At 62.5% G+C, this 115,343-nt stretch carries 101 protein-coding genes and 5 tRNA genes (1 of these 106 running past the window's edge); 55 read left to right on the top strand and 51 right to left on the bottom strand.

Features of this window, described 5'->3' with window-relative positions; genetic code table 11:
* From ftsZ to dnaE, 9 genes are all read left to right on the top strand, one after another.
* Positions 1-847: the 3' portion of a cell division protein FtsZ gene (ftsZ, locus tag ABIE35_RS17925; RefSeq protein WP_354517031.1), read on the top strand. 374 nt of this gene lie to the left of the window's left edge; 847 of the gene's 1,221 nt are visible here — the last part of the coding sequence; the start codon falls outside the window, past its left edge; the stop codon is at positions 845-847.
* Between the two features lie 25 nt (positions 848-872).
* Positions 873-1,598 carry a purine nucleoside phosphorylase YfiH/LACC1 family protein gene (locus ABIE35_RS17920; RefSeq protein WP_354517030.1) on the top strand — a complete coding sequence of 242 codons (726 nt, stop codon included), beginning with the start codon at positions 873-875 and terminating at the stop codon, positions 1,596-1,598.
* Positions 1,591-2,349 (top strand): YggS family pyridoxal phosphate-dependent enzyme, encoded by a 759-nt coding sequence (locus tag ABIE35_RS17915; RefSeq protein ID WP_354517028.1) that lies wholly within the window; start codon positions 1,591-1,593, stop codon positions 2,347-2,349. The genes ABIE35_RS17920 and ABIE35_RS17915 overlap by 8 nt, the downstream gene beginning before the upstream one ends.
* 85 nt (positions 2,350-2,434) lie before the next feature.
* The gene (locus tag ABIE35_RS17910; RefSeq protein WP_354517026.1) at positions 2,435-2,971 is read left to right on the top strand and encodes a cell division protein SepF; all 537 of its coding nucleotides are present in this window, start codon (positions 2,435-2,437) and stop codon (positions 2,969-2,971) included.
* 106 nt (positions 2,972-3,077) lie between these two features.
* Positions 3,078-3,365 carry a YggT family protein gene (locus tag ABIE35_RS17905; RefSeq protein ID WP_354517025.1) on the top strand — a complete coding sequence of 96 codons (288 nt, stop codon included), beginning with the start codon at positions 3,078-3,080 and terminating at the stop codon, positions 3,363-3,365.
* Positions 3,366-3,521: 156 nt separating this feature from the next.
* Entirely contained in the window at positions 3,522-4,220 is a 699-nt protein-coding gene (locus ABIE35_RS17900; RefSeq protein ID WP_172325758.1) for a DivIVA domain-containing protein, read from the top strand.
* A 99-nt stretch (positions 4,221-4,319) separates the two neighbouring features.
* Positions 4,320-4,943, top strand: a complete 624-nt coding sequence (gene lspA, locus ABIE35_RS17895; RefSeq protein ID WP_354517023.1) for a signal peptidase II — start codon at positions 4,320-4,322, stop codon at positions 4,941-4,943.
* The gene (locus tag ABIE35_RS17890) at positions 4,936-5,862 is read left to right on the top strand and encodes an RluA family pseudouridine synthase (RefSeq protein ID WP_354517021.1); all 927 of its coding nucleotides are present in this window, start codon (positions 4,936-4,938) and stop codon (positions 5,860-5,862) included. The genes lspA and ABIE35_RS17890 overlap by 8 nt, the downstream gene beginning before the upstream one ends.
* A gap of 56 nt (positions 5,863-5,918) precedes the next feature.
* Positions 5,919-9,476 (top strand): DNA polymerase III subunit alpha, encoded by a 3,558-nt coding sequence (gene dnaE / locus ABIE35_RS17885; protein WP_354517019.1) that lies wholly within the window; start codon positions 5,919-5,921, stop codon positions 9,474-9,476.
* 34 nt (positions 9,477-9,510) lie between these two features.
* Here dnaE and ABIE35_RS17880 read toward each other — a convergent pair whose 3' ends face one another.
* Entirely contained in the window at positions 9,511-10,011 is a 501-nt protein-coding gene (locus ABIE35_RS17880; protein WP_207597532.1) for a flavin reductase family protein, read from the bottom strand.
* Positions 10,012-10,121: 110 nt separating this feature from the next.
* Between ABIE35_RS17880 and ABIE35_RS17875 the strand changes: the two genes are divergently transcribed.
* The 3 genes from ABIE35_RS17875 to nrdR all read left to right on the top strand — a co-directional run bounded on the left by ABIE35_RS17875 (position 10,122) and on the right by nrdR (position 12,701).
* Positions 10,122-10,655, top strand: coding sequence for a hypothetical protein (locus ABIE35_RS17875; protein ID WP_354517017.1), 534 nt, complete (start codon positions 10,122-10,124; stop codon positions 10,653-10,655).
* A 4-nt stretch (positions 10,656-10,659) separates the two neighbouring features.
* Positions 10,660-12,024 (top strand): histidinol dehydrogenase, encoded by a 1,365-nt coding sequence (hisD, locus tag ABIE35_RS17870; protein WP_354517015.1) that lies wholly within the window; start codon positions 10,660-10,662, stop codon positions 12,022-12,024.
* 173 nt (positions 12,025-12,197) lie between these two features.
* Entirely contained in the window at positions 12,198-12,701 is a 504-nt protein-coding gene (nrdR, locus tag ABIE35_RS17865; RefSeq protein ID WP_280627719.1) for a transcriptional regulator NrdR, read from the top strand.
* A gap of 86 nt (positions 12,702-12,787) precedes the next feature.
* Here nrdR and ABIE35_RS17860 read toward each other — a convergent pair whose 3' ends face one another.
* The 3 genes from ABIE35_RS17860 to map all read right to left on the bottom strand — a co-directional run bounded on the left by ABIE35_RS17860 (position 12,788) and on the right by map (position 15,317).
* Complete coding sequence (locus ABIE35_RS17860; protein ID WP_354517013.1) at positions 12,788-13,555, bottom strand: SDR family oxidoreductase; 768 nt, start codon at positions 13,553-13,555, stop codon at positions 12,788-12,790.
* Between the two features lie 8 nt (positions 13,556-13,563).
* Complete coding sequence (gene ppgK / locus ABIE35_RS17855) at positions 13,564-14,367, bottom strand: polyphosphate--glucose phosphotransferase (RefSeq protein ID WP_354517121.1); 804 nt, start codon at positions 14,365-14,367, stop codon at positions 13,564-13,566.
* Positions 14,368-14,438: 71 nt separating this feature from the next.
* On the bottom strand, positions 14,439-15,317 hold the full coding sequence (gene map / locus ABIE35_RS17850) for a type I methionyl aminopeptidase (protein WP_354517011.1): 879 nt from the start codon (positions 15,315-15,317) through the stop codon (positions 14,439-14,441).
* A gap of 108 nt (positions 15,318-15,425) precedes the next feature.
* On the opposite strand from map, the gene ABIE35_RS17845 reads away from it, so the two are divergent.
* Positions 15,426-15,590 (top strand): SPOR domain-containing protein, encoded by a 165-nt coding sequence (locus tag ABIE35_RS17845; RefSeq protein ID WP_011774435.1) that lies wholly within the window; start codon positions 15,426-15,428, stop codon positions 15,588-15,590.
* Here ABIE35_RS17845 and panB read toward each other — a convergent pair.
* A complete protein-coding gene (gene panB / locus ABIE35_RS17840; RefSeq protein ID WP_354517009.1) occupies positions 15,587-16,492 on the bottom strand; it encodes a 3-methyl-2-oxobutanoate hydroxymethyltransferase in 906 nt (301 codons plus the stop codon). The two genes, ABIE35_RS17845 and panB, sit on opposite strands and share 4 nt — an antisense overlap.
* 190 nt (positions 16,493-16,682) lie before the next feature.
* On the opposite strand from panB, the gene glnA (ABIE35_RS17835) reads away from it, so the two are divergent.
* Together glnA (ABIE35_RS17835) and ABIE35_RS17830 are read left to right on the top strand one after the other, a co-directional pair.
* A complete protein-coding gene (glnA, locus tag ABIE35_RS17835) occupies positions 16,683-18,023 on the top strand; it encodes a type I glutamate--ammonia ligase (RefSeq protein WP_026542529.1) in 1,341 nt (446 codons plus the stop codon).
* A gap of 9 nt (positions 18,024-18,032) precedes the next feature.
* A complete protein-coding gene (locus tag ABIE35_RS17830) occupies positions 18,033-21,044 on the top strand; it encodes a bifunctional [glutamine synthetase] adenylyltransferase/[glutamine synthetase]-adenylyl-L-tyrosine phosphorylase (RefSeq protein WP_354517007.1) in 3,012 nt (1,003 codons plus the stop codon).
* On the opposite strand, the gene ABIE35_RS17825 is transcribed toward ABIE35_RS17830, so the two are convergent.
* Entirely contained in the window at positions 21,041-22,528 is a 1,488-nt protein-coding gene (locus ABIE35_RS17825) for an arylsulfatase (protein WP_354517005.1), read from the bottom strand. The two genes, ABIE35_RS17830 and ABIE35_RS17825, sit on opposite strands and share 4 nt — an antisense overlap.
* 60 nt (positions 22,529-22,588) lie before the next feature.
* Here ABIE35_RS17825 and ABIE35_RS17820 point away from each other — a divergent pair, with 60 nt between their 5' ends.
* From ABIE35_RS17820 to ABIE35_RS17810, 3 genes are all read left to right on the top strand, one after another.
* The gene (locus tag ABIE35_RS17820; RefSeq protein ID WP_354517004.1) at positions 22,589-23,158 is read left to right on the top strand and encodes a GNAT family N-acetyltransferase; all 570 of its coding nucleotides are present in this window, start codon (positions 22,589-22,591) and stop codon (positions 23,156-23,158) included.
* A gap of 54 nt (positions 23,159-23,212) precedes the next feature.
* The gene (locus tag ABIE35_RS17815; protein ID WP_026542533.1) at positions 23,213-23,428 is read left to right on the top strand and encodes a hypothetical protein; all 216 of its coding nucleotides are present in this window, start codon (positions 23,213-23,215) and stop codon (positions 23,426-23,428) included.
* A 614-nt stretch (positions 23,429-24,042) separates the two neighbouring features.
* On the top strand, positions 24,043-24,393 hold the full coding sequence (locus ABIE35_RS17810; RefSeq protein ID WP_207597139.1) for a hypothetical protein: 351 nt from the start codon (positions 24,043-24,045) through the stop codon (positions 24,391-24,393).
* Between the two features lie 71 nt (positions 24,394-24,464).
* Here the strand turns inward: ABIE35_RS17810 and glnA (ABIE35_RS17805) are convergent, their stop codons facing one another.
* On the bottom strand, positions 24,465-25,889 hold the full coding sequence (glnA, locus tag ABIE35_RS17805) for a type I glutamate--ammonia ligase (RefSeq protein WP_089594519.1): 1,425 nt from the start codon (positions 25,887-25,889) through the stop codon (positions 24,465-24,467).
* A gap of 324 nt (positions 25,890-26,213) precedes the next feature.
* On the opposite strand from glnA (ABIE35_RS17805), the gene ABIE35_RS17800 reads away from it, so the two are divergent.
* Entirely contained in the window at positions 26,214-26,651 is a 438-nt protein-coding gene (locus ABIE35_RS17800) for an RDD family protein (protein WP_207597140.1), read from the top strand.
* 85 nt (positions 26,652-26,736) lie between these two features.
* Here ABIE35_RS17800 and ABIE35_RS17795 read toward each other — a convergent pair whose 3' ends face one another.
* Positions 26,737-27,498 carry a DUF4191 domain-containing protein gene (locus ABIE35_RS17795; RefSeq protein ID WP_207597141.1) on the bottom strand — a complete coding sequence of 254 codons (762 nt, stop codon included), beginning with the start codon at positions 27,496-27,498 and terminating at the stop codon, positions 26,737-26,739.
* A 191-nt stretch (positions 27,499-27,689) separates the two neighbouring features.
* Here ABIE35_RS17795 and ABIE35_RS17790 point away from each other — a divergent pair, with 191 nt between their 5' ends.
* The 3 genes from ABIE35_RS17790 to ABIE35_RS17780 are packed head-to-tail and all read left to right on the top strand — an operon-like array spanning position 27,690 to position 32,429.
* Complete coding sequence (locus tag ABIE35_RS17790) at positions 27,690-29,714, top strand: CDP-glycerol glycerophosphotransferase family protein (RefSeq protein WP_354517001.1); 2,025 nt, start codon at positions 27,690-27,692, stop codon at positions 29,712-29,714.
* Positions 29,714-31,588, top strand: a complete 1,875-nt coding sequence (locus ABIE35_RS17785; RefSeq protein WP_354517000.1) for a hypothetical protein — start codon at positions 29,714-29,716, stop codon at positions 31,586-31,588. The genes ABIE35_RS17790 and ABIE35_RS17785 overlap by 1 nt, the downstream gene beginning before the upstream one ends.
* Complete coding sequence (locus ABIE35_RS17780) at positions 31,572-32,429, top strand: acyltransferase (RefSeq protein WP_354516998.1); 858 nt, start codon at positions 31,572-31,574, stop codon at positions 32,427-32,429. Before ABIE35_RS17785 ends, ABIE35_RS17780 begins: the two co-directional genes overlap by 17 nt.
* 52 nt (positions 32,430-32,481) lie before the next feature.
* Here the strand turns inward: ABIE35_RS17780 and lipA are convergent, their stop codons facing one another.
* Both lipA and lipB read right to left on the bottom strand, forming a co-directional pair.
* Positions 32,482-33,489, bottom strand: a complete 1,008-nt coding sequence (lipA, locus tag ABIE35_RS17775; RefSeq protein ID WP_354516996.1) for a lipoyl synthase — start codon at positions 33,487-33,489, stop codon at positions 32,482-32,484.
* Positions 33,486-34,217 carry a lipoyl(octanoyl) transferase LipB gene (gene lipB, locus ABIE35_RS17770; protein ID WP_354517119.1) on the bottom strand — a complete coding sequence of 244 codons (732 nt, stop codon included), beginning with the start codon at positions 34,215-34,217 and terminating at the stop codon, positions 33,486-33,488. The genes lipA and lipB overlap by 4 nt, the downstream gene beginning before the upstream one ends.
* A gap of 86 nt (positions 34,218-34,303) precedes the next feature.
* Between lipB and ABIE35_RS17765 the strand changes: the two genes are divergently transcribed.
* Positions 34,304-35,968 carry a serine/threonine-protein kinase gene (locus ABIE35_RS17765; protein WP_354516994.1) on the top strand — a complete coding sequence of 555 codons (1,665 nt, stop codon included), beginning with the start codon at positions 34,304-34,306 and terminating at the stop codon, positions 35,966-35,968.
* A 15-nt stretch (positions 35,969-35,983) separates the two neighbouring features.
* On the opposite strand, the gene ABIE35_RS17760 is transcribed toward ABIE35_RS17765, so the two are convergent.
* A complete protein-coding gene (locus tag ABIE35_RS17760) occupies positions 35,984-36,883 on the bottom strand; it encodes a TIGR01777 family oxidoreductase (RefSeq protein ID WP_354516993.1) in 900 nt (299 codons plus the stop codon).
* 85 nt (positions 36,884-36,968) lie between these two features.
* Between ABIE35_RS17760 and ABIE35_RS17755 the strand changes: the two genes are divergently transcribed.
* On the top strand, positions 36,969-40,463 hold the full coding sequence (locus ABIE35_RS17755) for a S41 family peptidase (protein WP_354516991.1): 3,495 nt from the start codon (positions 36,969-36,971) through the stop codon (positions 40,461-40,463).
* Between the two features lie 98 nt (positions 40,464-40,561).
* Here the strand turns inward: ABIE35_RS17755 and ABIE35_RS17750 are convergent, their stop codons facing one another.
* The 5 genes from ABIE35_RS17750 to ABIE35_RS17730 form a co-directional block, all read right to left on the bottom strand.
* Complete coding sequence (locus tag ABIE35_RS17750) at positions 40,562-40,990, bottom strand: OsmC family protein (protein ID WP_354516989.1); 429 nt, start codon at positions 40,988-40,990, stop codon at positions 40,562-40,564.
* A gap of 176 nt (positions 40,991-41,166) precedes the next feature.
* Positions 41,167-41,520, bottom strand: coding sequence for a hypothetical protein (locus ABIE35_RS17745; protein ID WP_207597150.1), 354 nt, complete (start codon positions 41,518-41,520; stop codon positions 41,167-41,169).
* 133 nt (positions 41,521-41,653) lie between these two features.
* On the bottom strand, positions 41,654-43,423 hold the full coding sequence (sucB, locus tag ABIE35_RS17740; RefSeq protein ID WP_354516987.1) for a 2-oxoglutarate dehydrogenase, E2 component, dihydrolipoamide succinyltransferase: 1,770 nt from the start codon (positions 43,421-43,423) through the stop codon (positions 41,654-41,656).
* A 111-nt stretch (positions 43,424-43,534) separates the two neighbouring features.
* Entirely contained in the window at positions 43,535-44,917 is a 1,383-nt protein-coding gene (lpdA, locus tag ABIE35_RS17735) for a dihydrolipoyl dehydrogenase (RefSeq protein WP_207597152.1), read from the bottom strand.
* A 296-nt stretch (positions 44,918-45,213) separates the two neighbouring features.
* Positions 45,214-46,737, bottom strand: a complete 1,524-nt coding sequence (locus ABIE35_RS17730) for a leucyl aminopeptidase (protein WP_354516985.1) — start codon at positions 46,735-46,737, stop codon at positions 45,214-45,216.
* 337 nt (positions 46,738-47,074) lie between these two features.
* Between ABIE35_RS17730 and ABIE35_RS17725 the strand changes: the two genes are divergently transcribed.
* From ABIE35_RS17725 to ABIE35_RS17710, 4 genes are all read left to right on the top strand, one after another.
* On the top strand, positions 47,075-48,013 hold the full coding sequence (locus tag ABIE35_RS17725) for a proteasome assembly chaperone family protein (protein ID WP_354516983.1): 939 nt from the start codon (positions 47,075-47,077) through the stop codon (positions 48,011-48,013).
* Between the two features lie 35 nt (positions 48,014-48,048).
* A complete protein-coding gene (locus tag ABIE35_RS17720) occupies positions 48,049-49,404 on the top strand; it encodes an MFS transporter (RefSeq protein ID WP_354516981.1) in 1,356 nt (451 codons plus the stop codon).
* 99 nt (positions 49,405-49,503) lie between these two features.
* Entirely contained in the window at positions 49,504-50,763 is a 1,260-nt protein-coding gene (locus tag ABIE35_RS17715) for a DUF4192 domain-containing protein (protein WP_354516979.1), read from the top strand.
* Positions 50,764-51,020: 257 nt separating this feature from the next.
* Positions 51,021-52,331: an RNA polymerase sigma factor gene (locus ABIE35_RS17710; protein ID WP_354516977.1), complete on the top strand. Its 1,311-nt coding sequence runs from the start codon at positions 51,021-51,023 to the stop codon at positions 52,329-52,331.
* Positions 52,332-52,523: 192 nt separating this feature from the next.
* Here ABIE35_RS17710 and ABIE35_RS17705 read toward each other — a convergent pair whose 3' ends face one another.
* Positions 52,524-52,745, bottom strand: a complete 222-nt coding sequence (locus ABIE35_RS17705; RefSeq protein ID WP_018778705.1) for a DUF7455 domain-containing protein — start codon at positions 52,743-52,745, stop codon at positions 52,524-52,526.
* A 326-nt stretch (positions 52,746-53,071) separates the two neighbouring features.
* Between ABIE35_RS17705 and ABIE35_RS17700 the strand changes: the two genes are divergently transcribed.
* Entirely contained in the window at positions 53,072-55,180 is a 2,109-nt protein-coding gene (locus ABIE35_RS17700) for a DNA gyrase/topoisomerase IV subunit B (protein ID WP_354516975.1), read from the top strand.
* Here the strand turns inward: ABIE35_RS17700 and ABIE35_RS17695 are convergent.
* The 3 genes from ABIE35_RS17695 to ABIE35_RS17685 form a co-directional block, all read right to left on the bottom strand.
* A complete protein-coding gene (locus ABIE35_RS17695) occupies positions 55,177-56,370 on the bottom strand; it encodes an MFS transporter (RefSeq protein ID WP_354516974.1) in 1,194 nt (397 codons plus the stop codon). The two genes, ABIE35_RS17700 and ABIE35_RS17695, sit on opposite strands and share 4 nt — an antisense overlap.
* A 151-nt stretch (positions 56,371-56,521) precedes the next feature.
* Positions 56,522-57,508, bottom strand: a complete 987-nt coding sequence (locus ABIE35_RS17690) for a M56 family metallopeptidase (protein WP_354516972.1) — start codon at positions 57,506-57,508, stop codon at positions 56,522-56,524.
* Between the two features lie 5 nt (positions 57,509-57,513).
* Positions 57,514-57,900: a BlaI/MecI/CopY family transcriptional regulator gene (locus tag ABIE35_RS17685; protein ID WP_011774471.1), complete on the bottom strand. Its 387-nt coding sequence runs from the start codon at positions 57,898-57,900 to the stop codon at positions 57,514-57,516.
* A 280-nt stretch (positions 57,901-58,180) separates the two neighbouring features.
* Between ABIE35_RS17685 and ABIE35_RS17680 the strand changes: the two genes are divergently transcribed.
* From ABIE35_RS17680 to ABIE35_RS17665, 4 genes are read left to right on the top strand one after another with little or no spacing between them, the layout of a single operon-like run.
* On the top strand, positions 58,181-59,773 hold the full coding sequence (locus tag ABIE35_RS17680; protein ID WP_354516970.1) for a cytochrome ubiquinol oxidase subunit I: 1,593 nt from the start codon (positions 58,181-58,183) through the stop codon (positions 59,771-59,773).
* 18 nt (positions 59,774-59,791) lie between these two features.
* Entirely contained in the window at positions 59,792-60,871 is a 1,080-nt protein-coding gene (gene cydB, locus ABIE35_RS17675; protein ID WP_354516968.1) for a cytochrome d ubiquinol oxidase subunit II, read from the top strand.
* A gap of 7 nt (positions 60,872-60,878) precedes the next feature.
* On the top strand, positions 60,879-64,286 hold the full coding sequence (gene cydD, locus ABIE35_RS17670; protein WP_354516967.1) for a thiol reductant ABC exporter subunit CydD: 3,408 nt from the start codon (positions 60,879-60,881) through the stop codon (positions 64,284-64,286).
* Between the two features lie 9 nt (positions 64,287-64,295).
* A complete protein-coding gene (locus ABIE35_RS17665; protein WP_354516965.1) occupies positions 64,296-65,306 on the top strand; it encodes a GNAT family N-acetyltransferase in 1,011 nt (336 codons plus the stop codon).
* 6 nt (positions 65,307-65,312) lie between these two features.
* Here ABIE35_RS17665 and ABIE35_RS17660 read toward each other — a convergent pair whose 3' ends face one another.
* A complete protein-coding gene (locus tag ABIE35_RS17660; protein WP_280627744.1) occupies positions 65,313-65,831 on the bottom strand; it encodes a DinB family protein in 519 nt (172 codons plus the stop codon).
* A gap of 127 nt (positions 65,832-65,958) precedes the next feature.
* Between ABIE35_RS17660 and ABIE35_RS17655 the strand changes: the two genes are divergently transcribed.
* Positions 65,959-66,342 (top strand): VOC family protein, encoded by a 384-nt coding sequence (locus ABIE35_RS17655; RefSeq protein WP_337340936.1) that lies wholly within the window; start codon positions 65,959-65,961, stop codon positions 66,340-66,342.
* A 100-nt stretch (positions 66,343-66,442) separates the two neighbouring features.
* Here ABIE35_RS17655 and ABIE35_RS17650 read toward each other — a convergent pair whose 3' ends face one another.
* Positions 66,443-68,959, bottom strand: coding sequence for a DNA gyrase/topoisomerase IV subunit A (locus tag ABIE35_RS17650; RefSeq protein WP_354516962.1), 2,517 nt, complete (start codon positions 68,957-68,959; stop codon positions 66,443-66,445).
* A 54-nt stretch (positions 68,960-69,013) separates the two neighbouring features.
* Here ABIE35_RS17650 and ABIE35_RS17645 point away from each other — a divergent pair, with 54 nt between their 5' ends.
* From ABIE35_RS17645 to ABIE35_RS17630, 4 genes are read left to right on the top strand one after another with little or no spacing between them, the layout of a single operon-like run.
* Entirely contained in the window at positions 69,014-71,701 is a 2,688-nt protein-coding gene (locus ABIE35_RS17645; protein WP_354516960.1) for a bifunctional acetate--CoA ligase family protein/GNAT family N-acetyltransferase, read from the top strand.
* A 56-nt stretch (positions 71,702-71,757) separates the two neighbouring features.
* Entirely contained in the window at positions 71,758-72,483 is a 726-nt protein-coding gene (locus ABIE35_RS17640) for a DUF5998 family protein (RefSeq protein WP_354516958.1), read from the top strand.
* 26 nt (positions 72,484-72,509) lie between these two features.
* Complete coding sequence (locus tag ABIE35_RS17635) at positions 72,510-73,700, top strand: alkaline phosphatase family protein (RefSeq protein WP_354516956.1); 1,191 nt, start codon at positions 72,510-72,512, stop codon at positions 73,698-73,700.
* A complete protein-coding gene (locus ABIE35_RS17630) occupies positions 73,693-74,433 on the top strand; it encodes a thymidine kinase (protein ID WP_354516954.1) in 741 nt (246 codons plus the stop codon). The genes ABIE35_RS17635 and ABIE35_RS17630 overlap by 8 nt, the downstream gene beginning before the upstream one ends.
* A gap of 9 nt (positions 74,434-74,442) precedes the next feature.
* Here the strand turns inward: ABIE35_RS17630 and sepH are convergent, their stop codons facing one another.
* Positions 74,443-75,783, bottom strand: coding sequence for a septation protein SepH (sepH, locus tag ABIE35_RS17625; protein WP_354516952.1), 1,341 nt, complete (start codon positions 75,781-75,783; stop codon positions 74,443-74,445).
* A gap of 291 nt (positions 75,784-76,074) precedes the next feature.
* Here sepH and ABIE35_RS17620 point away from each other — a divergent pair, with 291 nt between their 5' ends.
* Positions 76,075-76,374 carry a DUF4193 domain-containing protein gene (locus tag ABIE35_RS17620; RefSeq protein ID WP_354516950.1) on the top strand — a complete coding sequence of 100 codons (300 nt, stop codon included), beginning with the start codon at positions 76,075-76,077 and terminating at the stop codon, positions 76,372-76,374.
* Between the two features lie 36 nt (positions 76,375-76,410).
* Here ABIE35_RS17620 and ABIE35_RS17615 read toward each other — a convergent pair whose 3' ends face one another.
* Entirely contained in the window at positions 76,411-76,908 is a 498-nt protein-coding gene (locus ABIE35_RS17615; RefSeq protein WP_354516948.1) for a DUF3093 domain-containing protein, read from the bottom strand.
* A gap of 104 nt (positions 76,909-77,012) precedes the next feature.
* Here ABIE35_RS17615 and dut point away from each other — a divergent pair, with 104 nt between their 5' ends.
* The 4 genes from dut to ABIE35_RS17595 all read left to right on the top strand — a co-directional run bounded on the left by dut (position 77,013) and on the right by ABIE35_RS17595 (position 79,554).
* On the top strand, positions 77,013-77,564 hold the full coding sequence (gene dut / locus ABIE35_RS17610) for a dUTP diphosphatase (protein ID WP_502921393.1): 552 nt from the start codon (positions 77,013-77,015) through the stop codon (positions 77,562-77,564).
* A gap of 97 nt (positions 77,565-77,661) precedes the next feature.
* A complete protein-coding gene (locus ABIE35_RS17605; RefSeq protein ID WP_354516946.1) occupies positions 77,662-78,405 on the top strand; it encodes a DUF3710 domain-containing protein in 744 nt (247 codons plus the stop codon).
* A gap of 79 nt (positions 78,406-78,484) precedes the next feature.
* Positions 78,485-78,775 (top strand): hypothetical protein, encoded by a 291-nt coding sequence (locus ABIE35_RS17600; RefSeq protein WP_354516944.1) that lies wholly within the window; start codon positions 78,485-78,487, stop codon positions 78,773-78,775.
* Positions 78,772-79,554, top strand: coding sequence for a DUF3159 domain-containing protein (locus ABIE35_RS17595; protein WP_354516942.1), 783 nt, complete (start codon positions 78,772-78,774; stop codon positions 79,552-79,554). Before ABIE35_RS17600 ends, ABIE35_RS17595 begins: the two co-directional genes overlap by 4 nt.
* Here the strand turns inward: ABIE35_RS17595 and ABIE35_RS17590 are convergent.
* Together ABIE35_RS17590 and ABIE35_RS17585 are read right to left on the bottom strand one after the other, a co-directional pair.
* A complete protein-coding gene (locus ABIE35_RS17590) occupies positions 79,521-80,258 on the bottom strand; it encodes a potassium channel family protein (protein ID WP_354516940.1) in 738 nt (245 codons plus the stop codon). The genes ABIE35_RS17595 and ABIE35_RS17590 overlap by 34 nt on opposite strands.
* A complete protein-coding gene (locus ABIE35_RS17585; RefSeq protein ID WP_172321966.1) occupies positions 80,258-80,929 on the bottom strand; it encodes a potassium channel family protein in 672 nt (223 codons plus the stop codon). Before ABIE35_RS17585 ends, ABIE35_RS17590 begins: the two co-directional genes overlap by 1 nt.
* 116 nt (positions 80,930-81,045) lie before the next feature.
* Here ABIE35_RS17585 and ABIE35_RS17580 point away from each other — a divergent pair, with 116 nt between their 5' ends.
* From ABIE35_RS17580 to ABIE35_RS17545, 8 genes are all read left to right on the top strand, one after another.
* Positions 81,046-83,019 (top strand): APC family permease, encoded by a 1,974-nt coding sequence (locus tag ABIE35_RS17580; RefSeq protein WP_354516938.1) that lies wholly within the window; start codon positions 81,046-81,048, stop codon positions 83,017-83,019.
* The gene (locus tag ABIE35_RS17575) at positions 83,020-84,393 is read left to right on the top strand and encodes a class I SAM-dependent RNA methyltransferase (protein WP_354516936.1); all 1,374 of its coding nucleotides are present in this window, start codon (positions 83,020-83,022) and stop codon (positions 84,391-84,393) included.
* Between the two features lie 232 nt (positions 84,394-84,625).
* Positions 84,626-87,433, top strand: a complete 2,808-nt coding sequence (acnA, locus tag ABIE35_RS17570; RefSeq protein WP_354516934.1) for an aconitate hydratase AcnA — start codon at positions 84,626-84,628, stop codon at positions 87,431-87,433.
* A 177-nt stretch (positions 87,434-87,610) separates the two neighbouring features.
* Positions 87,611-89,584, top strand: a complete 1,974-nt coding sequence (gene dxs, locus ABIE35_RS17565) for a 1-deoxy-D-xylulose-5-phosphate synthase (protein ID WP_354516932.1) — start codon at positions 87,611-87,613, stop codon at positions 89,582-89,584.
* Positions 89,581-90,147 (top strand): DUF402 domain-containing protein, encoded by a 567-nt coding sequence (locus ABIE35_RS17560; protein WP_354516930.1) that lies wholly within the window; start codon positions 89,581-89,583, stop codon positions 90,145-90,147. Before dxs ends, ABIE35_RS17560 begins: the two co-directional genes overlap by 4 nt.
* Positions 90,144-90,704: a hypothetical protein gene (locus ABIE35_RS17555; RefSeq protein WP_207597182.1), complete on the top strand. Its 561-nt coding sequence runs from the start codon at positions 90,144-90,146 to the stop codon at positions 90,702-90,704. Before ABIE35_RS17560 ends, ABIE35_RS17555 begins: the two co-directional genes overlap by 4 nt.
* Positions 90,705-90,735: 31 nt before the next feature.
* Positions 90,736-90,954 carry a helix-hairpin-helix domain-containing protein gene (locus ABIE35_RS17550; protein WP_207597183.1) on the top strand — a complete coding sequence of 73 codons (219 nt, stop codon included), beginning with the start codon at positions 90,736-90,738 and terminating at the stop codon, positions 90,952-90,954.
* A 9-nt stretch (positions 90,955-90,963) separates the two neighbouring features.
* Positions 90,964-91,941, top strand: coding sequence for an aldo/keto reductase (locus ABIE35_RS17545; protein WP_354516929.1), 978 nt, complete (start codon positions 90,964-90,966; stop codon positions 91,939-91,941).
* A gap of 158 nt (positions 91,942-92,099) precedes the next feature.
* Here ABIE35_RS17545 and ABIE35_RS17540 read toward each other — a convergent pair whose 3' ends face one another.
* The 9 genes from ABIE35_RS17540 to ABIE35_RS17500 form a co-directional block, all read right to left on the bottom strand.
* Entirely contained in the window at positions 92,100-94,244 is a 2,145-nt protein-coding gene (locus tag ABIE35_RS17540) for a 3-hydroxyacyl-CoA dehydrogenase NAD-binding domain-containing protein (RefSeq protein ID WP_354516927.1), read from the bottom strand.
* Complete coding sequence (locus ABIE35_RS17535; RefSeq protein ID WP_354516925.1) at positions 94,241-95,503, bottom strand: thiolase family protein; 1,263 nt, start codon at positions 95,501-95,503, stop codon at positions 94,241-94,243. The genes ABIE35_RS17540 and ABIE35_RS17535 overlap by 4 nt, the downstream gene beginning before the upstream one ends.
* A 190-nt stretch (positions 95,504-95,693) precedes the next feature.
* Positions 95,694-97,055, bottom strand: a complete 1,362-nt coding sequence (locus ABIE35_RS17530) for an HRDC domain-containing protein (RefSeq protein WP_354516923.1) — start codon at positions 97,053-97,055, stop codon at positions 95,694-95,696.
* 91 nt (positions 97,056-97,146) lie between these two features.
* Entirely contained in the window at positions 97,147-97,803 is a 657-nt protein-coding gene (locus tag ABIE35_RS17525; RefSeq protein ID WP_354516921.1) for a DUF3000 domain-containing protein, read from the bottom strand.
* A gap of 63 nt (positions 97,804-97,866) precedes the next feature.
* Complete coding sequence (locus tag ABIE35_RS17520) at positions 97,867-98,928, bottom strand: threonine aldolase family protein (protein ID WP_354517116.1); 1,062 nt, start codon at positions 98,926-98,928, stop codon at positions 97,867-97,869.
* Positions 98,929-98,998: 70 nt separating this feature from the next.
* A complete protein-coding gene (locus ABIE35_RS17515) occupies positions 98,999-99,739 on the bottom strand; it encodes an SDR family NAD(P)-dependent oxidoreductase (RefSeq protein ID WP_354516920.1) in 741 nt (246 codons plus the stop codon).
* Positions 99,739-101,106, bottom strand: a complete 1,368-nt coding sequence (locus tag ABIE35_RS17510) for a DUF6421 family protein (protein ID WP_354516918.1) — start codon at positions 101,104-101,106, stop codon at positions 99,739-99,741. Before ABIE35_RS17510 ends, ABIE35_RS17515 begins: the two co-directional genes overlap by 1 nt.
* A gap of 201 nt (positions 101,107-101,307) precedes the next feature.
* Entirely contained in the window at positions 101,308-101,748 is a 441-nt protein-coding gene (msrB, locus tag ABIE35_RS17505) for a peptide-methionine (R)-S-oxide reductase MsrB (RefSeq protein ID WP_354517114.1), read from the bottom strand.
* A 14-nt stretch (positions 101,749-101,762) separates the two neighbouring features.
* A complete protein-coding gene (locus ABIE35_RS17500) occupies positions 101,763-102,254 on the bottom strand; it encodes a hypothetical protein (RefSeq protein ID WP_354516916.1) in 492 nt (163 codons plus the stop codon).
* A 121-nt stretch (positions 102,255-102,375) separates the two neighbouring features.
* Here ABIE35_RS17500 and ABIE35_RS17495 point away from each other — a divergent pair, with 121 nt between their 5' ends.
* Positions 102,376-103,695: an alpha/beta hydrolase family protein gene (locus tag ABIE35_RS17495; protein WP_354516914.1), complete on the top strand. Its 1,320-nt coding sequence runs from the start codon at positions 102,376-102,378 to the stop codon at positions 103,693-103,695.
* Here the strand turns inward: ABIE35_RS17495 and ybaK are convergent.
* From ybaK to ABIE35_RS17480, 3 genes are all read right to left on the bottom strand, one after another.
* Positions 103,692-104,216 carry a Cys-tRNA(Pro) deacylase gene (ybaK, locus tag ABIE35_RS17490; protein ID WP_354516912.1) on the bottom strand — a complete coding sequence of 175 codons (525 nt, stop codon included), beginning with the start codon at positions 104,214-104,216 and terminating at the stop codon, positions 103,692-103,694. The genes ABIE35_RS17495 and ybaK overlap by 4 nt on opposite strands.
* 35 nt (positions 104,217-104,251) lie before the next feature.
* Positions 104,252-104,710, bottom strand: coding sequence for a SufE family protein (locus ABIE35_RS17485; RefSeq protein ID WP_198318399.1), 459 nt, complete (start codon positions 104,708-104,710; stop codon positions 104,252-104,254).
* 90 nt (positions 104,711-104,800) lie between these two features.
* Positions 104,801-105,727 carry a sulfurtransferase gene (locus tag ABIE35_RS17480; protein ID WP_354516910.1) on the bottom strand — a complete coding sequence of 309 codons (927 nt, stop codon included), beginning with the start codon at positions 105,725-105,727 and terminating at the stop codon, positions 104,801-104,803.
* A gap of 209 nt (positions 105,728-105,936) precedes the next feature.
* On the opposite strand from ABIE35_RS17480, the gene zapE reads away from it, so the two are divergent.
* The gene (gene zapE, locus ABIE35_RS17475) at positions 105,937-106,977 is read left to right on the top strand and encodes a cell division protein ZapE (protein WP_354516908.1); all 1,041 of its coding nucleotides are present in this window, start codon (positions 105,937-105,939) and stop codon (positions 106,975-106,977) included.
* Between the two features lies 1 nt (position 106,978).
* Here the strand turns inward: zapE and ABIE35_RS17470 are convergent, their stop codons facing one another.
* From ABIE35_RS17470 to ABIE35_RS17440, 7 genes are all read right to left on the bottom strand, one after another.
* Positions 106,979-108,196: a benzoate/H(+) symporter BenE family transporter gene (locus ABIE35_RS17470; RefSeq protein ID WP_354516906.1), complete on the bottom strand. Its 1,218-nt coding sequence runs from the start codon at positions 108,194-108,196 to the stop codon at positions 106,979-106,981.
* A gap of 120 nt (positions 108,197-108,316) precedes the next feature.
* On the bottom strand, positions 108,317-108,550 hold the full coding sequence (locus ABIE35_RS17465) for an antitoxin (RefSeq protein WP_089594572.1): 234 nt from the start codon (positions 108,548-108,550) through the stop codon (positions 108,317-108,319).
* 95 nt (positions 108,551-108,645) lie between these two features.
* Positions 108,646-110,100 (bottom strand): amino acid permease, encoded by a 1,455-nt coding sequence (locus tag ABIE35_RS17460; protein ID WP_354516904.1) that lies wholly within the window; start codon positions 110,098-110,100, stop codon positions 108,646-108,648.
* A gap of 177 nt (positions 110,101-110,277) precedes the next feature.
* Positions 110,278-110,353, bottom strand: a tRNA-Gly gene (locus ABIE35_RS17455).
* Between the two features lie 57 nt (positions 110,354-110,410).
* Positions 110,411-110,485, bottom strand: a tRNA-Val gene (locus ABIE35_RS17450).
* A gap of 39 nt (positions 110,486-110,524) precedes the next feature.
* A tRNA-Cys gene (locus ABIE35_RS17445) sits at positions 110,525-110,595 on the bottom strand.
* Positions 110,596-110,641: 46 nt separating this feature from the next.
* Positions 110,642-110,714 (bottom strand) — tRNA-Gly (locus tag ABIE35_RS17440).
* 248 nt (positions 110,715-110,962) lie between these two features.
* Here ABIE35_RS17440 and ABIE35_RS17435 point away from each other — a divergent pair.
* A tRNA-Val gene (locus ABIE35_RS17435) sits at positions 110,963-111,037 on the top strand.
* Between the two features lie 342 nt (positions 111,038-111,379).
* Entirely contained in the window at positions 111,380-111,673 is a 294-nt protein-coding gene (locus ABIE35_RS17430; protein WP_354516902.1) for a helix-turn-helix domain-containing protein, read from the top strand.
* A gap of 88 nt (positions 111,674-111,761) precedes the next feature.
* On the opposite strand, the gene ABIE35_RS17425 is transcribed toward ABIE35_RS17430, so the two are convergent.
* From ABIE35_RS17425 to ABIE35_RS17400, 6 genes are all read right to left on the bottom strand, one after another.
* On the bottom strand, positions 111,762-111,986 hold the full coding sequence (locus ABIE35_RS17425) for a hypothetical protein (protein WP_354516900.1): 225 nt from the start codon (positions 111,984-111,986) through the stop codon (positions 111,762-111,764).
* Positions 111,987-111,988: 2 nt separating this feature from the next.
* The gene (locus tag ABIE35_RS17420; protein ID WP_354516898.1) at positions 111,989-112,267 is read right to left on the bottom strand and encodes a hypothetical protein; all 279 of its coding nucleotides are present in this window, start codon (positions 112,265-112,267) and stop codon (positions 111,989-111,991) included.
* Positions 112,264-112,512, bottom strand: a complete 249-nt coding sequence (locus ABIE35_RS17415; protein WP_354516896.1) for a colicin immunity domain-containing protein — start codon at positions 112,510-112,512, stop codon at positions 112,264-112,266. Before ABIE35_RS17415 ends, ABIE35_RS17420 begins: the two co-directional genes overlap by 4 nt.
* 43 nt (positions 112,513-112,555) lie before the next feature.
* Positions 112,556-112,768 carry a hypothetical protein gene (locus ABIE35_RS17410; RefSeq protein WP_354516894.1) on the bottom strand — a complete coding sequence of 71 codons (213 nt, stop codon included), beginning with the start codon at positions 112,766-112,768 and terminating at the stop codon, positions 112,556-112,558.
* 716 nt (positions 112,769-113,484) lie between these two features.
* Positions 113,485-113,877, bottom strand: coding sequence for a hypothetical protein (locus ABIE35_RS17405; protein ID WP_354516892.1), 393 nt, complete (start codon positions 113,875-113,877; stop codon positions 113,485-113,487).
* A gap of 122 nt (positions 113,878-113,999) precedes the next feature.
* On the bottom strand, positions 114,000-115,343 hold a 1,344-nt coding region (locus ABIE35_RS17400), incomplete at its 5' end, for an alpha/beta hydrolase (RefSeq protein ID WP_354516890.1).

Genomic DNA, 115,343 nt, shown 5'->3' with positions numbered 1-115,343 from the left:
CATCGGTGTGGTGACGCGTCCGTTCACCTTTGAAGGCCGCCGTCGTGCAGGTTCGGCTGAGGCCGGCATCGACGCCCTGCGTGACGAAGTCGACACCCTGATTGTCATCCCCAACGACCGCCTCCTGTCCATCAGCGATCGCAACGTCTCCGTCCTGGACGCCTTCCGTTCCGCGGACCAGGTGCTCCTCTCCGGTGTCCAGGGCATCACGGACCTCATCACCACCCCCGGTCTGATCAACCTCGACTTCGCCGACGTCAAGTCCGTCATGCAGGGCGCGGGCTCGGCCCTGATGGGTATTGGATCCGCCCGCGGCGAAGACCGCGCGGTCAAGGCTGCCGAGCTGGCCATTGCCTCGCCCCTCCTGGAAGCTTCCATCGACGGCGCCCATGGCGTCCTGCTCTCCATTCAGGGTGGATCGGACCTGGGTCTCTTCGAAATCAACGAGGCCGCCCGTTTGGTTCAGGAAGTGGCACACCCCGAGGCCAACATCATCTTCGGCGCAGTTATTGACGACGCTTTGGGCGATGAAGCTCGCGTGACTGTCATTGCGGCAGGCTTCGATGACGTGAAGGCGACCTCGCCTTCCATGGACCAGTCGCGTCCGGCGCAGAACCCCGTCCCCTCGGATCGTCCCGCTGCCCCGAGCAGCGCCCCGTCGAGCGCCGCTGCACCGCAGCACGCAACGGCCGGAATCGGTGCCGCAGGCTTGAGCAACTGGGGCCAGCAGCGTCCGTCGGCACTTCCCGCCGACTCAGGCTTCGATGTCGATCTCCCGTCCGTAGTGGAGCCTGATCTTTCGGGCAGCCGTTCCGACGACCTCGACGTCCCCGACTTCCTGAAGTAAGCCGCGTTCGGAGAGTCCATTCCTGGTGTTCTGGTGGCGCAATGAAGTTCGGCCCGGCGTATCTGTAGCTTTCACGGATACAGGCGCCGGGAACCTTGCTCTCCACGTGGGAGATGACCCCGCCGAGGTCCTGGCGCGCCGCGTTCAGGTTGAACAGGCCGCCGGACTGGAAGCCGGTAAATTCCAGTACATGGATCAGGTCCATGGCAACACTGTGGCGTTCATTGATGTCCACGGGGCAGGGCCCACTGCCGACGCCATGGTTTCAGCCGACGCCGCTTCCGGCACTGCCTCCAGCCGTGCCGTGCAGCCGCTGGCGGTCATGGTGGCCGACTGCGTACCTGTGGTCTTCGTGGGGAGCGGTTCCGCCACCGATCCTGTGATTGCAGTGGCCCATGCCGGGCGCCCCGGTGTGGCTTCCGCGGTTGTCCCCGCAACTGTCGAGGAAATGCGCAAGCACGGTGCACAGGACATCCGTGCCTGGCTGGGCCCTTCCATCTGCGGGTCCTGCTACGAGGTACCCGCCGGGTTACGGGACGAGGTCGCGGCCCGTGTTCCTGCCACCTGGGCCACCACGTCCTGGGGCACGCCCTCCCTGGACCTCCCTGCCGGCGTCAGGGCCCAGCTGGAAGCCATGGATGTCACCGTGGAGTATTCGGGGGAGTGCACGCTGGAGCACAATTCACTTTTCTCATACCGCCGGGACTCCCGGACGGGTCGATTTGCAGGTTTGGTGTGGACGCATGATTAGCCTTGGTCGCGACGACGAAAAGGGCGATGGCCTGACGGGCGATGCCCGGACTGCCGAACTCTCCCACCGGCTTGACGCGGTGAGGCGCCGGATTGAAACGGCTGTCGCAGCTGCCGGACGGATTGACCCGCCACGGCTGATCGTGGTGACCAAATTCCATCCCGCAGACGATGTACGCCGGCTGGCGGCACTGGGAGTGACCGATGTTGGAGAGAACCGTGACCAGGAAGCGTCCGCCAAAAGCGCCGGTCTTCCCGACGTAGACGTCCAATGGCATTTCATTGGGCAACTCCAAAGCAACAAGGCCAAATCAGTCGTCAAATATGCTGCGTCGGTTCAGTCGATCGACAGGCTCCAGGTTGTGGACGCCCTGGCCAAGGCCGTTGCGCGGGAACAGGATGCTACTGGGCGCGGCGACCTCGACTGTTTCATCCAGGTTGATTTGGATGACGACGCCGGTGCCCACCGTGGAGGCGCAAGCCCCTCGGACATCGGGGTGCTGGCCGACAGGATCGAATCGGCTCCCGGCCTGCAGTTGTCCGGGCTCATGGCAGTAGCGCCGTTGGGAGCGGATCCGGAGGCGGCGTTCGAGCAACTTGCCGGTATTTCGGAGGCACTCCGGGCGACTTATCCAGCTGCCACACGGATATCGGCGGGGATGAGCCAGGACCTCGAAGCGGCAGTGAAATTCGGGGCGACACACCTGAGAATAGGCTCCGATATTCTCGGTTCCCGTCCAGCCGTGGGGTAGCGTCAAAGTATTGGAATGACGGGCCGGGGTTCCAATATGTCACGTCATGGCGGCCCGCCTACTGCAGAAACGATAGGAGTGCACCATGGCTGGCGCTCTGCGCAAGACAATGATCTATCTTGGGCTCGCCGACGGCGATGAACACTACGAATCTGAGCAGGCCGTCGCCTCGCACCACGACGAAGAACGCCCCCAGTCGCAGGAACGGGAAGAGCGCAGGGCGCCTGCTCCGGTCCGGGAAGTTGTCCGTGAAATGCCCACTGTAGATGCCGAAGAGGAATACCGCGCACCCGTGACACCCATCAAGCGTGCGGCCTCCAGCCGCGAAGATACCTCTGGCCTGAGGCAGATCACCACCGTTCACCCCCGTTCCTACAATGACGCCAAGATCATCGGTGAGAGCTTCAGGGATGGCATTCCCGTCATTATGAACGTCACCGACATGGGTGAAGCCGACGCCAAGCGCCTCGTGGACTTCTCCGCCGGCCTGGTGTTTGGCCTCCACGGCAGCATCGAGAGGGTGACCAACAAAGTCTTCCTGTTGTCGCCGTCGTATGTTGAAGTCATCGGAGATGACAAAAAGGCCAGCGAAACCCAAGCCAGCTTCTTCAACCAGAGCTGACATCGATCTTTTGCGGATGCCAGGCGGGTCAACCTGCCTGGCATCTGTGTTGCAATAGTAGGGACCGATCCGCATTCCGGAACAAGTGGGAGATCTGAGCTAACTCGTGGGCATTGTTTTCGGCCTTATCTATATTGTGTTGTTGCTGTTCTTCATCGCCCTGATCATCCGGCTCATCTACGAATGGGTCCAGATGTTTGCCCGTCAGTGGCGGCCACGGGGTGTGGCGTTGGTTACAGCGCACGTGGTCTACTCCGTGACGGACCCTCCGCTGGGGAGGCTCCGGAGGCTGATACCGCCACTCCAGTTGGGCGGAATCTCCTTGGATTTGGGCTTCCTGATCCTGATTATTGCCGTCAGTATTGCCATGGCGGTAACCAGCAGCCTGGCGTAGCTGCTCCGCGGAACCCGGACCACCGATGGTTCAAAGGCCGCAAATTCGCCAATTCAACACGATGGTGTTGAATTGGAGGAACCAGATGATATTTAGGTACCGTAGTTTTGAACGGCCGGAAGGCCTACTGACTAACTAGACCAACGAGGTGACCAGATGGCTTTGACGCCAGAAGACGTTGTCAACAAGCGCTTTCAGCCGACCAAGTTCCGCGAAGGCTACGACCAGGACGAGGTAGATGACTTCCTCGACGAGATCGTGGTGGAACTTCGCCGCTTGAACCAGGAAAATGACGAACTTCGCAAGAAGCTCGGCGAAGCCGGTTCGGCAGTGCCTGCTGCAGCTGCTGCGGCACCGGTGGTTGAGAAGGTTCCGGCCCCCGTCAAGGTCGACAAGGAAGCTGAAGCCAAGGCAGAAGCCGAAGCCAAGGCTGCTGAAGCTGCCAAGAAGAAGGAAGCCGAGCAGGCTGCAGCCGCTGCTGCCGCTGCCAAGGCTCCCGCTGCGAACAACACCGTCACGCCCTCCGCTGAATCTGCTGCGGGTCTGCTGGCCATGGCCCAGCAGATGCACGACAAGCACGTCTCCGATGGTGCACAGCAGAAGGAAAAGATCATTGCCGAGGCTCAGATCGAGGCTTCCAGCCTCGTCAACGACGCCCAGGAGAAGTCCCGCAAGATCCTCGGTGCCCTGGAGCAGCAGCGCTCCGTCCTTGAGCGCAAGGTTGAGCAGCTTCGTGGCTTTGAGCGCGACTACCGTTCACGCCTGAAGGCCTACATCGAAGGCCAGCTGCGCGACCTGGACGCCCGTGGTTCCGTTGCTGCCCCCGAGGTCGGCGAAGCAACCGCAGACGTTTAGCAAGTATTCTGAAAGCCGGTGGCTGAGGACTCCTCGGCCACCGGCTTTTGCTGTTAAAGCCCATGACAGTGCCCGCCACGCTTCCCGAATGAAAGCACTATGACCGACTTCACCGATGACGCCCCGCAGCCGGCGCCCGCCGCCCGCCGCAAGTGGCGCCCGGCCATGCTCTGGCTGTTTGCCGGCTTCGCCGTGTTTGCCTACACCTTTGACCAGCTCACCAAGCTTTGGGTGACCAGCACCATGACGGAGGGCGAACGGATCCCCGTTCTTCCCCCCTTGCTGCACTGGTACTACATCCGGAATTCGGGTGCTGCTTTTTCCATCGGCGAGAACGTAACGTGGATCTTCACGATTGTCATGGCCGTCGTATCCGTGGCGATCCTCTTCCAGCTGCGGCGTCTGGGATCAGCCTGGTGGGCCCTGTCTCTGGGCCTGCTGCTCGGGGGAGCGTTGGGCAACCTCACTGACCGCTTGTTCCGGGAACCGTCGTTTGCGATGGGACATGTGGTGGATTTCATCCAGCTCCCCAACTTTGCCATTTTCAACATCGCAGACTCAGCCGTGGTGTCCGGCGTCGTCATCATCTGCCTCCTGACGCTTCGCGGCATCGGCATGGATGGGACGCGTCAGACGTCTGCTCCCAAGCCGTCTGGTGGTGAGCGTCCCGCCAATGATGCCAAGCCGGCAGGCGGTTCCACCGGGGAGCCTGCCGGTGAGTAGCGCCGTAGTGGTGCCCGACGAACTGGCAGGAGTGCGGGCTGACGCAGGCTTGGCCCAGTTGCTAGACATCTCCCGTTCCGCGGCGGCGCTGCTGATCGCTGAAGGCAACGTCACAGTAGGTGGCGTGGCAGTGGGCAAGTCGGCAAAATTGGCCGCCGGCTCAGTGCTGAATGTCACCGTCCCGGATCGGCGGGATCCCTTGGAAGTGGTGGAGGAAGTTGTGGAAGGCCTGAAAATCCTGCTGGACGACGACGAGTTCGTTGTCATCGACAAACCGGTGGGGGTCGCGGCCCATCCTTCACCCGGTTGGGTGGGACCCACTGTAGTGGGAGGTCTTGCCGGTGCCGGGTACAGGATTTCGACGTCCGGTGCGCCCGAGCGTGCAGGGATCGTCCACAGGCTCGACGTCGGTACGTCGGGTGTGATGGTAGTGGCCAAGACTGAACACGCTTACACCGTGCTGAAGCGCGCTTTCAAGGAACGCACCGTGGAGAAGGTCTACCACGCGGTGGTCCAGGGACTGCCTGACCCGCTGGAGGGCACCATCGATGCCCCGATTGGCCGCCACCCCGGCCACGACTGGCGTTTCGCAGTGATCGAGGACGGCCGGCCATCAGTGACCCACTACGAGGTGTTGGAAGCCTTCGGCAAGGCAACCTTGGTGGAAGTGCACCTGGAGACCGGCCGGACGCATCAGATCCGCGTGCACTTTTCGGCCTTGCGTCACCCGTGTGCCGGAGATCTCACCTACGGTGCGGATCCCCGTCTCGCAGCCACCCTGGGATTGACCCGCCAGTGGCTGCATGCCCGGCAGCTTGGCTTCACCCATCCACGGACCGGGGAATGGGTGGAAGTCAGCAGCGAGTATCCGGCGGACCTCCAGTACGCCTTGGATCTGCTCGCCACCGGCTCAGCGTAGGGCACCGCCGGCAGGGGATCCCTGCCCCGCACGGGCCGGGACGGTAGACTGTCGTGGTGACTTCCAGCAATGATTCGTTCGTCCACCTGCACACCCACACCGAATACTCCATGCTGGATGGAGCGGCCCGGCTGGGTGAGCTGTTCGATGAAACCGAACGTTTGGGCATGCCCGCCCTGGCCACCACTGACCACGGCTACCTGTTCGGAGCCTTCGACTTCTGGCGCAAGGCCACGGACAAGGGCATTAAGCCGATTATCGGCGTCGAAGCCTATGTGACTCCCGGGACCGCCCGTGGCGACAAGGAACGCGTACGCTGGGGCGACGAAAGCCAGCGCAAGGACGACGTTTCCGGTGGTGGCTCGTACACCCACATGACGCTGCTGAGCTACAACAACGTGGGCATGCGGAACCTGTTCCGGGCCTCGTCCATTGCCTCCCTTGACTCCGTTTTTGGCAAGTGGCCACGGCTGGACCGCGAGTTGCTCAACACTTACTCCGAGGGCTTGATCGCCACCACGGGTTGCCCGTCCGGGGAGGTCCAGACCAAGCTGCGTCTCGGGCTGTACAAGGAGGCCGTGGAGGCCGCCGCAGAATTCCGCGATATCTTCGGTGCGGAGAACTACTTTTGCGAGTTGATGGACCACGGGCTGGATATTGAACGGCGGGTGACCGGAGACCTCCTGCGCCTCGCCAAGGAGCTCAACCTTCCCTTGGTGGCAACCAACGATCTCCACTACACCCACGAGCACGATGCCAAGGCCCACGAGGCACTGCTGGCCATCCAGTCCGGTTCCACGCTCCTGGAGCCGACCTATGACAACGGCGGTTCCCGCTTCGCCTTCTCAGGCAGTGGCTACTACTTGAAATCGCCGCAGGAAATGCGGGAACTGTTCCGCGACCACCCAGAGGCCTGCGACAACACGCTGCTCATCGCCGAGCGCTGCGAAGTATCGTTCAACACCGGCGCCAACTACATGCCCCGCTTCCCTTGCCCGCCCGGGGAAGACGAGACCTCCTGGCTGGTCAAGGAAGTAGACGCCGGCCTCAAGTACCGATACCCCCAGGGCATTCCGGACAAGGTGCGCAAGCAGGCCGACTACGAGCTCGGCGTCATTACGTCCATGGGATTCCCGGGCTACTTCCTGGTGGTGGCCGACTTCATCAACTGGGCCAAGAACAACGGGATCCGGGTAGGTCCAGGCCGTGGTTCCGGTGCCGGCTCCATGGTGGCTTACGCCATGCGCATCACCGACCTCGACCCCCTGCAGCACGGCCTGATCTTTGAACGCTTCCTGAACCCGGACCGCGTTTCCATGCCCGACTTCGACGTCGACTTCGATGATCGGCGCCGCTCCGAAGTGATTGACTACGTCACCAAGAAGTACGGCGACGAGCGCGTGGCGATGATCGTCACGTACGGAACGATCAAGACCAAGCAGGCCCTGAAGGACTCCTCCCGTGTTTTGGGCTACCCGTTCAGCATGGGCGAGACCTTGACCAAGGCGCTTCCGCCTGCGGTCATGGCCAAGGACATTCCGCTGGCGGATATCCAGAACCCGGAATCCAAGCGCTACAGCGAAGCGGGCGATTTCCGCCAACTCATCGCCACCGATCCCGAGGCGGCCAAGGTCTTCGAGACGGCTTTGGGAATCGAAGGCCTGAAGCGCCAGTGGGGTGTCCACGCCGCCGGTGTCATCATGTCCTCGGACCCCATCATCGATGTCATTCCCATCATGCGCCGTTTCCAGGACGGCCAGGTCATCACCCAGTTCGATTACCCCACGTCCGAAGGCCTCGGCCTGATCAAGATGGACTTCCTGGGCCTTCGAAACCTGACGATCATTTCGGATGCCCTGGAAAACATCAAGATGAACCGCGGCGTAGAGTTGGACCTGGAAAACCTGGAACTCGACGACGCTGCATCCTATGAACTCCTTGCCCGCGGTGACACCCTGGGCGTTTTCCAGCTTGACGGCGGACCCATGCGGTCCTTGCTCAAGCTGATGAAGCCTGACAACTTTGAAGACATCTCCGCCGTCCTGGCGCTGTACCGCCCGGGTCCCATGGGCGCCAACGCCCACACTGACTACGCGCTGCGCAAGAACGGGATCCAAGAGGTCATTCCCATCCACCCGGAGTTGGAAGAACCCCTCAAGGAAATTCTCGGCGGCACCTTCGGCCTGATCGTGTACCAGGAGCAGGTCATGGCTGTGGCGCAGAAGCTGGCCGGATACTCGCTGGGCCAAGCTGACATTCTCCGCCGCGCCATGGGCAAGAAGAAGAAATCCGAACTGGACAAACAGTTTGCCGGGTTCTCCCAAGGCATGCAGGACAACGGCTACTCCATGGCTGCCGTGAAGACCCTGTGGGACATTCTGCTTCCGTTCTCCGATTACGCCTTCAACAAAGCCCACTCAGCTGCGTACGGCGTGATCTCCTATTGGACGGCCTACTTGAAGGCGCACTACGCGCCGGAATACATGGCTGCGCTGCTGACCTCGGTGGGTGATGACAAGGACAAATCGGCCATCTACCTCAATGAGTGCCGGCGCATGGGCATCACGGTGCTGCCGCCGGATGTCAACGAATCCTCGCTGAACTTCACCCCGGTTGGAACGGATATCCGTTTCGGTATGGGGGCCATCCGGAACGTCGGCGTCAACGTGGTGGACGCCATGGTGTCAACGCGCGCCACAGAGGGCAACTACACCTCGTTCAAGGATTTTCTCTTGAAGGTTCCGGCCGTCGTGTGCAACAAGCGCACCATCGAATCGCTGATCAAGGCCGGCGCTTTCGATTCGCTGGGGCACCACCGCCGGGCTTTGGCCATGATCCACGAAGAAGCCATCGATTCCGTGATCACCCTCAAGCGCAACGAGGCGATTGGCCAGTTCGACCTCTTCGCAGGCTTCGAGGACCAGGAGCCCGAAGCGTCGCTCACCACAGAAATCCCGGACCTTCCCGAGTGGGAGAAGAAGGACAAGCTGTCCTTCGAGCGGGACATGCTGGGACTCTACGTTTCAGATCATCCCTTGCAAGGGCTGGAGGGCGTTCTTAGCCAGCACGCGGAACAGTCCATTACTTCAATCATTGGTGAGGATGGACCGCACGACGGCGCGATTGTCACCATCGCGGGCATGATCACCTCGTTGAGCCGCAGGATCGCCAAGGCCAGCGGCAACGCCTACGCCCGGGCAGAAATCGAAGACCTCGGCGCATCCATGGAGGTCATGTTCTTCGGGCAGGTCTACGGTCCCATCGCCTCCGTCCTGGCGGAGGACCTCATTGTGGTGGTCAAGGGCAGGCTCCAACGCCGGGACGACGGCGCCGTGACCTTGAACTGCATGGAGCTTTCGGTGCCTGACCTCAGCGAAAGCGTTAATGGTCCGGTGGTTATTACCATTCCCACGTTCAAGGCGACGGAAGCGGTAGTAACGGATCTGCGTGATGTGCTGCGCACCCACCGCGGGAACTCCGAAGTCCGGCTCAAGCTGATGGGTGATACCAAAGTGGAGGTCATGGGGCTGCCCGTGCATATGCGGGTCAACCCCAGTCCGTCGCTTTTCGGTGACTTGAAGGTCCTGCTTGGTCCGGCCTGTTTGGACAACTAGCGGTCAGAATCCGCCAGTCACGGATTTCGCCCGGTCAGATTTCGTAGTCGAGCGGTGCCGGCTTGCTGTAACCGCCGCTGTGGTACAGCAGGGGAGTGCCGTCGTCGCCTACTTGGCCATCGATGACCTCCACTACGACCACTGCGTTGTTCTCGAACGAGAGCCGCATCTGGATCTTGCCCACCAGCCAGCCACTGACATCCTTGAGAATCGGCACGTCGTGGGGTCCAGGTTCCCAATGGTCGCCTTCGAACCGGTCACGTGTCCGTGCGAAACGGTTGGCGAGGGCTTGATTTTCAAGCCCCAGCATGTGGACGCCGATGTATTCGGCATTGGCTACGGCCGGCCACGAACTGGAGCTCCTGGCCATGTTGAAGGTGAACCGGGGCGGCTCGGCGGACAGCGACGCCACAGAGGTGGCCGTGAAGCCGAAGGGTTTTCCGTTTAAGTTCGCCGTGATGATGGCAACCCCGGCGGCATGCCTGCGGAACATCTCCCGGAAAGTCTGGTCAAAGCCGGATGGTTCGCTTGTCACGTGGATGAATCTCCTGGACTGGGGGCTGAGTCTCCCCTCAGAGTATTCCTCCGGCACCGCCGGGTCCTCATTTTGTTGAGCCTGCATGAACCTTTGTTAATGTGAGGAGTATGACCGAGCCAACCGTGCACGTACCTGCTGTTGCCGAACCGGCTGCGGCCGCGCATCCCCGCAGTTTCAAGGAGGCCCTCTGGCTTGTCCTTCCGCCGGCCGCCGGCGTCCTTCTTGGTGTGCTCTGGTGGCTGTTTGCTCCGGGTGGGCTCAACCTGGTCTCCGGCAACCCCGCGCTTGCCGATGCAGGCAATCCTGAGTCCTGGCTTCCACGCGACCTGGTCCTGGCGGGGCTGGTTCTCGTGGCGGGGTGCTTCACGGGGGTCATGCTGGACGGGAAACTGCAGGGTCCCAACGTGGCGCGCCGATTGACCTTCGCACTTGTTGGCGGCGCCCTGGGTGGCATTGTGGCGTGGTTGGTTGGCTTGCTGACCGCGCAGCTGTTTGGCCCGGCCCCCAACCCTGCCGTGGGCCCAGGCTATGGATTCACGCTCCGTTCCTTTGCTGTGCTGTTGTTGTGGCCGGCTGCCACGGCCTTCATCACGTTCGTCCTGGCGCTGTTCGGGGTTCTTTCCAAGAAGCCCGTAAAATAGCCAAGTGACCACTTCTTCGGATACTTCCGCCCGCGCCGCCGCTTCCCTCGATTTCCGGAGCATCGATTTCCGGGGCCGCCACCTTTCCTTGGCTGAGCTGCGTGCCGCAGTCCCCAGGGCGCGCCATCAGACCATGGCCGACGCCGAGCAGAAGGTCCAGGACATCATTTCAGCCGTCCGCGGCCGCGGCTTTGCAGCCCTCGCTGAGCTGGCCAGGAAGTTCGACGGCGTGGAACAGTCCCACCCGCGGGTTCCGGCTGAGGCGCTGGCCCAGGCCTTGGCCGGGCTGGACCCCGATGTCCGCGCTGCTTTGGAAGAGTCCATCAGCCGCGCCAGGCAGTTTGCAGAGCAGCAGCGCCCGGCCAATGTGGATGTTGCCCTGGCCGATGGCGCCGTTGTCAGCCAGAACTGGATTCCGGTGGGCCGCGTGGGGCTCTACGTGCCCGGCGGACTCGCGCCTCTGGCCTCCTCAGTGATCATGAACGTGGTGCCGGCTGTAGCTGCCGGGGTTGAGTCGATTGCCCTGGCTTCCCCACCCCAGAAAGACTTCGACGGCCTTCCGCACCCCACCATCCTGGCTGCGGCAAAGCTGCTCGGCATTGATGAGGTCTATGCCATCGGCGGTGCACAGGCGATCGTTTCCCTCGCTTACGGAATCCCGGGATCCGCGGACGAGTTGCCCATTGAACCCGTGGATGTGGTGACTGGCCCCGGTAACATCTTCGTTGCCACGGCCAAGAGGCTCGTCAAGGGCGTGGTGGGCATCGATTCCGAAGCCGGCACCACCGAGATTGCCATTCTTGCCGATTCCACGGCACAGGCCCCCCTCGTGGCCGCCGACCTCATCAGCCAGGCAGAGCACGATCCCAAAGCAGCTTCGGTTCTGGTGACGGACTCTGCTGACCTGGCTGACGCCGTCGTGTCTGAACTGGCGCGGCAGGCTGCCGTCACCAAGCACAGCGCCCGGGTTCTGGAGGCGTTGTCCGGGCCCCAGTCTGGTGTGGTGCTGGTGGATGATCTCGAGCAGGGGATCGCGGTCTGCAATGCCTATGCGGCTGAACACCTGGAAATCATGACGGCGGATGCTGCGGCTGTTGCGTCTCGGATCCGCAACGCCGGCGCCATCTTTGTGGGTGATTACAGCCCCGTCAGTCTGGGAGACTACTGTGCCGGATCCAACCACGTGTTGCCCACCAGTGGGACAGCAGCCTTCTCTTCAGGCTTGAATGTCACCACGTTCCTTCGTGCCGTGCAGGTCATCAACTACGACCGTTCGGCGCTGGAGCAGGTCAGCGGCCATATCGTGAGCTTGTCAGGCGCCGAGGACCTTCCCGGTCACGGCGACGCGGTCCGGATCCGCTTCGCGTAACCGCCTGAACCACTACATATAAGGGTGCCCACCACTACATGTAGTAATTACACGCTTGTCATTACGTAGTGAACAAACGTAAACTGGTGCCGGAAGTTAAACTTCCGGCACCTTTTGCGTCCCCGGCTGCCGCCGGTCCCGTTCCGTGCCGGATCTATCAGGGGAGGCCCAGCGTGTATTGTCCGTTCTGCCGGAATCCCGACTCCCGCGTCGTTGACAGCCGCATGGCTGACGACGGCTCTTCCATCCGCCGCCGCCGTCAATGCCCCGAGTGTGGCCGACGGTTCACCACGGTGGAGACCACCAGCCTGTCCGTCATCAAACGGTCCGGCGTCGGCGAGCCCTTCAGCCGCATCAAGGTCATCAGTGGTGTCCGCAAGGCATGCCAAGGACGCCCGGTCACTGAGGACGATCTCGCCATGCTGGCTCAGGAAGTCGAAGAGAATATCCGGTCTTCGGGTGCGGCGGAAATTGATGCGCACGAGGTTGGTTTGGCTATTCTTGGCCCACTGCGGAAGCTGGATGAGGTGGCCTACTTGCGTTTCGCCAGCGTCTACCAGGCTTTTGAGTCCCTGGAAGATTTCGAATCGGCCATTTCACTGCTTCGCCACGAGCATGAAGAACATGCGAAGACCGGCGCAAAAGAGGCCAAGGGTTCAGAGAAGAGCCCGCTGTAGCTCCGGTGGCGGTGCGGAGGGGAAGCCGCACCCGCCACCGGCACCAGGACCGGCACGCGTCCAGGTGAGCGTTTTCGGCGCACCGGTCAGCGGCCGCCGGAAACAGGAAGAACAGCGCCGGTGATGTACCCGGCCTCGGCGGTCATCAGCCATAGGACGGCCGCCGCCACTTCTTCGGGCTCAGCGCCGCGCCCCATGGGAATGGTCGGGTTCAACCTTTCCACCCGGTCCGGCATCCCGGCGGCGGCATGCAATCCGGTGTTGGTGCTGCCGGGGGCCACCGCATTAACCCGGATGCCCTGTTTGGCCACCTCGGCCGCCAAACCAACCGTGAGGACATCCACAGCGCCCTTCGTGGCAGCGTAGTGGACCCAAGTGCCGGGGGAGCCCGCCTTGGTGGCGGTTGACGAGATATTGACGATTGATCCGCCACGGCCGCCGTTGTCCGTCGAGAGCCGCCGCACGGCTTCCTGGCACATGTAGATCATCCCGGACACGTTGACGTCAACAACCCGTTGAATGGTCTCGGCCGGTACGCCCACCAGGGTGCCGATCAGGTTACCGGTGATGGCCGCGTTGTTGATAACAGCGGTTACCTGACCGAAGCCTGCGGCTTCCTCGAACAAACGCACGACGTCGGCAGGGCGGCTGACGTCCGCCTGGACGGTCAGTGCCCGGCCGCCCAGGCCAATGATGTCCTCGGCCACGGCTTTAGCGCCGGTGCTGTCCTCAGAGTAGTTGACCACCACTGCGTATCCGGCGCGGGCCGCAGCGCGGGCTACGGCAGCTCCGATACCTCGGCTGGCTCCAGTGACGATAACCGTTCCGACTCCCGGAGTCGTGCCTTCAGCCATCCTGCGGACTACTTGGCGAGCTTGTGGTGCAGGGCGACCTCAAGCGCTGCACCGACAATACCGGCGTCGTTCTTCAATTTCGCGGTTACGATCTTGGTGCGCAGGTCCAGGTGCGGGAAGTACTCATCGGAGCGCTTGGAGATTCCGCCGCCCACAATGAAAAGTTCGGGGGAGAACAGGAACTCAACGTGCTGGAGGTATCGGTTGAGCAGGACGCCATACTCGTCCCAGGTCAGGCCATCGCGTTCACGGGCCACAGCGGAGGCCTTGGTCTCGGCGTCGTGTCCGTCCACCTCCAGGTGGCCCAGCTCGGCGTTGGGGACCAACTGGCCGTTGAAGATGAAAGCAGAACCAATGCCGGTTCCCAGAGTGATGACCAGGACCGTTCCATCCACGCCTTCGCCGGCCCCGTAGCGGGCTTCCGCCAGGCCGGCTGCGTCGGCGTCGTTGATGACCTCCACGGGACGGCCAAGGCGCTTGGTAAACCTTGCGTCGATGTCAGTCCCGAGCCAGGTCTTGTCAACGTTGGCAGCTGAGTTGACCACGCCGTGTTGGATGATCCCGGGGAAGGTCACACCCACCGGGGAGTCTGCAGCCGGGGCGTCCGGGCGGCTGGACAGTTCTTCGACAATCTGGGCTACAACTTCGGCCACTGCCTCAGGAGTTGCGGGCTGGGGTGTGGGAACACGGAAGCGGTCACCAATCAGCTTGCCCTTTTTCAGGTCGACGATGCCGCCCTTGATGCCGGTGCCACCGATGTCGATACCGATCAGCGGTGCGTTCTTGTGGGTCTTCTCATCCTTCTTGGACAATGCAATTCCGATCATGGCAGGAGGTGATGGGCATGGCGCAGCCGCCCGGGCTGCTGGACCTTCCGACGAGCTCAGGGAAGGGTAAGGATTTCCGCGCCGGTCTCAGTGACCAGCAGGGTGTGTTCGAACTGGGCCGTGCGCTTGTGGTCCTTGGTAACGACTGTCCAGTCGTCGGCCCACATGTCCCATTCGATGGTGCCGAGCGTCAGCATGGGTTCAATGGTGAAGACCATGCCTGCCTCGATCACGGTGTTATACGCCGGGGCTGCGTCGTAATGCGGAATGATGAGGCCCGTGTGGAAGGCCTCACCCACACCGTGGCCAGTGAAGTCCCGTACCACGCCGTAGCCGAAGCGTTTGGCGTAGGACTGGATGGCACGGCCGATTACGTTGATTTCGCGGCCAGGGGCCACGGCCTTGATGGCCCGGTTGAGCGACTCCTGCGTACGCTCGACCAGCAGACGGGATTCCTCATCCACGTCGCCAACCAGGAAAGTGTAGTTGGTATCCCCATGGACTCCACCGATGAATGCTGTGATGTCGATGTTCAAGATGTCGCCGTCCTGCACCACGGTGGAATCGGGGATCCCGTGGCAGATGACTTCGTTCAGCGAGGAACACAACGACTTGGGAAAGCCGCGGTAGCCAAGCGTGGAGGGATAGGCCTTGTGGTCCAGAAGGAACTCGTGGCCGATTTTATCCAGGTAGTCCGTGGTGACGCCGGGCTCCAGGTGCTTGCCGACCTCGACGATCGCCTGGGCCGCAATTTTGCCGGCGATGCGGATCTTTTCGATGGTCTCCGCCGACTTCACCTCGGAACCTGTGAACTTGGCCGGCGCCTTCTTGCCGACGTATTCGGGCCGGGGAATGGAGGCCGGGACGGGCCGCTCGGGGCTGATGGTTCCGGGGGTGAGGGCGCCGATGGGTGCAGTCGAAGCAAGAGAAGGCATAGATTGATCATATAAGGCACACAAGAGACGTAAGTAACAAAGGGTGGCTGGGTTCCTGTGACCCCGCCAACGTTACGCGTCCAGCCGCCCAAGGACCGAGGAGGAGACGTGACGGAGTACTGGTATAACGTCAAGACGCACGAGATCGAAGAGGACGCCATGTCCGATTGGACCCAGCTGATTGGCCCTTACAAAACCAGGGAAGAAGCCGAACACGCCTTGGAAAAGGTTAAAGCCCGAAACGATGCCTGGGACGCCCAGGACGACGACTAGAAGGAATGCTCAGGTCCGGGAAACTGCCCGGACCTGACGTCCTCGCCGAAAGCGGCGGCTGCGTCGCTCAGGGTGGTGCGCAGATCGGCGTATTGCTTGACGAATTTGGCCATTTTGCCTCCCCGCAGACCAGCCATGTCCTGCCACACGAGGACCTGGCCTGTGGTGGCGTTTCCGGCACCGATACCTACGGTTGGTACCCGCAACGCGGCATCGATGACGGCCGCCGTTTCCGCCGGAACCATTTCCATGAGCACGCTGAAGGCTCCGGCGTCCTGCAACGCAACGGCGTCGTCCACGAGGCGTTGTGCATCGTCTCCGCGGCCCTGGACGCGATAACCGCCCAGGGAGTGTTCGCTCTGCGGAGTGAAGCCAATGTGGGCCATGACGGGGATGCCGGCCTGAACCATGGCTTTAACGGTGTCCGCGTAATAGGCGCCCCCCTCGATCTTGACGGCGTGCGCCAGGCCTTCCTTGAGGAACCGGACGCCGGTAGCAACTGCGTGCCCTGGCGAAACCTCGTAGCTGCCGAAGGGAAGGTCCGCCACGATCAGGGCCCTCTTGGCCGCCCGGCTCACCGCCCGTGTCAGGGGCAGGAGTTCGTCCACAGTGACGGGCAGGCTCGTCTCGTTGCCAAAGACATTGTTGGATGCCGAGTCTCCGACGAGGAGGACTTCGATTCCTGCCTGGTCAAAGATCTCTGCGGTGTACTGCTCATAGGCAGTCAGCATGGCGAAGCGACCGCCGTTGTCCTTGGCTTGCTGGAGGTGGTGGATCCTGACTCTGCTGATCGGCTTACCGGCGCTTGCAGCCGGCGTCGTGGCAGCAGATGCCGGGCCGGTTCCGTAGGGTGCGGGAACTTCGGCGGGCGTGGTGGACTCAGGAAGGTTGCTCGGGGCCATGGGTAGAGCCTAAGGGGTGCCGACGACGCCTGCCACCAGTGTGCCAAGCGTCACTGAATGTAAACGCTGTGTTACGCGCAGGTACTGCTGCGGCATAAGCACCGAAGACTTAGTAGAGTGAAGGCTGAGTTGTCGTGGCTCCAAACCATTGGAACCAGCGGCATGGACACTGAATCGGAAAAGAGGCCCTATGGACCGCCAGCAAGAGTTCGTTCTGCGGACGATCGAAGAGCGTGACGTGCGCTTCGTACGCTTGTGGTTCACCGACGTCGTGGGTTCCCTTAAATCGGTGGCGCTTGCGCCCGCCGAGGTTGAAGGAGCTTTTGAAGAGGGCCTTGGCTTTGACGGTTCAGCGATCGAGGGCCTCGCCCGCGTCTTTGAGTCCGACATGCTCGCCCAGCCGGATCCGTCGACCTTCCAGATCCTTCCATGGCGCGGTGAGACGGAGCAGACATCGCGCATGTTCTGCGACGTCCTGACTCCTGACGGCGAACCCTCCGCAGCTGACCCCCGCAACGTCCTCAAGCGGACCCTGGCCAAGGCTGCGGACATGGGGTTCACCTGCTACACCCACCCGGAGATCGAGTTCTACCTGCTCAAGTCCAAAGACCTTGGCCCCGATGGCTCGCCGGTTCCCGTGGATGAGGGCGGCTACTTCGACCACGTTCCGGGCGGAGTCGCCCAGGACTTCCGCCGTACGGCTGTCACCATGCTCGAATCCGTCGGCATCTCCGTGGAGTTCAGCCACCATGAAGGCGGTCCGGGCCAGAACGAGATCGACCTCCGTTACGCGGACGCCCTGCAGACAGCTGACAACATCATGACCTTCCGTACGGTCATCAAGGAGGTCGCGCTCCAGCAGGGGACCTACGCCACCTTCATGCCCAAGCCGTTCACCGACCACCCCGGCTCCGGCATGCACACCCACTTCTCCCTGTTCGAGGGCGACACCAACGCGTTCTTTGAAGCCGGAGCTGAGTTCCAGCTGTCCAAGACGGCACGCCAGTTCATCGCGGGAATTTTGAAGCACGCTCCCGAATTCACGGCTGTCACCAACCAGTTCGTGAACTCCTACAAGCGGCTCTGGGGCGGCGGCGAGGCGCCGAGCTACCTGAGCTGGGGACACAACAACCGTTCCGCGCTTGTCCGCGTTCCGCTGTACAAGCCCGGCAAGGGCCAGTCGGCGCGCATCGAGTACCGCGGGATCGACTCCGCCACCAACCCGTACCTGGCCTACGCTGTCCTGCTGGGCGCAGGGCTGAAAGGCATCGAGGAAGGCTATGAACTTCCCGCTGCAGCAGAAGACGACGTCTGGTCGTTGACCACCGCGGAGCGCAGGGCCATGGGGCATGCGCCATTGCCGGCCAGCCTCCACGACGCCATCCGCGCCATGGAGGAATCGGAGCTTGTAGCCGAGATCCTGGGCGAGCAGGTCTTCGAGCACTTCCTGCGCAACAAGCGCGCGGAGTGGCAGGATTACCGCCTCCAGGTCACGCCGTACGAGTTGCAGCGCAACCTCGGCATTCTGTAGGCAGGGCCAATGAGCCTTGCACGTCGGCTCATTTCAGCCGGTTTCAGTGATCTCGAAAAGGCAGAACGTTTCCTTGCGGCCCCTGAACTTGAGGGCATTGACCAAGAAGCGTTCTTTGCCGGGCTCTCCATGGCAGCGAGCCCGGATACGGCCCTGCAATCGTTGGTCCGGCTTCTGGAGAAGAATCCAGGGCTGCAGAAGCTGGCTGCGGCGGAGCAGGACATCAGCGAGCCCATGTACCGTCTGTTGGGCGCTTCCGAGGCGCTGGGGGAGTTCCTCATGCGCCGGCCGGAACACCTTGATGTCTTCGAGGTCCGCGTCAGCCCGGAGCCCCTGCAAGCCTCCAGCGAAGAACTCCGGGCCATGCTGCTCCGTTCCGTGAAGGCCGAACCCGGAGCCCAGCGCCCTGTGGCCGGGATAACCGGCATGCCGGCCTACGCGGCACTTCGGAGCGCCTATCGACGCGGGCTGACAGAGCTGGCCATCAAGGATCTTTGTGCCGCATCGCCCCAGGACTTCATGCCGGCTGTCGGCGCCGAGCTGGCGGACCTCGCTGGTGCCGCCATCGAGGCTGCCCTCGCCGTGTCCCGGGCCGAAGCGGCAGGACAGTACGCTGCCGCGGAGATCGCCGACGTCGGGCTTGCCGTCATGGGCATGGGCAAGTGCGGCGCCCGTGAACTGAACTACATCTCCGACGTCGATGTCATCTACGTCATAGAGGCAGGGGAGCTGGAGGACGCTCGGGCGTCCACCATCGGTACTGCCCTGGCGTCCGGGATTTCCCGTGCGATTTCCTCGTCAGCGCCGGAGCCCGGGCTGTGGGAAGTCGATGCCAACCTCCGTCCCGAGGGAAAATCGGGACCATTGGTCCGAACCTTGCCCTCCCATCTCAGCTACTACGCACGCTGGGCAGAAAGCTGGGAGTTCCAGGCGCTGCTGAAGGCCCGCACCATTGCCGGCGACCGGGAACTGGGCCAACGCTACGAGAAGGCAGTGGAACCGCTGGTGTGGGCCTCCGCGGGCCGCGAGGGGTTCGTCGAATCCGTGCAGGCGATGCGCCGCAGGGTCACCGATTACATTCCCGCGGCTGAGGAACAGCGCCAGATCAAACTGGGGCGCGGCGGTCTTCGCGATGTCGAGTTCACCGTCCAGCTGCTGCAACTGGTCCATGGAAAGTCCGACGAATCCCTGCGATGCAGGGACACCACGTCAGCCATTGCCGCACTGTCTGCCGGGGGTTACATCGGCCGGACGGATGCAGCCGCTTTCGACAACGCCTACCGCTACCTGCGCTTGCTGGAGCACCGGATCCAGCTTTTCCAGCTGCGGCGAACCCATCTCATGCCTGTGGCGGAGGACGCACAGCGGTTCCTTGCCAAGGCCGTCCTGGGGCCCTTTTCGCTGGAGCGGCCCCATCCGGACCAGCTGATGGCGACCTGGCAGAAGACAAAGAAAGCCGTGCGGGAGCTGCATGAGCGCATCTTCTACCGCCCCTTGCTCAATACTGCGGCCAAGCTGAGCAGCGAGGATGCCAAGCTCAGCCCGGAGGCAGCCCAAGGGCGGCTTGCTGCCCTGGGCTACTCGGATCCGCAAGGGGCAATGCGACACATTGAAGCACTGACGGCCGGAGTCAGCCGGCGGGCGGCGCTGCAGCGCCAGCTCCTTCCCATTCTGCTGGGCTGGCTCGCCGAAGGCGTGGACCCCGACGCCGGTCTGCTCGCCTTCCGCAGGGTCAGCGAGGCCCTGGGCACGACACATTGGTATTTGGGTCTGTTGAGGGATTCGCAGGCGGCTGCGGAACGCTTGTGCCAGGTGCTGGCCAACTCCCGGTTGATATCGGATCTGTTGGAAGTTTCCCCGGAATCCGTGGCCTGGCTGGGGAGTGATAAGGATCTGGTGCCTATCCCGTTCGAGGCACAGTGGCAGGAGATCCGGTCCAAGCTTTCCCGCCACCCCGATCCCGAAAGTGCCATGCGGCTCATTCGCTTGATCCGGCGCCGCGAGATTCTGCGGACAGCGATCGCCGACAGTTCCGGATTGCTGGACCAGGACGCAGTTGGCCTTGCCCTGGCCGAAACCGACCGGGCCGCTGTCCTGGGGGCGCTTCATGTAGCCGAATCCGTCATTGCCGCCGATGGTCCTCTGAAAACTGATGTCCTGGTGGTCGCCATGGGGCGGCAGGGTGGACGGGAAATCGGTTACGGCTCGGACGCCGACGTCATCTATGTGCATCGCGCCCGTCCCGGGTTCTCTGACGCAGAGGCCCAGGAGCAGGCGACGGCGATCGTCGCCAAAGTCTCCAGCTTCCTCACCCAGCCGCTCAAGCCGGCCATCATGGCTGAACGGGTACTCATGGTGGACGCGGACCTGAGGCCCGAAGGCAAGAACGGCGCGATGGTCCGGTCGCTGGAGTCCTATGCGGAGTACTACCGTCGGTGGTCGCTGATTTGGGAGGCCCAGGCGCTGCTGCGGGCGCGTCCCATGGCCGGTTCCGATGAGCTGGCCGCCGATTTCGTCAAGCTTATTGACCCGATCCGCTACCCACGGGAGTTGGCGGAGCAGGATGTGCGGGAAGTCCGTCGAATCAAAGCACGCGTGGAGTCTGAACGTTTGCCGCGAGGCGCTGACCCTGCGCGTCACGTCAAGCTTGGGCGCGGCGGGCTGAGCGACGTCGAATGGCTGGTGCAGTTGATCCAGCTCCAGCACGCCGGCAAGCATCCGGAGCTGAGGACAACTTCGACGCTTGAGGCCCTCTCCGCAGCGGAAAAACTGGACTTCATTGGACACGACGACGCTGCGCTCCTGCGGGATGCGTGGCGGTTTGCCAGCAGGATACGCTCAGCGAATGTGATCGTCACGGGCCGGGCTTCTGACCTTCTGCCGTCTTCACGCAAGGACCTTGAAGCTGCGGCGCGCTGGTGTGGATATGCTCCAGGGAATGCCGGCCAGTTTGAAGAGGACTATTTACGGCTCAGTCGTCGGGCCAGGGGAGTGTTCGAGAAGATCTTCTACGGCAACTAAGCACTGGAGAGGGCCTCAGTGGCTTTCTCCCGTGCGTGCCGCAACATGGAGACCACCGGAACCCCTGGCACCAGCGTGCCGTTGACCACGTAGCCTTCTTCACGGTCCCGGAGTGTCTCCACCATCCGATCCCGCCAGCGGTGCAGTTCAGCGTAGCTCGCGGGATCGTCGGCGAGGTTGAAGCGTTCCTGCGGATCGGCGTCGAGATTGAACAGTTCTTCGGTTCCTTCGCCGGAGCCCCAAATGTATTTGTGGTGTCCGTCGGTCAACCAATGGAGATTCTGTCCCCAGTACACGTGTTCGCCATGCAGGACGTCCCGGACGGATTGGGTATTCTCGCCGCGCACCAGTGGCGCAAGGGACTTTCCATCCACGGAGTCCGGTATGGGCAAACCGGCAAGATCCAGCAGCGTGGGCATGATGTCCCGCAGTTCTACGACGTGGTCCACTACGGTCCCACGCGCTGCATCCTTTGCTGCAGGGGAGTTGGCGATAATGAAGGGTATGCGGGCGGATCCTTCGTAGGGTACGGCCTTGCGGAACATGTGGTGGTCGCCCATCATTTCACCGTGGTCGCTGGTGAAGGCTATGACCGTGTTGTCATCGAGTCCGAAATCCGCCAGTGACTCCTTGATCCGGTTGATCTGCAGATCGATCTGCGCCATCAGGCCGTAGTACCCAGCCCTGGCACGGTGGACCACGTGGTCCGGCATTCTGCCGTAGCTTGCTTGGTAGTCTCCGTCCCTGCGGTTCTCATCCCAGTGGTGTTCCCAATTGCCCACCAAGGCCTCATACTCGGGGATGCCGAGGTACTGCTCAAAAGCCCACGACGGCGGGTCGTACGGTGGGTGCGGACGGTGGAAGGAAAGGTAGAGGAAGAAGGGTTTCACGGGATCGCGGCGGTGCATCCATTCGATGGCCTGCGTGCCGATCCAATGCGTAGGGTGCAGGTTCTCTGCCTTGTCCCACGGTCGGGCTACAACCGAGTTGCAGTTCACGCCGTGATCGAAATACTCGGCATCCGGGCCCATCCCCGGCTGCCTCCGGAGCCACGGCACGTAGTCGTCAAACATGGCGAAATGCTGTTGATGTTCCCGCCGCGCGTGATGAAGATAGCCGTCATGGAGGAGCACGTCGTCGAAGCCGAGCCTTGAGCGTTCGGGCCACACATGCATCTTGCCGATTGCTTGGGTGTGGTATCCGCCTTTTCTGAACTCGTCCTGTACTGTCACCGGGTGGACAGCGTGAAACGGTACGCCGTCGTTATACCCCACCCGGCCGTGCCGTTCCTGAGACTGTCCTGTAAACAAGGCCGCACGGGCAGGGACGCAGGATGGGGTAGCAGAATAGCCCTTGGAGAACCGTACGCCGCTTCGGGCGAGTTCATCGAGATGGGGAGTTTCGACGAAGGGATGGCCGTCCGAGGACAGGCAGTCGCCCCTCCATTCATCCACGCAGATCAGAATGACGTTCGGCCGGTTCATGGAGAGGTTCCTTCGACGTAGGGAACAGTTGTGACAACACTAATAGGAAGAGCCCGCGAAATGCTTGAATATGACTCGGAGGATCAATTTTCGAGCGTGAATGATCACTCAGGCGTGGGTGATGTGTGGCTGATTCCGCTTAAGTGCCTGGACGATGACGCGCGGGCCATTCACCTGGGTGCCGTGGCCGCGCTTTCCGTCAATGAGGGCCAGCGCGAGTTCGTCGGCGACCCCTTCCGCATGATGCTGCTGGGCGTGGAGGAGGAGTCCCGCCTGCCGTACGTCATTGAGTCAGGGGGGCTGACGGTGGGTGTGCTGACCCTCCAGTACGGGGCTGCGGAATTGGCGGGTTGGTCCGACGATGATTCTGCATGGCTTCTCAGGGGCTTCCTGATCGACTCGGGAAGCCAAGGGCGTGGCCTGGGAACACGGGCTGCGCGTGCGGCAACACAGGAGGCGCGCAAGCTGACGACCCGGCTGGGCGGCGGCCAGACCGGCGTCGTGCTGTCCGTCAACGAACGTAATCCGGCGGGACAGGCTGCTTACGCCAAGGCTGGCTTCGTTGATGCAGGCAGGTACCTGGGCGGCAGTTCCGGTCCGCAGCGAACCATGTATAGAGCCTTCGAGTGACACTGACGTCAACACTGGTTGACGACTCCCGTTTCGTCAACTAGGGTTGACGGCATGGAGGTGGATCGAATGAAGACGCTGGTGGGATCGATGGATGGAATGGGCCCGGCTGAGGCACTCTACGCTGTAGCGGAACTTCAGAAGGAAGTCGGGCGGCGGGAAGCTTCGCTGGTACGTGCGGCCAGACAGTCCGGTTTGTCATGGGAGGCAATAGCCCTTTGCCTGGGCGTCAGTAAGCAGGCGGTGCACAAGAAGTACGGCAAACAGTAGAAATACTGCCGCGGCAAAATGTGCAGGGGTCTGGCCCCGGCGGCTGGGGTCGTTTAGGATTCTCCCGTGACAATCAGCGTGGATTCGGAAGGTGCAGCTTTCTCCACCATGTGCTGTTTTCGCTGCGAACAGGCAGGGCCGCACTGGTCCTCGCGTCACGGCCGTGCCGGTACGTTTGTCTGCCGGCGCTGCTTTGCGACCTTCTCTGACGAAGAACCTGCTGCAATGGTTGGGGGAGTTTTAAGCCATTCTCCGGCGACCGCCGAAGAGCTGCGGTTTTTCGAATCCAAGTAGTCGCGGTACCTGGCAGGCGAAAAAACGAGTACACGCTACTCGTGTCCCCGCAATGGCCGCGGGGCAGCATGGTGGTTATGACAACGTATGTGATTGAACCAGCGGCCCTGCTCCATCGCTGCCAGTGCTGCGGCGAAGAAACTGACCGGGTGTTCTGCACTGACTGTGCAGCGCCGGAAGTCCCGGGACAGTCGCCCAGAACCAAGCACTGAGGGCTTGGCTCCCGTGAGCGCTGCGGCTCCCGGGGCATCAGGCTGCGCAGACGCTAAGTATCCTTATAGACTTCTTCTGTCACTGTTCTCGAGGCAGAGGGAAAGTCCATGGAATACAACCCAAGTTCGACAGAGAAGACCGTCCTTGCCGGGGAGTTGGACCGGCGCCATGTGGGCCAGTCCGTGAGCTTTCAGCCCAATGACTTCACTGTGGTTTTCGGAACCATCGCAGGCATTGCGCGAACCGAAGCGCTGGTCTACCTGTCGCTTGATGGAGTCGGCGGCGGTACCCACCTGAAGGATGAATACGACCTCACGATCGACCACAAGGTCTACCTTCAGCTGGATCCGCTGGGCAGCGCTGAAAAGGGTCTTTCGGAAGCTGCTGGTTTCGTCAAGGAGAAACTGGATGAGATCGCCAGGAACATCCGCGAACGCGATCAGGATAAGACTGAGTAGTTAGCCGCAAAAATGGCGATCCCCGGTCCATGTGGACCGGGGATCGCGCTGGTTAATGCGCGTGGTGGAGCTTAGACGCCGTAGTAGAGCTCGAACTCGTACGGGTTCGGGCGCAGCGACAGCGGGCGGATCTCATTCTCGTACTTGTAGTCGATCCAAGTGTCGATGAGGTCCTGGGTGAAGACGCCGCCGGCCTGCAGGAACTCGTTGTCCTCGCGAAGGGCCTCAAGAGCTTCTTCCAGGGAACCCGGAGCCTTGGGGATGTCCTTGGCTTCCTCGGCCGGGAGCTCGTAGAGGTCCTTGTCGATGGGAGCCGGGGGCTCAATGCGGTTGCGGATACCGTCGATGCCGGCCATCAGCTGGGCAGCGAACGCCAGGTACGGGTTGGACGAGGGGTCCGGAGCGCGGAACTCGATGCGCTTGGCCTTCGGGTTGGTGCCCGTGATCGGGATACGGATACCGGCGGAGCGGTTGCCCTGCGAGTAGACCATGTTCACGGGGGCCTCGAAGCCCTTGACCAGGCGGCGGTAGGAGTTGACCGTCGGGTTGGTGAAAGCCAAGACTGCGGAAGAGTGCTTCAGCAGGCCGCCGATGTACCAGCGGGCCATGTCGGAGAGGCCTGCGTAGCCCTTCTCGTCATAGAACAGCGGGTCACCGTTGCTCCACAGTGACTGGTGGCAGTGCATGCCCGAGCCGTTGTCACCGAAGACAGGCTTCGGCATGAAGGTGACGGACTTGCCCCAAGCATCGGCAGTGTTCTTGATGATGTACTTGAACTTCTGCAGGTCATCAGCAGCCGCGGTCAGCGTGGTGAACTTGTAGTTGATCTCAGCCTGGCCGGCGGATCCAACTTCGTGGTGGGAGCGCTCAACCTCAAGGCCGGCCTTGTCCAGTTCGATGCACATGGCGTCGCGAAGGTCGGCCTGCTTGTCGGTGGGGGAGACCGGGAAGTAACCGCCCTTGACGGGTGTCTTGTAACCGAGGTTTCCGCCCTCTTCCTTACGGCCGGTGTTCCAGTGAGCTTCCTCGGAGTCGATCTTGTAGAAGCTGCCCTGCGGGGAGGACTCGTACTGGATGTTGTCGAAGACGAAGAACTCAGCCTCGGGAGCGAAGAAAGCGGTGTCGGCGATGCCTGTGGAGGCCAAGTAGGCTTCAGCCTTCTCGGCTACGCCACGGGGGTCGCGGTGGTAGGGGTCACCGGTGCGGGGGTTCACGATGGAGAAGTTCAGCGCAAGCGTCTTCTCGATGCGGAATGTGTCGATGAAGGCCGAGGTCACATCCGGGATGAGCTGCATGTCGGACTCTGCGATGCCCTGGAAGCCGCGGATGGAAGAACCATCGAAGAGCTGGCCATTGACGAAGAAGTCAAGGTCAACGCTCTTGGCCGGCACATTGAAGTGCTGCTGGACACCAGGAAGGTCGGTGAAGCGGATATCGACGAATTTGACGTCTTCGTCTTTGATGAACTTGAGGACTTCGTCCGCAGTCTTGAACATCTATGCTCCTTATGCATATCAAGTAACAGGCCCGGAAGGCCGCGTGGTGCAGCCCATGCCAAAGCTCCGGAGACACAAAACATCCCCTTGTGCAGTGGTGGCTGGCAACTCATACCACCATAGGGAGATGGGATTTCCCGGGGGTGTCAGTATTGTTTCCGGCAGGTTACAGAATCATCTGTTGTGTAAACGGTAGTCGGCTTCCTGGCGTCTGGTCCACGTCGGTCCGGTGGGCGAACACTGCGCCCGGAAGCACCCCTTGGCGGCCGCTTCCGGGACTCTGGTAGGTCGGACACGGAGCAGCCCAGCCGTTAGGCTTGAGGTGTGGTTGACAGAAAAGACATTGGCTCCTGGTTGAGCGGTCCGGACACGTCCGGAATCTCCAAGTATCCCGGCGAAAGGCTCGGGCTGCCCGAGTCGGGTCCCGGCTCCACTGCGCGCGCCGGTCGCCGCATCCTGGGCATCGTTGTGGATTGGACCATCGCGTTGGTCATCAGCAACTTTGCCTTCGGCGGCGACCCTTGGGCTACGCTGGCCATTTTCGCAGTCGAGCAGATTCTCTTGATTGGCACTTTGGGCTACAGCATCGGACACAGGGTGGCTGGTATCCATGTAGTTCGCTTGGGCGGTGGTCCTGCCGGTCCGGTGGCCGCAGTGGTACGGACGATCCTCTTGTGCCTGGTCATTCCGGCGGTTGTCTTTGATCCCGATCAGCGGGGCCTGCACGACAAAGCCATGAACACGATCCTCATACGGATGTAGGCACGTCCTTCCGGCAATGGACACAACGAAAAACCGCTGCTCCCCGAATTCGGGGAGCAGCGGTTTTTCGTTGAAACGAAGAGCGTCAGCGTCCGCGTGCGGCCTTGCGGTCAGGGCGCGCTTTGTAGGGATCGATGCCTTTGGGGATCGGCAGGCGGTTCCCCAGGGAGTTGATCCGTTTGCTGACAGCGTTTACTTCAATCTTGGTGAGCTCCTTGTTGAGCTTGCCCATGGTCTTTGCCAGCTTGTTCAGGGGCACTTGGCCTTCGCCGCGTCCGGATTCCAGAACGTGGATGGTGACGTTCGGGAGAATGCGGGCAAGGCGCTTGCGCTCTGCATCCACAAGGGGCTTAACACGGTGTGTGGGGCCTTCGCTGACCAGGACAACTCCGGGCCGGCCAATAGCCATGAAGACTGCATCCTGCGTGCGCGGGTTGACCGCTACAGGCTGGTCTTGCGTGACCCAACCACGGCGGAGGGTTCCCAAGGCGGCACCGGAGGCGCCCGGCTGGTTCTCGATCTGGGCGAAGGCAGCCTTTTCGGCCCTTCGGGACAGGATGAACACCGCTGCCAAGAGACCCAGCGGAATACCAATGATCAGGCCGGTGACCCAGTTCTCCAAAAGGAAGCCGATCAGGAATGCGACAGCCACCACGGCAAGGAACGCCAGCACCATGATCCACACGACCTGGGGATCATTCCGCCGGGTCATTTTGAAGACTTCAGCGATTTGCTTCAGCTGGCCAGGCTTCTTTGCCTTGGCTTCCTTGGGCTTGCGCTGGAACAGCCCACGCTTGGGTGCGTCGGCCGAGGGGGTCGAGTTGCTGGAATCAGGGGAGTTCGCCATAGTGCCTTAATTCTACGTGATGTACGCCCAGGCACCGGACGCCCCGTGGAATACGTCAGGGGCGCCAGAGATTCGTTTTTGATTTCTCCGTCATGAACCAGCCCGCTGTGTCACTTGGTTTAAGTGACTCCCAAGCTCCGGAGTGACTCGATACTGCGCATTTCCCCTCGTTCGATCCCCATAGGAACCACATGCCCGATCTGCCGCCACTGCTCACCATCGTCCTTGAGGAAACCGGACAACTTGACCGCGAGTCAGCCATGTACCGGCGATTGATAGCTGCACGCCTGCGCCTTGAATCGCATTTCGCTGTCCTCCATGTTGCTGAGTCCTTGACGACGGCCGTCATCGCCAGGCTCTGCCGGAAGATCGACAGCAAGTACGTCATCTTCATGCGGACTTCCCACCTCTTGTCGGCGAACTACGTGGCCACCCTCTTCGATTACCTCAAGTCGCGCACCGTCTATCTTGCCGAGCCCGTCATCTACACAGGCCCCATCCCTAAGAATGTTGCCGGAACCAAGCTCGACGACGCCTACCACTACGCCCGCGACACCGACGTCTTTGGCAGTGCCTTCAACACGAGGAGATTGTCCGACGCGCTGGAAGCGCTCGGGGACGTGGATCGCACCGCCATTTACACCAGCTACCGGATGTACTGGTCCATAGCGAAGGTCAGGCCGCTCACTACAGGTTTCTCAATGGCATCGGATACCAAGGCGGCGATCGGCCTTAGGGTTGCCGCGGAAGCCAACCGTCTAATGCCGCTGATGCCCGTTCACTCCCAAGAAATCAGGCTGCAGGTCCTGCGCTACGTTGCTCTGTTCCTCCGGGGGATCCGGGGGCAAAAGACGACGTCCATTACTTTGAACCATCTTCGGGACTTGATTAGCGGCTTCGAGCTGATGGAATTGCTGGCAATGGTGGAGCCGCTGCAGCCTTTCGAAGCTGCCTGGATCCGGTGGCTGGATGACCCGGCAGACGGCAAGCAGTTCTTTAAGCAACTCAGTAACAAAGACGCCTACCTGGTTTTCCGGCACAAGCCGGACGCCGGCGCGAACGAGGTCCCGCTGTATGAGTTGCTGTTCAATGATGAAATCCTGAGGATCGGAAAGTGCTATCTGGCCCGCAACCTCAGGTCCGGCCATGCCAGGCCCGGCAGCTACAACTTCTACAACCGGCCGATCCGTCCTTCCTCGACGATCCTCTTCTTCGACCGGCCTCATCAAGCGGACGACAATGCCGAGCATTTGTACGAATACTTCACGGCAAAGCATCCCGAATTTACCCATGTGTACTTCGCCATCAACCCCAAGTCGCCCGACTGGGCGCGCCTGGAGGCCAAGGGCTTCAACTTGATCTCTATTTTCACCAAGGAGTTTTACGAGAAGTTCCTTATATCAGACCTTGTGGTGTCCTCGCAGATATACAGCATCAGATACCGGGGAAAATCGTTTGCCAACTCACGATTTGTCTACCTCCAGCATGGAATCCAACTCAATGACATGTCCGATTGGGTGCTGTCCAAGTACTTCGACGTCTTTGTCACCACGGGCAGGATTGAAGCGGACTACATGAGCAAATTGGCTCCTGTCGAGACCCTGAACAGCGGATTGCCGCGATACGAGTCCTTGGCCCGTGACATTGACGGACAACAACATCTTCTCTTCATGCCCACATGGCGCTTCAACCTTCACCAGTCCTCGACTGAGCACTTCGTGCAGTCGGACTACTTCCATGCCATTGACACCTTGCTCTCGGACCCAAGGCTTATGAGGTTCCTTGAAGACACAGACCGGATCATGCATGTGAAGCTTCACCCCAACGTAGAAAAACGAGCCGGACAGTTCAGGTTTAGCGAACGCATCGTGAAGTCTGGTTTGAGTTACCGGGAAGCGATCCGCGCCGCTGAATTCGTGGTGACCGACTACAGTTCCGCGGCCCTTGACGCGGCCTTCGTCGGCACGCCGATTGCGTACTACCACTGGGACGCAGCCGACTTCTTCAAGGACCAACCATACGAGAGCCGCCTGGACTACAGCGACGACGGACTGGGCCCTGTGTTCAGTGAGCACTCTGAGCTGGTGGACCACATCGTACGGGAGGATTTCGCCGTGAGGGATCCCAAGTACATCAGGCGTCGCGAGCGTTTCTTCGAGGGAGTGGATCCAGCGCGCATCAACGAAAAGATCGTCGAAAGGATGTTGAGTCTCTGATGGCGTTGATTCAAGGCTTCAAGAAGAGCATCACCAAAGCGTGCCGGGAGGCTGCCTACTCGCCTGCTGGCCTGGAGGTCGCCAGGGCAGTTCTGGCCTCCCGTCCTGATTCACCCGTGCGGCGCATCATCAAGGCCAGGGGCCTGGAGGAAAGGATCCGCCGTGTTGCCTCCGAAAATCTCCCGCAAGGGGTCTACTTCGCGAAGCTGACCTTGGGCAATTGGGAAGCCCGGAAGGGTCAGAAGTTCCGGCTGCTCCAGGACGGGAAGGTGGTCTATGGAAACATGGTGGAACCACCGGCCCGTGGCTTCCCGCTAGAATACCGCAACATCATGGTCACCTCGGACGATGTCTCCCGCTTCGCCGTCGATATCGATGCGCCATATGAGCTGAAGATCGGGCGGGGAGCGTTCACTACGCGACAGCAGCTTACGTACGATGAGCAGTATGGTGTGGAGCAACACGGGGACGTGTTTTACTCCTTGCGCGGGAACACAACGAACCCGAAGAAAATGCTCATCACCTTCCCCGGGTTTGGCCCCTCGACAACGCGGATTTCCTACGCAGTAAGTTACCTCAAGGACCTCACGGAGACGGACTTGCAGGACACCTTGATGGTGTGTTTCCAAGACCGTTACCTGGTGGCCGGTTCCTACATGATGGTAGACAATGCGGGCAGGCCTCTGGAGAGCCGGGTCGGGGGAGCCATTGAGGGGCTGCGGAGCCGGTTCCATATCGATCGTAAAGAGATGCTCTTCTTCGGTGCCTCCAAGGGTGGTTCCATCGCCATCCACTACGCCAACGACTATCCTGAGGCCGCCCTGCTGCTTGCAGTGCCGCAAATGAACCTGCCGTACTACTTCAACAAGCCGTTTTTCAAGGACAACCTTCTGCAAAACCGTGCTCTGCGCGATGTCGGGCAACCAGAGGACCGCCTCCGCCGGTATTTCGCGGAAGGACGCAAAATTGATTACTTCTATACGAACTCCGACGAGCTGAGCAACCATTCACTGATCGAGTTGGCCTCCGACATACCCAATCTCTCAAAGTACCGCATCAATGGCGGGCATTCCGAGGTCGCCAGGGCCGCGCTGCCTGCCATGTTGTGCATCATCCGGAGATTTCTCAGCCACCCAGTGGAACAACAATTCGCGTGCGAAGAGATGCGTACCTTCCACCACGACCAGACCGTCCAGGTGCAGGTCCGGATCGATGCTGAAGCATCCATGGTCACCGGGGCCAACTGGTTCATCGCCGGGAGCTCGGGGAGAACACGGTTTCTGCAGCTGATGACAGAGCACTCCTATCACTTCGTCAAATACACCGCAGGTGAGCAGAGCCTTTTCCCCGCCTATGACCCAATCGACCAGCTCTCCCAGGTGATCGCCATGAAGGCCGATGGAACCACGTGGACCGGTGCCCTGCCGGAGGCTGTGAAACCGGGGACGCGGATACCTCAGAAGAGCCTGAGTTCCCAGGCGTTGACTCTTCACACAGAAACGACGCAGGACTATGCAGTGCTCGACGGCGATACCTTCGCGCGTTTCCGCTATCGCTGCCGCACACTGGCCCCTGACGGTGACACGATGGAAATCCATTTCGTTTCCGACCCCGAAGCAGACATTGCAGACGTCGAGGACAGTTGTACTCGGACTGCGTGCAGGGCCGCAGTCCAAGCCGTCGATGGCTGGGCCCTGGCGGACATCGCAGCTCTGAGGTTCGTCATCGCAGCGGGAGTCCAGCGCTTGCTGATTGTCGTCCATGGGGACCTGCAAGCCCAAGCTGCCGAGGTACTGTCCACCATCGACTGGGAAGAAACCAGTGTTGTGCTTGCGGACTCCCGGGAGGTGTTGGCCGGTGTCGGACATCACTGATTCAACCAGAGGCAGCCACGCCCCAAAGAACCAGATCATCCGCTCTTACGCGGACGTCGCCGCGATTCAGGACAACGTAGTACACCTCAAGGAAACGCCCGGTTCTGAATTCACCTCATCCAGCGTGGAATTCGCGGGAACCGGAAACGTCCTGTTCATCGAGGACGGAACAAGGCTCCGCAACACAAGGCTCCGCTTCTTGGGGAACGACGCCGTGATCCATCTTCGGAAGTCCCATGGGTTCCTCAGGCTGATCGTGACGGTATTCGAAGAGTCCGTCTTCTATTTGGGGCCCGGTGCAACTTTCACGGCAGAAGCACGGGTCCTTCCCACTGAACGCAGGCACGTGATCGTGGGCAGCGATGCAATGTTTTCGTCGCGGGTTGCCTTCAGGACGGCCGACCCACACTTGATCTACTCAGTCGAGCACCACCAGCGGGTCAATCCGAGCGAGTCCATTTGGGTGGGGGACCATGTGTGGTTGGGGGAAGACACGCTTCTTCTCAAGGGAGCCAGAGTCGGTTCCGGCAGCATTCTTGCGGCCCGTGCCTTAATTACCAAAAACGTCCCGTCCAACGCTACTGCCGCAGGCGTGCCCGCAAGGATCGTAAGCAAAGGGATCTTCTGGGCGCGACCATCCGTGCATGGGTACACGGTGGCCCAAACGGAAAGGAGCCTTGTCCATTCGGGGGATGAGTTCATCTTCGTCCCCGATGAACAGGTCATTGACATCTCCACCTTGGAACGCGGGTTGGACGCTGCTACCTCCGGCATCGGACGGGCCGCCTGGTGCTTCCAGTTGGATCACATGGGCGCCAGGAACCGGTTCTATCTGGGGTGAAACCAATCAGCCGCGCCGCCTGGTGGGGCGACGCGGCTGAGGATGGGTTTGCCTACTTGTGGGCGGCGAGGATGGTGGAGGCTTCCTGGCGGGTGGTGCCGGAGGACTCGATGTGGGCCAGGGCGGCCGGGATTTCCCAGCCCTTCTTCCGCATCGCGGTGGCCCAGAGGCGCCCGGCCCGGTACGAGGACCGCACCAACGGACCCGACATCACACCAAGGAACCCGATCTCCTCGGCCTCGTGCTGGAGATCCACGAACTCCTGCGGCTTGACCCACCGGTCCACCGGCAAGTGCCGCTCGGACGGGCGCAGGTACTGGGTGATCGTGATCAAATCACACCCGGCCGCATGCAGATCCCGCAGCGCCTCGGAGATTTCTTCCCGGGTCTCGCCCATGCCCAGGATCAGGTTGGACTTGGTCACCATGCCCAAATCCCGGCCCTGCGTGATGACATCCAGGGACCGCTCGTACCGGAACGCCGGACGGATCCGCTTGAAAATCCTCGGCACGGTCTCCACGTTGTGCGCGAACACCTCGGGCTTGGAATCACAGATCGCCGCGATGTGCTCGGGCTTGCCGGAGAAATCAGGGATCAACAACTCCACCCCGGTGCCCGGGTTCAGTTCGTGGATCTTCCGCACCGTTTCGGCGTACAACCACACACCCTCATCGGCCAGGTCATCACGGGCCACCCCGGTCACCGTGGCGTACCGCAACTGCATGGCCTGGACGCTCCGCGCCACTTTGGTGGGTTCGAACATGTCCACTGGGGAGGGCTTACCGGTATCGATCTGGCAGAAATCACAGCGCCGGGTGCACTCTGACCCGCCGATCAGGAATGTCGCTTCCTTGTCTTCCCAGCACTCAAAAATGTTCGGGCAACCGGCCTCTTCACAGACCGTGTGCAGGCCTTCCTTCTTCACCAGATTCTTGAGCTGGACGAACTCCGGACCCATCTGGACCTTGGCCTTGATCCACTCGGGCTTGCGTTCAACCGGGACCGCCGAGTTACGCTGCTCAACGCGCAGCAACTTACGGCCTTCAGGTGCCAGGGTCACTGGAGTGCTCCTTCGTGGGTGGAAATGAGTGCTTCTTCATGCTTGCGGAATTCTTCCGCGAAGCGGTCAACGATGTCGGCCGGGTTGATGGTCCGGCCGGCTTCCAGCGACATGGTGGTGACACTGGCGTCGGAAATTCCACAGGCAATGATCTGTGCGTAAGGCGCCAAGTCATTGCTGCAGTTGATGGCGACACCATGCATGGTGACGCCGTCCAGGACACGGATACCGATAGCGGCAATTTTGCGGTCCGGACCCTTGTCATCGGCAAGCAGCCAGACGCCGGCCCGGCCTTTCACAGTCACGGCGTTGATGCCGTAGTCCGACATCACGGCAATCATGATGGCTTCGAGCCGTTCCACGTAGTCGCGGATACCGGCGCGGTTCTTGAGTTTGAGGATGGGATAGGCGATCAGCTGTCCTGGACCATGCCAGGTCAACTTTCCACCGCGGTCCACGGGAACGACGGGTGTCCCGTCAAAGGGCCGCTCGTGATCTTCCGTGAGTTTGCCGGCCGTATAGACGGCAGCGTGCTCCAGGAGCAAAACGGTGCTGTTCTTCTCGCCCGCAACAACTTTGTTGTGGATCTCGCGCTGCAGGTCCCAGCCCTGCATGTAGTCAACGAAATCAGGGGCAAGACCCAGTTGTGAAAACTCAAGAGTCATGGGTTCAAGCTTAGACCCAGCGGCAGACTGTCCATGATTTTGTGGCGAACCTCTCAGTCGCATCACGTGCTGTTGATGCCAGGGAGTGATCTGGGTGCGACCTGTGGATAACTTCTGCGGAAAATTCCGTATTCCGGTAGATCTTGTCTATGGAAACTCTGGATCCGCCCGCCGCCGTCACGCCGTCCGCTCCGGGCTATGCGACATCCCGCATGTTGGGCCAAGGCAGTACTTCTACTGTATGGCTGGTCACCAGGAGCAGCGATGGGGCGCGGTTCGCCATTAAATGCGCCAGTCCCGGAGCCCAGATGGCGCAATCCAAGGTTCTTGAGGAAGCCTCGAGGGAGGTCAAGGTCCTGTCCGGCCTGAAACACCAGCACCTGGTTCGGGTTCACGACGTCGTTCCGCTTGAAGGCGATTGCGTGGGGACACTGGGCATCGTCATGGACTACGCGGCGGGCGGCTCGCTGGCCAACCTGATGGCAGGGCGGGGAAGGCTCCATGTAGGCGAAGCTGTCACCATTCTGACCCCTCTTGCCCAGGCCTTGGACTACCTCCATGCCAATGGCACCGTGCATGGTGACGTGGCGCCTGGAAATATCCTCTTCACTGCCGAGGGGAAGCCACTGCTCGCGGACCTGGGCATTGCCTCCGTGGTGGGAGGTGGCCGGCCAAACCTTGAGGCTGGAACACCCGGCTTCACGTCGCCGGGTGGCGCAGTTGCCGCCGGCAGTGGGACTGACGCTTTGCAGGAACTCCAGCCGGCGCGTGATATTTATTCCCTTGCCGCCGTCGGGTGGTACTGCCTGACAGGGGCGGCCCCGGAGACCACTCAGCACCGGCCGCCGTTGTCGGTGGTGGTTCCGGATGTTCCGAGGTCATTGGTGGCCGCATTGGAGGCTGCCCTGGATGTCGATCCGCTGGTGCGGCCAACGGCCAGGGAACTGGCCATGGCGATCTTCAGGAGCGCGGCGCCGGCGCCGGTGGACTTGTCCGGGGCCGTACATTCCTCCGTCATTCCTGACCTGCTGACCCGCCGACAGGCCTTGGGGCGTCCCGAACGCCGCATGCCCCGATGGGTTGGATCATGGCGGAGGTTCCTCCTGCAAGGGCTACGGCCTGGACTTCGTCCGGAGGGTCGACGGCCCCAACGTCGTGGTCGCAGGTTCAGGTTCACGTTCAGTGCGGCCATACTGACTACCGGGTTGCTGCTCGGCACCGCGGCATGGATACTGTGGCCGCAGAACCCGCAGCATCAAAGCCTGGAGTTATCTGCGCAGCCGCAGCAAGCAGCGGCGGAGACCTTGAATCCGGCCCCAGGGCCAGGAACCACGGTGTCCGCCGCTCTGCCGGAAGAACTGGCCGAAGGACTCCACGCCGAAGATCCGGCAGTGGCCGTTGCCACGCTGGCATCCGTGCGCGACATTGCACTGGGGCAGGGAAGACCTGAGTTATTGGCTTTGGTCAATGCCGCTGGATCACCCGCGGAAGCCTCTGATCAGCTGCTGGCGGACCACCTGCGGAAAACCGGAACGATGTACGCCGGATTCTCGACGACGTTATCCGCGGATGGCGTGTCCGGACTCGGGGAGGCCGGCGACGCCGTGGTCACGGTGACTGTCGCGACATCCGGCTATGAAGAACGTGATGCCTCAGGAGCCAAAGCCCGGCCACAGCCTGCCGGCCCGCCGCAGAAGCTTCGCGTTCACGTCGTTCGCGCTGACGGGCGATGGTGGATTTCAGAAATCCTCGCTCCAAGCACCGGCAAGGAAAGCGACACCCTGGACCACACTGGTCCAGCGACCAACGGCTGACGGCCAACCGCCCGGTCAGCGTGCCCTGTCCTTGGTCAACCAGGCCATGGCGTCAGATAAGGATGGGTGCTCCCACGTGAAACCAGCGTCCGACAGCCGGGCAGGCTCCATTCTCTGGTTGGCAAGAACCAGCTCATCGGCAAGCCGCCCCAGCACCAAGCGCAAAGCGGGACGGGGGACACGTAAGAAGGCTGGCCGGTGGAAGGCTTTGGCCAGGGCGGCGACGATCGTGTTGACGTCTGCGCTTTCCGGGGCGCAAACATTCACCGCGCCATCAATGTCAGTTGTCAGCAGATGCGCCAACGCAGCCACTTCATCGGCCAACGTGATCCAAGGCCAGTACTGCCGCCCGTTTCCAAACGGCCCACCCAGCCCGATCCTCAGCAAAGGGAGGAGGGGTCCAAGCGCGCCCCCCGAGGTGCTGAGTACTACGCCGGTCCGCGGAGTCACTACGCGCACAACAGGGGGTGCGGTCCGGGCAGTTCGTTCCCATTCAACGCACAAGCTTCCCAACACGCCATGGCCAGGCCCCGAATCCTCCCGTAGAAGGCCCTCGCGTGAGGCACCGTAGTATCCGGAGGCGGATTGACTGATGAAGGTGGCCGGTGGTGTGCCGAGTCTTCCCATGGCGTCGGTCAGGGTCCGGGTGGTTTCGAGCCGGGAATCCCGGAGTTCCCGGATGCGTTTTTTGGTCCATGGGCGGTCCCCGATTCCGGCTCCGGAAAGGTTGATGACGGCCTCGGCCGTGTCCAGGACGGCTTCGTCGAGTTGCCCCGCGGCCGGGTTCCACGTCCATTCACCGGGGTCTTTGGCGGGCCTCCGCACCAACCGGATGACTTCATGGCCGTGGCCGGCCAGGTGCTCCGATAAAGCCGTTCCGATCATTCCTGACGCTCCGGACATCACGATTCTCATGACCCATCTCACCATGGGAAACGTGTGTGGCGGAAACGCCTGTCGGTGCGGCTGAGGGTGGGCGCCTCTTGACTATGATCGAACAATGACCTCCTCCAGCTACCTCCGTTTCCCGCATGTGCACGGCGATCTGGTCACTTTCGTGGCCGAAGACGACATCTGGGTGGCCCCCCTTTCCGGCGGGCGTGCCTGGCGGGTTTCGTCCCAGCAACTGCCGGCACGGAACCCCCGCTTCACTCCGGACGGAAAACGACTCGTCTGGACGGTGATTGTGGGAACGTCTCCGGAGGTTGTCACGGCCAACGTCGACGGCGGCGGCTACAGGCAGCTGACGTACTTCGGACACAGCACCACTAAAGTCAAGGGCTTCACACCGTCAGGAAATGTGGTGGTGACCAGCGCCTTCCAGCAGTCCGAAAGCCGCCACACGCATGCTTACAGTGTCCCCCTTGACGGGGGTGCCGCCGTCGAACTTCCCTTTGGACCCGTTGAGGCAGTTGCCTTCGGTCCCGAAATCGGTGACGAGAAGCCCGTGGTGTTGGCCAGTGTCCTTTCCCGGGAGCCTGCTTGGTGGAAGCGGTACCGAGGCGGCACGGCGGGCAAACTGTGGATCGACGCCGACGGTAACGGTGAGTTCGAGCGCTTGGTTCCGGAGATCGACGGGAACCTCACTGACCCCCTGTGGGTCAAAGGACGTATCGCCTTCCTTTCGGACCATGAGGGGTACGGCAACCTCTACTCCGTACTTCCGGACGGGTCGGGGCTGCGCCGCCACACCGATCACGAAGACTTCTACGTCCGGCATGCGAGCACGGACGGTGGACGGGTGATCTTCGAATCGGCCGGGGAACTGTGGATGCTTCCTTCTCTCGACTCAGACGCCGAGGCAAGCAAACTGGATATCACGCTGGGTTCAGCGTCGCCGGCGCGCCGCCCCGCGCCCCTGAAAGTCGCCGCACACCTCGGCGACGTCGTTCCCAACGCCTCGGGTACGGCCAGTGCCGTGGAATCACACGGCACCCTCCACTGGCTCCGGCACAAGGACGGGCCCTCGCGGGTAGTGGAGGCCACACCCGGGGTACGTGCCCGGCTGCCGCGTCCGCTGACGGGGGGCCGTATCGCCTACGTCGCTGACCATGGGGCCGTTGAAGCCCTGTACATCAAGCGCATCGCCTCGCGATTGTCCGCAGTCGTCGACGTACCAGACACGGTTGTTCCGACGCCAGCTCCGGTCGATGAAGCTGATCCACTGCCCAAACCGGTGTCTGCGTCCAACGTGTTGGGGCAAGCAAGTACTGAGGCGCGGGCAACAGCCACGCCGCCAACTGGTCCGGCAACCGGCACGGTGGCCGAGCCGTCCGCTGACACTGTGAGTGCTACGGACGCGCCGCCAGTCCCTGAAACGGCGGAAGACGCGATTGAGGTCCGGATTGAATTCCCGTCGCCTACGCGGACGAGTGCTTTGGAGGCGAGCCCGGACGGGCGATGGCTCGCAGTGGGGACCTCCTTCGGGGACGTCTTTGTTGCTGATACCGTTCAGGGAACGTTGACCCTTGTTGTCGGCGTGGGTGAGGGCAGCATCGAACAACTGGCGTGGTCCGGGGATTCGCAGTGGCTGGCGTGGTCCGAGCCGGTCACATCTTTCGGTTCGCGGAGTAAGCTCCGCATCACCCGCCCAGGTGACGCTGAGGCGGGCATCATTGATGTCACTGACGGCCGTTTCTGTGACGAATCACCGCGGTTCACCCCTGATGGGAAGTTCCTTGCTTTCCTGTCGAACCGAAGCTTCGACCCCGTCTATGACGGCCACTCCTTCGACCTGTCCTTCCCGAGCCCCATCAAGCCGTATCTTGTGGCCTTGGCAGCGGACACGCCTTCACCTTTTGGCCCGTCCGTTGATGCGCTGGAGGATGTGGCGACTGCCCCGGTCAAGCTCGACGACGGCGGCGCACCTGCCGTGCGCATCGACCCGGAGGGCCTGGCTCACCGCGTCATCGGTGTGCCCGTGCCGCAAGGGAATTACTCGCAGCTGGCTGCCGCAGACGGTGCCTTGCTGTGGCTCGATACCGAACTCTCCGGCGTGACGGGCGAAGGCAAGGGCACCCTTGCAGATAAGAAGGCCGCACCGGCCCTGGTGCGCTACGAGCTCGCCAAGCGCAAGAAGACCACCTTGGTTGCCGCAGTCGACAGCTACAGGTTGTCGGGGGACCTCAAGCGGGTTGTGTACATCCTGGACCAGCAGGTGACCTCGGTACCTTCCGACACCAAGGTGGACGAGGAATCCGGAGACCTGGTGAAGGTGGAACTGAACAGGATCCGGGTCATTCTTGATCCGGTGGCTGCCTGGGGGCAGGCCTTTGAGGAGGCTTGGCGTCTTCAGCGGGACTTCTTCTGGACCGCAGACATGGCGGGCCAGGATTGGGACTCCGTCTACAAGCGCTACCGCCCGATGGTGACCCGGCTGGGCTCGCATGACGACCTGGTGGACCTGTTGTGGGAGTTGCACGGTGAGCTGGGAACCTCGCACGCCTACGTCAAGCCTGCCGCTGTGAGCGAGCCAGGTCGTAACGGTCAGGGCCGCCTGGGCGCCGAGTTTCACTTCGGCAGCAGGGGCTGGGAAATCACGCGGATCCTGGCAGGGGAGTCCTCGGACCCGCTGGCGACTTCACCCTTGACGCGACCGGGTGCAGACGCGAAGGCCGGTGACGTCCTCCTGGCGATTGACGGCGTCGAACTTTCGGCGGCTTTGACGCCCGCAATGCAGCTGGTGGGAGCAGCCGGCCGGACGGTGGAGCTGACCCTGCTGAACGGCGAAGGACACGGTAGGGCCGCCGGGGCCCAGCGTCGTGTGGCTGTTGTCCCCGTCCGTGATGAAGAAAGGCTTCGCTACCAGGACTGGGTCCGGGCCAACCGCCGCACCGTGCGGGAGGCGTCGGACGGCAAGTTCGGTTACCTGCACGTCCCGGACATGATGGCCAACGGCTGGGCGCAGCTTCACCGCGATCTGGATACCGAAACCGCCCTGGACGGCCTGATTGTGGACGTACGGCGCAACCGTGGCGGGCACACCTCCCAGCTGGTCGCCGAACTAATCGGCCGGAAGGTCACTGGCTGGAGCATGCCGCGTGGGGAGAAGCCGCGGACTTACCCGGATCACGCCCCCCGCGGTCCTGTGATCATCCTCGCCGACGAATTTGCGGGATCGGATGGCGACATCATCACCCAGGTTTCCAAACTGAGGGGCATTGGCCCCGTGATCGGTACGCGGACATGGGGAGGCGTAGTGGGCATCGACAACCGCTTCGCCTTGGCGGATGGCACCGGGGTGACGCAACCCCGCTACGCCACGTGGTTCAGCGGCGGGATCGGCTGGGATGTGGAAAACCGCGGAGTGGAGCCGGACATCGAAGTACTGTTCCCGCCCCACGCCTATGCCGCCGGTACTGATCCGCAGTTGGAGTACGGCATTGGTGCCCTCAAGGAAATGATCCAGGAACTGCCCACGGACAGGCCTCCCCTCCGCGAGGGCTACCGCAAGGTCCGTCCGGAACCGTTGCCCTCACGTCCGCAAAAAGGCTAAGGGCAGAAGGGTCAACGGCGAAGAGCCCCGCCGTTTCCGTGAAGGAAGCGGCGGGGCTCTTCTTGTGCTTAAGCGGTGCTGTTCAGCACACGGTGGAGCTAGACCGACAGCGTGGCATCCAAGGTGATCTCGATGCTGGCCAGTGCACCCGAAACGGGGCAACCTGTCTTCGCGTCTTCGGAGATCCGGCGGAAGTCTTCTTCGGACAGGCCGGGAACCTTTGCGGTCATGGTCAGGTGGCTCCCGGTGATGCCGGTTCCGGGAACGAAAGTGACATCTGCCTTGGTGCTGACTTCCTCAGCGGTGAATCCTTCACCTGCGAGGGCGTGGCTGAAAGCCATGGAGAAGCAAGCGGAGTGGGCCGCGGCGATCAGTTCTTCGGGGCTGGTCTTGCCACCGGACTGTTCGGTACGTGCCTTCCAGGTGACATCGAACGTGCCCAGGCCTGAGCTGTCCAGCGTCGTGTTGCCGGCGCCCTCGATCAGGTTGCCGTTCCAAACCGTGTGTGCGGTGCGTGTTGCTGCCATGTCCACTCCTTGAGGTCGTTGTGAGTCGGCAACCAGCCTGAGGCAGGTGCCACCGGTTTCCATCCTAGGGATTTGCCCGTGGGACCGCACGGCCATTCCGCTGTCAGTGGATTGTGACCCCGGGGACTGGCGGGATGGAGACGGAAAACGCTGTCTGGCGTCAGGAAGGCGCCGGATCAGTTCCAGAGCGTGGCGATAGCGATGTTCACCAGGGCAAGGCCGCCCACACCATGAGCCAATCCTGTGGAGACAGGCTCGCCCTTTTTGACCTTGCGGGAGCCAATGACGGCAAGGACTGCCACAGCCACGCCAATGGCGAACTTAACCCCCAGCTTGAAGTAGTTGGGATCGGCATCAGGCAACAAGGGGAACAGACCCATCATTGCGATGCCGGTCAGGAGCTGCAGGAAGGCGCCATCGCGCTGGCGCGGGTGGATGGTTGGCTCCTTGATGGTGGCGATCCAGTAGCCCACAATCATGGCCGCGCCGACGATGTGCAAGAACACCAGAATGCTGAAGAGAATACTCATGGACCCAGCTTATCGAGTTGGTTCTACGTCCCGTAGCAAAGCCACGCGGAGCGGATACAGCAAAGGGGCAGGTCACCGGATTTCCCGGTGACCTGCCCCTTCACGCCACTGTCGGACCTTGTGGCACTAAGCCCTAGAGGCCAAGGTCAGCTTCGAAAGCACCTTCCTCAAGGCGTGCCTTGAGGGTCTGCAGGAAGCGACCGGCGTCTGCGCCGTCCACCAAGCGGTGGTCGTACGTGAGGGAAAGGTACATCATGGAGCGGATAGCAATCGAGTCGTCGCCATTTTCGTCGGCAACCACCACGGCACGCTTGACTATCGCACCGGTTCCGAGGATACCCACCTGCGGCTGGTTGATGATCGGAGTGTCGAACAGCGCGCCAACAGAACCGATGTTGGTGATGCTGAAGGTACCGCCGGACAGCTCGTCCGGGCCGATCTTGCCGTCGCGGGTGCGGCCTGCGACATCGGCGATCTTGCCGGCGAGGCCCGCAAGGTTCAGGTTGCCGGCGTCGGAGATGACCGGAACCAGAAGGCCCTTGTCAGTGTCGACGGCGATCGCCAGGTGCTCAGCGTTGTGGTAGGTGATTTCCTGCTTGGATTCGTCGTAGGCGGCGTTCAGCTTAGGGTGCTGCTTCAGGGCTTCAGCGACAGCCTTGGCGATGAACGGCAGGAAGGTGAGCTTGACGCCGTTCTGGGCCAGGAACTGGTTCTTGGCCTTGAGACGGAGCTTGGCGATCTTGGTCATGTCGACCTCATGCACCTGCGTCAGCTGGGTGGAGACCTCAAGGGACTCGCGCATGCGGCGGGCGATGACCTGGCGGATACGCGGTGCCTTCTCCGTGGTGCCGCGCAGGGACGAGGCTACTACCGGAGCAGCAGCCTTGGCAGCGGGGGCTGAGTCTGCGGGGGCCGATGTTGCGGGGGCAGCGGCGGCCTGCTTGGCTTCGGCAGCGGCCAGGACATCCTGCTTGCGGATACGGCCACCGACGCCGGTACCGGAGACGGAAGCAATATCCACACCGTGCTGGTTGGCAAGTTTGCGGACCAGGGGAGTGACGTAACCGGATTCCGAAGAACCTTCAGCTGCGGGAGCAGCAGCCGGAGCGGCAGCGGGTGCAGCAGCCGGAGCGGCAGCGGGTGCAGCGGCAGGTGCTGCGGGAGCGGGTGCAGCAGCAGGTGCAGCTGCCGGAGCGGCAGCAGGTGCAGCGGCAGGTGCTGCGGGAGCGGGTGCAGCGGCAGGTGCCGCGGTTGCGGGAGCGGCGGCCGGTGCGGCTGCGCCGGAACCGATGACAGCAAGGACGGAGCCAACCTCAGCGGTCTCGTCCTCGTTGACACGGATCTCCTGCAGGGTGCCTGCAACCGGCGACGGGATTTCCGTGTCGACCTTGTCGGTGGAAACCTCCAGAAGGGGCTCATCCACCTCCACGGTGTCGCCGATAGCCTTGAGCCAGCGGGTCACGGTACCTTCGGTGACGCTCTCACCCAACGCGGGGAGGGTTACTTCGTGGCCTTCGCCGCCGGAAGCGGCGGGTGCCTCGGCAGAGGGAGCTTCCTCTGCTGCTGGTGCAGCCGGAGCTTCCGCAGCCGGTGCAGCCTGTTCGGCGGGCGCAGCGGGTGCTTCCTCAGCAGGCGCAGCTTCGGCAGCAGGAGCACCGGAGCCTGAGCCGTCGCCGATGCGGACCAAGGGGGCGCCAACTTCAGCCGTCTCGTCTTCAGCGACGAGGATTTCTTCGATGACGCCTGAGATCGGAGAAGGGATTTCGGTGTCTACTTTGTCGGTTGAAACCTCGAGCAGCGGCTCGTCGATCTCTACCCGGTCACCAACCTGCTTGAGCCAGCGGGTGACGGTTCCTTCGGTGACACTCTCACCGAGGGCGGGCAAGTTAACGGATTCAGACATGTCGTCCCCGTTCTCCTTATTGATCTTTGTGCGGATGAATTCTGCTGGTCCGGTTCAGGTGCATGCGGCATATTCCGCCGCATGCACCTGAACCGTGGGTCTTGGTAAGACTTAGCCGTGGAGAGCTTTGCCCGCGAGGGCAAGGTGGGCTTCGCCCAGGCTTTCGTTCTGGGTGGGGTGGGCGTGGACCAGCTGGGCCACGTCCTCCGGGTAGGCTTCCCAGTTCACGATCAGCTGGGCCTCACCAATCTGCTCGCCCATGCGGGAGCCGATCATGTGGATGCCCACCACGGGGCCATCTTTCTGGCGTACGAGCTTGACAATGCCACCGGTGCCGAGGATTGAGCTCTTGCCGTTGCCAGCAAGGTTGTATTCCTGGGTCTGCACCTGGTCGTCGCCAAACTTCTCCTTGGCGGCCTTTTCGGTGTAGCCGACCGTGGCGATTTCAGGCTCGCAGTAGGTGACCTTGGGGATGTTGATGTCCTCGACGATTGCCGGGTTCAGGCCGGCGATTTCCTCGGCAACGAAGATGCCTTGCTGGTAGCCGCGGTGTGCGAGCTGGACGCCGGGGACGATGTCGCCAACGGCGTAGATGTTGCCGACGCCGGTGTGAAGACGTTCGTTGGTGATGACGAATCCGCGGTCAATGGTGAGGCCGGCTTCTTCGTAGCCCAGGTTGGCGGTGACAGGGCCACGGCCAACGGCGACGAGCAGGAGGTCGGCTTCGAAGGTCTGGCCGTCAACCAACGTGACCTTGACGCCGTCGTCGTTCTGCTCGACGCCCTGGAAGAAGATACCGGTGGTGAACTTGATGCCGCGCTTCTTGAAAGCACGCTCGAGGTTCTTGACGATCGAGGCGTCCTCGTTCGGAACCAGGGAGGGGAGGCCTTCGATGATGGTGACGTCCACGCCGAAGGACTTCCAGACGGAAGCGAATTCGACGCCGATGACGCCGCCGCCAAGAACGATGGCGCTCTTGGGGATGTAGTCCATGGTCAGGGCTTGGTCGGAGGTGATGACCTTGCCGCCGATTTCCAGGCCGGGCAGGGAACGGGAGTAGGAACCCGTGGCAAGGACGATGTTCTTGCCCGTGTAGGGGGTGCCGTTGACAACTACAGTGTTGTTGCCCTGGAGCTTGCCCTCACCCTCGATGACCGTGATGCCCTTGGACTTGATAAGTCCCTGGAGGCCCTTGTACTTGCCGGCAATGATGCCGTCCTTGTACGCGTTCACGGCCGGCATGTCGATGCTGTCCAGCGTGACGTTAACGCCATACTTGGCGGAATCGCGTGCATGGTCGGCCAGTTCGGCCGAGTGCAGGAGTGCCTTGGTGGGGATACAACCGTTGTGCAGGCAGGTTCCGCCGAGCTTTGCCTTTTCCACAAGGCCAACGGTGAACCCAAGCTGTACGGCCCGCAGGGCAGTGGCGTAGCCGCCGCTGCCGCCACCGAGTACCAGGATGTCGAATTCTTGCGCAGTTGCCTGATCGGCCACTAAAACGCTCCCTCGCGTGAATGATGACACGGGACTGCGTGCCATCTGGTCTTTGGAACTTGTTCTGCCGTGATTATGCCAGCACCTAAGTTCTCTTGCATTTGTGACTATCGAGTTCACCTTAGCGAACCACCTACCCATGCTCCACCCTCTGCGGGCGTTTTGTGGAGCGCTTGTGTCGAGACTCACGTTCACTTGTGACACAGCGCTACACGCCGCATAATTCCGGGGTTGCGCGGCCCTTGCAGGGTGTCCGGCAAGGGCCGTCGCAGCCCGGGTGGGCGGGGGCGTGCCGCTTAGGCGGAAACGGCGAGGAGATCCTCGGCGTAGGCAACCAGGGTACGGACGGTGCATCCGGTTCCCTGCTTGGGGGTGTAGCCGTATGGGCTGCCGTTGTTGAACGACGGACCCGCAATATCGACGTGTGCCCAAGGGATTTGCTGGCCGTCGCCGTTCTTGCCGACGAATTCCCGCAGGAAAACGGCTGCGGTCATCATGCCGCCGTTACGCTCGCCAATGTTGGCAAGGTCCGCCACCTGGGAATCCAGGCTTGGGCGTAGTTCTTCAGGCAGCGGCATCGGCCAGACCAGCTCGCCTGCCCGGTCTGCCGCCGACTTCAGGGCTGCGGTGACGGAATCGGAGCCCATGACGCCAGCCGTGCGCAGTCCCAACGCGATGAGTTGGGCGCCTGTCAGCGTGGCAACGTCAATGATGGCGTCCGGCTTTTCAAGACTGGCAGCGACGAGCCCGTCGGCCATGACCAGGCGCCCTTCGGCGTCGGTGTTGAGGACCTCGACGGTCTTCCCGCCGTACATGGTGAAGACGTCGGCAGGCCGTGCTGCAGCACCCGAGGGCATGTTCTCGGCAATGCAGAGCCACGCGGTCGCCTTGATGTTCAGGCCAAGCGAAGCGATGGCCAGGACGGTATTAAGGACGACGGCGGCGCCCGCCATATCGCTCTTCATGTCGCCCATGCCGAGGGCCGGCTTGATGGAGATACCGCCGGTGTCGAACGTGATGCCCTTGCCCACGAGGGCAATCTTCCTGGTGGCCTTGGCCGGCGTGTATTCGACCTTCACCAGGCGTGGCTGGCGGGTTGAACCCTTGCCGACGCCAAGGATGCCGCCGAAGCCTTCCTTTTCCAGGCGCTTCTCATCCCAGACAGTGACCTTGACGGGCAGGCCCTTGGCGAGTTCCTTGGCGGACTCGGCGAAAGACTCCGGGTAGAGGTGGCTGGGAGGCTGGTTGACCAGGGTTCGGGTGGCGTTGACGGCGCGGGCAACAACAGCAGCGCGATCCAGTGCCGGTTGTGCATCCTTGGGGTCGACATCGGAGAAAATCAGGGCCTTGGCTACGGGGGCTTTCAGTCCGTCCTTGCTGGAACGGTGCTCCGTGTAGGAATAGGCGCCAAGGGCGGCACCCTCAGCGATGGCCGCGACGTCGGCGATGCCGGTGGTGGGGAATGCCAACGTTACTGACGTGACGCCTGCCAGTTGCCGGACGGCAGAGCCCGCGGCGCGACGCAGGGACTCTTCGGGGAGGCCGCCGGATTCCGACAGTTTGCCCACGCCGGCGAGGACCAAAATTCCCGAGCCGGTCTCCGGCAAGCCCGGGAGCCGGTGTGCCTGATCGGCGGCGCCGGTGATCCCCAACAGTTTGAGTGAGCCCGCAACGGACTCGGCTGCCTTTGCGCTCAACGGATTCGGGAGCAGCACTGGCCCATCCGCACCTTGCGCAACTCCAATCACAAGCGCGTCGCTGGGGGACTTTTTCAGGTCCTTGGCGATGATGCCCAGGATGATGTCAGTAGTCTTGACCACGAGGATGTTGCCTCACTTCTCTCTGCATTGCATGGCTGGGCCGCATGTTTGGCGGCCTGCCCCGGTACGCGCCCGACGTCCTCTTCCGACGGCGGCCTTGGTCTTCAGGGGCCAGTGTCGCAAGAGGATACCGGCCTGTTTCGATCGTAGTCTCTTGAGCGCTGTGGACAGCAATTAAATGAGAGCTGCGGCACATCCGGTGCAGGAATGCCCGCTGGAGGTGCAGCGTTGTAAGAATTAATGGAATCCCACCGCTACTACCAAAGGCCCCGTTGGCGCCATGTGGCCGGCACCTCCGGGACTTTCCCCTACTTTGTCATTGCGAAAGGAACACGCCGTGTTTGAACGGATATCCGGCTCCCTCCTGGACCCTGAATCGCTGTACGCGCGCAACATCGAGACCTTCCACAGCCCTGAGCTCCGCGGGCTGAACATGGTCATGGGATTCACTGGATTTGCCGATGCCGGCCAGGTGGTCCGGCAGATCAACGCGGAACTGCTGGACGAGCTCGACGCCGAGGTTGTGGCCATGTTCGACGCCGACCAACTGATCGACTACCGTTCGCGCCGCCCCCACATCAGCTTCGTGGAAGATCACGTGCAGGATTACCAAGCCCCCAAACTTGGCCTGTACAAGTTGACCGACGGCCTTGGCCAACCGTTCCTGTTGCTGGCCGGCTTCGAACCGGACCTCCAGTGGGAGCGTTTCTCGCGGGCGGTCGTTGGGATTGTTGAAGAGCTGGACGTCAACTTGGTCACCTGGATCCATTCCATTCCCATGCCTGTCCCGCACACGCGGCCCGTGGGAGTCACCGTTCATGGCAACCGGCCGGATCTCATCGAAGGTATTTCCAGCTGGAAGCCCACTGTGGACGTTCCCGCTGCAATCGGTCACGTCCTTGAACTGCGGCTGACGGAAGCGGAACGCAACGTGGCGGGCTACGTGATCCATGTCCCGCATTACTTGTCAGAAGCGGAGTACCCTCCGGCGGCCGTAGCCGGCCTGGAGTACCTTGGGGCGGCAACATCGTTGATGTTGCCCACCGACCGGCTCCGTGAGTCAGGCCGGGAAGTTGGGCGCCAGATCGCCGAGCAGATCGAGGCCTCGGAAGAGGTCCAAGCGGTGGTCACCAATCTTGAGACCCGGTACGACGAGAAATCCGAGGGCGTAGTCCGCCGCTCGCTCCTGGCGGACGAGAACGACGAGCTGCCCAACGCAGAGGATATCGGAGCCGCCGTCGAGGCCTATCTGGCCCGTAAGGACTCGCCTCAATAAATCATCTTTCAGGAGGTGACAGGCATAATTGAGGGGTGAATGCACCCCGCGCCTGGCTTATCTGGACGATCGGCGTGTTCGCCTACCTGGTGGCGGTGGCGCAACGAACGTCCTTCGGCGTCGCTGGATTGGAAGCTACTGACCGGTTCCATGCAAGTGCAGCTGCCATCTCCTTCTTCACCGTGCTTCAACTCCTGGTCTATGCAGGGCTGCAGATTCCGGTAGGGGTCCTGGTTGACAGGTTCGGTTCACGGGCCATGATCGCCGGGGGAGCAGTCCTGATGGGGCTGGGCCAATTGCAGCTCGCGTTCGCGGACAGTGTGCCCGGGGGCGTCCTGGGTCGGGTCCTGGTGGGTGCCGGTGACGCCATGACCTTCATTTCGGTGATCCGTCTGGTGCCGTTGTGGTTCGCTCCCGCCAAGGTTCCCTTGGTGACGCAGCTCACCGGGATGTCCGGACAGTTGGGGCAGCTCTTCAGCGTAGTTCCTTTTGCGCTTCTCCTTCACACATCAGGGTGGACCCCGGCGTTCCTCACCCTGGCCGCCATGTCAGTGTTGGCTGTGGTGCTGGTTCTCGCGATGCTGCGGGATGCTCCTCCCGGGCATCCGCCCAAGGAGTCCGGGCAAGGCCTGAGGGCCACGGGAGTCTCCCTGTCACGTGCTTGGAAACAGCCGGGGACCCGGCTGGGGTTGTGGAGCCACTTCACCGTCCAGTTCAGCGGAAACCTGTTCGCCATGACCTGGGGCTACCCGTTCCTGCTCTCGGCCCAGGGCCTTGATGCCGGGACAGTCTCCGCTTTGATGGCGCTCTTTGTGGCAACCGCCATCATTGCGGGCCCGGGCTTTGGCCGCTTCGTTTCCAGGCACCCCATGCGACGTTCAGCGATGGTCCTGCTGATCACCTTGGCGACTGCTGTGGCGTGGGCTGCCGTCATCCTTCTTCCTGACCGCGCTCCGCTGTGGATGCTGGTGGTGTTGGTAGTGGTACTGGCGGTTGGCGGTCCGGGGTCCATGATCGGTTTCGACTTTGCGCGGACCTTCAACCCCTCGCACCGGATCGGCACAGCAACCGGAATTGTGAACGTTGGCGGCTTCATTGCGGCACTTGTTGCGATCTACCTCATCGGCCTGGTTCTGGACCTCCTGAATGCCAGCGGTTTCTCGGGCGGCGATTTGTACGGCCTGGCACCGTTCCGCATCGCACTTAGCGTGCAGTTCCTGCTTCTTGGCCTGGGAACGGTCCTCATCCTGGTGACCCGGCGTAAAGTCCGGCGGCAGATGGCTGCCCAGGGAATCCATGTTCAGCCGTTGGTGGCGACCCTGGCCAAGCAGCGCCGGGAGCGTATTGAAAGAAGGCGCGCCTCCCGTGCCACCGCCCCAAACGATCAATAGGTAGGCTGCCGTTCTTGCCACAGCGTAATGTGGACCGGCTTTTCCACATAGGCAAGGTGTGGTCTGTTTCGGCTGGCCGGACGTACGCAGGCTGGAGGCATGACCACCAAGAGAACACTGAGCATCCACCGACCTGAAGACATTCTTGGCTATATCCCTCACATGCTGGGCTATTGGCCCGAAGAAAGCTTGGTTGCCATCACCATGCAGGGGAAAATCCTGGGCGCCACGCTGCGGGTGGATCTTCCGTCCCGCCGGTCCCCCCGGGCACTTGCCGCTTTCGCTGAACAGGTACGCCATTACCTGGTGGCGGACGAAGCCGCCAACGGTGTGGTGCTTGCTGTCTACGCCGATGCCGGTTGGGCCGACTGCACCGTCGCCGACCAGACGATGCCAATGATTGAAGCCTTGCAACTGTCCCTCGACGAGGTTGACTTGTCAGTCCGGGATGCCTGGCTGATCGGAAGCCAATACTGGCGCGGTGCCTTCTGTTCGGACAAAAGCTGTTGCCCGGAACCGGGACTTCCGGTGGCCCGCATCAAGGACAGCCAGCTGAGCGCTGAACTCGTGTACCAGGGGAGTGTAGTCGGTCCATCGCCAAGGAGCGGCACCGGACAACCTTCGCTCGCCAGATCAGGACCGCTGGATCCGTCCGTGATGGAAGCGGAGTCCCGGTTCGGGGAGCGCATCCTCGGTCTGTGGCGCAGTGAGCGATGCCTGGAGTCCGTCCTTGCGGTCTGGCATCACGTCCTCGCCAGGGTTGAGCATGGCGCTCCTCTGCAGCCGGAGACTGATGCGCAACTCATCGGTTTCCTCAGGACCACGCTGAAGGTGCCGGCTTGGCGGGATGCCGTGGTGGTGATGGCGGCCGCCGGCATGGACTCTGCAGTATCCGGCGCTGCTGCTTTTGAACTCTTCAGCGATGAAGAGTCCTGCGCGCCGCCGTTTGATGTTGGCGAACTCGGCGTTACGGCACCCGCAGCCAACCCGCCGGCCATTGCCCCTGGTGGTTCGAGTGGGCACGGGGATGTCTTCACTTATGGCGATGTCCTGCTGGGAATGCGCCCCGATACGCCGTGCTGGGGCCGCGTTGATGCGTTGCACCGTGTTCTTGCCGGGCTGTGCGTGGAAACGGAGTCAGGTGATGTGGCTGCCGCGGCGTTCACGCTCCAAGGCTGGATCTCATGGTGCAAGGGCAGCGGTTCAATCGCCCATGCATCCCTTGTTCGGGCTGAAACTGCCCGTCCTGGTTATCGATTGGCCGAACTTCTGATGGAAGTCCTGGGCCAGGGCGCCGTTTGTCGTTGGGCAAGCCGGCCCGGCTCGGCGTGGCGGGGGTCCAGGCAAGCACATGCATAGGACGCCTGTACCCACTTGGTGGAGTTCAACAGGCATGGGTTTCGCAAAACCGTGAGACAATGGATGCCGAGACCCGGTTGGGTCCGCGTTTGAATGCCTGCTTGAGCCCGGAAACGGGAACAAATCAGCGTTGTCGGGAGTTCTATCTACAGACTCTGCAGACGGCGATCGCATTTGAAATTGATCGCGGACTTGACAGGGTCATAGTGGTGTTGCCCGTATGGTGATTCCACAGACCGCCGCTAGAAAGGTTTTCTGTGACTCCGTCTTCCGTCGAGAAGGAACCCGCCGCCCAGGCTGAATTGACCGCCGAGGAAAAGAAGGCGGCCACGTCGGCAAAGCGCGCGGCGACACGCGCTGCCAACAAGGCTTCAGAGGGTGACTCTGACAAGCCCGCACCCAAGAAGCGTGGACCCAAGCCTGGCGCGAAGGCCGCCGCTGAGGCCGCGAACAAGTCTGGCTCCGACTCCGAGGAAGCCACTGCCGAGGACGAAGACTTTGATCCAGCAGCAGCGGAGGAAGTCGAAGTCGGGGAAGATGACACCGAGGATGGTGCAGCTGCCGCCAAGGACAAGGCCGCCCCGTCCGGCTCGGGATTCGTCTACTCCGACGCCGACGACGACGACGCCCCGGTCCAGCAGGTCATGTCGGCGGGCGCAACCGCCGACCCCGTCAAGGACTACCTGAAGCAGATCGGCAAGGTCGCCCTGCTGAACGCAGAGCAGGAAGTGGACCTGGCACTTCGCATTGAAGCCGGCCTTTTTGCCGAGGAAAAGATCAACGCTGATGACGGATCCATGGATCCCAAACTCAAGCGTGAACTTGAGTTCGTCATTCACGACGGAAAGCGCGCCAAAAACCACCTGCTCGAGGCCAACCTGCGTCTCGTCGTTTCCTTGGCCAAGCGTTACACAGGGCGTGGCATGCTCTTCCTGGACCTGATCCAGGAAGGCAACCTTGGCCTTATTCGTGCCGTGGAGAAGTTCGACTACACCAAGGGCTTCAAGTTCTCCACGTACGCCACTTGGTGGATCCGCCAGGCCATCACCCGCGCTATGGCTGACCAGGCCCGCACCATCCGTATTCCGGTGCATATGGTGGAAGTCATCAACAAGCTGGCACGTGTCCAGCGCCAGATGCTCCAGGACCTCGGCCGCGAACCAACGCCTGAAGAGCTGGCTCTGGAATTGGATATGACCCCTGAGAAGGTCGTGGAGGTCCAGAAGTACGGACGCGAACCGATCTCGCTCCACACCCCGCTCGGGGAGGATGGAGACTCCGAATTTGGTGACCTGATTGAGGACTCGGAAGCTGTAGTTCCGGCCGACGCCGTAAGCTTCACCCTTTTGCAGGAGCAGCTTCACTCGGTGCTGGACACCCTGTCCGAGCGCGAAGCCGGCGTGGTGGCAATGCGATTCGGCCTGACTGACGGCCAGCCGAAGACTTTAGACGAAATTGGCAAGGTCTACGGAGTGACGCGTGAGCGCATCCGCCAGATCGAATCGAAAACAATGTCCAAGCTGCGGCACCCGTCCCGCTCGCAGGTCCTCCGGGACTACCTGGACTAAATCTTCCCGTACTGCAAAAGCGGCCCAGTCGGATAACCGACCGGGCCGCTTTTTGTTGATCGCCGCTTTGCACATCCCGGACATGCCTGGGAAGCAAGAGCAACGAGGCCCCTCCCTGGTGGGAGGGGCCTCGTTATCTGATCAACGCAATACTTGCTGAATAGGGGAGTCCGGCTGTGCGGGCTGCCCTGCCTAGTCGACGGGGACGGGTGCCTTCTCGTTGAGGCGCTCGGTCTCATCGTGCCAGTCCGAAGTCATGGGCCGGAGCGTAGCTTCAACTGCACGTGCGTGGTGGCCGCAGAAAAGCAGCTCACCACCGGAGGACTCGAGTACAACGCGGACATATGCTTGGGCTCCGCAACGATCGCACCGGTCAGCTGCGTTTAGCGTGCGGTCGGCAACTGCTGTTGTCATGTCGGCCTCCTTAGTAGTTCCGTACATCCATATAACCAGCATTCGACGCAGATCCATGGCAAGGATGGGTCACTTTCGCTGTCCGCGTATCACATGTGCGTAACGTAACCACGCAGTTTGGCCCGTGCCGGGAGTGGCAACCAGTGCCTCCGGGCCGGCGGGGCTAGCCTAGTATGGGCAGTGTTTGCCCTGAGTTCCGGCAGCAACCAGCGACAACCAACGATAACCAGCGATAACCAGCGATAACCAGCAATAGACAGCAATTGGACAGCTGGAAAGCGCCCCAAGATTCACCTTGAGATATACCCCGAAGGAGCACACTGCGAGTGGCACCGAGTTCTGAATACAACGCCCGGCACCTGTCTGTCCTTGAAGGCTTGGAAGCCGTCCGCAAACGCCCGGGCATGTACATCGGTTCCACCGACTCCCGTGGCCTCATGCACTGCCTGTGGGAAATCATCGACAACGCCGTGGATGAAGCCCTGGCGGGCTTCGGCCACGACATCAAGGTCATCCTGCACGCCGACAACTCGGTGGAAATCCACGACGACGGCCGTGGCATCCCAGTGGACGTTGAACCCAAGACCGGCCTCTCCGGCGTTGAGGTCGTCTTTACCAAGCTGCATGCGGGCGGCAAGTTCGGCGGCGGTTCCTATACGGCATCCGGCGGTCTGCATGGCGTTGGCGCTTCTGTGGTCAATGCGCTGTCCAGCCGCTTGGACGTTCAGGTGGATCGCGGCAGCAAGACCTATCAAATGTCCTTCCGCCGGGGTGAGCCCGGCCGATTCGTGGACTCGGGTTCCAAGCCTGGCCCCGAGGCTCCGTTTGAGCCGTTCGTTGAGAATTCCGTGCTGGACGTCGTGGGCAAGGCCAAGCGGGGCGTGACGGGAACCCGGGTCCGCTACTGGGCGGACCGGCAGATTTTCACGCCTGATGCGAAGTTCTCCTACGATGACCTCGCCGCGAGGGCCCGCCAGACCTCCTTCCTTGTGCCCGGCCTGAAGATCACGGTCCGCGATGAACGCAAGTTGCCCGGAACTCCGGGTGAGAACGGTGCGCATGAGGAAGTGTTCCATCATGACGGTGGCATCTCGGAATTCGTTGAGTTCCTGGCCGCGGATGCCGGGGTGACGGATGTTTGGCGACTCCACGGCTCCGGAAAGTTCAAGGAAACCGTCCCGGTGCTGGACGACAACGGGCATAGCAAGATCGCGGAAGTCGAACGCGATTGTGAGGTCGATATTGCCCTGCGGTGGGGAATCGGCTACGAAACCACCATGCGCAGCTTCGTCAACATCATCGCCACTCCCAAGGGCGGAACCCACCAGTCGGGCTTCGAGGCGGCGCTGCTGAAGACTTTCCGTAAGGCCGTCGAAACGAATGCCCGCAAGCTCAAGGCGGGCAACGACAAAATCGAGAAGGATGACATTCTCGCCGGGCTCACTGCTGTCTTGACGGTCCGGCTTGCGGAGCCGCAGTTTGAAGGCCAGACCAAGGAGATCCTGGGCACATCGGCGGTACGGGCCATTGTGGCCAAGGTGGTGGAAAAGGAGATCACTGGCCGGTTGAACTCGGCCAACCGTAACGACAAGGCGCAGTCGGCCCTCCTGCTGGAAAAGATGGTCAGCGAGATGAAGTCGCGCATCTCGGCGCGTGTTCATAAGGAAACGCAGCGTCGCAAGAATGCGTTGGAAACCTCCTCGATGCCCACCAAGCTGGCGGATTGCCGCACGGACGATGTTGACCGGTCAGAGCTGTTCATCGTTGAAGGTGACTCCGCCCTGGGTACAGCCAAACTCGCCCGGTCTTCCGATTTCCAGGCCCTGCTGCCCATCCGCGGAAAAATCCTGAACGTCCAGAAGGCTTCCGTGGGCGACATGCTCTCCAACGCCGAGTGCGCGGCGCTTATTCAGGTAGTAGGGGCCGGTTCGGGTCGCAGCTTTGACATTGAGGCGGCCCGTTACGGCAAGGTCATTCTCATGACTGACGCCGATGTGGACGGCGCGCATATCCGGACCTTGCTGCTGACCCTGTTCTTCCGCTACATGCGACCCATGGTGGAAGCGGGCCGCGTGTTTGCAGCAGTTCCGCCCCTTCACCGGGTGGAAGTGATCAACCCCGGCCAGAAGGCCAACGAGATGATCTACACCTACTCTGAGGCGGAGCTTCATGTCCTCTTGGCGAACCTCGCCAAGGAAGGCAAGCGCTATAAAGAGCCCATCCAGCGGTACAAGGGCCTGGGCGAAATGGATGCGCAGCAACTGGCAGAGACCACCATGGATCCACGGCACCGGACCTTGCGGAAGGTTGGCATCGACAGCGCGCAGCGCGCTGAAGAGGTCTTTGACCTTCTCATGGGCTCGGACGTAGCTCCCCGCAAGGAGTTCATCATCGCCGGCGCCGCCACACTGGACCGGGAACGCATCGACGCTTAGCCGGCGGTGGGCGGAACCGCTGTTTCCTTGGTTCCAGGCGCGGCGAATGCCGTCAGCCCCACCAGCAGTGCCAGGGCTCCCAAGCCCAAAGGAAGTCCAACCGCCATGGCGATGCCGCCCACCAGCAACGGACCACCGGCATCGCCGAGTTCGCGTCCCAGCTCGGCTGAACCCATGGTTCTGCCCAGCCGTTCGGAGGGGGTCGAATCTGCCAGGTGCGCAAAAGCCAAGGGGGTGGACATGCCTATTCCTGCGCCGATCAGGACGGCAGCAAAGTAGATCCACGCCGCTCCGGGGAGGAGCCCTGCCATCAGTGTGCCACCCGCGATGCAGAGCAAGCCCGCCACCATGCCTGGCCTGTCGGCGAGGAGGCCTTGGTCCCGCAGTTGGCCGATGCCTGGTTGTGTCAGCGACGATGCCAGGGCCAACACCGTGACAACTGCCACGCTTCCTGCCGTGCCAAGGCCTTCGCGTGCCGCCATGGCAGGAAGGAAGCCGACCGCTGCGCCCAGGGCCCCGGTGGCTGCAGCCAGGACCAGTGTAGGGCCCAGGAATGATCTCTCGGTGCTCTGGCGCCAAACATCCACAATGGTGTACCGGGGGCGGGGCAGTGGTGCCATATGTGGCACCGCAACCGCAGCCCACGCGGCAACAAGGAGGCCCAAGGCGGACAGGACGCCGAAGAGGAGCGGGAAGCCGCCGCTGATGATGGCAACGGCTCCCAGCAGTGGTCCTATCGCGTAGCCGAGCCCCTTCCACGAACCGTATCGTCCGAAATACCGTCCGGTGTTCGATCCAGCGAGGCGTGCCACACTGGCCGATGATGCCGGTGAGAAAGCCGAAGCCGCCATGCCCTGTCCCAGTCTCGCTACAGCGAGCATGGCAGGCTGGTCGGCCCACAACCCGATCAGTGAGGCCGCGGAGAAGGCCAGGAGCCCACCCACGATGACCGGTTTCGGCCCGATGCGGTCACTCAGGGCGCCAAACACCGGCTTCAGGAACACTTCGGCGATGTCGTACAAGGCCAACAGGAGGCCCAAGGCCAGCAGGCTCAATCCAATGTCCGCGCTTTCGGCCCCCAGCCCGGCAGCGACAGCATGCGCGCCAAAGGCGGTGGTGAATCCCGCGGCGTAGAGCGGCCAGCGCTGAGTAGCTTGGATGGGGAGGGACGCGGCGTCTGTGGGATTCACGCTTCACAATGTACCCGGACGCTGGTCGACGCTGTGCCGCGCGAGGGCGGGTGGAGACTTTACGCAGCACTGGAAGGCTACGCATCCCGGGTGTACGACGCCACTTTGCCGGAGTCGCCTCCGTGTTCGCAGCCTGACCCGGCACTCCCGTTCAGCCCAAGAGTCCCGGGACGATCAACAGCGCGGTCGGCACCGCCAGCAGCAAGGCCGAGACTACCAGGACAAGGACTCGAAGGCCCTTGGTGAGTGGCGGCTGGGGTGAGAGGAGGCGGCTGACGCGTGACGCCGTCGTGCGTGGTGAGTCGGCCCCTCCGGTGGCACTGACGGCGTTGCCCTCCACCACGGCCCCGCCGGCGTTGAGTACCCCGGTTCCAATGGCTGGCTGGGAGGTTCCGCTGGCGACGATCGCGATGGCCTTGATCAGGGTGCCTTTGCTTTCGGTCCGCAAAGCGACGTCATCGGCCAGCATCTCGATCAGGGAGTTCACCGCCGTCTGGGCCAGTCGTGTGGTGGGGAACCACGGCAGGGCCTGGCGCCAGGCGGCAAAGGCCCACAGGAGGAGGTCGTGGCGCTGGGACAGGTGGGCATTCTCGTGAATGAGGACGGCCCTGAGCTCAGCCGGTTCCAAGGCTGCCATCAGGCCGTCGGACAGCACCGTGACGGATCGCGCGCCGCCGGGGAGGCAGTACGCCACGGGGGAGTCGTGGTTGATGACCACAGTGCCGGGGCCGTCGTCGGACGGAGAGGCGAGCAACGCCAGCAGTTCGCGGTGCCGCCGTCTCTGGCGCTCAATCTTGTAATAGGTCAGCAACAGGGTGAAAACCAGGTGCGCGGTCAACAGCGCCGCCGCGGACAGTGCGAAGAGGTGCCAAAAGCCCAAGGCTGTGGTGGGTTCGTTGTTGAAGACCATGCCGGCCAGGCTCTTGAGACCGGCGATGAGGTTGTCGCCGATGGGCTCCAGCCCGTAGACCAGCATGGCGCCGATCATGGACAGCCCACCAGCGAGGGCGATCGCCTGCCAAAGGACCATGGCCGTGAACGGTGAGCGGGCCGGCCACTGGGCGCGGGACAAGAGGACGGGCACCGGCCATGCCAAAATCAATGCCAGGACCGCAAGCAGGTATGAGGTCCAGAACATAGTGGCTAATTGTAGCCGAGCAGTTTGCGCAGGGTAGCGGCTTCACTTTCGGTGACGGAACCAATGAAGCGGGCCAGAACGGCCTCGCGGTCCGGAGCGGAGCCCAGGACTTCATGCATCAGTTCGGCGGTGTGGTCAGCGCGGCTGGAGACAGCTTGGTAGCGGTGCGGACGCGTACCGCGCTCACGCTCCACCAGCCCCTTCTTTTCCAGGCGTGACAGCACGGTAAGCACCGTGGTCACGGCCAAGTCCTTGCCTTGATGTCCCGCAGTGCCGTCTCCGGCCTCGGAATCCTGCGCCAGGAGATCGCGCAGGGTATTGGCAGTTGCAGCCTCCTGGCCTGCCCAGAGCAGATCCATGACTGCCCGTTCCAGTTCCCCAAGACTTGCCATCTATACGTCCCTACCTTCCGCTTCCCGGTGCAGGGTGACTGCTGCCGGGAGCGATGATCCAACATTCCACCATAAATCTACCGCTTTTCAGCTCTTCATTCTACGTGAGGTAGAACTATCGGCGCGCCGCGGCCGTTGGGGAGCCCTTGCGCGTGGGTTACGCCACTTGAAGAATGGGTTTCGTCGCCCGCCATTTGTTCTACACTGTGTAGAAGAGAAGTTTTCTACGCAATGTAGAAGTAACGTCATCGTACTTCGGTCCGCCGTACAAAGGACAGCCATGGACGCCTTGGAAATCGCACGCTGGCAATTCGGTATCACTACCGTCTACCACTTCATGATGGTGCCCCTCACTATCGGTCTGGGACTGGTGGTGGCCATTATGCAGACCATCTGGTACCGCACGGGCAAGCCCGAATACCTCCGGATGACCAAGTTCTGGGGAAAGCTCTTCCTCATCAACTTCATCATGGGTGTTGCCACGGGTATCGTGCAGGAATTCCAATTCGGTATGGCGTGGAGCGAGTACAGCCGGTTCGTCGGTGATGTGTTCGGCGCGCCGCTGGCCCTTGAGGCCCTGCTGGCTTTCTTTGTTGAATCAACGTTCCTGGGCCTGTGGATCTTCGGGTGGAAGCAACTCAAGCGCGGCGTGCACCTGGCTTGCCTGTGGATCGCCGTGATTGGTTCCGTCTTCTCTGCCTACTTCATCATCGTGGCGAACTCCTGGATGCAGCACCCTGTAGGAGTGGAGATGGTGGACGGACGGCCCGTGATGACCGACGCCTGGGCAGTCTTCACCAACAACACAGCGCTGGTGGCTGTACCGCACACGCTGTTTGGTGCGTTGGCAGTTGCCGGCGCGTTCCTCCTGGGCATCGCCTGGTATCACTTGTGGCGTCGCCGGCATGACGGCATTGACGTCGTGGGCAAGGACGGCAAGCTGATTCCTGGGGAAGCTCCGATCCCGGGCCGCGACACGTCCGACTACACCGTGTGGATGAAGAGCCTCCGGATCGGTGCCGTTGTTGCCATGATCTCCTTCGCCGGAACCGCCATCACGGGCGACCTGCAGGGCAAGCTGATGTTTGAACAACAGCCCATGAAAATGGCTGCCGCTGAAGCCGCCTGCCATGACGGCACGGGCTTCTCGGTCCTGAGTGTTGGCAACCTCGGCGCCACCAACTGCGATGACATTGTTGCCGTAATCGAAGTACCCGGCATCCTCTCCTTCCTGGCCAAGGGGGACTTCACTACCGAAGTGAAGGGCGTCAACAGCCTGCTGGGCGAGTACAAGGAAAAGTACGGAACCCATCTCCCGGACAACCCGCTGTACGGCGACCGTGCCGGACAGGAAATCCAGTACGTGCCCGTGATGGAAGTGACCTACTGGGGCTTCCGCATGATGATCGGCTTCGGCGGGATCGCAGCCTTTGCCGCACTGCTGGCTCTCTGGGTGACCCGCAAGGGCGTAGTACCGCAATCGAAGTGGCTCATGCGCCTGGCCGTCTTCGGCATCCTCGCACCCTTCGGTGCCAACGCCGCGGGCTGGATCTTCACTGAAATGGGCCGGCAACCGTTCGTGGTGGCGCCCAACCCGGACATGAACGGCATCGACCAAGTGTTCATGTTTACTGCTGCCGCCGTGTCGCCGGGGGTCAGTGCCGGGGAGCTCCTGACCTCGCTGGTGGTCCTCACTGCCATCTACGCCGTATTGCTGGTGGTCGAAGTGAAGCTCCTGGTCAAGTACATCCGCGGCGGCGTGGCCTCCGCGATGCCGGAGCTGGCCCACCCGGCCAAGGACACGGAAGACGACGACAAGAACAACGCCGGTCCGGACAAGTCCGGCGACGACGTCCTGGCGTTCGCCTACTAGAAACAGGGGAAACTGACAATGGAACTGTTGCCAACCATCTGGTTTGTGGCCATCGCGGTACTGTGGACCGGGTACCTCTTTCTGGAGGGCTTTGACCTTGGCGTCGGCATGCTCATGAAGCTGTTTGCCCGCAACAACACGGACCGCCGTGTGCTGCTCAACACCATCGGCCCCGTGTGGGACGGCAACGAGGTATGGCTGCTCACTGCGGCCGGAGCCACTTTCGCAGCCTTCCCGCTCTGGTACGCCTCGCTGTTCTCCGCCCTCTACCTACCGCTCCTGGCAGTCCTGGCCGCGCTGATCTTCCGGGCTGTCGCCTTCGAATACCGCGGCAAAGTGGACTCAGAACGCTGGCGGAACCGCTGGGACTGGGCGATCGCCGTCGGATCCTTCGTCGCAGCCTTCGGCATCGGTGCCGCCCTGGCGCTGACCACCACCGGCCTTCCGTTGAACGCCAACGGAGACCGCAGCGGCGGCCCGATGTCCTGGTTCAGTGGCTATGCGCTGCTGGGCGGTTTCGGTGTGGTGGCGTTCGCCCTGGTCCACGCCCTTGCCTTCCTGGCCCTCAAGACCGACGGCGATGTGCGGCACCGTGCCCGGCGCTGGTTTGTTCGGTTGGTGCCGTTTGCGGTGTTGCCGATGTTCGGCTGGATGGTGTCAGTACAATTCCTTAGCGGTAAGCCGTGGACCTGGGCCCTGGTGGCGGCCGGAGCCGTAGCTGTGGGCCTGGCCTGGACACTGGCAAGGGCAGGGGCGGAAGGACGCGCCTTTGGTGCCTTGGGTGGGTTCATTGTGTGCGCCACTGCTTCGATCTTCGGGGCAACCTTCCCCGTGGTGATTCCTTCCACCCTTGATCCAGCGTTCAACCTGACCATTTCCAATGCCTCATCTTCGGACTACACACTGGGACTGATGAGCGTTGTGGCAGCAGTAGGGCTGCCTTTGGTGATCGCGTACCAGTCCTGGACCTACTGGGTATTCCGCCGTCGTGTCAGCGCGGCGCACATTCCTGAAGCGCACGGTTTCCTTCCCGCGATTGCCGCCAAGGTCCTGATCTCCAAGGACAGCCGGCCAGCCGCCAGCACCGAGGAAGGCTAGCCGCCCTATGAAACCCGTGTTCCCCTCCGGCCCGGCCACCAGATCCGCGCTTTACCTCATTGGGCTCCTGTCCGCCCTCAAGGCGTTGTCCTTGGTGCTCATGGCCCAGGCCGTGGCGGGGATGCTGGCAGGGCTCGCCTCCGGAGCAGGGGACTGGAACAGCGGACTTGTCTGGGGTGCTGTAGGAGCGGTCCTGAGGTCACTCACGGTCTGGGGCCAGGGCATCGCCTCCAGGCGGGCGGCCTTGGGTGTCAAGGAGGAGTTGCGGGCGCAGCTGCTGCGGCGCTCACTGGCCGACCGTACTTCATCGCCGGTAGAGGGAATGAACGACGGCGGCCTGGCGATCCTGACGACGCGCGGCCTGGATGCGCTGGACGACTACTACACCCAGTACCTGCCCGCCTTGGTCAATTGCGCCACGGTACCGCTGTTGATCGGGACCAGGATTCTCTTTGCTGACTGGGTCAGCGCGGTAGTGATCGTCCTGACCGTTCCGCTGGTGCCGTTGTTCATGGTCCTGATTGGCCGGCACACGGAGGACAACGTCAGGGTCGCCCAGACAACCCTCCGGAAGCTCTCCGGCCACATCCTGGAACTGGCCAAGGGCCTTCCGGTGCTGGTGGGCCTGGGCCGCGCCACCGAACAACGCGCGGCCTTGGAAGACATTTCGGAGCAGTACCGAAGCCGGACCATGGGAACCCTCCGTACAGCCTTCCTGTCAGCGTTGGCGCTCGAACTCATTGCCACGATATCCGTTGCCGTTGTTGCTGTGTTTATCGGCGTCAGGCTTGTAGGCGGCGACATGGCGCTGGAAGCCGGACTCCTGGCCCTCATCCTGGCCCCGGACTGCTACCTGCCGCTGCGGGAGTTGGGTACTGCCCACCACGCCAGCGACGACGGCAGGGCCGCCTTGGAAACCACCAATGCCGTGCTGGAGGCCCCCGCGCACCAACCCCTGCCGGACAAAGAATCCTCAACCAGCACGCCGTCCGGCGTTGTGGTGGACGGGTTGTCGGTGACTTATCGCGGGAGGTCCACAGCCGCCGTCGGGCCCTTTGGTTTTACCGCGCCGCGGGGAAGCATTACAGCCCTCGATGGCGACAGCGGCGCCGGAAAGAGCACCGTCCTGGGTGTCCTTGCCGGACTGATCGGACCAGGACCGGGAGCCGGCGTGACGGGAACCGTCACTGGAGCCGGGAAGGGTGCCGTGGCATGGGTGCCGCAACACCCCGCCATGGCAACAGAGACCGTCCAGGAAGAAGTGTCCCTGTATCTTGACGGGTACAACGGAGATGCTGCCCAAGCAGTCGCACGTGTTCTGTCGAAAGCAAAGGCTGCGCACCTGGCTGCGAAGAACCCGGCCGAGCTGAGCCCCGGCGAACTGCGCCGTGTTGCGCTCGCCCGCGGACTGGCACGGGTGGAAGCAGGCGCCACGGTCCTGCTGCTCGACGAGCCCACCGCGCACTTGGACCCTTTCTCAGCCAGCGTGGTCCGCGACGCCATCGAGTCACTGCGGGGCAGCGTTACGGTCATCCTGGTGGCCCACGACGCCGCAACCCGTGCGCTCGCGGACCACGTGGTGCCCGTGGGAAGCAAACGCTTCCATAATGCGCCCATGGTTCCGTCCGTGCGCACAGGAGAAACTCTGGAGACTGCCGCCGGCGGGCAGCGCCAGACATCCAGGGCCGATGGTTGTATCCAGCGTGCCCCAAAGGCGGGCAGCCTGAAGCGCCTAATGGGGATCCTCAAGCCCGTGCAGTGGAAGTTCGTCGCAGCCGGCACCGTGGCAGTCCTGGCTGCCCTGTTCGCAGTGGCACTGTCCGGTTTGTCCGGGTGGCTGATCATCAGGGCGAGCGAGCAACCGCCTATCCTCTACTTGCTTGGCGCGATTGTGGGCGTCAGATTCTTCGGAATCGGCAGGGCAGTCCTTCGCTACTGTGAGCGGCTCCTGACCCACGACGCTGTATTCGCCGCCATGACCCGCCTCCGTGGGGCACTGTGGGGGACGCTGAGCCGCAGGGCGCTGTCATTGAGGCGCCTTCTCCAGGGCGGCAATGTGCTTGGCGCAATCGTGGACGACGTTGATACCCTCCGGGACCTCCTGCCACGGGTTGTGCTGCCACCCGTCACCGCAATGGGCGTAGGAGCTGCGGCGATCGTAGCCACCGCCGTCGTCCTGCCCGCCGCCCTGCCCGCTGTGGTGATGGCGTCAGTAGTGGGACTTGCAATCGCCCCGTTACTTGCCGTTCTGGCTGACCGGAACGCTGCCAAGGCCGAACAGCAGATGCGCTCCGTGGTACTTCACGGCGTGGCAGCAGCCCTGGATGCCAGGGCAGAACTGACGGCCAACGCAGTAGCCGAGCCGGTCCTCAAGGATCTGCGAACCAAGGACCGCGCCGCTACCGTCGCTGCCCAGCGCTCGGCATGGGCTGAAGGCCTCGGCCAAGCCGTGATCGTCCTGGCCTGCTCGCTGGCAGCCTTGTGGGCAGGCATCCTCAGCGCTCCCTCGGCCGCCAACGGCACGGTTCCACCCGAACTTGTGGCGGTGATCGTCCTGATGCAGCTGGCCTTGGTAGATGCCTTCAGCGGTATCGTTTCCGCGGTGCGCCAGGCTCCGGCGCTCGCGGCCGTGCTGGGCCGGGTCGCTGCGTCCGGGGCTTTGGACGCTCCTGCCGCCGATCTTTCGGAGGCACTGCGCACAGAGCTCGACGGCGGCCCGCGGCCACTCCCGGACCGCGACGGCGCAGCGGGGCTTGAATTGAAGGGTGCGGCGGCCGCCTGGCCCGGGAGCCCCGATGCCTTCGCCGGGATCACCGCCGAAGCCGGACCCGGCCGCTGGCTCGCGGTGACAGGGCCCTCGGGCGCAGGAAAGACTACGCTGCTGTCCGTGCTGCTGGGCTTCCTGCCCCTTACCCGGGGAACAGCTAAGCTGACGGGCACTGCGGCCTGGTGCCCGCAGGAAGCGCACCTTTTTGACTCCACCATCCGTGGGAACCTCCTGCTCAGCCGTCCGGCCGCGGCGAAGCCCAGCGAGGCCGAGATGCACAAGGCGCTGGCGGACGTCGGACTTGATGTGGTGGTGGACGCCTTGCCGGACGGGCTCGATGCCAGGATCGGGCCCGGCGGCTCGTTCCTCAGCGGAGGCGAACGGCAGCGGCTGGCAATGGCCAGGACCCTTTTGACCGGGGCCTCGGTACTGCTGCTCGACGAGCCCACCGCCCATCTGGATGCCGGTTCTGCACGGGAAATGATGGCCATTCTTCGCCAAGGCCTCAAGGACGTCACGGTTGTCCTGGTGACGCACAATCCTGACGACATTGATCCGGGGGATGCGCGGCTGGAACTGCCCGCAGCTCCTGGGACGAAACAAAGCATGGGCGCGCCGGAACTGGTGGGAAAGCCTACCCCTCAGTAACCTGTTGGCATGCCTTTCGACGCCGCAAGCCCTGCCGTGCCCGATGCCGGGATCACCGGCCTGCAGTGGCGGCCCGCCACGATGCAGGACCTGGATAACTGGGCGGCCCTGATAGCCCGGACGGCCGCCGTCGAACATCCCGTCTGGTACGAAAAGCGCGGGGACTTGGCCCACATTCTGGAGTCCAGCAAGAACCCGCCGCAAACGAGCACCCTGCTGGGTCTGGACGCCGACGGCGCAGCACGCGCCTACGGACGTATTTCCAAGAACCCGGAGGGCGACAAAGCCACCGGAGCGGCGTGCGTTGATCCCGAATGGCAGCAACGCGGGATCGGCTCCGCGGTCCTGGTGTGGCAGGAAGAGCAGGTGCGCAGGCGGTTCGCCGGCGATAAGGCTGCCGGGCACACCGCCGCGCCGCCGCGGCTCCGCATCCAGACAGAAGAACAGCACGAACACCAGGCCACTCTCCTGATGGGGCATGGGTATGCTGCCGTCCGCTGGTTCAATGAGATGCACCGGCCCCTTTCCCACGAACTGCCCCACGTGCCCCTGGATGCTGGCCTGGAACTCAGGACGCTGGATCCGACGCTCTTTGAACCCGTACGGCAAGCGCACAACGATGCTTTCAGGGACCACTGGGGGAGCGAACCCAGGGACGAAGAATCCTGGCGCTTCACCATCGAGGAACCGACGGCGCGGCATGATCTCAGCGCAGTGGTCCTAGACTCAGGGACGGGGGAGGTGGCTGGATACCAGCTGAGCAGCTTCGATCCGGATTCCGCAGCCGACCGCGGTTTCACAGAGGGCTATACGGAGCTCCTGGGCGTACGGCGCGCCTATAGGGGCCGTGGCATTGCACAACTGCTGCTGGCGGACGCCATGCGCCGGTACACGGATGCCGGGATGCAGGTGGCGTCGCTGGACGTGGATTCAGCCAACCCCACGGGTGCGCTGGAGCTTTACCTTCGGATGGGCTATGCGCCCGTGAACCGCAGCATGACGTGGGAGAAGATGCTCTAGCCCGTCTTAGCCGTCCACGTCATGCAGATGGTGGACAACATCGTGGAGGAAGTACTGGGAGAACGTCAGCACAGTAAACGAGGACCCGTTGCTGCGGGTGCCGGTGCGCTGCCAGTCATTCTCGGTGACCCGGGCGAAGGACTCGGCGATCTCGCTGCCCTCCGCTTCAAGTTCGTCAGCCACGGTTCGGGGGTCGGCCGAACCGTACTCCCCATCGATGGCGGCCTGGTCCTGGTCCCAGTTGTCGAACCGGGCATCATCCTCGGTCAGCATCAGGTTCAGTCGTTGGTCGAACAGGCTGAACACATCGCGGACGTGGCAGGCGTACTCCAGGTTGGACCATGTGTGGTCGTCAGGCCGGACGGCCGCATCTTCCCGACGGAGGACAGCCCTCCACCGGGGGAGCATGTTCAGGACCGACCCCGGCACTGTGGAGGGAGTTACCGTGGCGGGGTCGAAACCGCACTCAGGGCATGGCTGGGAGAGCACCCAGGTCCAGTCTTTTTCGTCAGGGATGATCGGCATGCCGTCAGTCTAAGCCGATGTGCACCAGAGCCGTTGCGGACCGTGAAATATGGTGTCGTTTTCGCATGACGTGCCCACCGCCCAAGAGTAAAGTTCATTGCGGGGGGAGAGCCGGAAAGAGAAAAACATGCTCAAGGATCAGCAGGTTGGTGCCGTCCTACCGGCACAGGACATAGCCCGGGCCCGCGCGTACTACAGCGAAAAGCTCGGACTGGAACCCGAAAATCCGGACGCCGACGACAACCTCCAGTACAGGTGCGGCGATGGAACGGGATTCTTCGTTTACCAGACACCCAATGCCGGGTCCGCGAAGAACACCCAGATGGGCTGGACGGTCGATGACGTCAAGGCCACCGTGCAGGAACTGCGCGGCAAGGGTGTCACGTTTGAGGACTACGACTTTCCAGGATTGAAAACTGAGGACGGCATCGCCACGATGCCAGACGGCAGCGCTGCGGCATGGTTCCTGGACAGCGAGGGAAACATCCTCAGCATCAACCAAACCGGCTAACCCACGCTGTGGCCCCAGGGCCGCGGCATCACCAAGGCCGGAGGTTCATACCCCCGGCCTTTGCCGTGCCTGGCGGCAGTGCTGTTCTGCGCTGGTGCGGCTATTCTGCAGCTTCAACCCACGCCATGCTCGGGCCGATCGCCTCAACAGGCTGCGACAACGGCACGCCGGAACCATCCCTGCGGCCATGCTCGTGCGGGAGGGCCCGCGCGACGCCGGCTGCCGAGGACGCTTTGGCGGGGCCATGTCCCGCCCACGCCAGCAGCAGGGTGTCTTCGCCCTTGAGGAAACGGTGGACCCGGACGCCGCCGGTGGCACGGCCCTTGGCAGGGTACTCCTCGAAAGCTGTCACCTTCGCGGTGCCGGGGGCCGTGCCCGGCAGGGCGCCATTGGTACCGGCAATGGTGACGACGACGGCGGCGGGATCATTGGCGCGCACGGTTCCGAAGTGGATCACTTCATCACCGGCGGCCAGCTTGATACCGGCCATACCGCCCGCCGTGCGGCCCTGCGGCCGGACGTTGGACGCACCGAACCGGAGCAGTTGCGCCTGCCGCGTCACGAAGACGAGATCGACGTCGTCCTCCTGTGCCGGTTCCACAGCGAGGACCGAATCCTTGTCCTTCAATGCGATGATCTCCCAGTCCTCACGGTTCAACGGATAGTCCGGCTGAACCCGTTTGACGATTCCCTGGACAGTGCCGATAGCGAGGATGGCATCCAAGGGAACGAACGCAACCAGTGTCTCGCCCTTGACCAACGTGATGAAGTCCTTCGCCGGGACGCCGCCGGCAAGGTTGGGAAGGCCGGACATCGGGGGGAGAACGGGCATGTCCATGACCTGCAGGCGCAGCATGCGGCCTTGCGACGTGACCGCGCCGATCTCACCCCGGGCAGTGGTCTTGACCACCGAGCGGAAGACATCGTGCTTGGCCCGGGGTCCCGCTTCAGCCAGCGGCTCCTGGTTGGACGTCCTGGCGATCTGGCCTGAGACGCTCAGCAGTGCCCAGCAGGGGTCATCAGGAATCTCCAAGGGCAACGCCGCGGCCTTGCCCTTGGGGCCAGGAGCGGAAGCTGCGAGGGCTGCAGCCACGGTGGGGGAGACTGCTTCGGATTCCAGCAACACTGTGCGCCGGGGTGTGCCGTATTTTTCGGCGATGACCCCCAACTCGCCGGAGACAAGGTCGCGGAGCAGCACATCGGAGGCCAGGATGGCCTCAAGTGCCTCGATTTCGCGGCGGAGCTCGTCCTGTTCCTTTTCCAGTTCAAGACGGGAATACTTGGTCAACTGCCGCAGGCGCAGTTCCAGGATGTAGTTGGCCTGGATCTCGGTGAGGTCGTAGATGGACATCAACCGCTCGCGGGCGGCGGACGCTTCGTCGGAGGAACGGATGATCTGGATGACTTCGTCGATGTCAACGATCGCGATCAGCAGGCCCTCCACCAAGTGGAGGCGGTCCTTCTTCTTGCCCAGGCGGAAGGACGTACGGCGGCGCACCACAGTCAACCTGTGCTCAACGTATACCTGCAACAACTGCAGGAGGCCCAGCGTCTGCGGCTGACCGTCCACCAACGTAACGTTGTTGATGCCGAAGGAATCTTCCATGGGTGAGTAGCGGTACAGCTGCTGGAGGACGGCGTTGGGGTTGAAGCCGTTCTTGAGCTCGATGACCAAGCGCAGGCCGTGATTGCGGTCCGTCAGATCCACCACATCGCTGATGCCTGTCAACTTCTTGGCGTTGACGGCATCCTTGATCTTCTCGATCACCTTTTCCGGGCCCACCATGTAGGGGAGCTCAGTGACCACCAGGCCGGTCCGGCGGGCGGACAACTGTTCCACCTCAACCTTGGCACGGGTTTTGAAGGAACCGCGGCCGGTGGCGTAGGCGTCGCGGATTCCGTCCAGCCCAACAATCCGGCCGCCTGTGGGCAGGTCGGGACCCGGGATGAACCTCATGATGTCATCCAGCGTGGCGTCCGGGTTGGCAATCAGGTGGCGTGCGGCGGCGATGACCTCAACGAGGTTGTGTGGAGGCATGTTCGTTGCCATGCCCACCGCGATGCCCGTAGTGCCATTGACCAGCAGATTGGGGAAAGCGGCTGGGAGGACATCCGGCTGGGTCAGTTGGTTGTCGTAGTTGGGGACGAAGTCGACTACGTCTTCGTCCAGGTGGTCCGTCATGGTCAGCGCGGCGGCGGCCAGGCGCGCCTCGGTGTACCGCGGTGCTGCCGGTCCGTCGTCGAGCGATCCGAAGTTCCCGTGGCCATCGATCAGCGGCAGGCGGAGGGAAAAGTCCTGCGCCATGCGCACCATGGCGTCATAGATCGCGGTGTCGCCGTGGGGGTGGAGCTTGCCCATGACTTCGCCCACCACCCGGGCACTCTTTACGTGTCCGCGATCCGGGCGGAGGCCCATATCGGACATCATGTACAGGATGCGCCGTTGAACAGGCTTAAGTCCGTCGCGGGCGTCCGGGAGCGCACGCGAATAAATCACTGAGTAGGCGTACTCCAGGAAGGAGCCTTCCATCTCCGAAGTGACGTCGATGTCCACGATGTTCTCGGTGAAATCGCCGAGGGGTTCGGCTGTCCGTGCTGATTTTTGGCTGCGGGCCATGGGGTCGGTGAATCCTTGAAGTTGAACTGCGGATGTTTTAGCTAGGCTAAGCCTATGGTGGATCAGCCCGGCGTCGGCATTTATCCGGAATATTGGGAGGCTGATGTCGTCCTGCGCGACGGCGGAACCGCCCACCTTCGCCCTATCCGGCCCGAGGACGCCGATGCCTTGCAAGCCTTCCATGCGGGCCAATCGCAGGCGTCGATCTACATGCGGTTCTTTTCCTTCAAACCCCGGCTCTCCGGCAAGGAAGTGCGGAGGTTCACCGAGGTGGACCACATCAACCGGGTGGCCTTCGTCATTACCATTGGCGGCGAGATCATGGGCATTGGCCGGTACGACCGGCTGGATGACCCGGACGAGGCTGAAGTCGCCTTCAATATCTCTGACGCCCATCAGGGCCGCGGGATCGGCTCCATCCTCCTGGAGCACCTGGCCGTTGCTGCCCGCGAAAACGGCATCCGGCGCTTTACCGCCGAGGTCCTGCCGGACAACCGGAAGATGCTGATGGTCTTTGCCGACGCCGGCTACGACCTCACCCGGCAATTCGACGACGGCGTCGTGAGCGTCGAGTTCAATATCGACCCCACGGAGAAGTCGCGGGCCGTCATGGAATCCCGTGAGCACCGCGCCGAGGCCCGCAGCGTACGCGACTTGTTGTCGCCGTCGTCGGTGGCTGTTATTGGCGCCAGCCGCAAGTGGGGGACCATTGGCTACCAATTGCTTGAACACATCATTGAAGGCGGGTTCAAGGGCCCCGTCTATGCCGTGAACCCTGAGGCTTTTGAACTTGCCGGCATGGTCTCCTTCGGCAAGTTGTCGGAAATACCTGGACCTGTGCAGTTGGCCATCATCGCTGTCCCGTATGAAGAAGTACCCAAAGTGGTGGACGATTGCGCTGCTGCCGGCGTCAAGGGCATCGTGGTGGCAACTGCAGGATTTGCCGACGACGGCGAGAGGGGCCTGGCACGCCAGCACGAACTGGTGCGTCGTGCCCGCGCCAACGGGATGCGGGTGATCGGCCCCGAGTCCCTCGGAATACTGAACACCCACCCGGCCGTATCACTCAACGCCTCCATGGCGCCCACCATGCCGCCCCGGGGAAGTCTGGGCCTGTTCAGCCAATCTGCTGCGGTGGGTGTTGCTGTTTACGCCGCCGCCAGCCGGCGCAGGCTCGGGTTGTCCTCCTTCCTCTCGGCCGGAAACCGTGCCGACGTTTCCGGCAACGATGCCATGCAGTACTGGGAGGACGACGCCGATACCTCCGCAGTGGGACTGTATCTGGAATCCATCGGCAATCCCCGTAAGTTCTCCCGCCTGGCCCGGCGGTTGTCGCGGAGCAAGCCTGTGATCGTTGCAAAGTCCGATGTGACGGGCCTTAGCCTGCCGCCGGGACACGAAGTGCGGACCACCCAAGCCCCCGCTGCGGCAGTGGACGCCATGATGCGCCAAGCAGGCGTCATCCGCGTGGACACCATTGAGCAGCTCATGGACATCGCCCAGATCGTGTCATCCCAGGCGCTGCCACAAGGCCCCGGGGTTGCCGTCTATTCCAATTCCGTGGCCTTGGGCAAAGTAGTTTCCGACACCGCGGGTCCGCTCGGACTGGAGGTGAACCGGCTGGTCACTGACGTTGACCTCGACGCCGGTATGTCGCTTGCGCTCCCGGCACTGCGGACCAGCCTCATGGAAAGTCTGGCCGATCACTCCGTCCACGCTGTGATTGCCGCACTCCTTCCCGCGAGGGGACTCACGGTGGAGGCGTTGGCCGGTGTCCTCGCGGAATGTGCTGCGGAGGCCGGGAAGCCCGTTGTTGCCGCGTTCACGGGAATTTTGGACCCCTCGGTCCACGTGGAGGGCATGGTGGGTTCTGCAGGGAAGCCTGTGCTTCCGTGCTATTCCAATGCGGGCGCTGCCGTGGCTGCCTTGGCGGCCATTGTCGGCTATGCGCAATGGCGCGACAGGGACCAGGGCTTGTTCGTTGAACCGGACGGCTGCGACGTGGAGGGCACCCGTGAAACGCTGGCGGCGATGCTGGCAGGTGTCACCGGCGAGAAACTCAGGAAGCTCGACGCCGGGGCTGCCGCGGCGCTGCTTGCCGGCTACGGAATCGAAGTGGTGCCGACGCTTGGATTCGGTACACCGGACGAAGCCGTGCAGGCGGCCGACGCGGTGGGTTGGCCTGTGGTCCTGAAGACCACCGACCCTGCCCTTCGGCATAGGCTGGACCTGGGCGGCGTACGGCTGGACATCCAGGACGCAGAATCGCTGCGCTTGAACGTTGTACAGATGCGCCGGGCTTTGGAACCGTATGGATCGCCGTCACTTGAGGTCCAGGCCATGGCTCCGGTGGGACAGGCCTGCACTTTCCGGGCCATTGAGGATCCGTTGCTGGGGCCCGTGCTCTCTTTTGGGTTGGCGGGCGATGCCGTGAACCTGCTGGACGACTGGGCCCACCGCGTACCGCCGCTCTCGGCTGCGGACCTGCATGATGTCATCCGCTCACCGCGCGCCTCAAGGAAACTCTTTGGTTATCAGGGACTGCCTGCGGTGGATGTGGCTTCCCTGGAGGACATAGCGGCCAGGCTTGCCAGGCTGAAGGACGATCACCCGGGTATTGCGCTGGTGGAATTCAACCCCGTCCTGGCCGGCCCCTCGGGCGCCACGATCCTGGGTGCCGACGTCTGGATCGGCAACGCCGCACAGCGGACTGACAGCGCACGGCGCGCGATGCGAAGTTAGCCACAGGGCTGACCGCGTGGTTAGGAAGTCACCAAGCGATCTGTGAAAATGGGGGAATGAGCACCCAGTCTCCGACGCCTCAATCACGCCCGTCCAACACCGGGCACCACACCGCGCATAACCACAGCTCGCAGGGGCAGAGCCTGGACCAGGCACTGCAGCAGGCGGGGTTTTATCCGCGGCTGGTGGCCGACGTCGTCGACGACGCCCTGGACGGCCGGGAGTGCCTGTCCCATTTGGTGCACTTGGAGACGCACTTTGACCGCGCCGAGGTCCGCAGGCACATCACTGTTCTGGTGCTCACCGAAGACATGCTGGTCATCACCCATGTTGACGACCAGCAGCTCGATGAAGCCGGCGAGCAAATTGTTGCGCAGATCTCCACCGAATCCGTCCCCGTGGCCCAAATCCGCTCTGTGGTCCTGAGCTACATGTACTCCCAGCCCCAGGACTACAAGCCCTCCGATCCTGTGCGGGAGCTCACTGTCTCCATTGCCTGGTCCGGAGGCCAGCGCTTGGACATGGGGCCCGCGAGCTGCGGAGACCCCCAGTGCGAGGCAGACCACGGATACAGCGGAACCATTGCCCAGGAAGACATTGTGCTGCGCATCAGCGCCGAAGCCGACGGCCTGCAGGCCGTGCAGGATGCCAAGATCTTTGCCCGCGCACTGCGTGCCGTTAACACAGGAAATCCGGCTCCCGTCCAGCACACGGGCATCCCGGCTCCACGGCCGCGTTCGGGTGTCTTCAGCAACCGCTTGAGCCGCGGACACCAGCGTTGAGGAACGCCGCACAGACCTCGTCCCCGGTGACCCACGATGCACCCGATCTTCCCGCCGCCCCACTGTTCGGGAGCAAATCGATCGCCGAAGTCTTCACGAGTTCTGCAGCTGCTCTCGGTGTGCCCGGGTTCACCAACCACTTGCAGGTGCCGGCATCCCAGCGTGTCTGCGTTGTCCTCGCCGATGGCTTGGGGCGCAACCTGCTCAAACAGAAGGCCTCTCACACACCCTTCCTCCGCTCAGTCCTGGCCGAAGGGCAGGGCAACGTCCCGCAGTGGATCGACTCAGCATTCCCCAGCACCACGGCAGCCTCCTTGGCGAGCCTGGGCACCGGCTTGCCCGCCGGACAACATGGCATGGTGGGATACGACGTCCTGGATCCAGCGCAGGACAAGATAGTGAACCTGCTGGGCAACTGGGATTCACAGGTGGATCCGGTGGAGTGGCAGCCCCATGCCACCGTCTTTGAACGACTGGCCGGGGAACTGGACGTGGTGACAGTCAGCCTGCCGCAATTCGGCAGTTCGCCCATGACGCAGGCCGCACTGCGGGGGAGCCGGTTTGTTGGCGGCACTACGCTGCATGCGCGGACGGCCGCGGCCGCGGAAGCAATGTCCGGTGGCGGACGTTCGCTGATGTACTTCTACCTCAATGAGCTGGACAAAGCCGGCCACCGCTATGGCTGCCAGTCGGACCGCTGGGAGCATCAACTCGAAGAACTGGATTCCGCGGTCAAACGGCTCTCCTCGACGCTCCCGGCAGGAACCACCATCCTGTTGACCGGTGACCACGGCATGGTGGACGTTCCCGAATCCCAGAGACTCGACTACTCCGCCGATGAATCCCTGGTGGCAGGGGTCAGGCACACTGCAGGGGAGCCGCGCATGGTGCACCTGTACCTTGAACCGGACGCCACGGTGGGTCATCGCGATGCCCTGCTCGCAGCCTGGCGTCATCGCTTCGGTGAGCGGATCTGGGCTTTCACCCGGAACCAGGCCATGGAGGCCGGATTGTTCGGTGCTGTCCGCCCCGAGGTTGCGCCGCGCATCGGCGATGTCATGATCGCCGCCCGCGACACCCTGGCACTGTATGACACCCGCCGCGCCCGCCCTGCTTCCCTGGAGGTAGTGGGCCAGCACGGTTCGCTGACCAAAGCCGAGCGCGAAGTTCCCTTGGTGTGTTTCGCTGCTGCCGGCAAGAAGGGCAAACGTGGCTGAACTGGTCTTCTTCTCAGGCACCATGGACTGCGGCAAGTCCACCCTTGCCCTCCAGATGGACCATAACCACCGCGCGAGGGGCCGCGGAGGTGTTCGCTTCAGCTGCAACGACCGCGCCGGATACTCCACCATCTCCAGCAGGTTGGGGCTCCACATCGACGCCGTGGAGGTTGAGAGTGGAACAGACTTCTGGGATGAAGTGGTGGTCCGCCGCACCAGCGGACTTCGCGTGGACTACCTTATTTGCGATGAGGCGCAGTTCTATACACCCGCCCAAGTGGAGCAATTGGCACGTGTGGTGGACGAGATGGAGGTGGATGTCTTCGCCTTTGGCATCACCTCCGACTTCCGCACCCGGCTGTTCCCCGGCTCACAGCGCCTCATTGAGCTGGCAGATAAGGTCCAAGTGCTGCAAGTGGAAGCATTGTGCTGGTGTGGGCGCCGGGCAACTCAGAATGCCCGGACGGTGAACGGCATCATGGTGGTGGAAGGCAAGCAGGTAATGGTGGGTGACGTGGCACCAGCCACCGGGGGCGAGAATGCCGAGGGCAATCCGGAGGCCGGCGTCGAAGGCCGTGAGGCTGTGGTGGGTTACGAGACCCTATGCCGCCGCCACTACATGCGGCGCGTCACGATGCACGGCGCCAACCTGATGGCAGGGGCGGACCAGCCGCTCCCTTTCGACATTGACGCCTGCCTCTGGCCGGGGGCCGGGGAGCTCCGCCGCAACTAGCCTTTGGAACTAGTCTCCGCGGGCTCCGAAGACGATCTCGTCCCAGCTGGGAATGCTGGACCGCTTTGGCCGTGAAGGCTGGCGTTCTGCGGGGGCATCGGCGTCCTTGCGATCCCCGGAGTCCTCGGGGTTCTTGGAATCATCGGCAGGGGTTTCGCTGTCGCGGTGATCTTCAGGAGATTCCTCCCGCGGAGAGTCCGTGTTGCGGACAGCGCTGTTGCCACCCAGGAGTTCGTCAAGCCCGGCAGGTTTGCGCCCTGTGAGGGAAGTGACGGGGCGCAGCGGGCCAGCTACCACTGTGATCTCCCGCGTTTCCGTACTGACGCCCTGGTGAAGCGTCAGCGAATCGTCGTCATCTTCGTCGTGGGGTTCGAAGTGCCGCGGTGCCAGGCTCAGCCGCGAGAGCATGGAGGGGCGCCCGTCTTTACGTGCAGGTTCCTCCGTGACGGCCGGAGCCGGTTCGGGATCTGCGGCGTTGTTTTCTTCGAGGTCTTCGTGCTCGCTCCCGGGCCGCGGGTGGGCTGCGGGAACGTTGCTCAGCAGCACCGCCAAGGCGTCGTCTCCGTCTTCGTCCACGCCCAGGCGCTGACCCCGTCGTGAACGGAGCATTTCCAGGAGGCTGTCCGATTCCTTGGCAGACGCGCGGGCGGCTGTCTCAGCATCGGTTTCGAAATCGAAGGGCCGGTCCGAGACGGCAGCGAGCCTGCGCGCGGGGACGGGGCCATCCAGCGGCTCGAGCTCGCTCAGTTGTTGGGCCCAGCGGTTGGCGTTCTGAAGGGACTTGCGCTGCGGGCTGAAGGTCCACATGGCAGGAGGTTCCTCACCGATGCTGCCGTGGGTGCCCGGTACCGTTTCGAAGCGTGCGACGACGGTCCAGGAACCGTCCGTACGGCGCCACGAATCCCATTCCACCGTGGCCGAATCGATGCCATGGGCAGCAAGTCTGTGGTCTACCATTTCACCCAGCGTGGCCGGGTTGTCGCCGAAGGCCGAACGATAGGCGTCGTGGCCGGGAGCAGGGGCAGCAACCTCGATGTTGCGTGCCTGCCTGGCTACGTACTCACGCTCTGCGAGGACGGGTCCTTCGTAGCGTTGGACGTTGGCGAGGGGCAGCCCGGACAACTCGGCCACTTCGGCCGCGGTGGCCCCACTGCGGATCCTGGATTGGATGTCTCGCGGGGACATGGCTATGGCTGTGTTGGCGGCGCGGGCCGCCACTTGGGCAGGGGTCCGGCTCGCCGCTGCCCTCAAGGCTTCGTCGATCGGAAGCTGGAACATCGCACCGCCGGGGCCGCTCAAAAGCAGATGCCCGCCGTCGTCGTGGACGCCTACCAGTCGTAGATCCTGCATAACACCCTCCACCACATGGCATAACTGACATTCGAAACTCTGCCACCCGCCGGGGTCTTTTCCTACTAGGAGCGAGGGCGTGCCGTGATATTCCGGTGAAACCGGCCTTGCGAGGAGTGTTTCGGTGCTTCTTGGCACGATTGGGGGCTATGGACTTTCGTGGGCCGGAAGAGGACAATCTGGCCGATATCGGGCACAAACTTGAGGCGTTAGGCGTTGCACCCTTACCCCGGCGGCGACGGCCGCCGGACCGGCGAGACCCACTGCAGGCAGGGAGGACTAGGAAGGACCATGGCCACCGATTACGATGCCCCTCGAAAGACCGAGGAAGACGTCAGCGAGGATTCCCTGGAGGAGCTCAAGACGCACCAGTCGGGGAAACAATCTTCCGCCGTGGACGTCGATGAGTCGGACCTTGCCGACGGCTTCGAGTTGCCGGGTGCTGATTTATCCGGCGAAGAACTCCTGATTCAAGTCCTGCCACCCCAACCGGACGAGTTCACCTGTTTCAATTGCTTCCTGGTGAAGCACAAGTCCCAAATCGCCACGGAGCGTGGCGGACATTTGTACTGCACGGAGTGCGAAGGCTAGGAACACCAGCGTGCCGGGTGTTCCTGCAGGGACGAGTCAGTCCCGCGGGGTGGAGAGCGCCGACACCAGTTCGTCAGGCCTGCGGGAAGAGGTAAGCCAGTACGGCGTCCGGTCCGCGGGGTCAGTGATCTCAATCTTGACTACGGGGTCGATCCAGCCACGGAAGCACATGTAGGCGAGTCCGTTGAGCCGGGGACCCCGCTCGGCGGTGGCTTCGCCTTTGGTGAAGGCCTGGACGGATCCCACGAACTTCCGGTCGATGCTGGCCCTGCCTACCCTGACCGTGGTGGGGGTGACCGTAATAGTGGGTGTTGAGAGCACCAACATGATGGTCATGATGGCCAGCAAGACCAAAGCCGCGATGATCCCCGTTGCCGCGCTGATGGGGCCGAACATCAGGATGCCGGCGCCGGACAGGCCCACCACCACAACCCAGATCCACACTGACGGCCACAGTTTCTCCGAGTAGAGGACCTCCGATGACGTCGGGGTGTTCCGGGCAGGAATGGGGGAGGATTGGTCAGGCGTAGGCATGCCTCCAGCTTATCCGGCGATGCGCTGCTGCTGCGTCCACCATCAGGGGGCATTGGCCGGTGGGCCGGGTGCGCAGGTTCCTGCTCCCAGTAGAATGGACCACTGTGAGCAATGAGACCGCAGTATTCAGCACAGACAGCGCCCCGGGAATCGCCAACGGCAGTGAGACCCCCGCGGCCTACGGAGCCCCCACCTTGGAAGTCCAGCTGAAAATGCTCGACGCCGGGTTGGAAGCGCCGTCCTACGCGCACCCGGGAGACGCCGGAGCCGATCTCCGCGCCCGCGAGGACGTACACCTCGCCCCAGGCCAGCGGAAACTTGTTCCCACGGGCGTTTCGATCGCGCTGCCGGATGGATTCGTAGCTCTTATCCACCCGCGGTCGGGACTCGCCACCAAGCATGGACTGACTGTCGTCAATGCTCCAGGCACTGTGGACGCAGGCTACCGGGGCGAGATCGCGGTGACTCTCCTGAACACCGACCAAGACCACGCCATCGACCTCAAGCGCGGCGATAGAATTGCACAGATGGTGATTCAGCGCGTTGAGTACGCGCGGTTCGTGGCCGTTGACCAGCTGACCGATTCCGTTCGTGGAACCGGCGGCTTCGGTTCCACAGGCGGCTTCAACGCACCGAAGCCCTCAGCAAACCACTGACCTGCCTACGTCGCAGGCATCGCCTTGGCGTGGTTTTACATGGTTCAACGTGGGTGCGGTTTACTTGGGGATAGACCACTACTAAGGAGAAAACCCAATGCTTTTTGGGCGCGGCAAGAAGTCCAAGGTCGAGCGGTCGGACACCGCCGGCACCGTCGAGGAATCCGGTGCTGAGGCACAAAGTCCTGAATCAGGCCAGCTTGGCACCCCCGGTGATTTCCGGCTTGCCAAGGGCCCCTTGGATATAGACGAGATCGAGGACCGTGACGGTTACGTGGACCTCGGGGCGCTACTGATCGCTCCTGCCGAAGGTCTCCAGTTGAGGCTTGAGGTTGAAGAAGCCACACAGCGCGTGGTGGCTGTGACCATGGACCTGGACGGTTCCAGCCTTCAGCTCCAGGCGTTTGCGGCTCCGCGTTCAGAAGGTCTGTGGGACGAGATCCGGGAACAGATCACCCAGTCCGTGGCCAGTCAGGGCGGGGAAACCGAAGAGGTTTCCGGAACCTTTGGCACCGAGCTGGTAGCCAAGTTGCCCGCTGAAGCGACTGATGGGAGCCGCGGTTTCCGTGCCGCGCGGTTCATGGGCGTGGACGGACCGCGCTGGTTCCTCCGTGGAGTTATTGGTGGGCAGGCTGCCTTGGAGCGTGACGCCGCCGCAGGGCTGGAAGAGCTTTTCCGCAGGGTAGTGGTGGTGCGCGGCGACAACCCGATGCCTCCGCGCGAACTGCTGCAGCTGCGCCTGCCCAAGGACGCTGCCGTGCCGGGACAGGCCGGCGCTCCGCAGGCTGCCCCGACCATGGAACAGCCCGAACGAGGGCCGGAGATCACCCAGATTGGCTGACACTTCGGGCGGGGGAGGAATAGCCGGCCAGCGTCCTCGGACGCAGGGAGTCCGTGATCTTCCTGCCCGGGGAAGGGCGGTGTGCACCGGCTTCATCGAGTCGGTGACGCATCAGCCGCCCAGCGACCAGCCATTTTTCTCCGCTGTTGTGGTCGATGCCTTGGGTCCCGGACCACATCAGGCCATCAGCGCAGGCGGAGTCCGGAAGCCCTACGACCGTCTTCGCGTCATTTGGCTCGGCAGGACACGCGTCCCCGGTATAGAGGCCGGTGTGCAGCTTCGCCTTAACGGCATGGTGACCCAACTTGACGGTTTGCCGGCCATGTTCAATCCACGCTACGAAATACTTTCCCGTCAGGAGCATCTATGACCGTGTCCAACGGATCAGAACCCAAGGACACCGGGGGCGCTGTTCCCGATCAAAGGACTTCGCCGCCGGATGATTCCCTCAAGCCGTCGGTGGAAGCCCCCAGCGTGTCCGATCTCGCTGCCGGCTACGCCGAAAAAGCCGGCCTTCACCGGAACAGCGCCGGGCATGTGGACATGCTGAAATCCGCCGGCGGGTGGCAGGGGATCGCTGAGAGCATTCTTCCGGGTCTGGTTTTCCTGGTGGTCTTCACCGTGACCCGTGATCTGACCCCCGCGTTGGTGGCGGCTTTGGCTGCCGCCGCGGTCTTCACCGTGGTCCGGTTGATCCAGCGGCGTCCCTTGACCCAGGCACTGGCCGGAGTGGTGGGCGTCGGTATTTCGGCGTGGTTGGCCAACACCACGGGCAAGGCAGAGGACTTCTACGTCCTGGGCTTTTTCACCAATATTGCCTACATCGCCGCCATGGTGCTCTCGATTGTCCTCAAATGGCCGGTGGCGGGCCTTCTTTTTGGTTTCGTCCGCAATGAGGGACTCGAGTGGCGCAAGGATCCCGAACGGCTCCGGGCTTACAAACTGGGAACCTGGATTGTGGTGGCGGTTCTCGCACTGCGCCTGGTAGTGCAGGTGCCGTTGTACTTCATGGGTGAGGACGGCCTGACAGCGTTGGCGACCACCAGGCTCCTGATGGGCGCACCGCTGTACATCCTGGGTCTCTGGGTAGCCTGGCTGCTCACCAAGCCTGCACCTCAGCCGTCGAAGCCGTCGTCCTCGGGGGACTGATCCGCGGCTGGGGACGTTTCCTCACGTGGTTCGCCGTCGTCGTCGGAACCAGGCGACAAAAGTGACCGGAGGCCGTCTTCGGCTGCGATGGTGGTGACGAAGAACAGCTCATCGCCGCCATCCAGGACATCGTCCCGGGTAGGCGTGATCGGCGCTTGGTCGCGCAGGATGGCTACCAGTGTTGCGTCCTCCGGCCAGTCGATCCCTCCGACAGTGCTGCCGATGACGTGGGAGTCGTGGGGGACGGTGAATTCGACAATCGAGGCCACACCGGTCTGGAGCGTCAGGAGGCGGACAATGTCGCCGATTTCCACGGCCTCTTCCACCAATGCCGTCATGAGCTGGGGGGTATTGACCGCGACGTCGACGCCCCAGGAATCATTGAACATCCAGTCGTTCTTGGGGTTGTTCACCCGGCCCACGGTGCGTCCCACACCAAACTCGGTCTTGGCCAGCAGCGACACCACAAGGTTGACTTTGTCGTCCCCCGTGGCTGAGACCACGACGTCGGCATCCTCAAGTTTTGCGTCCTGCAGGGTGCTGAGTTCGCAGGCGTCGCCCACCAACCAGCGGGCGCCCCGCAGTCCGCTGCGGCCAATGACCTCGGGCTTGAGGTCGATCAGCAATATCTGGTGCTTGTGGGCCAGAAGTTCGCGCGCAATGGACGAGCCGACGCTTCCTGCGCCAACAATGACAACTTTCACTAAGACTCCTTGGCGGGTGCTTTGGCGAGGATCCGGCTGATCTCGGAGGTTCTGTCCAGGCTCAGCATCGCGTGGACCGTATCGCCTTCCTGGTAAGCCGTGCCGGCCTGGGGGAGCACGCCCTCACCAAACCTGGTGAGGAAGGCTATGCGGATTCCCGAGGCCGCCTCGATCGAAGCGAGGCTGTGGCCAATCCAATCCTCATGCAGGTCCACTTCGGCCAGCACGAGCCGGCCTGAGGGCTCACGGTAGTCTCCGGCCAAATGCTGCTCCGGAAGAATGCGGCGAAGGACTTGGTCAGCGCTCCAGCGGACGGCCGCCACCGTGGGGATGCCCAGTCGTTGGTAGATTTCGGCGCGGCCGGGATCGTAGATCCGTGCCACGACGTGGGCAACGTGGAAGGTCTCGCGGGCCACTCGGGTGGCCAGGATGTTCGAGTTGTCGCCACTGGAGACGGCGGCGAAGGCGTAGGCCTCTTCGACGCCGGCCTGCTTGAGGGTGTCCCGGTCGAAACCCACCCCGGTGACCTTGCGGCCGGTAAAGGTATTGCGCAACCGGCGGAAGGCCCGCTCGTCCTGGTCGATGATGGCGACCGAATGGCCGGCATCCTCCAAAGTGTGTGCCAGGGTTGCGCCAACACGGCCGCAACCCATGATCACGAAGTGAGCCACCATGTCTCCTTTATCTGTGCTGTCCGTCCCGCTCGGTATGACTTTACCGGTGCGGCGTGGCTGCGCCTGCGAACGACCGTCATGACATCGATGGGGATTCAGAGTAGCTTTGCGGGGTGCTGACAATTTTGAATGCTGCGAAGCGGGTGTTGGTGGGCCGGCCAGTCAGGAATGACCGCCTGTCCCACACCTTGTTGCCCAAACGCATCGCTTTGCCGATCTTCGCCTCGGATGCGCTGTCTTCGGTAGCCTATGCCCCTGACGAAATTCTGCTGACACTTGCCCTCGCGGGAGTCAGCGCAGTGGCCTTCTCCCCACTTGTCGGCCTCGCGGTCATGGTGGTTTTGCTCACAGTGGTGGCGTCCTACCGGCAAAACGTCCATGCCTACCCATCCGGCGGCGGCGACTATGAAATCGCCAGCGTCAACCTGGGCAAGTATGCCGGGCTCACGGTGGCATCTGCCCTGCTGGTGGACTACGTGCTGACAGTGGCGGTGTCCATGTCCTCGGCCGCCACCTACCTCACTACGGCCATTCCGTCGCTGCACGGCCAGCAGGCACTTATCGCCACCATCGGCGTGGTCATCCTTGCACTGGTTAACCTCCGCGGCGTCAGGGAGGCCGGGACGCTCTTCGCCGTCCCCACCTATATCTTCATGGCATCCATCCTCGGCATGACCGCGGTAGGCATCTTCCAAGCAGCCACCGGGACGCTGGGTGAGGCACCATCCGCCAACTTCACCATCGTCCCTGAGCCAGGCTTCGACGAGGGACTGGTGGGCCTTGCCGGAGCTTTCCTGCTGCTGCGGGCCTTTTCCTCCGGGGCGGCGGCGCTCACAGGTGTTGAGGCCATCAGCAACGGCGTCCCCAATTTCAGGAAACCAAAGAGTAAGAATGCGGCCACCACCCTGCTGCTACTGGGCGTCATAGCCGCCTCCATGCTGGCCGGAATCCTCTACCTTGCCAACGCCACCAAGGTGCACATTGTCCTGGACCCCGCGCGCGAGTTCCTGGTGGATGGCAAACCCCTGCCGGAGGGCTACATCCAGACGCCTGCCATCAGCCAGATCGCGGACACCATCTTCGGCTCGGGCTCCATCCTTTTCTATGTCGTGGTGGCTGCCACGGGTGTGATCCTGGTGTTCGCCTCCAACACCGCCTTCAACGGATTTCCCGTGCTTGGCTCCATCCTTGCCCAGGACGGATACCTTCCCCGCCAGCTCCGTACCAGGGGTGACCGCCTTGCCTTCAGCAACGGTGTCCTCGCCCTGGCGGCCGGTGCCCTGGTGCTGATCCTCGCGTTCAATGCCGATGTCACCAAGTTGATCCAGCTGTATATTGTTGGCGTCTTCATCTCGTTCACAGCCAGCCAGCTCGGGATGATCCGCCACTGGGGCCGCGAGCTGAAGCTTGCCAGGGACAAGGCTGTCCGCCGGCGCATCTTCAAGTCGCGCACCATCAACATGCTGGGCTTTGGCATGACCGCATTGGTCTTGGTGATCGTCTTGATCACCAAGTTCGAGCAAGGTGCCTGGATCGCTTTGCTGGCCATGTTTGTCCTGTTCCTGATCATGTGGAGCATCCGTGCCCACTATGACAATGTGGCCAGGGAACTGGCCGTGGACGAGGACTCGTCCCCGCGCGCATTGCCCACCCGTGTCCACGCCGTACTGCTTGTCTCGCACGTCCGCAAGCCTGTGCTGAGGGCGTTGGCCTATGCCAGGGCGTCCAGGCCTTCACGTCTTGACGCAATTACCGTGGACATCAACACCGAGGAGACCGAGCACACCGTCCGGGATTGGGAGAAGCTGGAAATTCCGGTGCCCCTGACCGTCCTGGCCAGCCCTTACCGCGAGACCGTGACGCCCATCATGGATTACATCAAGAACATGCGCCGTGACTCGCCGCGGGACCTGATCGTGGTTTACATCCCCGAATATGTCGTGGGCAAATGGTGGGAACAACTGGTCCATAACCAGACAGCACTCAGAATCAAGACGAGGCTCCATTTTGAACCTGGAGTCATGGTTGCCAGCGTTCCGTGGCAGCTGAAATCCTCCGAAGAAGCAAAGGCACTGCAGGATACCTAAATGACCTCCCACAGCAATTCCCCCCACACCGATCACCCCGTCGATGACCACCAAGACGCGCCCGGTTCCGAACTGGTCGTCGACATTGGTCCCATCGCGCACGGAGGGCACTTCGTCGCGCGGCACGAAGGGCGCGTCATCTTCGTCCGGCACGCCATTCCGGGGGAGAAGGTCCGTGTCCGGTTGACTGACTCCGGTGACTCGTCGCGCTTCTGGCGGGCCGACGTCGTCGAAGTCCTTGAAGCTTCCCCCCACCGGGTCCCGCACTTCTGGAAGGCAGCGGATTCCCAGGCCTCCTGGCGCCGTGGCGGCCCGCCGGTTGGCGGCGCCGAGCTCGGGCATATCTCGCTGGAGCGCCAGCGTGCCCTGAAAGCCGAGGTGCTGGCTGAACAACTCAAACGGCTTGCAGGGCTTGACCTCGCCACCGAAGTGGAAGCCGTGGGGAACCATCACGACGACGGCCTCGGCTGGCGCACACGCGCCGGCTTTGCCGTGACCTCCAAAGGGCGGTTGGGCATGCATGCCCACCGCTCGGACGTTGTGCTTCCCATCAAGGAGATGCCGTTGGCTCTCCCGGGACTGAACGGCCTGAAGCTGTGGGACCTCGACCTCTCGGGCATTGCCCGCGTAGAGGTCGCCGTCCCGGCCAATGGTTCCAGGCCCCTGATACTCCTGGCGCCGGAGGAGGGGACGAACCCCAAGAGGGTGCACAGCATTCTGTCGCAGTTGCCGCATGATGTGTCCGTTGCCAGTTTCGACCCCAGCAAGGGAGAGGTCCTGCAGCTGCGGGGGAGGACCTGGGTGCAGGAGACCGCGGCCGGCCATGAGTACCGGGTCACTGGCGAGGGGTTTTGGCAGATCCACAAAGACGCACCGGAAACGCTGGTGGGCGCTGTGACGGACTATCTTTCGGGTGGCGGGTACTTGCAGCCTGGCGCCGCAGTTGCCGATCTGTACGCCGGTGCCGGGCTGTTCACGGCACCGCTGGCCGACGCGGTAGGTGTCACTGGCTCGGTGCTGTCCGTGGAGGGTGCCCCCGGCGCAAGCCGCGACGCGCGCAAGAACCTGCACGGCGAACCACAGGTGGAAATCGTCCAGGGGCGGGTGGAACGCGTGCTGCACCAGAGTGCCCGGAGCTTCGATTCCGTGGTGCTGGATCCGCCGCGGGCCGGAGCCGGTAAGGCTGTGGTCAAGCAATTGATGGCCACCGGTCCCCGCGCCATCGCCTATGTGTCCTGCGATCCCGCTTCCTTTGCGCGTGATCTGGGTTACTTCCATCAGGGGGGTTGGCGCCTCGAGTCACTGCGGGCCTTTGATCTTTACCCCCATACCCACCACCTCGAAACAGTGGGCCTGATCGTCCCTTCCGCATAGCCGGAGTGTCGCCCGCCCACCGGAGTGCGGCGGGCGGCACCAGGTTTGGGCGGCGACATGCCACTCTTGGGACGGATGCCACTACGATGGGCGTAGTAGCCCCGCTTCGCTGGAATCATCCCCGCGGACCGGGGTGGCCACGAGAGATGCCGCCCGGCTAAGTAAGGTCCGCCTAACTGGCTAGCGGCCAACCACGCGACAAAGATGAAACTGTTGCGAGAGGAGTCCTGCCATGAGCACTGTGGACAGCTTCGGTTCCAAAGGCGTACTGAATGTAGCCGGCACCGATTATGAAATTTTCCGGTTGAACTCCGTAGAGGGCGCAGACAGCCTTCCGTTCAGCCTTAAGGTATTGCTTGAAAACCTCCTGCGGACTGAGGATGGCGCCAATATTACGGCGGACCATGTCCGCGCCCTGGCCGGTTGGGATCCCAATGCGGAGCCCGATACGGAAATCCAGTTCACCCCGGCCCGCGTCATCATGCAGGACTTCACTGGTGTTCCCTGCGTCGTTGACCTCGCCACCATGCGCGAAGCAGTCAAGGAACTTGGCGGCGATCCCAAGCGCGTCAACCCCTTGGCGCCTGCAGAAATGGTCATCGACCACTCCGTCCAGATCGACGCCTTTGGTAACTCCGGCGCACTGGAGCGCAACATGGAGATCGAGTACCAGCGCAATGGTGAGCGCTACCAGTTCCTTCGCTGGGGCCAGACCGCGTTCGACGACTTCAAAGTTGTCCCCCCGGGAACCGGCATTGTCCACCAGGTCAACATCGAGTACCTGGCACGCACCGTGATGACCCGCGAGGTAGACGGCGTTCTTCGTGCCTACCCCGACACCTGTGTGGGCACTGACTCGCACACCACCATGGTCAACGGCCTTGGCATCCTGGGTTGGGGCGTCGGCGGCATCGAAGCCGAGGCAGCAATGCTCGGCCAGCCCGTCTCCATGCTGATCCCCCGAGTTGTGGGCTTCAAGCTCAAGGGCAGCATCCCGGCCGGCGCTACCGCCACCGACGTCGTCCTGACCATCACCGAAATGCTGCGCAAGCACGGCGTTGTTGGCAAGTTCGTTGAGTTCTACGGTGAAGGCGTTGCCGCTGTGCCGTTGGCCAACCGCGCCACCATCGGCAACATGAGCCCGGAATTCGGTTCCACGGCTGCCATGTTCCCCATCGACGACGTCACCCTGGAGTACCTGCGCCTGACCGGCCGTTCCGAAGCGAATGTCGCCCTCGTGGAGGCGTACAGCAAGGAACAGGGCCTCTGGCACGATCCCTCCCGCGAACTGCGCTTCTCCGAGTTCCTTGAGCTGGACCTGTCCACGGTTGTTCCGTCCATTTCCGGCCCCAAGCGTCCCCAGGACCGCATTGAGCTCACGGACGCCAAGGAGCAGTTCCGTAAGGACATCCACAACTACGTGGCCATCGAAGACGGCAGCGTCGACGAGTCACTGGACGAGTCGTTCCCGGCTTCGGATGCGCCGTCCTTTACTCACGCTGACTCGCACACCACCGAGACGGAGCGCGTTTACTCCGCCGCCAACGGTGCGCACGGCCGCCCGTCGTCCCCGGTCAAGGTCAAGACGGCCGACGGACGCGAGTTCGAGCTGGACCACGGGGCAGTGTCGATCGCGTCGATCACGTCCTGCACCAACACGTCCAACCCGTCCGTCATGCTGGCTGCCGCCCTCCTGGCACGCAACGCCGTGGACAAGGGCCTGACGTCCAAGCCGTGGGTCAAGACCTCTGTTGCCCCCGGCTCCAAGGTAGTCACTGACTACTACGAGAAGTCCGGCCTCACCCCGTACCTTGAGAAGCTCGGCTTCTACATTGTGGGTTACGGCTGCGCCACCTGCATCGGCAACTCCGGCCCGCTTGAGCCGGAAATCTCCGAGGCCATCCAGGCCAACGACCTCTCCGTTACTGCAGTCCTCTCCGGTAACCGCAACTTCGAAGGCCGCATCAACCCGGACGTGAAGATGAACTACCTGGCCTCTCCGCCGTTGGTCATCGCTTACGCACTGGCCGGTTCCATGGACTTCGACTTCGAGACCGATGCCCTGGGCACCGACTCCGAAGGCAACGAGGTCTTCCTGAAGGACATCTGGCCGAACCCCACCGAGGTGCAGGAAGTCATTGACTCCTCCATCGACGAGGCAATGTTCGCCAAGGGTTACGAGGGCGTCTTCGACGGCGACGACCGTTGGAAGGCACTGGACACCCCGGCCGGCGACACCTTCGCCTGGGCGGAAGACTCCACCTACGTACGGAAGCCCCCATACTTCGAGGGCATGAAGGCCCAGCCGGATCCTGTCCAGGATATTTCCGGTGCCCGCGTGCTCCTGAAGCTTGGCGATTCGGTCACCACGGACCACATCTCCCCGGCCGGTTCGTTCAAATCGGACACCCCGGCAGGCCAGTACCTGCTGGCCAACGGTGTGGAGCGCAAGGACTTCAACTCCTACGGTTCACGCCGTGGCAATCACGAAGTCATGATCCGTGGCACCTTCGCCAACATCCGCATCAAGAACCAGCTCCTGGACGGCGTTGAGGGTGGCTTCACCCGCGACTTCAGCCAGGAAGGTGCACCGCAGGCCTACGTCTACGATGCTGCCCAGAACTACCAGGCTGCGGGAACGCCGCTGGTGGTCCTGGCAGGCAAGGAATACGGCTCCGGTTCATCACGTGACTGGGCAGCAAAGGGCACGGCGCTCCTGGGCGTCAAGGCCGTCGTTGCTGAGAGCTACGAGCGCATCCACCGTTCCAACCTGATCGGCATGGGCGTTCTTCCGCTGCAGTACCCGGCTGGAGAGTCCGCAGCAACCCTGGGCCTGACCGGTACGGAAACCTTCGCAGTGGAAGGCGTCACCGAGCTGAACAACGGCACCACGCCGAAGACGCTCAAGGTGACAGCCACGGCTGAGGATGGCACCAGCAAGTCCTTCGACGCCGTCCTGCGCATCGATACCCCGGGTGAAGCGGACTACTACCGCAACGGCGGCATCCTGCAGTACGTTCTGCGCCAAATCAGCGCCTAGTGGACCAGCTGGTTTCCAGCTGAATCCGACGCCAGACAGCCCCGGCCGGTCGCCTGACCAGCCGGGGCTGTTGCCGTCCCGGTATCGATCTCACACAGTGCGCCAGCGTGGGGAAACACGCGGGTCCCGGGCACGCGCTAAAGTTAACAAGCACGTCATTCACCCTAAGGAGGGCCGTTGGGACTTTTGGAAACCGTCAAGGATCCACAGGACCTGGCCAAACTGTCCGGCACCGAGCTGGAACAACTGGCTGGCGAAATCAGGGAATTCCTGATCACCAACGTAGCCGCGACAGGCGGACACCTGGGCCCCAACCTTGGCGTCGTTGAACTCACCCTGGCCGTCCACCGGATTTTCGAGTCCCCTCGGGACAGCATTGTCTTCGACACCGGGCATCAGTCCTACGTGCACAAGCTGCTCACCGGCCGCCAGGATTTCAGCACCCTCCGCCAGCAGGGTGGGCTCTCCGGATATCCGGAGCGCGCTGAGTCAGAGCATGACATTGTGGAGAGCTCCCACGCCTCGTCCTCCCTGTCCTGGGCCGACGGCATTTCGCGGGCCCGCCAGCTGACCGGCGAAGGTGACCGGTTCGTCGTCGCGGTGGTGGGCGACGGCGCACTCACCGGTGGCATGACGTGGGAAGCCATCAACAACATTGCCGCTGACAAACGGCGGCGCGTTGTCATAGTGGTCAATGACAACGGGCGTTCCTATGCACCCACTGTTGGCGGTTTTGCCGACTACCTCGCTTCGCTGCGCCCCACCATCGACTCCCTGCGCACCACCCCGGCGTACGAGCGCATGCTGGACTGGTGGAAGAAAAAGCTCCAGAACGGCGGACCCGCCGGGCAGTTCACCTACAAGAGCCTGCACGCCATGAAGAAGGGCATCAAGGACTGGTGGGCTCCCCAGGGCATGTTCGAAGACCTGGGCATGAAATATATCGGTCCGGTGGACGGGCACAGTCTCCAGGCCATGGAGAATGCGCTGAACACTGCCAAGGCCTACGGAGGCCCGGTGATCGTGCACGCGATGACCGAGAAGGGCCACGGATACGCCCCGGCCCTGGCCAACGAGGCAGACCAATTCCACGCCGTGGGGATCATCGACCCCGAAACGGGCGAGTCCACAGAGATGCCTGGCGCCAGGTCATGGACCTCGGTGTTTGCTGAGGAGATCGCGGACATCGCCGATGAGCGCGAGGACATCGTGGGCATTACAGGCGCCATGCTGATTCCCGTGGGCCTGCACAAGTTTGCCGAGCGGCACCCGGAACGCGTCATCGACGTCGGCATCGCTGAGCAGCACGCCCTCACGTCGGCTGCAGGCATGGCCTTCGGGGGCCTTCATCCCGTCGTGGCGGTGTATGCCACCTTCCTCAACCGGGCCTTTGACCAGCTCCTCATGGATGTGGCCCTGCATAAGGCCGGGGTAACGATTGTCCTGGACCGGGCCGGCGTCACCGGCCCGGACGGGCCCAGCCACCACGGCATGTGGGATATGGCCATGGTCCAGATCGTGCCGGGACTCCATTTGGCCGCACCCCGCGATGCCACCAGGCTCCGGGAAGAACTGCGGGAGGCCGTCGCGATTGACGACGCTCCCACAGTGGTGCGGTTCTCCAAGGGCAGCGTCGGTTCCGAGGTTGAAGCGATTGAACGGCTTCACGACGGCGTTGACATCCTTGCCCGCCGACCCGAGGGTTCCACCGAAAACGACGTCCTCATCGTCAGTGTGGGTGCCATGTCTGAACTCGCGCTGGATGTGGCCGGCCGGCTGGGCGCCCAAGGGATCAGTTCCACTGTGGTGGACCCCCGCTGGGTCCTTCCTGTCCGTAAATCGATCATTGCCCTCGCTGCCCGCCATCGCCTGGTCATCTGCATTGAAGACGGTGTGCGAGCTGGTGGCGTTGGCTCCCGCATCCGGCAGGAGATGCGTGCTGCGGGGGTGGACACGGCCCTCAATGAAGTCGGTTTGCCGGTGGAGTTCCTGGTCCACGGCTCCCGGAGCCAGGTCCTGGAGCGCGTTGGACTCACCGCCCAGAAGATAACGCACGACGTCGTAGCCCAGGTTTTGGGGACCAAGGTCCCCTTCGCGAGGCCCCTCCCAGGTCAGGAACACCCCACCACCGGCAGTCTGCCCACGTTGTGATGGACAACCGCGGACCGGGCGCACTGCAGCCCGGCGACCTCGTTGTGTCGAGGAACAGGAAATGGAACGGCAAAGCCCATTGGGTGGTGCCAGGCAGGTATCTTGGCGAAGACATTCACGGCTGGTGGATTTTCCAGGGCGCCGGGGAGTTCTGTTCCCGTCCCGGGGCAGCCTTCTACACAGCATCGGACGCGGTCCTGCTGGTCCCGAGGACCGGCGAGTTCGTCGCGACCTTTTACGACGATACTTATCCGGGTGACTTCAGGATCTACGTTGACCTCGCCACGTCCCACGGCTGGAACGTCATCAGGCCCGGTGTCACGGAGTTCCATATGATCGACATGGACCTGGACGTGATCCGCTCCACCCGGCATGGTGTGTTTGTTGATGATGAAGACGAGTTTGAGCAGCACCGGGTGGCCATGGGCTATCCGGACGAAACAGTGGCCGCTATGCGCACGGAATGCGCAGCCCTCTTTGAGGCTGTGGCGGCCATGAAAGCACCGTTCGATGTCACTGGTGCCAGCACCAGCGCCGAATGGTTCAGGAAAGGACGGGCATGAGCGGCATTATTCGCACGTACAAGCGGGACGATGAGGGAGTGCTTCACTTTCGGGAAGCCTGGTACGACGACGAGGACCAGCAGTTTGTCATCAATCACGGCGTAGTGGGTCATCAGAGCAAAACCGACGAAACCGGCGTGGAGGATGAATCCTCGGTGGAGGGCCTGATGTCGGCATTCGCTGCGCAGTGCGAGGAAGACGGATACGCGGAGATTCCAGAGTCGGAGCAGTTCTGGGTTGTTGCCCAAATTGCCCTCAAGACCAAGGACGGCACCGAGCGTGACCGCCATCTCGAACGGAAAGCCAAGGCCGCCCTGACAGGGGAACTGGCATGGCGTGGGTTGGGCATCGTGGACCGGTCCGAAATAGGGAACGGCCACCTGAACATCTTCTGCCTCTGCCCGGACGTCAACAAGGCCGTGAACGCCATCAAGATCTGTGTTCGTGGTGAGGACCTGGACTTTACCAAACTCACCATTGCCGCGGCGCCCCACAGCGAGCCCGACGCCTTCCGCCTGAAGCACTCGCCCAAGCAGGGCGTGGGCTTTACTCTCTAAGTAGCACCCCAAAGCACCAGGAGGGACTTCCATGGCGTCCAAGAGCAACTGGCCCGGACACACACCATTGCCCAAGGGGCTCGCTGCACCAGCGAGACGGGCTTTGGCGCACGAGGGGATTGAGACCCTGGAGCAGTTGGCGGAATTCGGAGAGGTGAAAATCTCCAAGCTCCACGGCATGGGGCCGGTGGCCATCGCCCAGCTTGAGGACGCCATGGAGGAATCGGGAATCTCCTACAGCGGCGGCTAGGCTGATTTCATGACTGAATACCGACGCCTTGGCCATTCCGGATTGACCGTCTCAGCCGTTGGGCTGGGCTGCAATAACCTGGGGCGCGCCAATACGCCCACCGAGTCCCAGGAGGGCACGGACGGCGTTGTCCATGCCGCCCTTGATGCCGGAGTGACCTTCTTTGACGTTGCCGATGTCTACGGACGCGAGCCGGGCCTGAGCGAGGCCATGCTTGGCAAGGCGCTCAAGGGCCGGCGTGACGACGTTGTCATTGGCACCAAGTTCGGCATGGACATGAAGGGAGTGAACGGCAACGATTTCGGCGCCCGCGGTTCGCGCCGCTACATTGTGAAGGCAGTCGAAGCATCGCTCCGCCGACTGGATACGGAGTGGATTGATCTCTACCAGTTCCACACTCCTGATCCCCTGACACCGATCGAAGAGACGCTAGCAGCGTTGGATGATGTGGTGTCAAGCGGCAAGGTCCGCTACATCGGACATTCGAATTTCGCGGGCTGGCAGATCGCCGAAGCGGAGTTCGTCGGGCGCCAGCTTGGGGGTGCCCGCTTCATCTCGACGCAAAATCATTACAACCTGCTGGATCGCCGGGCTGAACTCGAAGTCCTGCCGGCCGCCGGGGCTTTCTCCTTGGGTGTGCTCCCGTATTTTCCGCTTGCCAACGGGCTGCTCACCGGAAAGTACTCTGCCGGCAACGCGCCTGAGGGTACCCGCCTGAGCCACACGCGCACCAACCTGGTCCACGACGCCGACTGGGATCAACTGGGTCGCTTCGGCCAGTTCGCCAAGGAGCGGGGCATCACTGAATTGCAGTTGGCCTTCTCCTGGCTTGCCGCGCAGCCCGGCGTCGGCAGCGTCATCGCGGGCGCCACCCGTCCGGAGCAGATCCGCCAGAACGCCGAAGCCGTTTGTTGGGTTCCTACACCGGAAGACCGGGCTGAACTGGATGAGATCTTCCCGCGGGCTCCTAAAGTGGCACTGTTCTAGCCCGCTATCATATCCCGCCCACCTTCAGGCGCCCCTCTCTCACAAAACAGACTTTAAACGGAACGCTCTCTCACCTCGGTGAGAGAGCGTTCGGGTTTGGGCCGCGGGATGTGAGAGAGGGATCGGCTTAAGGGCGCGGGATGTGAGAGAGGGACGGATCAGGCCGGTGCCGAGGCAATCCCCGGTGCCAGGAACCTCTTGCCGTTGACTCGTTCCGAAGCGCCCACGCGATCCAGGTACGGTGTGATGCCTCCGAGGAACATCGGCCAGCCGGCGCCCATGATGACGCAAAGGTCGATGTCTTCCGGTCCGGCGACCACGCCCTCGGCGAGCATGAGCCCGATTTCCTCCGCCAAGGCATCCTGCGTGCGTCGAAGGACGTCGTCGCCGGTGGACGGGGTGTCGCCGAAGGACATGATGGCCAAGGTCTCAGCCGGGATAACAGGAGTCCCATCGGGGCCTGGGACCCACAATGACTTTACTCCGTTGTCGATGAGCTTCTGCAGGTTCTGTGAGACGGGGAACCGGTCGCCGAACGCTGTGTGCAGGGACTCCTGCACATGCTGGGCGACCGGCAGGCCCACCATGGCAGCCAGGGTGAACGGTGACATCGGCAACCCCATGGGACGCAGGGCATTGTCAGCGACGTCGGCAGGTGTTCCTTCGTCGAACGCTGCGATGACTTCACCCATGAGGCGGAGCAGGATGCGGTTGACCACAAAGGCAGCGGCATCCTTGACCAGCACGGCGGTCTTCTTGAGTCCCTTGGCGAGTTCGAACGCGGTGGCCAGCACGGCGTCGTCCGTCTTGGGTGCCCGCACAATCTCCAGGAGCGGCATGACAGCCACCGGGTTGAAGAAGTGGAAGCCCACCAGGCGTTCCGGGTGCTTCAAGTCTTCGGCCATGGCAGTGACAGACAGTGAAGACGTGTTGGTGGCCAGGATGCATTCAGGAGAAACAATTGCTTCCACCTCCGCGAAGACTTGCTTCTTGATGTGCAGTTCTTCGAAAACGGCCTCGATGACGAAGTCGGCGTCGGCAAAGGCTTCTTTGGAGACCGATCCCGTGATGAGCGCTTTGGTCCTGTTGGCGGCGTCGGGCTTGATCCGCTTCTTCGCCAGCATCTTGTCCACTTCGGCGTGGACGTAGGCAACGCCCTTGTCCACCCGTGCCTGATCGATGTCCGTCATGACGACCGGAACTTTCAACTGTCGGGCGAACAGCAGGGCCAGCTGGCTTGCCATCAGCCCTGCGCCCACCACACCGATCTTGGTGACCGGACGGGCGAGCTTGCGGTCAGGAGCACCCGCAGGACGCTTTGAGCGTTTCTGGACGAGGTCCAGGAAAGCGTACACGGTGGAGCGGAACTCGTCGGTCTGCATGAGCCCTGCGAGGGTCTCACACTCGAGTTCCGCCGACTCCGACTGAGTCATGGTGCGGTTGGCTTCCATGACCTCCAGGACCTTCGCCGGGGCAGGGGAGGCGTTGGAGGTCTTGGACTCCACAAAAGTCCGTCCAGCGGTGACTGCGGCTGCCCACCGCCCAGCGACTGCGTCGTCGGCGGCATCTACGGAATTCTTCCGCTCAGGCGTGACGTCGCCTGAAATGACGCTTGCCGCCCATGCGAGCGACTGTTCCACGAAGTCGGCGGGCTCGAAGATGGCATCGGCCACTCCCAGCTCGAATGCCTGCGGTCCAGTGAGTGTCCGGTTGTTGCTCAGTGGATTCTCGATCATAACCTTGACGGCGTTCTCGGGACCTATGAGGCGCGGCAGGATATAGACGCCGCCCCACCCCGGCACGAGGCCGATGAAAGCTTCGGGGAGGGCCAAGGCGCCGGCACCGGTGGAAACGGTCCGGTACGTGGACTGCAGCGCGATTTCGAGTCCGCCGCCCAAGGCAAGGCCGTTGATGAAGGCAAAGCTTGGCACGCCAAGGTTTGCCAGGGTGCTGTAGACGGCGTGGCCAAGCTGTGCCATCCAGAGGCCGTGCTCGCGCTCCTTGAGCGTTTTGACGGCTGACAGGTCGGCGCCGGCCACCAGGAAGTACGGCTTGCCAGTAACACCGACGCCCACGATTTCACCCCGTGAAGCGCGTTCCTTGAGCTGGTCCAGGACGCCGCCCAGTTCAACGAGCGTATTGGGGCCCAAGGTGGTGGGCTTGGAGTGGTCCAGGCCATTGTCCAAGGTGATCAGCGCGAAGGTTCCTGCGCCACCGGGCAGCTGAACGTCCTGCACGTAGGAGTGGGTGACCACTTCGTCAGGGAAAAGGGCGGCGAGCTTCTGGAATTCTGCGGCGCTCATGCGGCGGCTCCTTCGGTGGTGGCGGTCTCAGCAGTGGAGGAAACGTAGTCGGCGTGGTGCGGGTTTTCCCAGATCACTGTGGCACCCATGCCCAGGCCGATGCACATAGTGGTGATGCCATAGCGCACTGAGGGATCTTCCTCGAATTGTCGGGCCAGCTGGTTCATCAGTCGGACGCCGGAGGATGCAAGCGGATGTCCGACGGCGATCGCCCCACCGTAGCGGTTGACGCGGGAGTCGTCGTCTGCGATGCCGAAGTGGTCCAGGAAGCTCAGTACCTGGACCGCAAAGGCCTCGTTGATCTCGAAGAGGCCGATGTCCTCGATTCCCAGTCCGGCGTTCTTGAGCGCCTTTTCCGTCGCCGGAACGGGGCCGATGCCCATAACCTCCGGTTCTACCCCGGCAAAGGCGTAGGAGACAAGGCGCATCTTGACTGAGAGTCCCAGCTCTTCAGCGGCTTCGGCCGAAGCGAGAACAGCGGCGGTGGCGCCGTCATTCAGGCCGGCGGCATTTCCGGCAGTGACGCGGCCGTGGGCACGGAAAGGGGTGCGCAGTTCGGCGAGGTCGGCCACCGTAGTTCCGGGGCGCGGGGGTTCGTCCGTGGTGTGGAGCGCCCAGCCCTGGCCCGGCTTCATGGTGGCCACGGGGACGAGGTCGTGCTGAATTTGCTCGTTGGAGTACGCTGCGGCGAGCTTGGCTTGTGAAGCCGCGGCGTAAGCATCAGTGCGGTCCTTGGTGATGGCCGGGAAACGGTCGTGCAGGTTTTCTGCCGTGTTGCCCATGTTCAGGGCAGCCGGGTCCACCAGCCGCTCGGACATAAACCGCGGATTCGGGTCGGCTCCGGCTCCCATGGGGTGGTTGCCCATGTGTTCCACTCCGCCGGCAATAACGACGTCGTAGGCGCCGAAGCCGATGCCGCTCGCCGTGGTGGTTACGGCCGTCATGGCGCCTGCGCACATACGGTCGATGGCGAAGCCGGGAACGGTGCGCGGAAGACCGGCCAGCAATGCGGCGGTGCGCCCGATGGTCAGGCCTTGGTCGCCGGTCTGTGTGGTGGCGGCAATGGCTACCTCGTCCACGCGGTCCGCGGGCAGTGACGGGTTGCGCCGCATCAGTTCGCGGATGCACTTCACCACGAGGTCATCGGCCCTGGTGCCCGCGTAGATTCCCTTGTCGCCGGCTTTGCCGAAGGGGGTGCGGACTCCGTCCACGAAAACCACATCGCGGACATTCCTTTGGGCACTGCGTGTTGGACTCATGTATTAACTCCTCGTTGAGACATGGTGCCGGCCCGCGTCGCGGGTGCTCCGGTTGGCATTAACGCAATGTTACTCGTGGGTAACTTACGGTGCAAGGTGTGTCGACCGCCAGCCGAATGAGCCCGGAGACGCGAAAGGCCCGCCGCCGCGAACCGTAGTTCGGGTGACGGGCCCGGCAGCTTGGACAGGCTCAGGCGAGGTCCGTTGGCTGTTGGGTTTCCTGGGGCTGCCTGCCGTCCTTCGCTTTGGACTCTTTGGCCGGCAGGGGTTTGGGGTTCAAGCAGGCGTCGGTGAGGATCGGTGCGGCGAAGGAGACCTGCCATTCGCGGGCACCCAGCGCCCGCAATTCAGCAGCTACCGCTTCCAGTGATATGTCCGCTGGTGGCCGCCAGGTAATGCGCCTCAGGAAGTCCGGTGTCAGCAGGTTCTCCACCGGCAGGTTGAGTTCGTCAGCCTTGGCCTGCAGTGCGGGCCGTGCGGTGGCCAGGCGTGCTGCAGCCTCCGGGTCTCGGTCCACCCACACCCGCGGCGGTGGTGGAGCATTGGTGGGCAGATGCAAGGGGGGAACATCAGTCAGGGTGCGGGCGCTGGTGATGCATCGTAGCCATCGCGGTGCCTCGCGTTGGGCAGAGCGGCCGTGGAATCCCTTGGTGGCCAGTAGCTGGGGGACAGTGGTGGGCATTGCTTTGGCGGCTGCCACCAGGGCCGAATCAGGAATCAGGCGCCCCGGCGCCACATCGCGTTTACGTGCCAACTGATCGCGCTCCTGCCAGAGTTCGCGGACTGCTGCCAACTGACGGCGGTCCCGGATCTGGTGCAGACCGGACGTCTTCCGCCAGGGATCCACGCGGGGCGGGGAAATACCGGCGGCAAGGATGCCGGCGAATTCCTGCTCGGCGTACTCCAGCTTGCCGTCGGCCTCCAGCAGTTCGATAAGCTCTTCGCGCAATTCCGCAAGAACTTCGACGTCGAGTGCTGCGTACCGGAGCCAAGGCTCGGGGAGTGGGCGGGTGGACCAGTCGGCTGCCGAGTGTTCCTTTGCCAGGCCGAATCCGAGGAGTTGTTCGATGACGGCCGCCAGGCCCACCCGGGGAAGGCCGGCAAGGCGGGCGGCAAGTTCGGTGTCGAACAGTTTGTCAGGCCACATGCCGAGTTCGGACAGGCAGGGAAGGTCCTGGGTGGCTGCATGCAGGATCCATTCGACGCCTCGGAGTGCCTCGTTGATGATGTTCAGGTTGTCAAAAGGCTCGGGGTCGATCAGCCAGGTTCCCGCTCCGTCGCGGCGGATCTGCACCAGGAAGGCGCGCTGGCCGTAACGGAAGCCGGAGGCGCGCTCTGCGTCCACCCCGGCCGGTCCTGTTCCGGCGGCGATGGCGGCGGCGCACCGTTCAAGTCCGGCGGGAGTATCTATGACCAGGGGAACGCCTTCGCGTGGCGTGTCGAGATCGATGACTTCGGGGACGTGGCTGTCAAAGCCGTCTACCTTGATGTGGGTGGTGGGATCAGCAACCGGATCGCCGGCTGTGGTTTTATCCAGATTTTCAGGGGTCATGGTGGCTTAAGCTTACCGATTCACGCGGGGTTCTCGCCGGGACGCAGTACTGACCGTGTATTGGCCGCCGCGGGCGACGTGTCATCAGTGGTCAATTAAGCCTCCTGTTGGGAAGTCCAGTAACGCCCGGTGGAAGGGGAGGAAGCCCGGCGAAAGTGCAGACCATGTCTGACCAGGCCTCCAAGTGCGCCTGGACGTCAGCGCTGGCAGGGGTCCATGAAGCTCGAAGTTCAATGTCTATCGTGTCCGGGCGTTCGGCCAGTGTGCCGAAGCTCTCGGAGAGGATCCTTGTTGCCGTGCCGCCCGCCGCGCGATGGGGTGCTGCGTGGTTCTCCAAGGCGTCCACCAACCACGTCCAAGCGACGGAGCCCAGCATGGAGTCGTTGCCCATCTCTGCGTCCATTTGGGCCCGGATGTAGGTGACAATCCGGAACTCACCTTCCCACACCGGCGAACCATCGGGATCGTAGAGGAGGATGAACCGGCCCGTGGCCAGTTCGTCGTCGTCCTCGCTGGCCGGCGTGTTTGCCTGGCTCGCTGCGAAGGCTTTGGCCGCCGGCCCGTGGACGGGCACGCGGCGGGTAGCCGCCGTGGGGCTAAAGACTTCCGCACCCAAAGCTACCGCGTACGGGGCCAGCCGGGCGGGTGCAGGGATCTCGTCAAGCCGCAATTCACTGCGGCATTGGGCTTTTCGTAGTGTTCCCAAAGCGACGAGAAAGTCCGAGGGAACCTGTGCGAGGGCGTTCACCCTCGCAGGTTATGCTTCCGGGGCGGCGATTCCCAGCAGGCTCGCCGCCCCGGATGCCCGGGGTTACAGGGAGGCCAGCTCCCGCTTGATACCCGCAACGAAGGCGTCGATGTCTTCCTCGGTGGTGTCGAAGGAACACATCCACCGGACCTCGCCCCTGGCGGCGTCCCAATCGTAGAAGGCGAAGCTCTTGCGCAGGCGGTCGGCAACGCCGGCCGGGAGGATGGCGAAGACGCCGTTGGACTGCGTCGCCTGGGTGGGCTCCACGCCGTCGATCGCTTCAACGGCCGTCCGCAGGCGGGCTGCCATGGCGTTGGCGTGGGCGGCGGACCGCAACCATAGGCCGCCCTCCAAAAGAGCGATGAACTGGGCTGAGATGAAGCGCATCTTCGAGGCGAGCTGCATGTTCATCTTGCGAAGGAATTTCAGGCCATCAGCCGCCTCCGGGTTCAGTGCCACTACGACTTCGCCAAAAAGAAGGCCGTTTTTGGTGCCGCCGAAGGACAGGATGTCCACGCCGGCGTCGCGGGTGAAAGCCCGGAGGGGGACATCCAGGTGCGCGGCAGCGTTCGCCAGCCTGGCGCCATCCATGTGAAGCTTCATGCCCTTGGAATGGGCGTGGTCAGCGATGGCCCGCACTTCTTCCGGGGTGTAGCAGGTACCAAGTTCAGTGGTCTGGGTGATGGAGACCGCCAAGGGCTGGGCCCGGTGCTCGTCACCCCAGCCCCATGCTTCGCGATCAATCAGTTCAGGAGTGAGTTTGCCGTCCGCGGTGGGAACCTGGAGGAGCTTGATCCCGCCCACCCGTTCGGGTGCACCGTTCTCATCCATGTTGATGTGCGCGGTGGAGGCGCAGATCACCGCTCCCCACCGGGGAAGGAGAGATTGCAGGGCAAGGACGTTGGCTCCTGTGCCGTTGAAGACCGGGAAAGTCTCGATGCCCGGGCCGAACTGCGCCTCCAGCACCTCCTGCAGCCGTGCGGTGTACACATCCTCGCCGTAGGAGACCTGGTGCCCCCCATTGGCGGTTGCCAGTGCTGCAAGGATCTCCGGGTGCACGCCGGAGTAGTTGTCGGAGGCAAATCCACGAACCGATGGGTCATGGAGTTGGCTGTTCCCAGCCATCCCGTTGGCGCTGTTGACGCGGTGGATGGCCTCTGTTGTGCTCGTCACTTGTTCATTCACGCTTTCAAGTCTATTTGGCAAGCAGGATGCGCTGGCCGTTGAGGTTTGCAGCCGGTTCTTCGAACAACCCGACGACGGCGGCCGCCAGGTCCTCGACGTCCGTGTAGCCGGGAAACCGCCTGTCCGGATGTGCGGCACGCATGGCAGAGTCCACCAGGGCCTTGACCACGAAGATGACGGCTGCGCTGTGTTGGTCTTCTGACTGATTCTGTTGGTCCGGCCGACCGTCCGCCTGCGCACGGCGGAACCCATCGGCCACTGCAAGGGTCCAGGCTTCAGCGGCGGCCTTTGCCGCGGCGTAACTGGCGGCAGCAGCAGTGGGGGCTGACGCGGTGGTTGAGGAGATCATCGCGAGGCGGCCCTGCGGGGATGCCTCGAGCTGGCTGTAGAACACGCGGGAAACGTTGCGCAGGGTAGTGATCGCGCCCCGTTCCATGGCATCCCAATCCTCATCGGATTGGTCTTCGATGCCTTTCGCACCGCGCCAACCGCCCACCAAGTGGATGACTCCGTCCACTGTTTCCACGCCGCGGCCGGAGAGCCCGTCGGCGAGGTCGCGAACAGCGTCATACGAGGCGAGGTCACACACAAGGGGGACCACTCCGTTGCCGGCTTCATTTGCCGCTGCCCGGATCCGGACGTCGTCCGAGCCCACAGTGAAAACCCGGTGACCGGCGGCCCCCAAAGCCCGCGCCGCAGCAATGCCGGACGCGCTGCTGCCGCCGGTCACAAGGATGGTCAGCGTTGGCATCAGGCCGCCGTCGCGCCGGTGATGCCTGTGGTGGATTCGATGACCGGGCGCATTTTCTTCTCCAGTGCTTCGTAGAACATGGACAGCGGGAATTCGTCGTCAAGGACCTGGTCGGTGAGCCCGCGGGGAGGGCCGTCCAGTGGCAGGGCATCCGGACCCTTGGCCCACACAGACGCCGGGTGGGCGGTCACCGTGCCGGAAATGAGCTCGTACGCGGCCAACCAGTGGGCGGCCTTCGGGCGGTCAATGGAGCGCCAGTAGAGTTCTTCGATCCGGGCACCGAGTTCAACCACCACTGCAGCGGCATCTTCCCAGTCAATGGAGAGCTTGCTGTCCGTCCAGTGAAGGACGTGGTGCTGGTGCATCCACGCGAACAACAGTTGGCCGCCAAGTCCGTCATAGTTGCGGACGCGGCTGCCGGTGATCGCGAACCGGAAGATCCGGTCAAAAATCACCGCATACTGAACGAGCTTTGCGTGCTTCCTGGCGTCAGGATCGGCGTTCTCGTCCTTTTCGATGAGGACGGACTCGCGGAAGGCGGTCAAATCGCAGCGCAACTCTTCCAGCGAGTAGAGGAAGAACGGCATGCGCTGTTTGATCATGAACGGATCAAAAGGCAGATCGCCACGCATGTGGGTGCGGTCATGGATGAGGTCCCACATGACGAACGTGCGCTGGGTGAGTTCCTGATCCTCGATCAACTGGGCCGCATCTGCGGGAAGTTCCAAAGACGTGGTCGCTGCTGCTGCTTTGAGGACGCGGCGGAAGCGTGCGGCTTCACGGTCGGCGAAGATGGCGCCCCAGGTGAAGGTGGGAGTCTCACGCACAGCAACGGTTTCGGGGAAGAGCACCGCGGAGTTGGTGTCGTACCCGGGAGTGAAATCGATGAAGCGGATGGGGACGAAGAGCTTGTTGGAGTATTCGCCTGCTTCGAGGCCGCCAATGAACTCCGGCCAGATGACCTCGATCAATACGGCTTCGACCAGCCTGTTGGTGCTGCCGTTCTGCGTGTACATGGGGAAGACCACCAGGTGTTGGAGGCCGTCAACGCGCAGTTCCTGGGGCTGGAACGCCTGCAGGGAATCCAGGAAATCCGGTACGCCAAAGCCGCCCTGTACCCACCGGCCAAAGTCCTCCACCAGCAACTCCAGGTAGCGGGCGTCGTGCGGGAACTGGGGAGCCAATGCTGTGATGGCGTCGCAGATTGTTGCTACGAGCGTTGTTGCCTCGCCGTGCACGGAGGGGTCCGCGATGGAGCCGTCCTGTTCCTGGTGTGCTTGGAGCGCTGTGGCCGCGGCCTTCAGCGATGTCCACTCGGCGTTGTCGGCGGTGACACGCGGGAGGGTGGAGGTGGCGATGGTTGTCATGGAGCTCGGCCCTTTCCGAAGTAGTGATTGCTTCTGGGCCGAGCGTAGCAAGCAAAAAGCATTGCTAATTGAAAAAAGCCTTGAGGATAAGCAACTCTTGCCCTTCGGGCATTCCTGCATAGTTCGAGATCCAGCGCCCCACACTTCTGCCGGAGAACAGCTCCGGACGGACCGAACCTTCGGCCGATCCGTCCGGACCTGTCAGCTCTCTTCCGCGTTGACCAGTCGGAGCGAAATGGAGTTAATGCAGAACCGCTGGTCCGTGGGAGTGCCGTAGCCCTCGCCCTCGAAGAGGTGCCCCAAATGCGAATCACAGGCGGCGCAACGGACCTCCACGCGCTCCATCCCCATGGAGCGGTCATGAAGATAGCGGACCGTGCCTTCAGCCAAGGGAGCCCAGAACGACGGCCAGCCGCAATGGGAATCGAACTTCTCCTTGCTGGTAAACAGCTGGCTGCCACAAGCACGGCACTGATAGACGCCCTCCGTGTGGGTGTCCCAGTACTCGCCGGTGTACGGCCGCTCAGTTCCTGCCTGCCGCAGAACGCGGTATTCCTCGGGGGTCAACTCCTCGCGCCACTGGGCATCGCTCTTCTCCACAGACGCAGAAGTTGTCTTGCTGGTGTTCTCAGGAGTGTTCATGTCTTGTGCAACGCTCACGAGTCGCCGATAAATCCCGAACCCGCGTACAGGTGGAGTACCGGAAGTCCCAATTGATCCTGGGCTTTGTTGGCCCAGTCGGTGTGGAACGTATCGGCGATGGCATGGGGGCGAGTGACCACTACGGCCTGCGCGGCATCGAGCGCGCGCACCTTGGACACCAAGCCGGCCACGGCATCGCCGTCGACGACTTCACCCGTGACGCCGCCACCCAAGCCGGCCAACGCCGCCAAAGAGGCAGACAACGTCTCGGCCGCTTCAGCACGCTCCGCCGCCGGATCCGGTGACTGCGCTGTCAGTTCGCGGAACGCCTTGGCAATATCCAGCAACGAAAGATTCTCCAGGAAGTCCACCAGGAGATGTCGCTCTGTATTGGCGGGAACCAGGACAACGAGTGGCGCGTCGCCGCCGTCCACCAGTTTGGCGATGTTAACGCGGTCGTCGGGGCCAAGGGGCTCTTCAGTCAAGATGACTATGGGATCACTCATGGCTACAGCGTAGTCCCGCATAACCTGGGTCCGCAGGCTTTTCGCACCGAATCCGGGCACGGGTGCGCCGCGCGGTCCGCACCTGCGCCAGGCAAAGCCAGGGAGCGGCAACAATGGAAGTATGGCATCGACACACCGGTCAGCGAGCGACGCTGCAGAGAACAAAATGTCCCTCCGCACCAAATGGGCCATTGGTGGCTTCCTTGCGGGAGGCACCCTCGCCGGCCTGCTGGGCGCCGGGTCCTCTGCGCTCGCCGTCTATTTTGCCCGGCGAGTCATCACCCCGGCAGCCCGCCACGAGGACCAGGAGGTCCTTGCCGTGATCCGGGACGACAAGGGGCTCCAGGTCATCCTCGCGGCTACCCCGGACGCCACCATCGACGGCGTGTTCAGCCTGTTCTTCGCCGGCGGTCAAGGACACGCGCGGATTGGCCGGATCGTGTCCTATTCCCCGGCTGAGCAGACTGTCCTCCGCGAGGTTGAAGAGGTCTATAGCGGCAATCTGGCAGAGGCCCGCCGTGGCTGGTGGAGCGGCGCTACCTACCCGGACCCGGCGTCGATCGGCCTTGCGGCCGAGGATGTGGAGATAGAGGTCGACGGCGGGCTGGCGCCGGCGTGGTTGATCCGCGCCGATGCTTCCGCTCCAGCTCCGGTCTGGGCAATCATGGTGCACGGGCGTGGTGCCACACGGCTCGAGGGCCTCCGGGCTGTGCGTACGGCGCGGAGCCTGGAGCTGGACAGCCTGCTCATCTCCTACCGCAACGACGGCCTCGCCCCTTCAGCCCTCGATGGGCGCTACGGCCTGGGATCCACTGAATGGCGGGACGTAGAGGCTGCCATTGATTACGCCTTGGAGCATGGGGCCGAGGAGATCGTGCTTTTCGGGTGGTCCATGGGCGGAGCGATCAGCCTTCAGACAGCCGATCTCTCCAGGCACCGCCACCTCATCCGGGCCTTGGTGCTGGATGCCCCCGTCATCAACTGGGTCAATGTCATGGCCCATCATGCCCAAATGAACAGGATTCCCTACACTGTGGGGCGTTACGGGCAGCTGATGCTTGGTCATCCGCTGGGGCGCAGGCTGACCGGCCTCGCGGCTCCTGTTGACCTCAAGACAATGGATTGGGAAGCCCGCGCCATTGAGCTGCGGACTCCCACGCTGTTGATCCACAGCGTCGACGACGACTACGTTCCGTTCGGACCGTCCGCCAGCCTCGCCGAGAAGAACCCGGAAATGGTGACCTTCGAGCCCTTCAACGGGGCGCGGCACACCAAGGAATGGAACGTGGACCCGGAGCGGTGGGAACGCGTGGTGCACGCATGGCTGCAGCGACAGCTGGCTCCCCGGAACAACCCGGGACAGGCTGCGGCTGCAGGGCCGGTGGATGGTGCAGGCTCAGCGGGTGCAGGAGCGGCGGGAGCGTCTGGCCTTAACGGCTAGGGTCGGCGCCTCGTGTCAGATTTGGCTGGCAAGGAGGTGCCGATGGCCGCCACGGCAGCCTGTGTCAACCGGATAAGGTCCGCCGGAGCAAGTTCGATGTCCAGTCCGCGGCGGCCACCGGAGACCAGGATGGTGTCAAAGCCCAGCGCTGATTCGTCCAGGACCGTGGGGGAGGGCTGGCGCTGTCCCACGGGCGATATGCCGCCCAGCACATAACCGGTGCGGCGCTCAGCGGCCTTGGGATCGGCCATGGCTGCTTTCTTGGCTCCCAACGCCGCAGCAACGGACTTCAGGTCCAGGTTTCCTGACACAGGGACAACGGCTACCGCCAGGCGGCCTTCAACCTCCACCATGAGTGTCTTGAAGACCCTCTCCGGCTCGATGCCCAGGACCTCCGCGGCTTCCATGCCGTAGCTGGCCGCGGCTGGATCATGCGAGTACGGGTGAAGCACAAAAGGAACGCCGGCCGCAGCAAGAGCTGCAGTTGCCGGCGTTCCCTGTGAAGCCATTTTCTTGGCCATACCGTCTGGTGGCGCCTTTCTGTGTCCTGGCGGGCTCAGTGCTCCAGCCGGCTTGCGGCTGCGACTTTGCGCTTGATGCGGCCCAGCATGGCAGTCATTCCGCGCATTCGCAGGGGAGTGATGGCCCGCGTCAGGCCCAGCAGTTCGGGCATGTCGTCCGGAACAGCAAGGATCTCCTCGGCGGTAAGTCCGTCGAGGCCCTCGTGCAGGACGCCGGCGAAGCCGCGGGTGGTCGGCGCCTCCTGGGGAGCCTTGAAGAAGAGCCGGTACTTGCGGGCACCGTCAGGATTTTTCTCTGACTCGATCGTGAGGAACAGCGGGGACTGGCATTCCACAACCTGCTCCAGCAACTCGGGGTGGTCCTTCAGGCGCTCTGGAAGCTCCGGAAGGCCCCTGGAGAACTCAAGCAGGAGCTGCAGACGGTCAGGCTCCGTCAGTGCCTGGAAGTCATCGACGATTTCCGCCAGTGCGGTGGGCAAAGTGTACGTACTCATCTCTTCCAGCTTACGCATAACCGCGGCGATTGCGCTCTGTATGCCGCAACACTACGGGGCCCTCCGGACGGTGGTGGATTCACGCAAAGACTAGTTGCGTGCGAAGGCGGCCGGTACGGAACCGCGCTCTGCACCCTTGACGATGGGAACGCGCACGGCATTGCCCCACTCTGTCCAAGAGCCGTCGTAGTTGCGCACGGTATCGAAGCCCAGCAGGTACTTGAGCGCAAACCAGGTGTGGCTTGAGCGTTCGCCGATCCGGCAGTAGGCCACGACGTCGTCGCCGGCTGCGAGCCCGGCCTCACCCAGGTAGAGGGCTTCGAGTTCTTCGCGGCTGCGGTAGGTGCCGTCTTCTGCAGCGGCCCGGGCCCACGGAATGGATGCGGCCGTGGGGATGTGGCCGCCACGGAGTGCGCCTTCTTCGGGGTAGGCAGGCATGTGGGTGCGCTGTCCCGTGTATTCCTCCGGGGAGCGGACGTCGATCAGGGGGTTTCCCAGGTGCGCCAGGACATCTTCCTTGAAAGCGCGGATGGGAGCGTCGTTGCGCTCTACTTCCGGGTACTCGCCGACGACGGGCTGTGAAGTCTCGGTGGTCAGCTCGCGGCCTTCGGCGATCCACTTGTCGCGGCCGCCATCCAGGAGGCGGACGTCTTCATGGCCGAAGAGAGTGAAAACCCAGAGGGCGTAGGCGGCCCACCAGTTGGACTTGTCGCCGTAGATGACAACCGTGCTGTCGCGGGAGATTCCCTTTGATGATGCGAGGGCGGCGAACGCGGCGCCGTCGACGTAGTCGCGGGTGACTTCATCGTTCAAATCGGTGTGCCAGTCGATCTTTACGGCTCCCGGGATGTGGCCGGTCTCGTACAGCAGGACGTCCTCATCGGACTCAACCACTACCAGTTTGCCGTCGGCAACAGCGCCGTCGGCAAGCGCGGATGCGAGCCATTCGGTGGAGACAAGGCGTTCGGGGTTCGCGTACGACGCGAACTTTTCGTTCTGTTCAACGGGGTAGGACATGGTGATGGCCTTTCACTGACAACGGACGGAAGCCTGGCCGTGGGGAGTGGTGCAGGTGCCGGCCCGGCTGCTTCCAACACTAACCACGGGGCGCCAGGAATGCTTCCCTGCGGTCACACGGTGAAACATGGGCTTGGTCACGTGTCCCGCCGGGGCCGCCGGAAGCCGGTATTCTTGCTGGGGACCTAATACCGAAGGAACGGACCACCGTGGTACAGATCGAACAACTGGCTGCCCGCACGCCGGCAGTCTCCGTGGAGGAACTCCTCAAGGGTTTCTACCCCTCTCCACGATTCGGAGAGGTATCGTTCGACAGCTACCGTCCCGACCCCTCGCAGCCGAGCCAGGCCAATGCCGTGAAGCTCCTCTCGGCCTTCGCCGACGGAGTGGGATCCGAAGACAACGGCGGCTTGTTCAAGAAGCTCTTCGCCAAGAAGGCGCCAGCCACCAGAGCAGGAATCTACCTTGACGGCGGCTTTGGCGTCGGCAAGACCCACCTCCTGGCCTCGTTGTGGCACAGGTCGCCCGGACCCAAGGCCTTCGGTACGTTCGTTGAATACACCAACCTGGTGGGTGCGCTTTCATTCCGCAAAACCGTGGAGGCGCTGAGCAGCTACAAGCTGGTCTGCATCGACGAATTTGAACTGGATGACCCCGGCGATACCGTGTTGATGTCCCGCCTGATGCGTGAACTGGCCGACGCCGGCGTCAAGCTCGCTGCCACGTCCAACACCCTGCCCGGCTCGCTGGGCGAGGGCCGCTTTGCCGCCGTCGATTTCCAACGCGAGATCCAGGTTCTCGCGGACCAGTTCGATGTTGTCAGGATCGACGGCGAGGACTTCCGGCACCGTGGATTGCCCGCTGCTCCGGCGCCGCTGAAGACCGAAGAGCTCAAGCACCGTATGAAGGCCGAATTCGCCGGCAGGACCGTGGCGGTGGATGACTTCCGCACGCTGGTCAGTCACCTGGCTGCGGTTCACCCCAGCCGTTACCGTCAACTCATCTCCGGCGTTGAAGCCGTGGTGTGGAGCGACGTCGAAACCATAACGGAGCAGGCAGTAGCCCTTCGCTTCGTAGTGCTGGCGGACAGGCTTTATGACAAGGATGTGCCCATCCTGGCCAGCGGTGTCCCCTTCGACAAACTCTTCACCGAAGAGATGATGACCGGCGGTTACACCAAGAAGTACTTCCGGGCTGTCTCCAGGCTGACCGCCCTTGCCCGTGAGGCGCAAAACCACGAACCCGCCTGATTCACGCTTTCTGAACAGGCTCGCGGCTCTGGAGCATCCAGCGCACCAGGATGCCTCCGGCCAGCGCCCAGAACGCAGCGCCAACCCCGGCAAAGCTGAGGCCTGACGCTGCCAACAGGAAAGTGATGCAAGCCGGAATGCGTTCCTCCGCTACAGCCAGCGCTGAGGAAATGGAGGCGGCCAGGGTCCCCAGGAGTGCCAGGCCAGCGACGGCTTCCAGGAGTCCTGGCGGGGCTGCGGCCACCAACGTCACCAGCGCTGCGGAAGCCGCGGCCAGGACAAGGTAGGCCAGTCCGGAAACGAACGCTGCGATCCAACGCCTGCCATGGTCCTTGCCTGCTTCCTCTCCCGCCGCCAGCGCTGCGCTGAGCGCTGCGAGGTTTATCGCGTGTCCGCCGAAGGGTGCACCGGCAAGAGTGCCCGCGCCGGTGACCAGCATCGAGGGGCGCCATGGAGTGGTGTACCCGAACGACTTCAGGACTGCGACGCCTGGAATGTTTTGCGACGCCATGGTGACGATGAACAAGGGCAATGCCAGCCCTACGGCAGCCTCCAGGGAGAAGGCCGGAGTTGTCCACTCAAGCCTTGGCACGAGGCTGTGAAGGGGTACCTGGAGTCCGTTGGAGACTATGTGGATCCCGATGACGGCGAGGGCAACCAGCAACGATGCCGGGACAGACCAACGCGGTGCGAACTTCATCAGCACAACCCAGCACAAGATCACCGGAGCAACGAGGAGCGGGGCCGAGCCCAACGACTTGAAGGGCGCCAGGCACAGGGGGAGCAGGACCCCGGCGAGCATGGCTTGCGCCAGCGCCGTAGGGATCCTGGCCATGAGGCGGCCCAACACCGGCAACAATCCCGTCAGGACGATCAGTACCCCGACCATCAGGAACGCGCCCACGGCAGCCGGCCAGCCGCCGTCGACCATTCCAGCGGAGGCGAGCAACGCTGCCCCGGGTGTTGACCACGCGAGCGTGACCGGCATCCTGGACCGCCAGGACAGCCACAGGATCCCGAGGCCGAAGGTCAGGGTGAGCGCCAGTAAACCGCTGGATGCCTGGGCTTGATTGGCCCCCACAGCTTGAAGACCCGCCAGGACCACTGCGAACGATGAAGTAAAGCCAACCAACGCTGTCACAATGCCGGCGGTGATCGGCGGGCCCAGTGTGTCCCGGCTGACATGGTTATGAGTGGTGGGCGGGGAGACAGAACGCATGAAGTCCAACGTACCCGAACGGCGGGCGGACGCCCTGTCGGTTAAACGCCAAGGGCACCGGTGGCGCCTCTCGGCGGGACCGGTGCCCCCTTGACGTATCTGGTACGGCGGCTCAGGCAGCTACGGCTGCTTCGGCTCATCCGTGACGGGAGCCTGTCCAGGCTGACCGTCGTTCTTGGCCACGAAGTCGGAAGCGGCATTCTGGACCTTGTCGACGTGGCCGGCATACTTGCCGCCCGTCTTATTGTCCACAAAATCCCCGGCCTTTTCGATGCCATTCTTGATGGCTTCTTCGTTGCCTTGAATGAGACCCTGAGCCTTGCCCTTCAGGTCGTCAATTAAACCCACGGGCACCTCCCTTCCATCGCGGAGCCAGTTCGCTCCTCCGCGTCCGACCCTAACACCACTTGACAGGGGTGCCAAGGGTTGCGGACGGGGCTGTGGACAAACTACGCCAATGGCTTACTTTCCACCGTGTGGCGCGGGCTGTCCGGGTTCATCAGTGAGTGCCTGCGACCGTACGCGAAGTAGATCACCAGGCCGATGACCAGCCACACTCCAAACCGGGCCCAGGTTTCCCAATGCAGTTGGAACATCAGGAACGCGGAGGCCAAGACGCCGAAGGCAGGGACGATCGGCATGAGCGGCAACCGGAACGTCCTCGGAGCATTTGGCTTGGTGTATCGGAAAACAATTACTGAAACGCAGACCACCACGAAGGCGGCCAGGATGCCGATGTTGGTGAGGTCGGCTACTTCCTTGATGGGGAAAACGCCGGCGAGGAAGGCCGAAGCAACGCCGGCGATCCACGTCACGCGCTGTGGCGTGCCGTGCCGGTCCGTCTTGGCGAACCAACCGGGCAGCAGGCCGTCGCGGCTCATGGAGAACCACACGCGCGTGACGCCCAACAGGAAGGTCAGCATGACGGTCAGGATGGAAAGCACCGCGAACACCGAGATGATGGTGGCAATGACGGGCAGTCCAACCCCCTGGAACGCCGACGCGAAGCCGGCCGTGGGGTTGATGTCCTTGTAGTTCTGCATGCCAGTCAGGACCAGCGTGGCAGCTACGTACAGGAGCATGGCGATGATCAAGGACAAGATGATGGCCTTGGGCATGTGCTTCTTGCCGTCCTTCGCCTCTTCGGCCGCTGTGCTCATGGCGTCGTAGCCGAAGACTGCGAAGAAGACGGTTGCGGCGCCGGCGATGACCGGACCGAAGCCGCTGGGCATGAACGGGTTGTAGTTCTCGGCGTTGACGTAGAAAATGCCGAGTCCGATGATGAACAGGATCAGGATGACCTTGATGGCCACGGCTACAAGTTCGAACCGGCCAAAGGCCTTGGTTCCACGGCTCAGGATCCACGTGACCAACAGGCAGACCAGGATCGCCGGGAGGTTGATGATGCCGCCCTTGCCCTCGTCGGCAGTGGACGTCATCCAGGTTGGCATGTGGATTCCGATGCCGGAGAGGAACGCATCGAAGTAGCCGGAGATGCCGATGGCCACCACAGCCACGATCGCGATGTATTCCAGCAGCAGATCCCAGCCGATGAACCAGCCAATGATCTCGCCGAGGGCCACGTAGCCGTAGGTGTAAGCCGAGCCGGCGCGGGGGATCATTCCAGCGAATTCGGCGTAGGACAGCGCGGCGGCGCCGGAAGCCAGGCCGGCGATCAGGAAGGAAATCAGAACTGCGGGGCCTACGCCCGGAGTTCCCTCGCTCCCGTGGGCTACAAGGCCGGCGAGGGAGAAGATCCCGACGCCGATAATTCCGCCGACGCCGATGGCCGTCAGCTGCCAGAGGCCCAGACTTTTGAATAGTCCGCTGTGCTTGTTTTCTTCCTCAATGTCGTCGATCGGCTTGCGCCTCAGGACGGACTTGGAAGCCGTCTGTTGATTCATGGGGGTACTCCTGCCAGTTGGCGTGGAACGGTGATGAGCTCGCAGTACATTATGCGAGCCTAATCACATTAGATAAAGCGACTTCTTCTGAGGGGTATCGGTTACTTCAAGTAATGAATCGATTGTTTGCTGAAGTTGGGCACAAAAAAAGCAGCTCCGGGGAGCTGCTTTTCTTTCTGGAGCGGACGACGAGATTCGAACTCGCGACATCCACCTTGGCAAGGTGGTGCTCTACCAGCTGAGCTACGTCCGCACATGTTGTCTGCCGGGCTGATGCCTGGCCGTCAACAACAAACAAGTTGCCTTGTTCTGGTGGGCGATACTGGGATCGAACCAGTGACCTCTTCCGTGTCAGGGAAGCGCGCTACCGCTGCGCCAATCGCCCATGCATCCAGCCAACTGCTGGAAGACATGGTTTTCACCGAGGTGGGTACGGGATTCGAACCCGTGTATACGGCTTTGCAGGCCGCTGCCTCGCCTCTCGGCCAACCCACCGTGTAAGCCGAATTCCGGGGAATTCCTGCTTTGACAGTGCCTTGCGAGCGGACGACGAGATTCGAACTCGCGACATCCACCTTGGCAAGGTGGTGCTCTACCAGCTGAGCTACGTCCGCAGTGTCGTTTTGACGGACAACCCTTCAGGCTTTCCGTCGCTTTCCGACGAGTAAAAACTCTATAGGAGGTTGTTGCAAACTCCAAATCGAGGGTGGGGATTTGGCTCCGCAGGTGGCTGGATCCTTGAATCTGCGCGGAATCCCCTGAGTTTCACCCATGTAATTCCACCGCTGTAGTTCGGTTGTCAATGAAGGCGCTGATCGGTTTTGCAATCAGGCCGTGGTCGGTTAGTGTTTTCTATGCACCCGGGCGATTGGCGCAGTGGTAGCGCGCTTCGTTCACACCGAAGAGGTCACTGGTTCGAACCCAGTATCGCCCACCAAGAGAAGCCCCCGGAATTCCGGGGGCTTTTGGGTTTCTGAGGCATTTTCCTCCACTCCGTGGTACCTGCTTGGGACTCGAACGAGGTCCTTGAATCCTGCTCGGCAGGATGATGGCTACCTACTGTCCCAAGTACCACGGGGACACCACACCGGTACTACGGTGGGTACCACGACGAATACGTTTGTGTCAGGAGATGACACTGGGGTCCTTTAAGGACATACAAGATGGCCCTCGGGATCCACTGAGCATCGAATCTCAGAATCGAAAGGTCCCGATAGGAAGCCGTGAAGCGCAGATAAGTCGCAGGGTGCGGGTGGCCTCTGCTGCCTAGGAATTTTTCTTGTCGACCAAAACAATTTCTCGTCCTGCACGTGCCGATGATGTTCTCCGCGCTTATTCCCTTCCCGATGTTGCTGAGCGCCTGGGCGTCAGCCTGAAGACCGTCCGCCGGATGGTGGATTCCGGTGGGCTAGAGACCTTCCACCCCTACCGTAAGGGTCGGACCGTTCGCGTAAGCGAGCAGACGCTCCGCGATCACTTTGCCGCTGGTGTACGTAGTCTGATGGCCGATGGTGTGTGGAAGAACTTATCGGGTCTGAAAAGTCAGTGGGCTGCCATTTGTGACCGTCGATGAAGCCTCCACACGGATTGGTCTCGGAAACGCTGATTGCTGGGACTCCATGAGGATGGCTGAGGTAAAGCTTCCTCAGCGCGCAACGCCATCAGCGTGCGCCCAGATGTTCAGCCAACAGCGAGTCTGGATGCGTTGCTGCATCCCAGGCGAGCGTGAATGACCAGAAGTAGAAGTTGCTCAGGAATTCGTGAATCCCACCGTTGGAGTAGAAGCCTGCATGTTCGGGGATGAGGCCGAGAGTTGCACGCACAGTCTGGGTGATGATGTAGGTCTCCCATTGGGGTGCTCGTTGCAGATTCTCCGGTGACGGCATGCTCACAGTGTGGATCCTCGGCTCTCCATGGCTGTGCGTAATCCATCCAACATCCAGATTGCTGCAGGACGGTGTTCTTCCTGCAGCATCGTGAATTGGATCAGCTCGATGTCTGCCTCTGCCGTTCGGGCCAGCTCAGACAGGCCTGTGCCGTCGTTCTCAAACAGCGAGGCTGCTGAACCCAGCATGGTTTGGACCTCGTCCAAGGAGACCAGACCGTCTTCGACGTCCTGGATCGCCTTGGAAACACGGGCCACAACCTTGGCGTTGTAGGAGTTCATTTCGCAGCCAGTTGCCTGAGTTCGCTGAACGCCAGTGCTGCTCTGTTGTGTAGCTCGTTTTCGTCGACGTCGTTGTCGCGAAGAAGCGGATCCCGGTTGTAGTCATGGACCGCGTAGAACAGCTGATCGAGAACCCTGTAGGTTTCCTGAGGCCACTTGGTGGAGTCGTTCTTGTAGAGCGGCAGGAAGAGCACTTCAAATTCATCTGCGCTGATGCGGTTCCGGGCCAGCAATTGCAGCAGCACCGCGTACGGCGCGACGTTGGGATCCCAGTCACGTTGTTGGCATTTAGAGTTGTAGCCCAGTGGACGAGCGGAGGGGCACCTGAAAGTCGGCGAAAGACAGCGTGCTTTCCCGATGCACGTCGGGTTCGTCCTCAACGGTCACAGTAGACGTGTCAGCGTCGAGCAGTATGTTGAAGGTGTTGTACTCGGAGTAGCGTCTTCCGCTCTTTAGCTGCTCTATCCCGGCGAGGAGTTGGAACCGAATGTAGTCGTTCAACTCTCCCGAAAGGAACTCTTCAAGGGGCTGTTGAGCCGTCCCTTTCAGTGGGGCGTCTGCCGTTTCCCAGCGTTGTGAGGCTGCTGCAGCCTTCCCTGGAAGTTGCAGTAGCCACCGGCCGGTACGTCCTCGTTCACCCAGTCGCCTGGTGACAAGGCCTAAATCTCATCGAGGAGTCCGGTGTGCATCGGGTGTTGCCGCCGAGCGTGGTGCCCAAGCTGCTCGTTCCAAGCTGCATGGAGAACATGCCATCGACAAAGCCAGTGGTCGTCTGGTCTCGGTTCCCCCCCCCCCGAAGGCTGGGTTTGAACAACTCTTAGCCCATTGCTTTCAAAGACTTCCTTTACCGTCTTATGTATCGCTTCAGCCTGATCTTCTGAGATCGCGCCCTGCGTACTGTCGTAATTGAACCGAGTGCCCTCGGTCCCGTCCGGGAGGGGGCACGCCATACCGGGTTTATAGGGTGTAATTTTCGTCCAATCGCCCGGGGCGAGAGCTTGAATTTGTGTGAAGATGTTGAGGTATTCCGTGCGGGCTTGTTCTGATCCCATGGTCTGCTCCGCGGTGCTGGTAGTTGGGTTGGTGCCAGGGCTGGGCTCACACCCCGCCAGAGCGAGAAGAAGAACCGCTGCGGCGGGAAGGGCACGCCTGTGCCGGCGGCGGAGTTTGGTGGTCATCGTGTCGCATTCGTGAATTGATCGTCCGCCTGGGGATTCCTAGCGAAATTTACCTTCCGGATCGGCAAAGCAGCGGGTATTCCCGCTGAGGGTGATGCCGTACTTGCTGGTACCGAGCCCCATAGAGAACTTGTCGGGCCCGAGGACCACGGTGTGTCGGACAAAGTTCGGGCCATCATCGATTTCCTGCCTGAGATTAAACCGGGTGGCCTCGAACAAGGCCTTGACCTTGTCGTGGAGAACATCCATTTCTTCCCGGCTCAGTGGACTCCGACTGGTATTGAAGGAGACCTGGGTGCCTTCCGTGCCGAGGGGACGATCACAGACCCACCCTGCTTTGTCTGGTGTGACTTTCGTCCAGTCGCCGGGGGCGAGAGCTTGAATCTTGTTGAAGAGGTCAAGGTACTCTGTTCGGGCTTCTTCCGGGTCCATTGTCTGCTCCGCGGCGCTGGTAGGTGGGTTGGTGCTTGGCGTTGTCCCGCACCCTGCAAGGGTGAGTAGAAGGATCGCCGCGGCGGGAAGCATATGCCAGTATCGGCGGCTACGTGTGGATGTCATCGTTTCGCATTCGTGAGCTGGTCATTCAAGCCGAGGGCGATCCTGGCCTGGTTGTAGCTAGACTCTGTTGACTTGTCGAAGTAACCGTAGATGCCGTCCTTGCCACCGGTTTGCCCGTCGTGGGTTTTCGTTGGCAGGTCTTTGGCACCATCCGGTCCTGTGGTGCCGTCCGTGCCAAAGGTGACAGCGCCGAATCCGGAGTCGTCAGTGCTTTTACGCTGCCAGCCGACTCCATGCCCGACCTCGGCTACGTGGTCCCAGTCGTAGCTTCCCCGGTAAACAGTTCCGCCAGGGTTCAGATGGAGATCGTTCACGGAGGTCACGTTATCAGGGGCACCAACGTCACCGACGAGAACGAGGTTATCGACAGGCAGCCCGGTTTTTGCCGCCTCCATGACCCCGAGGGAACCCATGGAGTGCCCGACAGCCGTTGTCATCGCTGCGTTGTCGAGGTTCTGATGAACTGCGTTGAACCCGACCACATCGCTGCGTAGGGCCGGCCCCACGACCTTTGCCTGGTCATTACTGAAGACGCCCATACCTTTGGCCGGCTCAACGCCAATCCAAGCAACAACGGCAAGACGGTCCCGGTCAATCCCATTCAGACGAGCGAGGTCACGTTGCTCAACTCTTTGATCATTGGCCTGTTTGGTTTTGGATGCCATGTCCTTGCCGACGGTGGTGTCCAGCCCGGGGAGCTGGTAGGTGACGTGCTTGGCGGCATCGAGGTCTCCCACGGAAATAGATGCACCGAACCCGGTCTCCGATCCTTGCCCCCGGTCGAAGGGCACGAAGCTTACGAGTTGAAAAGTCGAAGACTTGTCATCAATATCGACGCCCTTTTCTTTGCCCTCGGTGTCGTAGAGCGTTTCCCAGATCTTGTTGACCATGCCTTCCTGGGAGCCTTCATCAACTTCTCCGCCGTGCTCGTCGCGGTACTTCTTCCAGTAGTCGTGCATCTGCAGTAACTTTTTGCGGTTGGCAAGGTCTCGGGCGGTCGCGGTGACACCGTTCAGGTTTCCAATAACTTCGGGCAGTGCATCGATCAGGAGCTGCTGTTCTTCACCGACGGTGACTTTCCCGGTGGCAGGCTCGACGGTGTGGCCGAGGCCAGACCACCACGTGGCTGTGGCTACGGGGTCCAGTCCTGGTTGGGTCAGGAGTTTCCGCAGCCGGGCCGTGCCACCGCTACCGAGCCAAACCTTCAGTTGCGCTGCACTCATGGTTCCGATGTCGTTCAAGCCGACTTGGTTTGGTGCTGCGTACTGGATGAAGAGCCCGTTGAGCATGCTGTCCGCGATAGAGCCGTTGCCTGCTGTTTCGAATGCGGTGGCGACCTG

The sequence above is a fragment of the Paenarthrobacter sp. 4246 genome (assembly GCF_040546855.1).
Classification (GTDB): Bacteria; Actinomycetota; Actinomycetes; order Actinomycetales; family Micrococcaceae; genus Arthrobacter.
The sequence above is the reverse complement of the archived record's forward strand: the minus strand, read 5'-3'. Positions and strand labels throughout refer to the sequence as shown.

What these genes read in the sequence shown, in the direction of transcription:
- ABIE35_RS17915 (WP_354517028.1), top strand. Translation starts at nt 1,591, where the DNA reads ATGATTAGCCTTGGTCGCGACGACGAAAAGGGCGATGGCCTGACGGGC.
- ABIE35_RS17910 (WP_354517026.1), top strand. Translation starts at nt 2,435, where the DNA reads ATGGCTGGCGCTCTGCGCAAGACAATGATCTATCTTGGGCTCGCCGAC.
- ABIE35_RS17900 (WP_172325758.1), top strand. Translation starts at nt 3,522, where the DNA reads ATGGCTTTGACGCCAGAAGACGTTGTCAACAAGCGCTTTCAGCCGACC.
- lspA (WP_354517023.1), top strand. Translation starts at nt 4,320, where the DNA reads ATGACCGACTTCACCGATGACGCCCCGCAGCCGGCGCCCGCCGCCCGC.
- ABIE35_RS17875 (WP_354517017.1), top strand. Translation starts at nt 10,122, where the DNA reads ATGACCGAGCCAACCGTGCACGTACCTGCTGTTGCCGAACCGGCTGCG.
- ABIE35_RS17860 (WP_354517013.1), bottom strand. Translation starts at nt 13,555, where the DNA reads ATGGCTGAAGGCACGACTCCGGGAGTCGGAACGGTTATCGTCACTGGA.
- map (WP_354517011.1), bottom strand. Translation starts at nt 15,317, where the DNA reads ATGCCTTCTCTTGCTTCGACTGCACCCATCGGCGCCCTCACCCCCGGA.
- panB (WP_354517009.1), bottom strand. Translation starts at nt 16,492, where the DNA reads ATGGCCCCGAGCAACCTTCCTGAGTCCACCACGCCCGCCGAAGTTCCC.
- glnA (WP_026542529.1), top strand. Translation starts at nt 16,683, where the DNA reads ATGGACCGCCAGCAAGAGTTCGTTCTGCGGACGATCGAAGAGCGTGAC.
- ABIE35_RS17830 (WP_354517007.1), top strand. Translation starts at nt 18,033, where the DNA reads ATGAGCCTTGCACGTCGGCTCATTTCAGCCGGTTTCAGTGATCTCGAA.
- ABIE35_RS17825 (WP_354517005.1), bottom strand. Translation starts at nt 22,528, where the DNA reads ATGAACCGGCCGAACGTCATTCTGATCTGCGTGGATGAATGGAGGGGC.
- ABIE35_RS17820 (WP_354517004.1), top strand. Translation starts at nt 22,589, where the DNA reads ATGCTTGAATATGACTCGGAGGATCAATTTTCGAGCGTGAATGATCAC.
- ABIE35_RS17815 (WP_026542533.1), top strand. Translation starts at nt 23,213, where the DNA reads ATGGAGGTGGATCGAATGAAGACGCTGGTGGGATCGATGGATGGAATG.
- ABIE35_RS17810 (WP_207597139.1), top strand. Translation starts at nt 24,043, where the DNA reads ATGGAATACAACCCAAGTTCGACAGAGAAGACCGTCCTTGCCGGGGAG.
- glnA (WP_089594519.1), bottom strand. Translation starts at nt 25,889, where the DNA reads ATGTTCAAGACTGCGGACGAAGTCCTCAAGTTCATCAAAGACGAAGAC.
- ABIE35_RS17795 (WP_207597141.1), bottom strand. Translation starts at nt 27,498, where the DNA reads ATGGCGAACTCCCCTGATTCCAGCAACTCGACCCCCTCGGCCGACGCA.
- ABIE35_RS17790 (WP_354517001.1), top strand. Translation starts at nt 27,690, where the DNA reads ATGCCCGATCTGCCGCCACTGCTCACCATCGTCCTTGAGGAAACCGGA.
- ABIE35_RS17785 (WP_354517000.1), top strand. Translation starts at nt 29,714, where the DNA reads ATGGCGTTGATTCAAGGCTTCAAGAAGAGCATCACCAAAGCGTGCCGG.
- lipB (WP_354517119.1), bottom strand. Translation starts at nt 34,217, where the DNA reads ATGCGACTGAGAGGTTCGCCACAAAATCATGGACAGTCTGCCGCTGGG.
- ABIE35_RS17765 (WP_354516994.1), top strand. Translation starts at nt 34,304, where the DNA reads ATGGAAACTCTGGATCCGCCCGCCGCCGTCACGCCGTCCGCTCCGGGC.
- ABIE35_RS17760 (WP_354516993.1), bottom strand. Translation starts at nt 36,883, where the DNA reads ATGAGAATCGTGATGTCCGGAGCGTCAGGAATGATCGGAACGGCTTTA.
- ABIE35_RS17755 (WP_354516991.1), top strand. Translation starts at nt 36,969, where the DNA reads ATGACCTCCTCCAGCTACCTCCGTTTCCCGCATGTGCACGGCGATCTG.
- ABIE35_RS17750 (WP_354516989.1), bottom strand. Translation starts at nt 40,990, where the DNA reads ATGGCAGCAACACGCACCGCACACACGGTTTGGAACGGCAACCTGATC.
- ABIE35_RS17745 (WP_207597150.1), bottom strand. Translation starts at nt 41,520, where the DNA reads ATGAGTATTCTCTTCAGCATTCTGGTGTTCTTGCACATCGTCGGCGCG.
- sucB (WP_354516987.1), bottom strand. Translation starts at nt 43,423, where the DNA reads ATGTCTGAATCCGTTAACTTGCCCGCCCTCGGTGAGAGTGTCACCGAA.
- ABIE35_RS17715 (WP_354516979.1), top strand. Translation starts at nt 49,504, where the DNA reads ATGACCACCAAGAGAACACTGAGCATCCACCGACCTGAAGACATTCTT.
- ABIE35_RS17705 (WP_018778705.1), bottom strand. Translation starts at nt 52,745, where the DNA reads ATGACAACAGCAGTTGCCGACCGCACGCTAAACGCAGCTGACCGGTGC.
- ABIE35_RS17690 (WP_354516972.1), bottom strand. Translation starts at nt 57,508, where the DNA reads ATGTTCTGGACCTCATACCTGCTTGCGGTCCTGGCATTGATTTTGGCA.
- ABIE35_RS17685 (WP_011774471.1), bottom strand. Translation starts at nt 57,900, where the DNA reads ATGGCAAGTCTTGGGGAACTGGAACGGGCAGTCATGGATCTGCTCTGG.
- ABIE35_RS17680 (WP_354516970.1), top strand. Translation starts at nt 58,181, where the DNA reads ATGGACGCCTTGGAAATCGCACGCTGGCAATTCGGTATCACTACCGTC.
- cydB (WP_354516968.1), top strand. Translation starts at nt 59,792, where the DNA reads ATGGAACTGTTGCCAACCATCTGGTTTGTGGCCATCGCGGTACTGTGG.
- cydD (WP_354516967.1), top strand. Translation starts at nt 60,879, where the DNA reads ATGAAACCCGTGTTCCCCTCCGGCCCGGCCACCAGATCCGCGCTTTAC.
- ABIE35_RS17665 (WP_354516965.1), top strand. Translation starts at nt 64,296, where the DNA reads ATGCCTTTCGACGCCGCAAGCCCTGCCGTGCCCGATGCCGGGATCACC.
- ABIE35_RS17660 (WP_280627744.1), bottom strand. Translation starts at nt 65,831, where the DNA reads ATGCCGATCATCCCTGACGAAAAAGACTGGACCTGGGTGCTCTCCCAG.
- ABIE35_RS17655 (WP_337340936.1), top strand. Translation starts at nt 65,959, where the DNA reads ATGCTCAAGGATCAGCAGGTTGGTGCCGTCCTACCGGCACAGGACATA.
- ABIE35_RS17650 (WP_354516962.1), bottom strand. Translation starts at nt 68,959, where the DNA reads ATGGCCCGCAGCCAAAAATCAGCACGGACAGCCGAACCCCTCGGCGAT.
- ABIE35_RS17645 (WP_354516960.1), top strand. Translation starts at nt 69,014, where the DNA reads ATGGTGGATCAGCCCGGCGTCGGCATTTATCCGGAATATTGGGAGGCT.
- ABIE35_RS17640 (WP_354516958.1), top strand. Translation starts at nt 71,758, where the DNA reads ATGAGCACCCAGTCTCCGACGCCTCAATCACGCCCGTCCAACACCGGG.
- sepH (WP_354516952.1), bottom strand. Translation starts at nt 75,783, where the DNA reads ATGCAGGATCTACGACTGGTAGGCGTCCACGACGACGGCGGGCATCTG.
- ABIE35_RS17620 (WP_354516950.1), top strand. Translation starts at nt 76,075, where the DNA reads ATGGCCACCGATTACGATGCCCCTCGAAAGACCGAGGAAGACGTCAGC.
- ABIE35_RS17615 (WP_354516948.1), bottom strand. Translation starts at nt 76,908, where the DNA reads ATGCCTACGCCTGACCAATCCTCCCCCATTCCTGCCCGGAACACCCCG.
- ABIE35_RS17605 (WP_354516946.1), top strand. Translation starts at nt 77,662, where the DNA reads ATGCTTTTTGGGCGCGGCAAGAAGTCCAAGGTCGAGCGGTCGGACACC.
- ABIE35_RS17595 (WP_354516942.1), top strand. Translation starts at nt 78,772, where the DNA reads ATGACCGTGTCCAACGGATCAGAACCCAAGGACACCGGGGGCGCTGTT.
- ABIE35_RS17575 (WP_354516936.1), top strand. Translation starts at nt 83,020, where the DNA reads ATGACCTCCCACAGCAATTCCCCCCACACCGATCACCCCGTCGATGAC.
- acnA (WP_354516934.1), top strand. Translation starts at nt 84,626, where the DNA reads ATGAGCACTGTGGACAGCTTCGGTTCCAAAGGCGTACTGAATGTAGCC.
- ABIE35_RS17555 (WP_207597182.1), top strand. Translation starts at nt 90,144, where the DNA reads ATGAGCGGCATTATTCGCACGTACAAGCGGGACGATGAGGGAGTGCTT.
- ABIE35_RS17550 (WP_207597183.1), top strand. Translation starts at nt 90,736, where the DNA reads ATGGCGTCCAAGAGCAACTGGCCCGGACACACACCATTGCCCAAGGGG.
- ABIE35_RS17545 (WP_354516929.1), top strand. Translation starts at nt 90,964, where the DNA reads ATGACTGAATACCGACGCCTTGGCCATTCCGGATTGACCGTCTCAGCC.
- ABIE35_RS17540 (WP_354516927.1), bottom strand. Translation starts at nt 94,244, where the DNA reads ATGAGCGCCGCAGAATTCCAGAAGCTCGCCGCCCTTTTCCCTGACGAA.
- ABIE35_RS17535 (WP_354516925.1), bottom strand. Translation starts at nt 95,503, where the DNA reads ATGAGTCCAACACGCAGTGCCCAAAGGAATGTCCGCGATGTGGTTTTC.
- ABIE35_RS17530 (WP_354516923.1), bottom strand. Translation starts at nt 97,055, where the DNA reads ATGACCCCTGAAAATCTGGATAAAACCACAGCCGGCGATCCGGTTGCT.
- ABIE35_RS17520 (WP_354517116.1), bottom strand. Translation starts at nt 98,928, where the DNA reads ATGGCTGGGAACAGCCAACTCCATGACCCATCGGTTCGTGGATTTGCC.
- ABIE35_RS17515 (WP_354516920.1), bottom strand. Translation starts at nt 99,739, where the DNA reads ATGCCAACGCTGACCATCCTTGTGACCGGCGGCAGCAGCGCGTCCGGC.
- ABIE35_RS17510 (WP_354516918.1), bottom strand. Translation starts at nt 101,106, where the DNA reads ATGACAACCATCGCCACCTCCACCCTCCCGCGTGTCACCGCCGACAAC.
- msrB (WP_354517114.1), bottom strand. Translation starts at nt 101,748, where the DNA reads ATGAACACTCCTGAGAACACCAGCAAGACAACTTCTGCGTCTGTGGAG.
- ABIE35_RS17500 (WP_354516916.1), bottom strand. Translation starts at nt 102,254, where the DNA reads ATGAGTGATCCCATAGTCATCTTGACTGAAGAGCCCCTTGGCCCCGAC.
- ABIE35_RS17495 (WP_354516914.1), top strand. Translation starts at nt 102,376, where the DNA reads ATGGCATCGACACACCGGTCAGCGAGCGACGCTGCAGAGAACAAAATG.
- ybaK (WP_354516912.1), bottom strand. Translation starts at nt 104,216, where the DNA reads ATGGCCAAGAAAATGGCTTCACAGGGAACGCCGGCAACTGCAGCTCTT.
- ABIE35_RS17485 (WP_198318399.1), bottom strand. Translation starts at nt 104,710, where the DNA reads ATGAGTACGTACACTTTGCCCACCGCACTGGCGGAAATCGTCGATGAC.
- ABIE35_RS17480 (WP_354516910.1), bottom strand. Translation starts at nt 105,727, where the DNA reads ATGTCCTACCCCGTTGAACAGAACGAAAAGTTCGCGTCGTACGCGAAC.
- ABIE35_RS17470 (WP_354516906.1), bottom strand. Translation starts at nt 108,196, where the DNA reads ATGCGTTCTGTCTCCCCGCCCACCACTCATAACCATGTCAGCCGGGAC.
- ABIE35_RS17460 (WP_354516904.1), bottom strand. Translation starts at nt 110,100, where the DNA reads ATGAATCAACAGACGGCTTCCAAGTCCGTCCTGAGGCGCAAGCCGATC.
- ABIE35_RS17425 (WP_354516900.1), bottom strand. Translation starts at nt 111,986, where the DNA reads ATGCCGTCACCGGAGAATCTGCAACGAGCACCCCAATGGGAGACCTAC.
- ABIE35_RS17420 (WP_354516898.1), bottom strand. Translation starts at nt 112,267, where the DNA reads ATGAACTCCTACAACGCCAAGGTTGTGGCCCGTGTTTCCAAGGCGATC.
- ABIE35_RS17405 (WP_354516892.1), bottom strand. Translation starts at nt 113,877, where the DNA reads ATGGACCCGGAAGAAGCCCGAACAGAGTACCTTGACCTCTTCAACAAG.